Below are 111399 nucleotides of genomic sequence, written 5' to 3'. Positions count from 1 at the left end.
CACGTAGACGAGGCCGTTGGCGAGGGGCAGGGGTCGAATACTTGCAGCGTCAGCCATGCGCTCTTGGAAGATAGACCCCAAGGGTGCATTCTTCGGCACGCCCCCGGGAGATGGCGGTGAGCCCGCACGGCTGTAGGACGCCGCAAGCGCTGCGGGTCCGATCCGCGCCCTTGAATGACCAATGTATGCCTGCAGACCGGGCGTCATGGACGACACCATTGCCTTGCGTCGTGAGCAGGCAACTCCCGCGGTAAGCCAGCTTCCCGAGTTGCTTGCTGAGACAGGTCCTTCAGTCCCCGGGCTGCCAGAGCGTCGGGTAGTGCGTAACGAAGCCCTCCGGCGTCGTCAGCAGCACCCCTTCGTAGTCGAAGCGCGGTGACTGGTACCAGTATTCGGCATCGCTGCGGCGCTCGTAGTGCTGCTCCAGCGCGCTCAAACCTTCGTCGTCGAGGTCGAGCCAAGCGGCAGGTGCCACGGCGCTTTCTCCGACCTGGAGGTTCAGGCGACGCAAGGGCAGCAGGTTGGTGGCAGGCGTGAAGCCCAGGTCCAGATCCGTGCAATGGGCCAAGCCCGGCACCCGCTGGTCATTGAGCAACCATTCGCCGTTGGCGCCGCGCGCGATCGCAAAGTCCACGGCCAGGCTTCCGATCCAGCCGCGCACACGCCCCCATTTCGCATGCCATGCCTTGTCGCAATGCACGCGGTAGTCCAGACGGGCAGGCTGGCCGTTCTCGCCGCGAAAAACGGCAGCGCCGTCGAGCTGCCACCCGTCGCCGTGCTTCTCGAGGCGGCAGGCATCATGGCCGGGCAGGTCGAGCCGGCGCCAGAACATGGTGGCTACGATTTGCATGAACCGGATGATGGCATCGATACCCCCGGCGCACCAGTGCCCAGCCAGGAGCGTTCAGAATCCAGGCCGTGACCGCTGCTCCGATCCGCCGCATTGCCCACCTCGACATGGATGCGTTCTACGCCTCGGCGGAACTGCTGCGCTACCCGCAGCTCAAGGGGCTCCCGGTGGTGATCGGAGGCGGCCGGCGCAAGGTGGACGAGGCCATCCGCGAGCTGCCGGAAGGCAGCACCCTGGCCGATATCCCCGTCGAGGCCTTCCCGTTGCTCAAGGACTACGTGGGCCGCGGCGTGATCACCACCGCGACCTATCCGGCGCGCCCATTCGGCGTCGGGTCCGCGATGGGGCTGATGAAAGCTGCGAAGCTGTGCCCGCAGGCCATCATCCTGCCGGTCGATTTCGACGAGTACCGTCGCTACTCGCGCATGTTCAAGAAGGTGATCACCGAGATCGCGCCGGTGATGGAAGACCGCGGCGTCGACGAGGTGTATATCGACTTCACCGAGGTGCCCGGCGGCCAGCGCGAGGGCGGGCGCGTGCTGGCGCGGTTGATCCAGCGCTCGATTCTCGAGGCCACCGGGCTCACCTGCTCCATCGGCGTCGCACCTAACAAGTTGCTGGCCAAGATGGCGAGCGAGTTCGAGAAGCCGAACGGGATCTCGGTGCTCTACGAGCACGACCTGCAGACGCGCATCTGGCCGTTGCCCTGCCGCAAGGTCAACGGCATCGGGCCCAAGGCCGACGAGAAGCTGCAGCGCTTCGGCATCCGCACCATCGGCGAGCTCGCGGCTCGCGAGCGCGATTGGCTGGTCCAGACCTTCGGCAAGGCCACCGGCGCGTGGATGCACGAGGTGGCATGGGGCCGCGACGAGCGCCCGGTGGTGACCGAGAGCGAACCGGTGTCGATGAGTCGCGAGACGACCTTCGAGCGCGACTTGCACGCGGTGCGCGACCGCGCCGAGCTGGGCGCCATCTTCACGCACCTGTGCGAGAAGGTCGCGGAGGACCTGCAACGCAAGGGCTATGTAGGAAAGACCATCGGGATCAAGCTGCGCTACGACGATTTCAAGATCGCGACGCGCGACCAGACCATCGAACAGTTCACCTCGGACGCGAAGACCATCCGCCAGGCGGCTGGACGCTGCCTCAAGCGCGTGCCGCTGGAGCGGCCGCTGCGCCTGCTGGGCGTGCGTGTCGGGGCGCTTGTGAAGGCGGGCAGTCCGGAGGCCCTGCCGGCGCCGGCGCACGGCGGATCCGCGGGACAATCGCGCGCCGCGGCGGAGCTTGCGACGACGGCTTCGCTCTTCTAGACCTTCATTCACCAACCCTGGGACTTCCCGTTCCAGCTGGATGGACGCACCCAGGAGCAGCCCTTCATGTCTAGCGCTTGCCCGAGGGGTACTTCTGCCCGATGCGCGTCTGCAGGAAGTCCAGCAGCGCGCGCAGGGCCGCACTGTTGTGACGGCGTTGCAGGTAGGCGGCCGAGAGCCACATGTCGCTGCGCACGCAGTCCTTCAGCACCGGCACCAGCTCGCCGTGGTCGATGTGGGTCTGGACCAGCAGGGCGGGCAGGTACAGCACGCCGAAGCCCATCAGCGCGGCTTCGATCAGCGGCCCGGCCTCGGAGGCGTCCATGCGGCTCTTCACCGGCACGTCCAGCGGCTGGCCGTCGACCTCGAAACGCCATTGCGGATGGGTGCCGAGGCGGGAGTGGGTCAGCGCGTCGTGCTGCGCCAGCTCGGCTGGGTGCGACGGCGTGCCGTGCTTCTGCCAGTAGCGAGGCGAGGCGCATACCACCAGCGTGAGCTGCGTCAGCTTGCGCACGATGAGGTTGTCGTCCTCGATCGGCCCGACGCGCAGCGCGAGGTCGACGGCCTCCTCGGCCATGTCGACCTGGCGGTTGCTCAGATGCAGGCTCAGGCTGACGTCGGGGTAGTAGCCCATGAACTGCGCCAGCAGCTTGGGCAGGTCGCCCTGGCCCATGCCGTGCGGCGCCGAGATGCGCAGCCGGCCGCGCGGCTGGCTCGCATGCTCCTGCAGCTCGGCCTGGGTGAGCTCCACCATCTCCATCACCGGCTTGCTGCGCTCCAGCAGCAGCGCCCCGGCGTCGGTGAGGCTGACGGAGCGGGTCGAGCGATTGAGCAGGCGCACGCCGAAGCGGCTCTCCAGCTCGGCCACGTACTTGCTCACGGTGGCCTTGGACATGTCGAGCCGGCTGGCGGCGCGGGAGAAGCTGCCGTAGGCGGCGACTTCGCGGAAAGTGCGGATGAGGTCGAGGCTGTCCATGTCAGTCGCCGATTGTGCGGCGACCCGGGATTTTCGGCTTCAGCGCGGTCAGCCCGTGTTCCGAAGGCCCGCGGCCACGCCGTTGATCGACATGTGGATGCCGCGCTGCAGGCGCTCGTCGTCCTGCTGGCCGGCGCGCCAGCGGCGCATCAGCTCGACCTGCAGGTGGTGCAGGGGATCGATGTAGGGGAAGCGGTGGCGGATCGAGCGCTGCATCTCGACGTTGCCTTCCAGCCGCTGCTTCGCCCCAGTGATCAGCGCCAGCGCATCGGACGTGCGGTGCCATTCGGCCTCGATCATCGAGAACACCTTCTGGCGCAGCTTGCGCTCCTCCACCAGCTCGGCGTAGCGCGAGGCTAGGGCGAGGTCGCTCTTGGCCAGCACCATGTCCATGTTCGACAGCAGGGTGCTGAAGAAGGGCCATTGCGCATACATGCGCTGCAGCAGGGCCTGCCGCTCCTTGCGCGCCGCGGCGCCGCCGGCGGCAGCGAGGAACTGCTCGATCGCCGAGCCGAAGCCGTACCAGCCCGGCAGCGTGAGCCGGCACTGGCCCCAGCTGAAGCTCCAGGGCACGGCGCGCAGGTCCTCGATGCGGCGGCTGGGATTTCGCGAGGCCGGCCGCGAGCCGATGTTGAGTTCCGCGATCTCGCGGATCGGCGTGGCGCTGAAGAAGTAGTCGCCGAAGCCGGGTGTGTCGTAGACCAGCGCGCGGTAGGTCGCCATGCTGGCCACCGACAGCTCGGCGGCGGCGGCCATGAAGCTCGACGGCGCGGGCTTGGCCGAAGGCAGCAGCGTGGCCTCCAGCGTGGCGGCGACCAGCGTCTCGAGGTTGCGCCGGCCGATTTCGCGGTTGGCGTACTTGGAGCCGATCACCTCGCCCTGTTCGGTCAGGCGGATCTGGCCGCGCACCGTGCCCGGCGGCTGCGCCAGGATGGCCTGGTAGCTCGGGCCGCCGCCGCGCCCGACGGTGCCGCCCCGGCCGTGGAACATGCGCAGGCGAATAGACGTCCCGGATTTCTTGTTCAGCTCGTCGATGAGCGCCACCAGCGCGGTGCCCGCCCGGTAGAGCTCCCAGTTGCTCGTGAAGATGCCGCCGTCCTTGTTGCTGTCGCTGTAGCCCAGCATCACGTCCTGCTCGGCGCCCGAGCGCTGTATCAGGGCCTGGATGCCGGGCAGGGCGTAGAAGGCGCGCACGATGGGCGCGGCATTGCGCAGGTCTTCGATGGTTTCGAACAGCGGCACCACGATGAGATCGCAGGTGGCGTTGCCGAGCGCAGCGCCGGGCCGCCCCAAGCCAGCGAGCGCCCCCTCGGGGGGCAGCGAGGACACGCCAGTGCCGAGCGTGGGGGCGCCGTTGCTCAAGGTGCCGCGCAGCAGGCCCACTTCCTTCTGCAGCAGCAGCGCCTCCAGCAGGTCGCTCACCGTCTCCGTGTGGCTGATGATGTAGTGGCGAATAGCCGCCGCGCCGTAGCGCGCGCGGGCGGTGCGCGCAGCCGCGAAGATCGCGAGCTCGCTCTGCGCCAGCGGCGAATAGGCGGCGTCGGGCACGCGCAGGGGGCGGGCGTCGTCGAGCAGGCGCAGCAGCAGCGTCTGCTTGGCTTCCTCCTCCAGCGCCGCGTAGTCGGGCTCGATGCGCGCGGTCGCCAGCAGCTCGGCCACCACCGCCTCGTGCTTGTCCGAGCTCTGCCGCAGGTCCACCGTCGCGAGGTGGAAGCCGAACACCTCGACCGCGCGGATCAACGGGGCCAGCCGCTGCGCGACCATCGCGACGCCGTGCTTGTCGAGGAGCGATTCCTGGATCACGCGCAGGTCGGCCAGGAACTCCTCCGCTTGGTGGTACGGGTTCTGCGGCGCGACCGCATGGCGCGCCGCCTCGCCGCCCGTGAGCTCGCGCAGCGTGGCTGCCAGGCGCGCATAGATGCCGGTGAGGGCGCGGCGGTAGGGCTCGTCCTGGCGGTGCTCGTTGTGGTCGGGCGAGCGCTCGGCCAGCGCCTGCATCTCCACCGACACATCGACCAGGGTGGCCGACAGCGAGAGCTCGCCGCCGAGGAAGTGCACCTCGGTCAGGTAGTAGCGCAGTGCGAGCTCGGCTTGGCGGCGCATCGCGTACTCCAGACTTTCGGCGCTGACGTTGGGGTTGCCGTCACGATCACCGCCGATCCACTGTCCCATGCGCAGGAAGGGCGCGATCTCCCTTTGGCCCAGGGCTTTCTCTAGGTCGGCGTAGACGCGCGGGATCTCGCGCAGGAAGGTGGCCTCGTAGTAGCTCAGCGCGTTCTCGATCTCGTCGGCGACCGTGAGCTTGGAGAAGCGCAGCAAGCGCGTCTGCCAGAGCTGAATCACGCGCGAGCGCATGCGGCTCTCGTTGTCGGCCAGGGCGACGGGCGTCAGCGCGTCTTTGGCACCGGCGAAGGCGCGCTGGCGCAGCTTGATGTCGTCGCGCTCGGTGAGCAACTGCGCGATGGCGCGCTCGGCATCCAGGATGCTCTTGCGCTGCACCTCGGTCGGGTGGGCGGTGAGCACCGGCGACACATAGCTGTGCGCCAGCGACTCCACCACCGCCGCCGGCGCGATGCCGGCCTTGCGGATGCGTGCCAGCGCCAGCTCGAGGCTGCCCGCGGCGGCGCTCTCGCCGGCGCGCTCGGCCTCGGTGCGGCGGCGGATCAGGTGGCGGTCTTCGGCCAGGTTCGCCAGGTGGCTGAAGTAGGTGAAGGCGCGGATCACGCGCACCGTCTCGGCCGCGCTCAAGCCCTTGAGCAGGTTCTTGAGCGCGCGGTCGGCCGCATGGTCTGCATCGCGCCGGAAGGAGACGGACAGGGTGCGGATCTTCTCCACCAGCGCGAAGGCTTCCTCGCCCTCCTGCTCGCGGATCACGTCGCCGAGGATGCGCCCGAGCAGGCGGATGTCGTCGATCAGCGGCTGCTCTTCGCTGCTGTCGCGGCGCCGGGATGCCGAAGCGGGGGTGGGGCTGCTTTTCATTGGGGAAATCTCCTCGTTCGACCTGGTCTGCGCCGTCGTTGCTGCGTCGCAACAATGCTAGCATCTCTCCGATCCCCCACAGCAACGGAAACGGCCCTTTGAGCAACATCGTGATCGCCACGCGCGAAAGCCGCCTGGCCCTCTGGCAGGCGGAGCACGTGCAGTCCCTGCTCCGGCAACAAGGCCACACGGTCAGCCTGCTCGGCATGACGACCCGCGGCGACCAGATCCTCGACCGCTCGCTTTCCAAGGTCGGCGGCAAGGGCTTGTTCGTAAAGGAACTCGAGCTGGCGCTCGAGGAGGGCCGTGCCGACATCGCGGTGCACTCGCTCAAGGACGTGCCCATGGACCTGCCCGCGGGTTTCGCGCTGGCCTGTGTGCTGGAGCGCGAGGATCCGCGCGATGCGCTGGTGTCGCCGCGCCACGATTCGCTCGAGGCGCTGCCGCAGGGCGCGGTGGTCGGCACCTCCAGCCTGCGCCGCGTGGTGCTGCTGCGCGCGTTGCGGCCCGACCTGCGCATCGAGCCCTTGCGCGGCAACCTCGATACCCGGCTGCGCAAGCTCGACGAAGGGCAGTACGACGCCATCGTGCTGGCGGCTGCCGGGCTCAAGCGCCTGGGCCTGGAGAATCGCATCCGCACCGTCTTCGAGCCCGATGCCATGCTGCCGGCCGCGGGGCAGGGCGCGCTGGGCATCGAGGTGCGGGCCGACCGCAGCGACCTGCTCGCCTTGCTGGCGCCGCTCGCAAGCCCTCTGGACCAGCTCGCCACAGCGGCCGAGCGCGCGGTGAGCCGGGCCATGGGCGGCAGCTGCTCTATGCCGCTCGCGGCCCATGCGCGCTGGGAGGCCGGCGACAAACTGCGCATCGATGCAGCCTGGGGCGATCCCGAAGGCGCGGTGCAGCTGGTCCGCGTCCACGCGCAAGCCGCGGTTGCCGATGTCACGCAGGCCGCCGCGCTCGGCGACCACGCCGCGCGCCTCCTGCGCGAGGCCGGCGCGCACTGAATGAGATGCCTGCGCCCCGAGTGATCGTCACGCGCCCTGCGCGCGAGGCGGCGCGCTGGGTGGAGGCATTGCGCGCCGCCGGGCTGGACGCACAGGCGCTGCCCCTGATCGCGATCGAGCCGGTCGCCGACGGAAAGGAGCTCCAGGCAGCGCGCCAGCGCCTCGACGGCTACGCCGCGCTGATGTTCGTGAGCGCCGCCGCCGCCGAACACTTCTTCGACGATGCCCGCGCCTTTTCTGACGGCCTGCGTCCGCGCTGCTGGGCCACCGGCCCCGGCACCGTGCGCGCATTGCAGCAGGCCGGCGTGCCGGTCTCCGCGATCGACGCACCGGCCGCGGATGCGGAACAGTTCGATTCCGAGGCGCTGTGGGCTCGTGTGCATGCGCAGGTGCATGCCGGCGTGCGCGTGCTGATCGTGCGCGGCGGCGATGCGTCGGGACAGCCGGCCGGACGCGCCTGGCTGGCGCGCGAGATCGCCGCGGCCGGTGGCACCTGCGATACCGTTGTTGCCTACCGGCGGCGGCCCGCACCGCTCGACGCCGCCGCGCGCACATTGGCTGGAGAAGGCGCACGCGGCGAGGCGGTCTGGCTCTTCAGCAGCGCCGAAGCCATCGCCCATCTGCGCGCCGCGCTGCCTGTCACCGCGTGGACCTCGGCGCGCGCGATCGCCACCCACCCCCGCATCGCGGAAGCCGCGCGGGACGCGGGTTTCGGGGCGGTGCGGGTCTCTTCCCCGGCGCTGGCCGCGCTGATCGCGTCTATAGAATCCTTCGCATGAGCGACGCCTCCGTGTTGAACGAATCCCTGCAGGAACCGGCGGCGCGCGCGCCCGTGCCGGTGCCGCTGCAGGCGGCGCCGGTCCACGCCAACACGCTCTCGAAGGTCCTGCTCGGGCTCCTGGCCGCCGCCGCGGTGCTGGCGCTGGTGACGGTGCTGGTCCTCTGGCAGAAGGTCAGCGGGATGCAGGAGCAGCTGGCGCGGCAGAGCGCCGACGCGATGGCGCAATCCATGGAGGCCCGCACCCTGGCTCGCCAGGCGCAGGAGACGGTGCGAGACACGGCGGCGCGCCTGGCCCTCAACGAGACCCGAGTGGCGGAGGTCGCGTTGCAGCGCTCGCAGCTCGAGGAACTGATGCAGAGCCTCTCGCGCTCGCGCGACGAGAACCTGGTGGTCGACATCGAGGCCGCGGTGCGCCTCGCGTTGCAGCAGGCGGAGGTGACGGGCAACGTGCAGCCGCTCCTGGCCGCGCTCAAGGCCGGCGACCAGCGCATCGCGCGCGCCGCCCAGCCGCGGCTGGCGCCCCTGCAGCGCTCGATACAGCGCGATGCCGAGCGCCTGCAGGCCAGCGCCAGTGCCGAGAGCGGCGAGACCCTGCGCAAGCTCGACGACCTGGTGCGCATGGTGGACGAGCTGCCGCCGCTCAACGCGGTGGCCACGCGCGGCGCCGGCCTCAACCCCTGGCAGGCCGAGCCCGTGCCGGCCGACGCGCCCTGGTGGCAGCGTGCGCTGCTGATGGTGCGCAACGAGGCGCGCTCGCTGCTGCGCGTGGGCCGCATCGACCGCCCCGAGGCCGTGCTGCTGTCGCCTGACCAGACCTTCTTCCTGCGCGAGAACCTGAAGCTCCAGCTGCTCAATGCGCGCCTCGCCCTGCTGTCCCGGCAGTTCGACACGACGCGCAACGAGCTGGCCACCGTTTCGGCCTCCCTCAATCGCTACTTCGACCCCGCCTCGCGCCGCGTCCAGTCGGCGGCGACGCTGCTGCAGCAGCTGCAGGCGCAAATCAGGACCAGCGAGACGCCCCGCATCGACGACACGCTGGCGGCGCTCACGACGGCGGCGGCCGGTCGCTAGGGGCCAGGGCAGGGTATGCGCGCTGCACTCTGGTTCCTGGCCCTGTTCGCCATCGCGGCGGCGGTGGCGCTGTTCGCCGGCAACAACCAGGGCACCATCACCGTCTTCTGGCCGCCGTGGCGGGTCGACCTGTCGCTCAATCTCACGCTGCTGATCCTGCTGCTGGCCTTCGGCCTGCTGCATGTGGCTTTGCGCGCCTTGTCGGCGCTGTTCTCTCTGCCAAGGCAGGCGCGGCAATGGCGCCTGCAGCAAAAGGAGCGCTCTCTGCACGCAGCCCTGCTCGACGCCCTGGCGCAATTGCTGGCCGGGCGCTTCTCGCGCTCGCGCAAGGCGGCGCAGGCCGCCCTCGCGCAGGAGCGGACCCTGGCCGCGCTGGATGCGAACCTGCCGCAGGCGCAACAGATCCGCGTGCTGTCGCACCTTCTCGCCGCGGAGAGCGCCCAGGCCCTGCAGGACCGGCCCGCGCGCGATGCGCACCTTCAGCAGGCGCTCAACGAGAGCGCCGAGCGCGGCGTGCTCGTCAGCCCCGAGACGCGCGAAGGCGTGCAACTGCGCGCGGCCCGGTGGGCGCTCGACGACCGCGACGCCCCCGCCGCCCTGGCGCGGCTGGAGGAGCTGCCGCAGGGTGCTCAGCGCCGCACGCTGGCCCTGCGCCTGCGGCTCAAGGCAGCGCGCCAGGACCGGCGCACGCTGGAAGCGCTCGAGACCGCTCGCCTGCTGGCCAAGCATCGTGCCTTCTCCGATGCCGCCGCGCAGAGCATCGTGCGCGGGCTGGCGGCCGAATTGCTCTCGGGCGCGCATGACCCCACCCAGCTGCTGCGGGCCTGGGGCGAGCTCGAGGCCACCGAACGCGAGATGCCCGAGGTCGCCATCCATGCGGCGCAGCGCATGGTGGCGCTGCGCGGCGACCTCACGCTGGCGCGCGCCTGGCTGCTGCCGGTCTGGGAGCGCATGGTCGAGCAGCCCCGCAGCCTGGGCGAGTCCTTGCGCGTGAAGCTGGTGCGGGCGCTGGAGGCCGGGCTCGATTCGGTCGATGCCGACTGGCTGGCGCGCATCGAATCGGCACAGCGCAACGATCCGCGCGACGCCAATCTGCAGTACCTCGCGGGCATGGCCTGCATGAAGCGCCAGCTCTGGGGCAAGGCGCAACAACTGCTCACGCATGCCGGCCTAGGGTTACAAGACCCGGTCTTGCACCGCCGCGCCTGGCAGGCGCTGGCACAACTGGCGGAAGCTCGCGACGATGCGGACCAGGCCTCGGCCGCCTGGAAGCGCGCCGCTCAGATCGAGACCCCCTGAGGGGCCTACATCGCCCTGGCGGCAGCTATCTTTTTGATAGCTGAAAGCCCAATTCCCGCCTGAATTGCGCCGTGTAGGAGCTCGCTTACCCCATCCGGGCCCACACCCGTTTACTCTGCCTAACGCTCTAAGCCAAGAAACAATTTGAGCGGGGCGCTTTGCTGATGTACAGTCGTAACTGTTTGCAAAAGTATTCATTCAGGGTCATGACGCGGAGTCGGGTTTGAAACGTTTTCTATTACATGCCATTTTGTTCGCCTCGGCCGGGCTGCTGTTACAGGCTTGTGCGCCCCTGGCGCCGGGCTTCCGCTCGGCGGGCAACGATGCCGACCAGGCCGTGTCGCCATCGGGCTTCTCCACAGCGGAGATCGATCCGCCGCCGCCTGGCGCGATCACCGAGATCACGCCTCAGCTGATCCGAGCCCAGCGTGCCGCCGTAGGCAACAACGTCGCGCCCGAGGTGCGGGCGCTGGTGGGCGAGGCGCCGGTCTACAAGATCGGTCCCGGCGACGTGGTGAGCGTCATCGTCTACGACCATCCGGAGATCGTGTTCAGCGGAATCCCCGCGACCACCGTGGCCGACCAGGCGAGCGTGTCGCCGGCGCCGGGCTTCATCGTGTCCAACACCGGTTTCATGAGCTTTCCCTACGTGGGGCAGCTCAAGGCCGAGGGTATGACGATCCAGGAGTTGGAAGAAATTCTCGTCAAGCGGCTGGCCCGGGTCTTCAAGGACCCGCAATTGAGCGTGCGCGTCAACGCCTTCCGAAGCAAGCGCACCTACGTCGAAGGTGAGGTGCGCAATCCAGGCCTGCAGATCTTCACCGACATCCCGATGACCCTGGCCGAGGCGATCAACCGCGCGGGCGGCTTCTCGGCGAACGGGGACCGCTCCGCCGTGAACCTGACGCGCGACGGCAAGACCTTCTCGCTCGACCTGATGTCCATGGCCGAGGCCGGCATCGATCCGACCCGCATCCCGCTGAGGTCGGGCGATCTGGTGATGGTGCGCAGCCGCGACGAGCGCAAGGTCACGGTGATGGGCGAAGTGAACCTGCAGACGGGCGTGATGATGCGCAACGGCCGCCTGTCGCTCAACGATGCGTTGACCGAGGTCGGCGGCGTCAACCTCGGCACCGCCAATCCGCGCCAGATCTACGTGATCCGCAACGAGACCAACGGCCTGTCGATCTTCCACCTGGACGCCCGCACGCCGACGGCGATCGCGATGGCGGACGGCTTCGCGCTCAGGCCCAAGGACGTGGTCTACGTCGACCCGGTGCCGCTGGTGCAGTGGAACCGCGTGTTGAGCCTGATCCTCCCGACCGCCACGACCGCGACCTCCTATCGCGACCTGGGCTCGCGCAGCACCGGGAGCGGCAGATAGTGGCCATCCAGAACGTCCTTGTCGTGTGCGTCGGCAACATCTGCCGCAGCCCGATGGCGGAAGCCCTGATGGCGGCCGACCTGCCCGGCGTGCAGGTCGCTTCTGCCGGCCTGCAGGCGCTCGTTGGCCATCCGGCGGACCCTACCGCCTGCGAACTGCTGGAAGAGCGCGGCATCGACATCGCAGAGCATCGGGCGCAGCAGCTCGATGTCGACCTGTGCCAACGCGCCGACCTGATCCTGGTGATGGACCGCGAGCAACGCCGCGCGGTGCAGGAGCGCTATCTCTTCGCCGCCGGCAAGGTATTTCGCCTGTGCGAGTTCAGCGACGAGGACGTCCCCGATCCCTACCGCGCTGATCGCGGCGTCTTCCAGCACTCGCTCCGGCTCATCGAAGGCGGTGCCAGGCACTGGGCCCAACGCATTTCAAGAGTATCCAGTTGATGACTTCCTCAATCATTACCAAAACGAATCCCTCCCCGGCAAGCGCGGCGGACGAGGAAGACCTCGACCTCGGGCGTTACATCGACGTCCTGGTATCGAACAAGTGGCTGATCGCGGCGATCACGCTCGTCGTGTTCCTGATCGGCGCGACCTACGCTTTCCTGGAGCGTCCGGTCTACGAGTCCAACATGGTGATCCAGGTCGAGGACGTCGAACCCGGCGGCAAGGGCATCTTGGCCGAGGCCGGTGGCCTGGTGGACGTGAAGACGCCGGCAACCGCCGAGATCGAGATCATCCGTTCGCGCATGATCGCGGGCCAGGCGGTGGAGGCGACCAAGCTCTACATCGTCACGGCGCCGCGCTACGTACCCTACATCGGCGGCTGGATGGCGCGGCGCGCCAATGGCCTGTCGGACCCCGGCTTCCTCTGGCTGAACGGCTATGTGTCGGGCACGGAACGCATTCTTGTTTCGCAGTTCGACGTGCCGACCTCGATGGAAGGCGGCCTGTTCACCGTGACCGCTGCGGCGAACAACCAATACACGCTGGACTACCCGGGTATGCAGCAGCTCAAGGGCACGGTCGGCACGCCGCTCAAAGCCGACACGCCCGAGGGACCGATCTCTCTGCAGATCGACCAGTTGGCCGGCAAGCCGGGGGCGCTGTTCAACGTGTACCGCTATGCAAAGCTGCCGACCACCATCGGGCTGCAGTCCAGCCTGAACCTCAGCGAGCGCGGCAAGAACTCCGGCATCGTCAACGTGATGCTGCAGGACACCGACCCCTTCAAGCTGACGCGCGTGCTCAACGCCGTGGGCGACCAGTACGTCAAGCAGAACATCGAGCGCAAGGCCGCGGAGGCGCAAAAGACCCTGGCGTTCCTGGACGTTCAGCTGCCCCTCTTCAAGAAGCAGCTGGAGGCTTCGGAAGAGGTCTACAACCGCTATCGCAACCAGAAGGGCACGGTGGCCTTCAGCGAGGAAGCCGCGCTGATCCTGGGCCAGTCGGTCGACCGGCAGACCAAGCTGCTGGATGCCCAGCAGCGCCGGCGCGAGCTGGAGTCGCGCTTCACATCCGCGCACCCGGCGGTGCAGACCCTCGACAGCCAGATCTCGGCGCTGAAGTCCGACATGGGCAGCATCCAGGAGCGCATCAAGGGCCTGCCGGCGATCCAGCAGGAAGCGGTGCGCATGGAGCGCGACGTCAAGGTGAACACCGAGCTCTACCAGTCGCTGCTCAACAACGCGCTGCAGCTGCGCCTGGTGAAGGAGGGCAAGATCGGCAACGTCCGCGTGCTCGACGAGGCGGTGGTGCCCAGCCAGCCGGTCAAGCCGAACCGCAAGGTGATCATGGCCGCCGCGCTGGCGCTGGGGCTGTTCCTCGGCATCGTCGCCGCCTTCGTCCGCAGCTCCTTCGTCGAGCAGCGCCTGCGCGATCCGCACGAGGTCGAGGCCGACACCGGCCTGCCGGTCTTCTCGACCATTCCGCTGAGCCCCTCGCAGGCCGCCATTGCGAAGCGCCGTCTCAGCGGCGCCACCGGCGTTCGCCTGCTCGCGATCGAGAACCCCGACGATCCGGCTGTGGAAAGCCTGCGCAGCCTGCGCACGGCGATGCAGTTCGCGATGCTGGAGTCACCCAACAACAGGGTGCTGATCAGCGGGCCCACGCCGGGCGTCGGCAAGAGCTTCGTGACGGCGAACTTCGCCGCCCTGATGGCGGCCGCCGGCAAGCGCACGCTGCTGATCGACGCCGACCTGCGCCGCGGCCACACGCACCAGTACTTCGGCCTGCAGCGCCACGGCGGCCTGTCCGAGCTGATTGCGGGCAGCCTGACGGTGCAGCAGACCGTGCACCGCCAGGTGGTGCCCAACCTCGATTTCCTCGCCACCGGCCAGCTGCCGCCGAACCCGGCGGAACTGCTGGTGTCGGACTCGTTCAAGACCACGCTGGAGCGCCTGTCCGAGCAGTACGACTTGGTCGTCATCGACACACCGCCGGTGCTGGTGGCGGCCGACACCTCCACCGTGGCGGCCCATGCGGGCACGGTGCTGCTGGTGGCGCGCGCCGACCAGTCCACCATGGGCGAGCTGAAGGAGAGCACGCGCCGGCTCGCCATGGGCGGCAAGGCCGCCACGGGCGTGCTGCTCAACGCGATGGACCTGGGCCGCCGCACCTTCGCGCCTTACAAGTACGGGCGCTATCGCTACACCAGCTACAACTACGAGAGCATCCTGCCCGAAGAGCAGTAAAGCAAAAAAAGCCGGGCTCGACCCGGCTTTTTCTTGCTTGATGGGGGGAGGCTCAGCGCCGGGCCACGCAGGCCAGCAGATCGCGCTCGAACTGGGCCAGCACGGCGTCGCGATCGAAGCGCGCCTCGGCCACCTCGCGCGCCTTCAGGCCCAGCTCGCGCCGGCGCTCGGGTTGGGTTGCCAGGGAGAGCACGGCTTCCGCGAAGGCCCTGGCGTCGTCCGGCGCCACGGCGATGCCGCATTCCGCCGTCACCTGGCCGAGCTCGGTCTCGGGGCGCGCCCCGGCCACCACCGGCCTGCCGCTGCTGAGCATGCCGGTCAGCTTGGAGGGCATCACCAGATCCGCCGCATCGGCGCGCTGGGGCAGCAAATGGATGTCCGCCAGGCCGAGGAAGTCGCCCAGCCGCTCGACCGGTTGCAGATCGAGAAAGCGCACGTTGGCCATCGATTCGCAGCGCTTGACCAGCTCGGCGCGGCCGGCGCCGTTGCCGCAGAACACGAACTCGAGGCCGGGCTGGTCCTTGAGCATCAAGGCCATCTCAGCCAGCAGCTCCAGGCCTTGCTTGGCACCCATGTTGCCCGAGTACAGCGCCACCACCGCGTCGGGGCGGATGCCCAGCTCGGCGCGATAGGGACTCGTGCCTTGCAGGGGCTGGATCGCCGAGACGTCGGCCCAGTTGGGCAGCGAGACCAGCCGCGCGTCCTCGGTGCCCTTGCTGCGCGCGCGTTCGAGCATGCGCTGCGAGATGGTCGAGATGCGGTCGAAGCGGCGCATTAGCCAGCGCTCGGCCGCCGCGACGAAGGCGCGCGTGCGCGCGCCCTTGAGCAGGCCCAGATCGAAGGCCGCGTCCACCTCGTAGTCCTGGATGTGCAGCCAGGCCTTGGCCGAGCGCAGTCGCGCGAAGGCCAGGGCCGCCGGCGTGCAGAAGAGCGGGGGCTCTGTCACCCACACCACATCGGGCTTCCAGTGCCATTGCGCGAGCAGGGCCGGCACGCTGCTGGCGGCGAAGCTTGCCAGGTGCAGGAGACGCTTCATGCCGGTCACCTTGTGCGGCACCCACAGCGGCGTGCGCAGCACCTGGGCGCCCTGCCATTCATGCCGGGTGTAGCGCCCCGCGTGGTAGCCGGGCCGGACCTTCCAGTCGGGGTAGTAGGGCGGGGCCGTCACCACGCGTACCTCGTGCCCGTGGGCGGCGAGCCAGGCCACCATCTCTCCGGTGTATTTGCCGATGCCGGTTAGCTCCGGTGCGAAGTTGATTCCGTAGACAAGGAGCTTCATGAATCAGGCGATGTGCGGGGCGTGCGCGCGGATGATGTCCACCAGCGTCTCCGCCACCTGCTCCATGCGAAAGCGCTGCTCGAAGGAGCGCAGCGCAGCAGCGCGCATCGCGTCCAGCTCGGCCGGCGTGGCGGCCAGCCAGCGCTGCAGCAGGGCCGTGGTGCCTTCGAGCGTATCGGACTCGACGAAGCCGGCGTGGTCTTCGGCGATCTCGCGCCAGATGTTGACCTTGTCGCTGATCAGCACGGGCCGGCTGCAGGCCATGGCCTCCACCACCGCGATGCCGAAATTCTCCTGGTGAGAGGGCAGGCAGAACACCTCGCAGGCGTGGAAGGCGCCCCACTTGAGGTCGCCCGACAGCATGCCCGGCCAGCTGATGCGCGCGGCCAGGCCCAGGCTCTGGGCGCGGGCTTGCAGCTGTTGCGTGAGTGCCTCGTCGCCGGGGCCGGCCATCACCAGGTGGACCTCCGGCGACGTCGCCGCCACGCGCGCGAAAGCCTCGACCAGCAGATCGCAGCCTTTCTTCTCGTGGATGCGGCCCAGGAACAGCAGCAGGCGCTTGTTCCGCAGCTCGGGGTAGGCCGAGAGAAAGACCTCCGAGAGGCGCCCTGCATCGCGCGGCGGCGTACTGGTGCCGTAGGAACCCACCACCTCGCGGCAGCGATAGAGCCAGAACGACTGCCGGGCCAGCAGGCGCTCTTCCTCGCAGGTGAAGACCACCGCGGACGCATCGCGCAGCACGCGGTATTCGCCCCAGGGCCAGTAGAGCCACTTCTTCAGGTGCTTGAGCGGATAGCGGCGCTTGAACCACGGGTCCAGCATGCCGTGGCTGTAGACGAAGTAGGGCGTGCCCGAGCCGTGCAGCGCGCGCCGGGCCGCGAAGCCGACGTACTGCCAGAGCCCGTTGACGATGACGGCGTCATAGGTGCGGGCATGCGCCTTCAGCCAGGGCAGCAGGCGCTCGTTGTAGCCGTAGCTGGAGACCGAGGGGCCGGTGGCGACCACCGGGCCCGGATAGGCGCTCACGCAGGGCGCGTCGGGGCTGTCCAGGCTTACAACGTCGCCCGTGTGGCCCATGGCCGTGAGCGCGTCGTGGATGCGCCGCACTCCCTCGATGACGCCTCCGCCCTGGGGATCGACGGAAGGGACCAGATGCAGGAGTCTCACAGTCGCGAGGCACGCGGCGGAAAGATCTCGAGCCTCGGGTACCGGAATACGAGGAGCGCGTAGGCGAGCATGAGCCCCAGCAGGGCATTGGCGGTCAATTGCCCGAGCGCGGGCCAGCTGACCACCGCCAGCGCGGTCGTCAGCCACACCAACAGCGCGTAGGGGGAGTTGGTGCCGATCGAGATCTTCAGGCTGCGCGTCACGCCGAGCGCCAGCACCAGGTACTTCACGCCGATGTAGGCGAAGCCCAGCAGGCCGCCTTCCATCAGGATGCGGCCGCCTTCAGCCTCCGCGAGAGCGAAGACATCGGCGGAGCCGGTGCGCACATAGGTGGCGAGGTTGGATCCGAAGCCCACGCCATAGCCCAGCCAGCTGATGAGGTCGAGCACCCAGGGCTCGCCGAACAGAACCGTGAGCACCCGTTCGGTGAAGTTTTCCGCGGCGGCAGCCTGCTCGAAGCGCGTCTGCGTGACGCCGATGGCGTCGCGGAACACATAGGCGAAGAGGGCGGTCAGCAGGCCGATGACCACGACGGCCGCTGCCGCGCCCACCTTGTTGCGCGCCTTCGAGAAGAGCAGCCGGCCGACCAGATAGGCCGCCAGCAACCCCGCCGAAGTGATCGCCGCCGTTCTGGAGCCGCTCACCAGCGCGCCGGCGGCGAAGGCCGCGAACAGCGCGAGCGTGAACAGAAGCTGGAACTTCGTGCGCTTGCGCGCGCCCAGGAAGCCGAACACCAGGGGCGCCACCATGGTCAGGTAAGTGGCATAGCCCGATGTGAAGCTGAAGGTGCCGGTGGTGCGGACCACGCCCACCACCGCGACGAACACGGTTTCTTCGTCGCCGTCGATCTGGGTGTTGATGCGGGCACCGGGCGGCGAGTAGTGCTGCAGCACCGCCAGCGGGGCCAGCAGAAGCATGACGAGCGCGGCCGCCTTGAGGGCGGCCCGGTAGTCCGCCTCGTTCATGGCCGCCGCGGCGGCGACCGCGAACCACATGTAGAGCAGCCAGAAGCGCAGGCCGATCACGAACACGACCGGCGTGCTCTGGCCGCCGACCAACTGCAGCAGCCCCCAGCCCACCACCACGCAGGTCCAGGCCAGCATGGCGGCGGTGATCTTGCCGTGCCGCCTCAGGTGACCGTGCCGCCAGGCGTAGACGACGAGCATCAGCGCCAGCATGTCGCGCAGCAGGATCAGGGGCAGGGTGGACGCGGACGACACCCATTTGCGCACCGAGCCCTCGAACACGATGATCAGGAAGACGGCGAGAAAGAGCTTTCCCGCGCGGCTCAGCGATACCGCGCGGCTGGATGCAGGTGCCTGCACCGTGGTGTGCGCAATGGCGCTCATAAGGTGAGCTCCGCGCTACGCACTGCGGTGCGAGCGCCTTCTGGCGGCCGGGCGGCGTTCATCGCGAGCTCGCGCAGCGCCGCCACATGGGCGTCGACGCGATGCGGCTCGTACCACTTGCGCGCCTCGCGACCCACGCTGCGCGCATCGATGGCAGCGGCCTCGAGCGCGCCGAAGCCGCGCGCGTAATGCACGTTGGCCGTCAGGCCGTCATGCTGGCCGTAGTCCTTGGCCAACAGAATGGGACAGACGGCATGCGCGCAATAGGCCGCGAAGATGCTGCTCTTGGACACGTAGTCCGGAGGATAGGCCAGCACGCCGAAGTCCGCGTCGGACAGCGCCGCGCTGACCTGCTCGGCTGCGAGCTTGCCGTGCGCCACCACGCCCTCGTGCGCCATGCGTTGCGAAAGCGTGCCTTCCGGCATCGCCGGACCGATGTCGTGGATCTCCAGGCCGCGGCGCTTCGCGCTGCGAAAGATCTCGCCGTCGGACCACTCGTAGACCTGGGCCCGGATGCCGGCGCTGCCGAACACGACCAGCCTGCGCCGGCGCTCGGTGTCGATCGCGTCGGGCTCCCCGACATTCGAGAACACGGGTAGCACGCGATGCGGTGTCGACTTCGACTGCGTCAGCAGCCAGCGCGCAGCGTCTTCGCGGTTCGTCAGCCAGAAGTCGGACAAGAGCAGCAGCTCGCGTGCGATGCGTTGCTGGACGCCGCTGAGCCAGAAGGCCGAGCCCCACGGCGGCCCGGTCGCGAAGAGCTCATGGAAGACCACGCCGACAGCCTTGAACTGCGTGCGCAGGCCGCGGATCCGTCGGACCAGCCACAGGGGAATGCCGCGCTTCTCGAAGCCGTAGCCGCTGAAATGCAGCAGCACAAAGTCGCCGGAGAGCGTTGCGGTGTCGGTGTCTTGTTTCAACTCCATCAGCGGCGCGTGGAGCGGATGGCCCACGGCGGACGCATAGTCTCGCACACCGCCCGTGCCGGGCGGAATGAGGGAGAGCGAGGAAGCGTTCATGCAGCGCCGCGGCAGAAGCCGACTCCTCAGGAAGGAACGAGTTCTTCGCTGCGGAAGTCCTCGTAGGCGCGTGCCACGCCTTCGCGCAGACTTGTCTCGGGCTTCCAGCCAAGCTCGCGGATGCGCGAGATGTCGAGCAGCTTGCGCGGCGTGCCGTCGGGCTTGCTGGTGTCGTAGCGGATCTCGCCCTGGTAGCCCACCACGTCGCTCACCAGGCTGGCGAGTTCCGCGATCGACAGGTCCTCGCCGGTGCCGACGTTGATGTGGCTGGTCGTGACTTCGGTATGGGCCGCGTAGGCTTCGCGCGACAGGTCCATCACGTGCACGCAGGCGCGGGCCATGTCGTCGACGTAGAGGAACTCCCGCTTGGGCGAGCCGGTGCCCCAGATGACCACGGCGGGTGCATCGGCGAGCTTGGCTTCGTGGAAGCGCCGGATCATCGCCGGCAGCACATGGCTGTTCTCCGGGTGGTAGTTGTCGCCCGGGCCATAGAGGTTGGTGGGCATCACGCTGCGGAAGTCGCAGTCGTACTGGCGGTTGTAGCTCTCGCACAGCTTGATGCCGGCGATCTTGGCGATCGCGTAGGGCTCGTTGGTCGGCTCCAGCTTGCCGGTCAGCAACGCGTCCTCGGCCATCGGCTGCGCCGCGAGCCGGGGGTAGATGCAGCTCGAGCCCAGGAAGAGCAGCCTGCTCACGCCGGTGCGCCAGGCCTCGTGGATCACGTTCGCCTCGACCATCAGGTTTGAGTAGATGAACTCGGCCGGATAGCTGTTGTTGGCATGGATGCCGCCCACCTTCGCAGCGGCGACATACACCTCCTGCGGCTTCTCCTCGGCGAAGAAGGCGCGGACCTGCGCCTGGTCCGTCAGGTCCAGTTCGGAATGGCTTCGGCAGATGATGTTGCTGTAGCCCTGGTCGACCAGGCAGCGCACGATCGCGCTGCCGACCATGCCGCGGTGCCCCGCCACGAAAATCCGCTTCTGAAACTGGCTCATGAAATATCGACTTTCCGCGCAGGATGGGAGAGAGACCGGAACCTTCGGAGACAAAACGCGCTCAGGCCAGCTTCTTGACGATCGCGCCGACTGCCGCGTCCTCGAAGCGGACGATGTCGTCCTCGCCGAGGTAGCCGCCGGTCTGGATTTCGATCACTTCGAGCACGGTCTTGCCCGCATTCTCCAGCCGGTACTTCGCGCCCACGGGAATGTAGATCGACTCGTCTTCCTTGACCAGGCAGGCCTCGCCATTGCACAACACCCGGGCCGTGCCCTTCACGACCACCCAGTGCTCCGCACGATGGTGGTGCATGCGCAGCGCCAGGCGAGCCCCGGGCTTGACCGTGAGCCGCTTGACGGCGAAACGATCGCCATCGTCGACGCTGTCATAGGCCCCCCAGGGGCGCGGGATGCGGCGGTGGCGCGTGGCCTGGCTGTGGCCTTGGGTGGTCAGCAGTGCGACCGCGTCCTTCACCTGTTCGGCGAACTCCGCGTGGGCGACCAGCAATGCGTCCGGCGTGTCCACCACCAGCAGGTCCTTGGTGCCCAGCGCCACGACGGGGCGGTTGGGCGCGTAGACGAAGGTGTTGGTGGCACCCATAGCGAAGCCCTGGCCGCTGATCCGGTTGCCGTGCTCGTCCGCCTCGTGCAGGTCGGCGACGGCATTCCAGCTGCCGACATCGCTCCAGCGGCCCTGGAAGGGGAGCACGGCGACCTTCTCGCATTTTTCGAGCACCGCGTAGTCGATGCTCTGGCTGCGGCAGCGACCGAAGGCGGTGGCGTCCATGCGAAGGAAGTCGCCGTCGCCTTCGACGGAAGCGGTCGCTTCGCGGCAGCTTTGCAGGATGTCGGGTGCGTGCTGCTCCAGTGCTGCGATCAGCACCCGGGCCTGCACCAGCAGGATCCCGGCGTTCCAGAGATGGCCGCCTGCCAGCAGCAGCTGCTCGGCGTGCGCGGCGGCGGGCTTCTCCACGAAGGCGGCCACCATATGGCCGGCGTCCTCGCCGAGCGAGGCCGTGAGCGGCTCGCCCTGGCGGATGTAGCCATAGGCCGTGCTCGGAAAACTGGGCTCGACGCCGAAGGTCACGAGATGGCCGGCGAGGGCGGCGGGTACGCCTTTGCGGATCGTCGCGACGAAGCGCTCCGCATCCGGAATGTGATGGTCGGCCGGCGCGAACAGCAGCAGCTGGTCGGGCTCTGACAGGAGGGCGACCGCGGCCATGGCCGCGGCCGTGTTGCGCGCCACGGGCTCGAGCAACTGCTGGCCGCGCACATCGGCGGCCTCGATGCTTTCCTGCACCAGGAAGCGGTGCTCCTCCGCGGCGACGCAGGTCACCTCGGGGTTCAGCAGCCGCAGGCGTTCCAGCGTGAGCACCAGCAGGTTCTTGTTGTCGATCAGCGGGACGAATTGCTTGGGCAGCGTCTTGCGCGACAGCGGCCAGAGGCGCGTGCCGCTGCCGCCGCAAAGGACGATCGGACGAATCATGCTTACCTCGACCCGTCGCCGGTGATCACGGTGCGCACCGTCTTCAGCAGGATCTTGATGTCCAGCCAGAGCGACCAGTTGCTGACGTATTCGACGTCGAGCTCGACGCGCCGGGCGTATGACAGCCTGTTGCGGCCGCTGACCTGCCACAGGCCGGTGATGCCGGGGCGCATCGCGCAGTAGTGCTCCCAGCCTTTGCCGTAGAGGCTGCGCTGACGCTCCATGCAGGGGCGCGGGCCCACCAGGCTCATGTCGCCCTTGAGCACATTCCAGAACTGCGGCAGTTCGTCCAGGCTCAGCTTGCGGATGAATACGCCGATCGGCGTGATGCGCGGATCCTTCTCCAACTTCTGGAAGGTGTCCCATTCGGTGCGCGCCATGTCGTTGCGGCTCAGGAACTCGTCGAGCACATGTTCGGAGTTGCGCACCATCGAGCGGAACTTGTAGAAGCGGAAGCGCTGTCCGCTGGCCCCGAGGCGGTGCTGCCAGAAGTGCACGGGACGCCCCATGCTGATGCCGACGCAGAGCGCCACCAGCAGATAGAGCGGGCCGAAGAGAATGAAGAAGGTCAGCGCGCCCACGATGTCGATCGTGCGCTTCGCTGCGCGCTCCAGCGTGCTGAGCTTGCGCGGTTGCACGTACATGGGGGACGCGGAGGGGCCGCCGCCCCCGGGGGTGTAGCGTCGAACCACGTTGCCATGTGCGGTTGAGTCGGAACGAAACATTGAAATACTCCCCCGGTGACGGGTGTTTACTGCCTCAAGCTCTCTTAGCGTGGCAGTGTAACGCTTTACTACTATTCGCAAGAATTTGAACACAAGACGAGCCGTTTGTCTTGTGAACAAAAGACGTACATCGCTCACCAAACGGTGTAATCTCCACCCTCTGTCGAGAGCTTCATCACTATTTTGATGCGATGCAGCATTTCGAAGCAGAGTGTAGTTCTTTTGTATGACAACATGTTAACGCGCATTGACGTTTGCCTGTTGTTTACAAACGCCGATTCAGCGTTTCGTGACTTAGTTAACCGGTTTCTTGCTGTTGCGGTGCAGCATGCATGGACTGTGCCGCGGTGAGCCTGAAAGAATTACACCGGCGCATGTAGGACAACGCCTGCAAATGCACCTCCCCGGTGGGTGTGAACCGCGGGCTCAACCGGCACCCGGGCCTTTCAACGCAACAAAGCAAGAAGGCCGCGCCAGTTCTGGCGCGGCCTTCTTGAGGGCCGCTCTCGGCGTGTGCCGAGAGGGAAACGGAGGCGGCTCGCCTCCTGCGCAGGGTCTTACTGAGGCACGCCGACCTCGCGCGCAGGCTCTTCGAACGGCAGCACCATGTTGCCGAGGTCGCGACGCGTTTCGACCAGGATCAGCGGACCTTCGTCGAGCACGATGGCCGGCGGCCTTTCGCGCGGCACGCGGACCGGCCGGAGTTCCGCCGCGATCGCTGCGCGGACCTCGGCCACGCGCTCCGCGTTCGAGTTCACCCATTGCAGGCCGGAGCCCACGGCGATCTGGGCGAGTTCATCCAGCGGCAGGTCGTAGGCCTGGACCTTCGGCAGCGCACGGGAGCGCGGCGCCGGTGCCTCGACGACGATGGGAGCGGAGGGCGGCGCCGTGGGCCGCTCGGCACGCGCCCTGGGCAGCGCATCGGGCTCCGCGGAGCCGTTCGCGTCGCCTGCTTCGAGCGGCAGCGCCGCAGCGCTGCCAGCCTCGGCTTCTTCAGCGCGCGGGGCGCGTTCGCGACGGTCGCGGCCATAGCGGTCACGCGAACGGCCGCGGCGCTCATCGCCGTCGCGGCGCGGCGCGCCTTCCCCGTTTGCCGCATCCGCGGCGCTCTCGGCAGCCAGGGGTGCTTCTTCCGTGGAGGTTTCGGTCGTGCGTGGCGCTCCTTCGCCGCGACGTTCACGCCGCCCTTCGCCGCGTTCGCCGCGGGGGGCGCGCTCTTCGCGGCCGCTGCGGGCGCCGCGCTCGGCATCCGGCTGGGCGGCATCGCTGCCGGCCTCGCGCACGGCGTCGACGTTGCGTTCGCCGCGCTCACGGCGCTCGCCGCGTCCGCGCGGCGCACGTTCTGCCGGGGCCGTGCCCTCGTCGCCCGCGATGCCGTTCGGTGCAAGCGCTTGCGCGTCGAGTTGGACCTCGGTGTCGGCCGGCGTCTGGCGCGGCTGCTCGTTGTCGCGCCGCTCGCCACGGCCGCGGCGCTCACCGTCGCGCGGTGCGCGTGCCTCGCGCGGTTCCCGCGGCTCGCGGATCTGTGCGTCGTTGCGCGCTTCGCCGCGCGTTTCGCGTCCTTCGCGACGCTCGCCCTCGCGACGCTCGCCGCCCTCACGACGCTCGCCAGGACGTCCACCTCGGCGGTCGCCATCGCGGCCGCCCCGGCCTTCGCCGCGTCCGCCGCGGCGCTGTTCGCCTTCGCGCGCGGTGCGCGTTTCGCCGTCGCGACCGCCGCGGCCGCCTTCACGGCGCGGCTTGGGCGCTTCGACGGGAATGACCGCCGGTGCCGGCGCGGGCGCCGGCGGCGTCGCGCCGAACAGGCGCTTGATAAAGCCGAAGAAGCCGGCCTCGGCCGGTTCCGGGGCCGCAGCGGGCCGCGGCGCGACGGGCGCGGGCGCCGCCACTGGCGGGTGTGCCGCTTCGGGCTTGGGCGGCACCACTGGTGCCGGCGCATCGGGCAGCACGCCCTTGATCACCGGCGTCTGACGGTTGGTGGGCTCCTGCGAGCGCCGTGTGACCGAGGTCGGGTCCTCGATCTCGTCGGCCATCTTGTAGCTGGCCTCGATGTGGTCGAGGCGCGGATCGTCGTGCTTCAGGCGCTCCAGCTTGTAGTTGGGTGTCTCCAGCGTCTTGTTGGGGACCATCAGCACGGTGACGCGCTGCTTGAGCTCGATCTTGGCGATTTCGGGGCGCTTCTCGTTGAGCAGGAAGGAGGCGACTTCGACTGGCACCTGCACGTGCACGGCGGCCGTGTTGTCCTTCATCGACTCTTCCTGAATGATGCGCAGGATCTGCAGCGCACTCGATTCGGTGTCGCGGATGTGGCCCGAGCCGCCGCAGCGGGGGCAGGGGATCGAAGAGCCTTCGGAGAGGGCAGGCTTGAGACGCTGGCGGCTCATCTCCATCAAGCCGAACTTGCTGATCGAGCCGAACTGCACGCGCGCGCGGTCCTGGCGCAGCGCGTCGCGCAGGCGGCTTTCGACTTCGCGGCGGTTCTTCGACTCGTCCATGTCGATGAAGTCGATGACGATCAGGCCGCCCAGGTCGCGCAGGCGCATCTGGCGTGCCACTTCGTCGGCCGCCTCGAGGTTGGTGCGCGTGGCCGTCTCCTCGATGTCGCCGCCCTTGATGGCGCGCGCCGAATTCACGTCGACCGAGACCAGCGCTTCGGTGTGGTCGATCACGATCGCACCGCCGCTGGGCAACTGCACCGTGCGTGCATAGGCCGACTCGATCTGGTGCTCGATCTGGAAGCGGCTGAACAACGCGGCGTCATCGCGGTAGCGCTTCACGCGCTGTGCATGTTCCGGCATCACGTGCGCCATGAACTGCTGCGCCTGATCGTAGATGTCGTCGGTGTCGATCAGGATGTCGCCGATGTCGTGGTTGAAGTAATCGCGGATTGCTCGGATCACCAGCGACGACTCCTGGTAGATCAGGAAGGCGCCCTTGCCGCCCTTGGCGGCGCCGTCGATCGCGGCCCACAGCTTGAGCAGGTAGTTCAGGTCCCACTGCAGCTCGGGCGCCGAGCGGCCGATGCCCGCGGTGCGCGCGATGATGCTCATGCCCTTGGGGTACTCGAGCTGATCCATCGCCTCCTTGAGCTCGGCGCGGTCGTCGCCCTCAATGCGCCGGCTGACGCCGCCGCCGCGCGGGTTGTTGGGCATCAGCACCACGTAGCGGCCGGCCAGCGAGATGAAGGTGGTCAGGGCCGCGCCCTTGTTGCCCCGCTCTTCCTTCTCGACCTGGACCACCAGTTCCTGGCCTTCCTTGATCGCGTCCTGGATGCGGGCCTGGCTGGCCGACACGCCTTCGGCGAAATATTGCTTGGAGATTTCCTTGAACGGGAGGAAGCCGTGCCGGTCCTCGCCGTAGTCGACGAAGCAGGCCTCCAGCGACGGCTCGACGCGCGTCACGACCGCCTTGTAGATGTTGCCCTTGCGCTGCTCGCGCCCTTCGATCTCGATCTCGTAGTCGAGGAGCTTCTGCCCGTCGACGATGGCCAGGCGGCGTTCTTCTGCCTGCGTGGCGTTGATCAGCATCCGCTTCATGATGCGTTTCCTTTGTCGTGTCTGTCGTTCTCACCGGTCCATGACGGACCCACGATGCACGGACGACGCTTCGCGAAACGAAGGAGGAATTGCCGCTTGACCCCGGCTGCCGGTCGGCGCGCGAGCGCGCGCAACCTGGACTGAGCGTCAGCTCAATCGCAGCAAGGGTGGGGGCGCGTGGATGGGCGCGAGCCCGATGTGATGTTGACTTGCCATGTTTTCGATGGCAACTGGCGCGGTGGAGACAGGCGCTACCGATGACTCAACGCCGGAGGGCACCGGCATCAGCCAGCGCAGGCAAAGTTGAATCAGCAGCATCAACACAAGGGACTCGCTTCGATCCGCCGGCAGCTTGTCGCCTGCCGGCTGGTATTCCGTATCGGTGTTTCGTGGGCGTCGGCTTGACTTGAACGTGGCGCCTGCCGCTTTGCACTCTTGCGCGTAGCCTGCAGATTCAACGCCCAAGCGGCATCGACCTCGCAGCGCTGCCGGCAGTGCTCTAAACTTCTGATTAATCAAGCACTTACAAGACCGCGCTGGTGAAAAACATTATAGGTGCGAAGCCGAGCCCCGCGGCAGCAGAAGTTCGCTTTCTGACGGTCGACGAGGAATTCGCGGGTCAAAGGCTCGACAACTTCCTGTTCAGAGAGCTCAAGGGCGTTCCCAAGACCCATGTCTATCGGATCATCCGGTCGGGCGAAGTGCGCATCAACAAGGGCCGGGCGCAGGCCGAAACCCGTCTGGAGGCGGGTGACGTGCTGCGGCTGCCGCCGCTGCGGATGGCCGTCCGGACCGAGGGGGAGGGCAGCCCGTCGCCCGCGCCGGCCCGCGAATTTCCCTTGTTGTATGAGGATGACGCGCTGCTCGCGCTCGACAAGCCGGCCGGCGTGGCCGTCCATGGCGGCAGCGGCGTGAGCTCCGGCGTGATCGAGCAGCTGCGCACCGCGCGGCCCGCGGCGCGATTCCTGGAACTCGTGCACCGGCTGGATCGGGAGACCTCGGGCATCCTGCTGGTCGCCAAGAAGCGCAGTGCGCTGACCGGCCTGCAGGACCAGTTCCGCGAGCGCGAGACCGGCAAGACCTACCTGGCGCTGGTCGAGGGCGACTGGCCTGCCAACAAGAAAGTGCTCGACGCACCGCTCGCGCGCTACCTGCTGCCGGGCAAGCCAGGTTCGACGGAGCCGGGGGAGCGGCGCGTGCGCGTCGTGGCCAAGGACCACCCGGACGCCATGCGTGCCGTGACGCTGGTGAAGGTGCTGGCGCGCGTCTCGCTGCCGATCGAGCCGGCAGCCTTTTCGCTGCTCGCCGTCACTATCAAGACCGGCCGCACGCACCAGATCCGCGTCCACCTCGCATCCGGCGGCCATGCGATCGCCGGCGATGACAAGTACGGCGACTTCGAGCGCAACCGCGCGTTGCAGAAGCTCGGCCTCAAGCGCATGTTCCTGCATGCCTGGCGCCTCCAGTTCACCCACCCCGCGAGCGGCGAGCGCATGGCGCTGCAGGCCGAGCTGCCGCCCGAGCTGCGGGCGCTGATTCCGCGGCCGGCGCTCGACGCGCTAGCCGTTCCCGCTCCTTCCCTTGCCCATGACTGACATCCGCCGCCGCCGCTTCGACCTGATCGCCTTCGATTGGGACGGCACCCTCTATGACTCCACCCGCCTCATCGTGCGCTGCATCCAGGCCGCGGTGGTCGACGTCGGCGGCGCCAAGCCGAGCGAGAACGACGCCGCCTGGGTGATCGGCCTGGGCCTGGCCGAGGCGTTGGCCCGCGCCGCGCCCGATGTGCCGCGCGAGAAATACGCCGAGCTCGGGGCGCGCTATCGCTATCACTATCTTAAGCACCAGGACGACCTCGTGCTGTTCGACGGCGTCCTGCCGATGCTCGACGCCCTCCATGCGCGAGGCCACAAGCTGGCGGTGGCCACCGGCAAGTCGCGGCGCGGACTGGACGAGGCGCTGGCCACCGTCGCGCTGCGCGAGCGCTTCGACGCCTCGCGCACGGCGGACGAGACCTTCGGCAAGCCGCATCCGCGGATGTTGCTGGAGCTGATGGAGGAGATGGAGGTGCCGGCCGAGCGCACGCTGATGATCGGCGACACCACCCACGACCTGCAACTGGCGATCAATGCCGGCTGCGCGCGCGTGGGCGTGAGCTACGGCGCGCACGAGCACGAGACCTTCGACCCCCTGCAGCCGCTGTACGTGGCGCATTCGGTGTCCGGTCTGACGCAGTGGCTTCTCGAGAACGCATGAAAATCGTGGGATGAGCGAAAGCATTCCCCTGTGCAATGCTGCCGACCTGGTCGAGGGCGGCCGCGCCGTGCCCTTTGATGTGGTGCTCGGCGGCCAGACCTGTCGAGCCTTCGCGATCCGCTTTGAAGGCCAGGTACATGCCTACCTGAACCGCTGCAGCCACGTGGCGATGGAGCTGGACTTCCAGCCGGATCGCTTCTTCGACGACAGCGGGCAATGGCTGCTCTGCGCGACCCATGGGGCGGTCTACAAGCCGGACACCGGCGAATGTGCCGGCGGCCCCTGCCGCGGGGGGCTCGTGAAGATCGCTTTGAGCGAACGGGACGGCGTGGTGCACTGGCATACTGCCTGGAACCTCCAACCCCTGGCTTTCTGACATGACCGACCCCCACCGCACGGAACCCGAGGGTTTCGAGCCATTCGAGCGCGCCGCCCCGGCGCGCAGCTCGAGGAACGATCCGACCCAGCAACCCGGCTGGGAGCGCGCGACGCTCGAGAAGCTCGCCTTCGCCAGCCTGCGCGAGCAGCAGGCCGCACGCCGCTGGAAGACCTTCGTGCGGCTGAGCTGGCTGGCCTTCTTCATCTTCCTGGTCTGGCTCGCCGTCTCGAAGGGCACGCCAACCACCGCCAAGACCACCGCGCACACGGCGGTCGTCGAGATCAAGGGCGAGATCGCCAACGGCGCCGATGCGAGCGCGGAGTTCGTGGTGGCGGCGATGAAGACCGCTTTCGAGGATGAAGGCGCCAAGGGCGTCGTGCTGCTGATCAATTCGCCCGGCGGAAGCCCGGTGCAGGCGGGCATCATCAATGACGAGATCCGCCGTCTGCGGGCCAAGCACAACAAGCCGGTGTATGCGGTGGTCGAGGAGACCTGCGCCTCCGCTGCCTATTACATCGCCGCGGCGACCGACAAGGTCTTTGTCGACAAGGCCAGCATCGTCGGCAGCATCGGCGTGCTGATGGACGGCTTCGGCTTTACCGGGCTGATGGAGAAGGTCGGCGTCGAGCGCAGGCTGCTGACGGCCGGCGAGAACAAGGGCTTCCTGGATCCCTTCAGCCCGATGAGCGACGCCCAGCGCGCGCATGCGCAGCAGATGCTCGAGCAGATCCACGCGCAGTTCATCGACGTGGTCAAGAAGGGCCGGGGCGATCGGCTCAAGACCGGCACGCCGGGCTTGTTCAGCGGCCTGTTCTGGAGCGGCCAGCAGGCGGTGGAGCTGGGGCTGGCCGATCAGCTCGGCAATGTCGACTTCGTCGCGCGTGAGGTCATCAAGGCCGAGGAAGTCATCGACTACACCCGCCGCGACAACGTGGCCGAGAAGCTGGCCAAGAAGTTCGGCGCGGCGCTGGGCGATGCCTCGGTGCGTGCGGTGCGCAGCGTGCCGGCACTGCGCTGATCAGGCCGGGTCGGACCAGCGCGCCGACGCCGCGAGCGCCACGGCGAAGGCCACCACGACATAGAGCGCCGCGGTCAGGGAACTGACCTCGGCGAGGAAGCCGATCACTGGCGGCCCCGCCATGAAACCCAGGTAGGCCGCTGCCGAAACTGCGGCGATGCCGCGTGCCGGCTCGACGCACGGCACGCGCGCCGAGGCAGCGAAAAGGATGGGCACCACGTTGGCGAATCCGACCCCCACGCCGGCGAACCCGGCCAGCGCGAGCCAGGGCGCATCGGTCAACAGGACCAGCGTCATGGACGCCGCTGCCAGCAAGGCGCTGCTGCGCAGCAGGTCGGCCGGCGCGAAGCGCGCCCGCATCGCGTCGCCGCCGAAGCGTGTTGCGGCCATCGCAGCCGAGAAGCTGGCGTAGGCGAGGGCGGCCTGCTGCTGCGGGCTGCCCAGTTCCTGCTTGAGGTAGAGCACGCTCCAGTCGTAGATCGCGCCCTCGGCGATCAGTCCGAGGGCTGCCAGCACGCCGAGGATGACGAGTGCGCCGCGGGGCAGCCGGAAGCCTTCGTTGCCGACGGCGAAAGCGGTGGCTTCCCTGGGCAGCATCCATTGGGCGGAAAGCACGATCGCGAGGGCCATCGCCACCGCGACGAGCGTCAGGTGTGACTGCGGTGCCATGCCCGCAGCCAGTGCCGCGCTGCCGGTCACGGCCCCGGCCATGCCGCCCAGGCTGAACATGCCGTGCATCCCGCTCATGAGCGGATGGCCGTTGCGCAGTTCGAGTTCTGCGGCTTCCGTGTTGATCGCCACGTCGAACACGCTGGTGACGATGCCGAAGGCCGCCAGCAGTCCCAGCAGTGCGGCGTAGCCCGGCATGACCAGCAAGCCGGCGAGCAGCAGCGCGTAGACCGCGCCGCAAAGCCCGGCCGTCGCCCGCGCGCCGTAGCGCCCGATCCAGCGGCTCGCCTGCGTCAAGCCCAGCAGGGCGCCCACGCCGGCCGCGAGCATGGCCAGGCCGAGCTCCGCCTCGGTGACGCCGTAGTGCGCCTTCACCGTGGGGATATGGACGCCCCAGGTCGCGAAGATGAAGCCCGAGGCGAAGAACTGGGTACGCGCGGCCCAGCGCATGCGCGCGGACAGCTGCATCACGGTGGCGGACATGGCTAGCGTCCGATCGCGAATACGGCGGGCATGCGGTCGTCGGTACCCGGCGGCCTGGCGCGCCAGGCCTTGACCGTCTCGCTGCGGATGTCGGCGCTCGCGAGCGTGAGCCCGCGAGCCACAGCGAGGCGGGTGTTGTGCTGGAGGGTCTGCATCAAGGCTTGGAGCAGGGCCGCATTGCGGTAGGGTGTTTCGATGAAGAGCTGGGTCTGGCCGGTGCGCAGCGCGAGCGATTCGAGTTCGCGGATGCGCTGCGTGCGCGCCTCGGCGTCCTGCGGGAGGTAGCCGACGAAGGCGAAATTCTGGCCGTTGAGTCCGCTGGCCGCGAGTGCGAGCAGCAGCGACACCGGCCCGGTGAGGGGCATCACCGCGATGCCCAGCTCATGGGCGGCGCGCACCACGGAGGAGCCGGGGTCGGCGACGGCAGGCATGCCGGCCTCGCTGAGCAGCCCGATGTCGGTGCCGGCCAGCGCCGCGGCGAGCAGCGGCCGCGCATCGAACTGGCCCGCGTGGTGATCGCCCTTCTTGTGGACCTCGCGCGGCAGCTCATGGATCTGCTGCGCCTGCAGCGGCGCGGCTAGCGGCACCACGCCATCGATGCGCTTGAGAAAGGCGCGGGCCGACTTTGCGTTCTCGCAGATCCAGTGGGTGAGGCCCGCAGCGGCCTGCAGCGTGCCCAGGGGCATCACCTCCTGCAACGGGGCCTGCGTGTCGCATCCGAAATCCAGCGGCGCCGGAACCAGATAGAGCTTGCCTCGGCTCACAGGAGATCGACTCCGGCCGCGCGCAGCATGTTGGCGGTGCGGATCAGCGGCAGGCCCACCAGGGCCGTGGGATCGTCGCTGTCGATGGCATCCAGCAGCGCGATGCCGAGGCCTTCGCTTTTGGCGCTGCCAGCGCAGTCGTAGGGCTGCTCCGCGAGCAGATAGCTTTCGATGGCCGCATCGCTGTAGTTGCGGAACACGACCCGCACGGGCGCGAGCTCGCGCTGCGAGAAGCTGTTGGCCTGGCAGACCACGGCGACGGCGGTCTGAAACACAAGCGTCTGGCCGCGCATGCGCCGCAGCTGGGCGGTCGCGCGGGCATGGTCGCCGGGCTTGCCGAGCGGTTCGCCCGCCAGGTCGGCCACCTGGTCGGAGCCGATCACCACTGCCTCGGGAAAGCGGCGGGCCACCGCCATCGCCTTTTCGAGGGCCAGCCTTTCGGCCAGGGCGCGCGGCGACTCGCCCGGCAACGGTGTTTCGTCGACCTCGGGCGGTTGAACGTCGAAGGGCAGCCGAAGGCGGCCGAGGAGCTCACGGCGGTAGCGCGAGGTCGAAGCAAGTATCACGGGGCGTTGCATGGCCCATGATTGTGCGTGAGCGGTTTAGACTGGCGCCAATGAGCAGAGAATTTACCCCTGGCAGGCTCGACGTGGGCCGCTTCGCCGAGGCGGCCGGGGCGCTTTCGGGCGCTGAGCCTCTTCAGGCTTATCCGCGCCTGAGCGCCGAGCTGGCCGGCCCGGCGGCCCATGCGCGCGTGCAGTGGGAGGCCGTTGGCGCCGAACACGACGGTGAGGCGGGAAGCCCGGTTCCCTGGCTTCATCTGACCGCGTCGACCACGGTGCCGCTGATTTGCCAACGCTGCATGACGCCGGTAGATATCGAACTGCAGGTCGATCGCTGGTTCCGATTCGTCGCGGATGAGGACACGGCAGCCGCCGAAGACGAGGAATCCGAGGAAGATGTGCTCGTCGCCAGCCGTGATTTCGACCTGCACGCCTTGATCGAGGACGAACTGCTGATGGAAATCCCCGTCACCCCGCGACACGAACATTGCCCGGAGCCGGTGAAGCTGTCGGCGGCGGATCCCGATTTCGAAGCCGCCGAGGCCGCTCGCCCCAACCCGTTCGCCGTGCTCGGCACGCTGCGCTCGGACAAGCAGAAATAGGCTTGGAATTGCCAAACTGGCGTCCAGTGCCCGAATGGGGCTATAATCATGGGCTTCGCGCGCGCCGCCCTTTGCATGGGGCCAATGAACGGCAGGGGCCGTCAGGACTTCCGGTCGAGCGCGTGCCCGCCCACTCACCCGAACACTTTCAGGAGCCAGCATGGCTGTCCAGCAAAACAAAAAGTCGCCGTCCAAGCGCGGCATGCATCGTTCCCACAACGCATTGGGTACGCCGGGCTTGGCTGTCGAGCCGACCACCGGCGAGACGCATCTGCGCCATCACATCAGCCCGAACGGCTTCTACCGCGGCCGCAAGGTGCTCAAGACAAAGTCAGAAGCCTGATCCGCTTTTTCAAGGCTGAAGGCCCGAAGCTACTTTTGCCGTAGCGTCGGGCCTTTGTTTTGATGGCTACGCCTTCCGAATCCACTGTTTCTGCATCCTCCGCGATCACGCTGGCCGTCGATTGCATGGGGGGGGACCATGGGCCGCGCGTCACGCTCGCGGCCTGTCGGGCTTTTCTCGAGCGCCACGCCGAGGCTTCGCTGCTCTTGGTGGGGGCGCCGGCTGCGATGGCTGGCTTTTCGCATCCGCGTGCCCAGGTGATTGCGGCCAGCGAAGTGGTCGGCATGGACGACCCGATCGAGGTCGCGCTGCGGAAGAAAAAAGACTCGTCGATGCGGGTTGCGATCCAGCAGGTGAAGGACGGCGCCGCTCAGGCGGCGGTCTCGGCCGGCAACACCGGCGCCCTCATGGCCATTGCGCGCTATTTGCTCAAGACGCTCGAAGGGATCGATCGGCCGGCCATCGCCCCCCAACTTCCCAATAGCAAGGGCGGCGCGACCACGGTGCTCGATCTGGGTGCCAATGTGGACTGCGACGCAGAGGACTTGCTGCAGTTTGCGGTGCTGGGCTCCGCACTGGTCTCCGCGCTGACGGGGAACGAGTCACCGTCGGTCGGCTTGCTCAATGTCGGCGAAGAGGCGATCAAGGGCAGTGAAACAATTAAGAAGGCCAGTCAACTGCTCCGAAAAGCAGCAAGCTCCGACGATCTGAATTTCTACGGCAACGTGGAGGGCAACGACATTTTCAAGGGCACGACGGACATCGTCGTCTGTGACGGCTTCGTCGGCAATGTCACCTTGAAGGCAACCGAAGGGGTGGCATCGATGATCGTCGATTTCCTTCGCATCGAGTATTCGAGCAACATTTTCAGCAAATTTGCCGCGATCGTGTCGTATCCGGTCCTAAAGGCGCTCAAACGCCGATTGGACCACCGGCGGTACAACGGTGCTGCCCTGCTGGGGCTCCGCGGACTGGTGTTCAAGAGCCACGGTTCTGCTGACGACGTGGCTTTCGGTCACGCGCTCGATCGCGCTTATGATGCCGCTCGCAACAACCTGCTCGATCGTGTGCGGGCCCGCATCGCCCACGCCGCGCCACTGCTCGCGCGGCAAGAGCCGGCGACGCCGGTCGACACGGCGGCACTCCACGTTTGATGACTCCTTTTTCTCGCATCACCGGCACCGGCAGTTACCTGCCGCCGCGTCGAGTGACCAATGACGACCTCGCCCGCGATCTCGCGGCGCGTGGCATCGAGACGTCCGATCAGTGGATCGTCGAGCGAACCGGCATTCGCGCGCGCCATTTCGCGGCGCCCGAGGTGGCGAGCAGCGATCTGGGACTGCAGGCTGCCAAGCAGGCGCTGGAGGCCGCGGGCCGCAGCGCCGGTGAGGTCGACCTCATCATCGTGGCGACCTCCACGCCCGACATGGTGTTTCCCTCGTCGGCCGCCATTCTTCAAAACAAACTGGGCATAGCCGGCTGTCCTGCCTTCGATGTGCAGGCGGTGTGCAGCGGCTTCGTCTATGCATTGACCGTGGCGGACGCGATGATCCGCACGGGCAGCGCCAAGTGCGCGCTGGTCATCGGCGCGGAAGTGTTCTCGCGCATCCTCGATTTCAACGACCGCACCACCTGCGTGCTGTTCGGCGATGGCGCCGGCGCGGTGGTGCTCGAGGCCAGTGCCGAGCCCGGCATCCTGGCCAGCGATCTGCATGCCGACGGCAAGCACGTCGGCATTCTGTGCGTCCCAGGCCATGTCTCGGGCGGTGATGTGCTCGGCACGCCGCTGCTCCATATGGATGGGCAGGCCGTGTTCAAGCTGGCCGTCCGCGTGCTGGAAGAGGCGGCGCGTGCCTGCCTGCAGAAGGCCGGCAAGACCGATGCGGACATCGACTGGCTGATCCCGCATCAGGCCAACATCCGCATCATGGAAGGCACGGCTCGCAAGCTGAAGGTCCCGCTCGACAAGCTGGTCGTAACCGTCAACGAGCATGGCAATACGTCCGCCGCCTCCATCCCGCTGGCATTGGACGAGGCGGTGCGCTCGGGCAAGGTGAAGAGGGGCGACACAGTCATGCTCGAAGGCGTAGGCGGCGGCTTCACCTGGGGCGCGGTGCTATTGACTATGTAGTGCGACGACGCGCCGCCCCGTGGGCGGCGGGGCGCGCAACGGAGACACAACAATGAAATCCTTCGCTTTCGTATTTCCGGGCCAGGGCTCGCAGGCGGTCGGCATGCTCGACGCCTGGGGTGATCACCCGGCCGTGGCCGAGACGCTGCGCGAAGCGTCCGATGCGCTGGACGAGGATGTCGCGCGCCTGATCCACGAAGGCCCGAAGGAAGCGCTGGCCCTCACCACCAATACGCAACCCGTGATGCTGGTCGCCGGCGTCGCTGCCTGGCGTGCCTGGCTGGCCGAGGGCGGTTCCAAGCCGGCGCTGGTCGCCGGCCATTCGCTGGGCGAGTACTCCGCGCTCGTCGCTTCCGGTGTGCTGACGCTGGCGCAGGCCGCGCCGCTGGTGCGCTTTCGCGCCCAGGCGATGCAGCAGGCCGTGCCGGTGGGCGTGGGTGCGATGGCGGCGGTCCTGGGCATGGACGCGGAAAAGGTGAAGGCAGGCTGCGCCGAGGTGACGGCCGGCTTCGGCCCCGGCAGTGCCGAGGTCGTCGAGGCCGTGAACTTCAACGATCCGATGCAGACGGTGATCGCGGGCAGCAAGGCTGCGGTCGACAAGGCTTGTGAAGTGCTCAAGGCACAGGGCGCCAAGCGTGCGCTGCCCTTGCCGGTGTCGGCACCCTTCCACTCGAGCCTGATGCGGCCGGCAGCCGAAGCCTTGCGCGAGCGCCTCGCGTCGGTGAGCTTCGCTGCGCCGCAGATTCCTATCCTCAACAACATCGACGTTGCGGTGGAAACCGATGCCGATCGGATCCGCGATGCGCTGGTGCGCCAGGCGGCGGGTCCTGTGCGCTGGGTCGAGAGCGTGCTGGCCTTGAAGGCGCGCGGCGTGGAAGTCATTGTCGAATGCGGTCCCGGCAAGGTGCTCGCCGGCATGGCCAAGCGCATTTCGCCCGAACTCTTCGCGGCCTCGGTGTTCGACCCGGCGACGCGCGCGGAATCCCAGCAATTGCTCGGCGCCTGAGCGTCGGGCTTCGAACATCCACCTCCTATGAGCATTCCCAAATTCGAAGGCCAGGTTGCCTTGGTCACCGGCGCCTCGCGCGGCATCGGGGCGGCGATCGCGCTCGAACTGGCGCAACGCGGCCTTCAGGTCATCGGCACCGGCACCACCGAGGAGGGCGCCAACAGGATCACTGCTGCGCTCGGAGCGCACGGCGGGCGAGGCCTGGCGCTCGATGTGAACGACGGGCCGGCGGTCGAGGCATTGATCGACCAGATCGTCAAGGCCTATGGTGCGATCCACGTGCTGGTCAACAACGCGGGCATCACGCGCGACATGCTGGCCATGCGTCTCAAGGATGAGGACTGGGACGCCGTGCTCGACACCAATCTCAAGGCCGTCTTCCGACTCTCGCGCGCGGCGATCCGCCCGATGATGAAGCAGCGCTACGGCCGCATCATCAGCATCACCAGCGTTGTCGGTGCGTCGGGCAATGCAGGCCAGGCCAACTACGCCGCCGCCAAGGCCGGCGTCGCGGGCATGACCCGTGCCCTTGCACGCGAGCTCGGCAGCCGCAACATCACGGTCAACTGCGTGGCACCCGGCTTCATCGAGACCGACATGACCGCCAATCTGCCCGAAGCCCAGCAGCAGGCACTGCTGGCGCAGATTCCGCTTGGCCACCTCGGCAAGCCGGCCGACATCGCGCATGCCGTTGCCTACCTGGCATCGCCGCAGGCGGCCTATGTGACCGGGCAGGAGTTGCATGTCAATGGCGGCATGCATATGTGAAAGCAGGGGCGCAAATCTTTTGCCCCGCCGATCCGGACCCGGATGCCACAATCCGGCCGGCTAAAATCATCGATTACCTACAACCCTCAGAGGGAACCAAATGAGCGATATCGAAGCACGTGTCAAGAAAATCATTGCCGAACAACTCGGCGTTGAAGAGTCCCAGGTCACCAACGAAAAGGCTTTTGTCGCCGATCTCGGTGCGGACTCGCTCGACACGGTCGAACTGGTGATGGCACTCGAAGACGAATTCGGCATCGAGATCCCCGACGAAGACGCCGAGAAGATCACGACCGTCCAGAACGCCGTCGACTACGCCACCAAGAATCAAAAGGCCTGATATCGGCCACACTGGGTTCCCGCATCGGTTCGCGGCCGCCATGATGGCGCAAGCCGCCCCGCGGTCTCAGTGGTTCCAGAAAGGTTTGCCGGCATGACCAAACGCCGCGTCGTCGTGACCGGACTCGGTTGCATTGCCCCTGTCGGAAACACCGTTGCCGAGTCCTGGGCCAATCTGCTTGCCGGAAAGTCGGGCATCGACAGCGTCACCAGCTTTGACGCGAGCGCGCTCGCGTGCAGGTTCGCGGGCGAGGTGAAGGGATTCGACATCACCCAGTACATCGCCGAGAAGGAAGCGCGCCACATGGACCGCTTCATCCATCTCGGCTTGGCTGCCGCGATGCAGGCGGTGCAGGACAGCGGCCTGCCGACCGGCGATGCGCTGGCGCAGGAAGATGCCGTTCGCATCGGCTGCAATATCGGCTCGGGCATCGGGGGGCTCCCCATGATCGAGGCAACGCATGCCGAGCTGACCAACCGGGGCCCGCGCCGCGTCTCTCCCTTCTTCGTGCCGGCGTCGATCATCAACATGATCTCCGGCCACGTGTCGATCAAGTACGGCTTCAAGGGGCCGAACATCGCGATCGTCACGGCCTGCACCACCGGCTTGCATGCCATCGGCACCTCCGCTCGAATGATCGAGTACGGCGATGCCGATGTGATGATCGCGGGCGGTGCCGAGTCCACGGTTTCGCCGCTCGGCATCGGCGGTTTCGCTGCTGCGCGCGCGCTGTCCACCCGCAACGACGACCCGGCCACGGCCTCGCGCCCCTGGGACCGCGACCGCGACGGGTTCGTGCTGGGCGAGGGTGCCGGCGTGCTGGTGCTCGAGGAATACGAGCGGGCCAAGGCGCGCGGCGCCAAGATCTACGCCGAAGTCGCCGGCTTCGGCATGAGCGCCGATGCCTTCCACATGACCGCGCCGGACGTCGACGGACCGAGTCGCTCGATGGTGGCGGCGCTGAACAACGCCGGCGTCAATCCCGACCAGGTGCAGTACCTGAACGCGCATGGCACCTCGACGCCGCTGGGCGACCTCAACGAGACCAATGCGATCAAGAAGGCCTTCGGCGAGCAGGCCGGGAAGCTGGTGGTGAACTCGACAAAGTCGATGACAGGCCATCTGCTGGGCGGCGCCGGGGGCATCGAATCGGTGTTCACGGTGCTGGCGGTTCACCATCAGAAGAGCCCGCCGACGATCAACATCTTCAATCAGGACCCGGAGTGCGATCTCGATTACTGCGCCAATGAGGCGCGCGATCTCAAGATCGACGTCGCAGTCAAGAACAACTTCGGGTTCGGCGGCACCAACGGCACGCTGGTGTTCAAGCGCGCTTGAATTCCCCGTATCCATGCACGGCGCCCCGTCGGTGAGTTATCCGGTGGGGCGGTCGCGCATCGCCGGCCGGTTTTTGCTCCTCCTTTGGATCTGCGGCGCCTGCTGCGTGGCTGCGGCGTGCCTTCGGCTCGACAAGGCTGACTGGCGCTTCGGCCTCCTGGTGGTGAGCGTCCTCGGCGCGGGCGGGGCGGCCTGGGCGAGTTCGCTGCGCCGCGGCCCGTTCTCGTTACTGAATTTCGATGGCCTGCGCTGGTCGATCCCCGGCGCGGCCGGGTTGCACGGGGCCGACGCGAGGGTGGCCCTGGATGGCCAGTCGTGGCTGCTGGTTCGCCTGGCCGAGCCTCGGCATGCTGCCCGATGGGTCTGGCTGGAGCGGCGCGCCCTGCCGCAGCGCTGGCAGGACTTGCGCCGTGGGGTATATTCGCGCCCCGTTCCGGCCGGCCAGGCCTTGACCGACCCCCGGTCCGCGCCCGCCAGCGCGCAACATCCTCTTTCATGACCGCCTCTCCACCGCCCGTGCCGCCCGACACCGGCTTGACCGACGCATCTGCCGCTGCGCCGAGGCCCGGAGAGGTCGACCTTCTGCTGGTCCAGCGCACGGTCGCGGGTGACCAGAAGGCCTTCGAGCTGCTGGTCATCAAGTACCAGCGCCGGATCGAGCGGCTCATCGGCCGCATGGTCCGCGATGTCAACCTCGTCGAGGACATCGCCCAGGAGACCTTCATTCGCGCCTACCGTGCCCTGCACCAGTTCAGGGGCGAGGCGCAGTTCTACACCTGGCTCTACCGGATCGCCGTCAATACCGCCAAGAAGGCCCTGGTGGACATGAAGCGCGATCCGACCGTGACCGAGAGCACGCTGCGTTCGTCTTCCGAGGACGAGGATGAAACTTACCGGCCCGGAAACGAACCAACGAGCGACGAGACGCCCGAATCCGTGATGGCCGCGAACGAGATCGCGGCCGCCGTCGACGCCGCGATGGAAGCCCTGCCCGCTGAGCTGAGGCAGGCGGTCACGCTGCGCGAGATCGAAGGCATGAGCTACGAAGAGATCGCCGAGGTCATGAATTGTCCGATCGGCACGGTTCGGTCGCGGATCTTCCGGGCGCGCGAAGCCATTTCGGCCAGGGTTAAACCGTTGCTGGACAACCAGTCCGGCAAGCGTTGGTAAGCAGGTGAATGAGATGAAGCACACAACCACAGTCCATGAGCAGGTTTCCGCACTCGCCGATGGGCATCTGCGGGACGAAGAGTTCGCTCAGGTGATCGACAAGGTCTGCAGCAGCGAGGAGTTGCGTGCGACCTGGCATGCCTACCATGTGGTCGGGGATGTCTTGCGTTCCGGCGTCCATAGCGCCTGCAGCGACAGTTCGCAGTTTCTCTCTCGGCTCCAGCAGCGGCTGGCAGCCGAGCCCTCCGCTCCGGCGCTCGCCCCGGATGCAGCGGCGATGCCCGTGCTGCGTCGTGCCGAGGCGGCCAACGAGCCGGTGTTCCGGTGGAAACTCGTGGCCGGTGCGGCATCGCTGGCGGCTGCAGCGGCCATCGGCTGGAACTGGGTCGGAGGCGCCGGTCCTCAGCCTGCGGCGCAACTGGCGCAGCAGCAGCAGCAGCAGCAACAACAGGTCTCCGGTTCGGTGCTCGCCGCCAGCGGGTCCTCGCCGCAGGCCGCTGTCGTGCTGGCGCCGATGCGGGTCGTGGTGGGAAATGGCAATCCGCAGGTCATGCTGCGCGATCCGCGCCTGGACCAGCTGCTTGAAGCGCACCAGCAGGCGGGCGGCGCTTCGCAGATGCCTTCCGGCTTCTTGCGCAATGCGACCTTCGACGGGCCGGCCCGCTGATCGTTCGTTTGCAAACGTCCGCAATGACTGTATCGATGCCGATGTCCGCGCGTGGTGCGGTGATTCTCGTTGCTGCGCTCTGCATGGCGCAGGCGGTCGTGGCCCAGAGCCGCGCGCCCTCGCCGTCCGCGAAGGGGCTGATCAGTGCGTCGGGCGGCGAGGCACCGGCGCTGAGCGTGGTCGATTGGCTGCAGCGCATGCATGCCGCGTCCCGCCAGCGTTCCTATGCGGGGACCTTTGTCGTTTCGGCTGCCGGCGGGAACTTGTCGAGCGCCCGCATCTGGCACGTCTGCGAAGGTGACCTTCAGCTCGAGCGCGTCGAGGTGCTGTCCGGGCCGCCGCGCTCGACCTTCAGGCGCAACGATCACGTGATGACCTTTCTGCCCGAGACGAAGATCGTCAAGAGCGAGAAGCGCGAAAACCTCGAACTGTTCCCGAACCTGCTCGGCGCACCCGACTCCGCCATCGGCAACTACTACGGTGCGCGTGTCGTGGGCAAGGATCGCGTCGCGGGCTTCGATGCCGACGTGGTGCAGCTGGAGCCGCGGGACGGCCTGCGCTTCGGCTACCGCGTCTGGAGCGAGCGGCGCTCTGGCCTCGTGGTGAAGTTGCAGACCCTCGATGGCGATAACCGCGTGATCGAACAGTCCGCGTTCTCCGAACTCCAGCTCGATGCGCCGGTCAAAGCGCAGGTCCTGGCGCAGATGATGAGCAGCACGGCGGGCTACAAGGTGGAGAAATCCGAGCTCCAGCGCACCACGCCGGTCAAGGAGGGCTGGTCCCTGCGTACCCCGATCGCCGGCTTCAACCCGGTCAGCTGCTACAAGCGCGCGATGGGCGGCGCGGCGGGCGGCGGGCAAGGGCATACGATGCAGTGGATATTTTCGGATGGCCTGGCAACCGTCTCGCTCTTCGTGGAGCCTTACGACGCACAACGCCAGCCCCGGGAAGTCCTTCTCGCGCTCGGCGCGACCTACACGCTGACACGCCGCTTGACGGACAAGGATGGCGATTGGTGGCTGACCGCCGTCGGCGAGGTTCCGCCGCAGACGCTCGATGCGTTTGCGCAAAGCCTTGTGCGCGCACGCTGAGTCGCCATATCGATGTTTTTGTAGTTTTCTCCAACGAAGGAAGCCGATGATGTTCAGAACCGAGAGGAACAGGATCCGCTCATTCCTCGTGGCCGGCGCATTCATGCTCGCCTCCGGCGCCGCACTGCTGCCGGCCACACCTGCCAGTGCGCAGACGCAGGCCCGTGTGCTGCCCGACTTCACCGACCTGGTGGATCAGGTCGGTCCGTCCGTGGTCAACATCCGCACGGTCGAGAAGGTGGCCGAGCGCGGTGGCAGCGGCGAGATGGACGAGGAAATGCAGGAGTTCTTCCGCCGCTTCTTCGGCCAGCCTTTGCCCAACATCCCGCGGCAGGGGCCACGCCCGAACAGGCCTCAGGCGCCGCAGGAAGAGGCACGCCCGCGCGGTGTGGGTTCCGGCTTTATCCTGACCACCGATGGCTTCGTGATGACCAACGCCCACGTGGTCGACGGCGCCTCCGAAGTGTTGGTGACATTGGTCGACAAGCGCGAATTCAAGGCCAAGATCATCGGCGCCGACAAGCGCACCGACGTTGCGGTCGTGAAGATCGACGCAACCGGGCTCCCTGCGGTCAAGGTCGGCGACATTTCCAAGCTGCGCGTTGGCGAGTGGGTGATGGCCATTGGCTCGCCTTTTGGCCTCGAGAACACCGTGACCGCCGGCATCGTGAGCGCAAAGCAGCGCGACACCGGCGACTACCTGCCCTTCATCCAGACCGACGTCGCCATCAATCCGGGCAACTCCGGCGGACCGCTGATCAACATGCGCGGCGAGGTGGTCGGGATCAACAGCCAGATCTATTCGCGTTCGGGCGGTTTCATGGGCATCTCCTTCTCCATCCCCATCGACGAGGCGATTCGCGTGAGCGAGCAACTGCGCGCGAACGGCCGCGTGTCGCGCGGGCGCATCGGCGTGCAGATCGACCAGGTGACGAAGGACGTCGCCGAATCCATCGGCCTCGGCAAGGCGCAGGGCGCGCTCGTGCGCGGGGTGGAGCCCGGCTCGCCGGGCGAGAAGGCCGGCGTCGAGCCCGGCGACATCATCACGCGCTTCGATGGCAAGGCCATCGAGAAGCCCAGCGATCTTCCGCGTCTCGTGGGCAATACCAAGCCCGGCACCAAGAGCACCGTCACCGTGTTTCGTCGCGGCAATTCGCGCGACTTGACCGTGACGATCGCCGAGTTCGAGCCCGACAAGCCGACGCAGACGTCAGAACGCGAGGAGCAGCCGGCCAGCAAGCCATCGGCCTCGGCCGCCGCCAAATCGCTGGGCCTGACCGTCAGCGACCTCACCGCGGTGCAGAAGAAGGAACTCAAGCTCAAGGGCGGCGTGAAGATCGATTCGGCTACCGACGCCGCGACCCGCGCTGGCCTGCGCGAGGGCGACATCGTGCTGGCTGTCAACAACACGGAAGTGGGCAACGCCAAGGAGTTCGAGTCCGCGCTGGTGAAGGCCGACAAGAGCAAGCCCGTCAGCGTGCTTTTCCGCCGTGGCGACTGGGCGCAGTACGCCCTGATTCGCCCCGCACGCTGAACGGCGCCTCGCGTCAAGTGGCCCCATCCCGCAGTCGGGTTTGGGGCTTTTTTCGATCCCTTTTTGGTGTTCCCGCAACCCGGAGCAAAAATTTTTTCGCGCTCCGTGCGCCCTCAATTGGTTGGTGTTCACTAACTTTTGAGGAGGCTAATGACGGTTTTCGGTAGAATAGGTCCCCCGCAGCCCGCGGCTGGCGCATAAGCCGGCAAGCCTTCTCCACGATGCGAGATTCCCGCGTGCCGTCCACCGATGCTCCACAGATCGCCCACAAGTTGTTAAGGAACTGGTCCACCGATCCTGTTGATAAGTTGTTCATAAGTCCCATGTTGCTGACCTGCAACGACCGATCCGAGGCCCCGGCCCGGCTGTACGCGCCCCCCTTTTTGCCTACAATGAAGTTCCAACTACTGCAGTTGCCATTGCTTGTTGGTTCAGGGCGCGTCTCTTGGGGACGCGCCCTTTTTTCTTGCCTGTCGCCTGCTGCGCACGAGCCAATTCAAGTACTTAAGCGTTCCCGTTGATGAATCACATCAGAAACTTTTCGATCATTGCGCACATCGACCATGGCAAGTCGACGCTCGCAGACCGCTTGATCCAGCGCTGCGGAGGACTCGCCGAACGCGAGATGGAAGCGCAGGTCCTCGACTCGATGGACATCGAGAAAGAGCGTGGGATAACCATCAAGGCGCAGACTGCCGCGCTGCACTACAAGGCACGCGATGGACAGGTCTACAACCTCAATCTGATCGACACGCCGGGTCACGTCGACTTCTCTTATGAAGTGAGTCGCTCGCTCTCTGCATGCGAAGGCGCATTGCTCGTCGTCGATGCGAGCCAGGGCGTCGAAGCACAGACCGTGGCCAACTGCTACACCGCGCTCGATCTCGGTGTCGAGGTGGTGCCGGTGCTCAACAAGATGGACCTGCCGCAGGCCGACCCCGACAACGCGAAGGTAGAGATCGAGGACGTGATCGGCATCGACGCGGGCGATGCGATTCCCTGCTCGGCGAAGACCGGCATGGGCATCGACGAAATTCTCGAGGCCATCGTGGCCAAGGTGCCGGCGCCGCGCGGCAATCCCGATGCGGCCTTGCGCGCGATGATCATCGACAGCTGGTTCGACGCCTACGTGGGCGTGGTGATGTTGGTGCGCGTGGTCGACGGTCGCCTGGCGAAGGGCGACCGCATCAAGATGATGGCCTCCGGCGCGAGCTACAACGCCGACAGCCTCGGCGTCTTCACCCCCGCGACCGAGCCGCGCCAGTCGCTCGAGGCAGGCGAGGTCGGCTTCATCATCGCCGGCATCAAGGAACTGCAGGCCGCGAAGGTCGGCGACACCGTCACCCAGATCAAGACCGGCAGCGGCGGCGCGGCTGCCACCGCCACCGAGGCCTTGCCCGGCTTCAAGGAAATCCAGCCGCAGGTGTTCGCCGGCCTCTATCCGACCGAGGCGAGCGAGTACGACTCGCTGCGCGACGCGCTGGAGAAGCTCAAGCTCAACGACTCCTCATTGCACTACGAGCCGGAGGTGTCCCAGGCGCTGGGCTTCGGTTTCCGCTGCGGCTTCCTGGGCCTGCTGCACATGGAGATTGTGCAGGAGCGGCTGGAGCGCGAGTTCGACCAGGACCTGATCACGACCGCGCCCAGCGTGGTCTACCAGGTCGCGAAGAACGACGGCGAGGTGATCATGGTCGAGAACCCGTCCAAGATGCCCGACGTCGGCCGCATGGCGGAGATCCGCGAGCCGATCGTGACGGTCCATCTCTACATGCCGCAGGAATACGTCGGCTCGGTGATGACGCTGGCCAACCAGAAGCGCGGTGTGCAGATGAACATGGCCTACCACGGCCGCCAGGTCATGCTGACCTACGAGATGCCGCTCGGCGAGATCGTGCTGGACTTCTTCGACAAGCTGAAGTCGGTCAGCCGCGGCTACGCGTCGATGGACTACGAGTTCAAGGAGTACCGGGCCTCGGACGTGGTCAAGGTCGACATCCTGCTCAACGGTGACAAGGTCGACGCGCTGTCGATCATCGTGCACCGCAGCCAGAGCCAGTATCGCGGCCGGGCGGTCGTTGCCAAGATGCGCGAGATCATCAGCCGCCAGATGTACGACGTTGCGATCCAGGCCGCCATCGGGGCCAACATCATTGCGCGTGAGACAATCAAGGCCCTGCGCAAGAACGTGCTCGCCAAGTGCTACGGCGGCGACATCACCCGCAAGCGCAAGCTGCTCGAGAAGCAGAAAGCGGGCAAGAAAAGAATGAAGCAGATCGGCTCGGTCGAGGTCCCGCAAGAGGCCTTTCTCGCCATCCTGCAGGTCGAAGACTAAGAACACGGCATCGATGGCATTTCTCACCTCCCTGATCCTTGCAGCTTTCGTCGGTTATATCGGTGCCTGGTACTTCGGTGCGGTCGAAGGCAATTTTGCGCTGCTGCTGTTTCTTGCGACCGTGGTCACGGGCCTGTACTGGCTTGCGGAGCGCTTCTACTTCCTGCCGCGGCGACTCAAGGCGGCCGCGGCGCTGGAGGGCTCGCTGACCCAGCGGCGCGAAGAACTCGCCCGCCAGGGCATCACGCAGGTCGACACCACGGACCCCAAGGCGCGAGAGCGCCTGCTCATGCAGCCCTGGTGGCTGGACTGGACCGCGGGTCTGTTTCCCGTGATCCTGGCGGTTTTCCTGCTGCGCTCTTTCCTGGTCGAGCCCTTCAAGATCCCGTCGGGCTCGATGATGCCCACGCTGCTGACTGGCGACCTGATCCTGGTCAACAAGTTCACCTACGGCCTGCGCCTGCCCGTCATCAACACCAAGATCACCGACGGCACCCCGCCGGCTCGTGGCGACGTGATGGTGTTCCGCTATCCGCCCAAGCCCAGCATGGACTACATCAAGCGCGTCATCGGCGTGCCGGGCGATGAAGTCGCCTACCTCAACAAGAAGCTCACCATCAACGGCCAGCCGATCAACAAGCAGCCGGTGCCCGAGTATTTCGACGAGGAGGCGATGCGCTACCTCAAGCAGTATTCGGAAGATCTGGGCGGCAAGCAGCACATGCTGCTCAACGACGACGGCCGCCGTGCCGGCCTGTCGGAGGCCGAGATCATGGCGTTCCCGAACCAGGAAAATTGCCGCTACAGTGTCGAGGGCGTTGTGTGCAAGGTGCCGCCCGGCCACTACTTCATGATGGGCGACAACCGCGACAACTCGCTCGATTCGCGCTACTGGGGCTTCGTGCCGGACAAGAACATCGTGGGCAGGGCTTTCTTCGTCTGGATGAATTTCGGCGATCTCAAGCGCATCGGCGGATTCCAATAATCGGGGTTTTGGAGGGAAAGAGGGCATGAGTGCAAGTCAATCCAGGGGGCGCCAGCGTGGCATCTCCTTCATCGGGCTGCTGTTTGTCGCCATCGTGCTGGCCTGTGTCGGCGTGGTGGTGGCGCAGGTCATTCCGACGCTGATCGAGTATCAGGCGATCAGCAAGGCGGCGAACAAGGCCAAGGACGGCACGACGGTCCCCGAGGTACGGGCGATCTTCGATCGCGCGCAGGCCATCGACGACTTCCAGTCGGTCTCGGGCAAGGACCTTGACGTGAAGAAGGTCGGCGACAAGGTCGTGGTGTCCTTCGCCTACCAGCGCGAAATCCACCTGTTCGGCCCGGCGTACCTCACGCTGAAGTACGAAGGCCAATCGCGCTGAAATGGAAGCCCACAGGATCGCGGCCCAGCCCTTGCATCGCCCTGTGGGGGGCACGCGCCTGCCCCGGGGCGGCGCCGCGGCGGGCCGTCTGTGACGGGCGGTGACCTTGCCGCGCTGCAGGCGCGCATCCAGCATTCCTTTTCCGACCAGCGGTTGCTGCAGCGTGCGCTGACGCACCGCAGTTTTTCGGCCGACCACAACGAGCGGCTCGAGTTCCTGGGCGACTCGGTTCTCAACCTCGCGGTCGCCCACCTGCTCTATGAACGGCTGTCGCAACTGCCCGAGGGCGACCTGTCCCGGGTGCGGGCCAACCTGGTCAAGCAGGACACCCTGCATCAGCTGGCGCTCAAGCTGGCGCTGTCCCCGCTGCTGCGGCTGGGCGAAGGGGAGGCGCGCTCCGGCGGGCCGAACCGTCCCTCGATCCTGGCCGACGCGCTGGAAGCGCTGATCGGCGCCGTCTACCTCGACGCCGGCTATGGCCCGGCACAGGCGCTGGTGAGGCGGCTCTACGAGTCGGTGGCCATCACGCCGCGCATGGACGCCGTGGCCAAGGACCCGAAGACGGAATTGCAGGAATGGCTGCAGGGCCACAAAATGAAGCTGCCGGTCTACCGCGTGATCGGCACGCTGGGCGCGGCGCACAAGCAGACTTTCGACGTCGAATGCGAGGTGCCCGACCTGGACCTGCGCGAACGCGGCATCGGCGGCTCGCGCCGCGCCGGCGAGCAGGCTGCGGCAGCCGCCATGTTGATCCGGCTCAAGGCGCGAGGCGGCGCGACAAAGGCATCCCCATGAACCATCCCATCGAATCCGACCCGCTCCCTCCCGCAGAGGGCGCGGGGCCGGAAGCATCCTCCGACCAACGCTGCGGCCTGGTGGCCATCGTCGGCAAGCCCAACGTGGGCAAGTCGACGCTGCTCAACGCACTGGTCGGCCAGAAGATCAGCATCACCTCGCGCAAGGCGCAGACCACGCGGCACCGCATCACCGGCATGCGCACGCGGGGGGCGACGCAGTTCGTCTTCGTCGACACGCCGGGTTTCCAGACCCTGCATGCCAACGCGCTCAACCGCTCGCTCAACAAGACGGTGGTCGGTGCGGTTTCCGACGTGGACCTCATCCTCTTCGTGGTCGAGGCCGGCAGCTTCACCCCCGCCGACGAGCGCGTGCAGAAGCTGCTCGGCACCGGCATCCCGACCGTGCTGGTCGCCAACAAGCTCGACAACGTGCATCGCCGCAGCGAGCTGGCGCCCTGGCTGCAGGACATGCAGGGCCGGTACGCCTTCGCCGAGTTCGTGCCGATGTCGGCCAAGAACCCCAAGGACATCGAGCGCCTGTTCGGGATCTGCGAAAAGTACCTGCCGCAACAGGCCTGGTGGTATTCCGAGGACGAGCTCACCGACCGCAGCGAGCAGTTCCTTGCCAGCGAGCTGGTGCGGGAAAAGCTGTTCCGCCTGACCGGCGACGAGCTGCCCTACACCTCGACGGTGGTGATCGACAAATACCAGGAAGAGCCGCCCGCCCGCAAGGGCCAGAAGCGCCTGCTGCGCATCGCTGCCACCATCGTCGTGGAGCGCGACAGCCACAAGGCGATGGTGATCGGCGACAAGGGCGAGCGCATCAAGCGCATCGGCACCGAGACCCGCCAGGAGCTCGAGAAGCTCGCCGACGCGAAGGTCTTCATCGAACTGTGGGTCAAGGTGCGTTCGGGCTGGGCCGACGACGAGGCGCGGGTGCGCTCGTTCGGCTATGAATGAGCACACTCGCCGGTGAATGGCCGCCAACCGCGTTTCCCATGAACCGGCCTATGTGCTGCACCACTACGACTGGAGCGAGTCGAGCCTGATCCTGGAGGTGTTCACCCGCCATCATGGCCGTATTGCCCTGGTGGCCAAGGGGGCCAAGCGGCCCAGCTCCAATTTCCGGCCGGTGCTGCTGCCCCTGCAGCCGCTGCAGCTCAACTACGGCGGCGACGCCGAGATCCGCACGCTCAAGGGGGCCGAGTGGATGGGAGGCCATGTGATGCCGACCGGCGAGGCCCTGCTCTCGGGCTACTACCTCAACGAGCTGCTGCTGCGCCTGCTGGCGCGCGACGACGCACACGAGGCGTTGTTCGACGGCTACGCCGTGGTGGTGCAGGTGCTCGCGGGCGACCATGGCGGGGCCCAGGCCGCCACCCAGGCGGCCGCGCTGCGCGCCTTCGAGCTCCTGCTCCTGCGCGAGGTGGGACTGCTGCCGGCGCTCGACGCCGAGACGCTGACGCTGGCACCGCTTGATCCGCAGGCGCGCTACGTGCTCGTTCCCGAGGCCGGCCTGCGCCAAGCCGCCGACGACGAGTCGGCGCTGGTCGGCGCCGAATGGCAGGCGTTGCAGCGCACTCTGGAGGAGCGCGCCCCGCTGGCCGCCACGCTGCGCCAGGTCGCGACGATGAATACCGGCGCCAGCAGCGCCCTGCGCAATCAGCTGCGCGCGCTGCTCCACTACCATTGCGGTGTGAGCACCCTGCGCACGCGCCAGATGATGAAAGACTTGCAAGCCCTATGAGCACTTCACTGTCGATCAACCTCAACAAGGTGGCGCTGGTGCGCAACACCCGCTCGCTCGGCATCCCCAGCGTGCTCTTCGCCGCCGCGCTGTGCCTGGATGCCGGCGCGCACGGCATCACGGTGCACCCCCGGCCCGACCAGCGCCACATCCGCCCGCAGGACGTGCAGGACCTGTCGGAGCTGCTGCGCAAGGACTGGCCCGAGGCCGAGTTCAACGTCGAGGGCAACCCCTTTCACAACCTGATGGATTTCGTACGCGAGCTGCGCCCGCATCAGGCCACCTTCGTCCCCGACGACGTGGCGCAGTCGACCAGCGACCACGGCTGGACCTTCCCCGATGATGCCGACCGCCTGCGGCCGTTGATTGCCGAGACCAAGGCGCTGGGCGTGCGCGTGAGCCTGTTCATGGACCCGGAGCCGGACATGATGGCCGCCGCCAAGGCCGTCGGTGCGGACCGCATCGAGCTCTACACCGAGGGCTACGCCGCATCGCGCGGCACCTCCAAGGCAGACGCGGTTCTGGAGCTCTACGCGGAAGCGGCCCGCGCGGCGCAGGCGGCCGGCCTGGAGGTCAACGCCGGCCATGACCTGAGCCGCGACAACCTCACGGAGTTCCTGCGCGCGGTGCGCGGCGTGCGCGAGGTCTCGATCGGTCATGCCTTCGTCTCCGATGCTCTGGAGCTCGGCTATGCCGCGGCCACGCGGGACTATCTGCGCTGTATGCGAGAGGCCGCGTGATCTACGGCATCGGCACCGACATCTGCGACATCCGCCGCATCGCCGCCACCTTCGAGCGCCAGGGTGAGCGCTTCGCGCAGCGTGTGCTGAGCGACGCCGAGCTGGAGGTCTGGCGCGCCCGCAGTGCGCGCTGGCCGAAGCGCGGCCTGCGCTACCTGGCCACGCGCTTTTCCGCCAAGGAGGCCTTCAGCAAGGCCATCGGCAAGGGCATGCGCATGCCGATGAGCTGGCGGCTGTGCGAGATCGCGAACCAGCGCAGCGGCAAGCCCGTGATCGTGCTTCACGGCGTGCTGAAGGATTGGTTCGAGGCCGAAGGACTGGTTGCGCACGTCACCGTGACCGACGAGACCGACTACGCGGCGAGCTTCGTCGTGGTCGAACGCAAGCCATGACAGACCAGCAACCCATGCACGCCCCCTTGATCATCGACGTCGCGGGCACCGCATTGAACGCGGCCGATCGCCGCCGCCTCGCCGATCCGCTGGTGGGTGGGGTGATCCATTTCGCTCGCAACTGGCAGGACAGGGCGCAGATGGGCGCCCTCAACGCCGAGATCAAGGCGTTGCGCCCCGACATCCTGATCTGCGTGGACCATGAGGGAGGGCGGGTGCAGCGCTTCCGCTCCGACGGCTTCACCCGGCTGCCCTCCATGCGCATGCTGGGCGAGCTCTGGATGCGCGATCCGCTGCGAGCCACCCAGGCAGCCGTGGCCTGCGGTCATGTGCTCGCCGCCGAGCTGCGCGCCTGCGGCGTCGACTTCAGCTTCACGCCCGTGCTCGACCTCGACTACGGCGAGAGCAGCGTGATCGGCGACCGCAGCTTCCACCGCGATCCGCGCGTTGTCGCGATGCTCGCGCGCAGCCTGGCGCATGGCCTGCTGCAGGCAGGCATGTCGAACTGCGGCAAGCATTTTCCCGGGCATGGATTTGTGCGCGCCGACTCGCACGTGGCCATCCCCGTGGACCGCCGCAGCCTCAAGGCGATCCTGGCAGACGATGCGCGGCCCTACGACTGGCTGGGCGGCACGCTGGCGGCGGTGATGCCCGCGCATGTGATCTATCCGAAGGTCGACTCGCGTCCAGCCGGCTTCTCGCCGAAGTGGCTGCAGCAGATCCTGCGCGGCCGGCTGGGCTTCGAAGGCGCGGTGTTCAGCGACGACCTCAGCATGGAAGCCGCGCGCAGCATCCAGGGCGAGCTGCTGAGCTACACCGATGCCGTGTTCGCTGCCCTCGACGCGGGGTGCGACCTCGCGCTGCTGTGCAACCAGAGCATCGGCGAGAGCACGGTGCTCGACGAAGTGCTCGATGGCTTCGCGGCCGCGCGAAGCGACGGCCGCTGGAAACCCGAGGCCGCCCGCGAGGCGCGCCGGCGCCGCCTCCTGCCGCGGGGCGATGCGCTCGCCTGGGACGATCTTATGCGCGAGCCCGCCTACCGGCAGGCGGCCGCGACGCTGTCCAAACTCTGACGGCGTCAGGCTGCGGCCGACCACAGCGCGGGCCCGCCGCTCTCCAGGTGCGTCAAGTAGAGGCGCAGGTCGAACTCGAGCTGGTGATAGTCCGGCTCCATGTGGGTGCAGAGCTGGTAGAAGGCCTTGTCGTGCTCGCGCTCCTTCGTGTGCGCCAGCTCGTGCACCACGATCATGCGTAGCCATTCAACCGGCACTTCCTTGAACAGGCTGGCCACGCGGATCTCGCGCTTCGCCTTGAGCCTGCTCCCCTGCACGCGCGAGATGGTCGTGTGGGTGCCGAGTGCGTTGCGGATCACGTGCAGCTTGTTGTCGAAGGCGACCTTGGCCAGCGGCTCGGCATTGCGCAGGAACGCGCTCTTCAGTCCGCTCACGTAGTCGTAGAGCGCGCGGTCGGTCCGGATGCCATGCACGCCGCCGTAGCGCTTCAGCAGCCAGTCGCCGAGCCGGCCCTGCGCCATGAGCTGCTCGACCTGGGCGCGCAGCGCCGCCGGGTAGGCGGCCAGGTACTTCATGCGGTCTGGGGCGTTCGCGCGCCGGCAGCGGCATAGGCCAGGCCGGCCGCCACGCCGCCGAAGAGATCGCCTTCGATGATGTCCGTGCCCGGAAAGGCCAGTCGCAGCGTGCTCTGGAAGGGGCGCAGCGCCGAGGAGCCGCCCGTCAGGTAGATGGCATCGAGCTGGTCGCCGCGCAGGCCGGCGCGGCCGACGCAGTCGCGGGCACACGCCACCACGTTGTCGAGCAGTGCCGAGAGCAAGCGGTCCATGTCGCCGGCCGTGAGCATCGCGCTCAGCGCGGGCTCTGCAAACGACAGGTCGATTGCGACGTCATCCTTCGTCATCGACGTCCCGATCTTGGCCTCCTCCACCTCGCTGGCGATGCGGTGCCCCTGCCGGTCTGCCAGCACGGTCATGAGCCGGTCGTGCAGCCGCGTGTCGAGGTAGTTGACGCGAAGCTCCTGCACCTGCCGGAGCGCCTTCGGCGCATAGAGCCAGTTGATCAGGTGCCACGACGTCAGGTCGAAGAAGGTCCTGCTCGGCACCTCGCGGCCTTGCGGGCCGATGTGCCGGAATCCGAACTGCGGCATCACGCATTCGACACTGAGCCGCTGGTCGAAGTCGGTGCCGCCGATGTGCACGCCCGTGGTCGCCAGCACGTCGCTGGAGCGGTCTGCCTGCGCCATGCGTTCGGGGCCCAGGCGCACCACCGTGAAGTCAGAGGTGCCGCCGCCGATGTCGACGATCAGCACCAGCGATTCGCGGGCGCCGCGCCGCTCGTAGTCGAAGGCGGCGGCGATCGGTTCGTACTGGAAGTCGACGTCGCCCAGGCCGGCATTCAGTGCGGCCCGGCGCAGCGTCGCTTCGGCTTCGCGGTCGCGTTCCGGATCGTCGTCCACGAAGTGCACCGGACGGCCGATGACGACCCGCGCAGGCCGCACGCCGAGCTGACGATGGGCGCGTGCCGCAAGCTCCGACAGGAAGAGGGCGATGATGTCCTCGAAGCTGACCCGCTGGTGGCCGATCTCCGTCTGGTCCTGCATCAGCGAGCTGCCCAGCAGGCTCTTGAGCGATCGCATCAGCCGGCCCTCGGTGCCCGCCAGGTACAGCGCGATGGCATCGCGCCCGAAATGCGTGCTGCGGTCCTCGGTGTTGAAGAAGACCGCGGTCGGGATCGTCGTTGCCGATCCTTCCAGCGGCAGCATGCGCGCCAGCTCGCGGCCCGCCACGCACGCGACCGCGGAATTGGACGTTCCGAAGTCGATGCCGAGGACGGGCGCCGGCGTGCTCAAGATTCCCGGCGCAATGCAGGAAACAGGATCACGTCGCGGATGCTGGGCGAATCGGTCAACAGCATCATCAGGCGGTCGATGCCGATGCCGCAGCCGCCGGTGGGCGGCATGCCGTATTCGAGCGCGCGCACGAAGTCGTGGTCGTAGAACATCGCCTCGTCGTCGCCGCTGTCCTTGGCCGAGACCTGGGCGTTGAAGCGCGCGGCCTGGTCCTCGGCGTCGTTGAGCTCGCTGAAGCCGTTGCCGAACTCGCGGCCGGTGATGTAGAGCTCGAAGCGCTCCGTCACTTCGGGGCGCTCGTCGTTGGCACGCGCCAGCGGCGAGATCTCGGTGGGGTGCTCCATGATGAAAGTCGGCTGCCAGAGCTTTTCTTCCACCGTCTCCTCGAAATACATCACCTGCAGGCTTGCCAGGCTGCGCTGCGAGAGCTTGTCCTTCTCCTCGTTCAAGCCGAGCTTGCGCAGGGCATCGCGCAGCCAGGCGGCATCGTCGGCATTCGCGCCGGCTTCGGTGTGCCGGGCGATCGCTTCGCGGATGGTGAGCCGCTCGAAGGGCTGGTTCAGGTCCACCGGCTTGCCCTGGTAGTCGAGCTGGAGCTTGCCGACACTCTTCTGCGCGATGGTGCGGATCAGCGTCTCGGTGAAGTCCATCAGGTCGCGGTAGTTCCAGTAGGCCGCGTAGAACTCCATCATCGTGAACTCGGGGTTGTGCCGCACCGAGATGCCCTCGTTGCGGTAGCTCCGGTTGATCTCGAACACGCGCTCGAAGCCACCGACGATCAGCCGCTTCAGGTAGAGCTCGGGTGCGATGCGCAGGAACATCTCCTGGTCCAGCGCGTTGTGGTGCGTCTTGAAGGGCTTGGCGTTGGCGCCGCCGGGGATCGGGTGCAGCATCGGCGTCTCGACCTCGAGGAAGTCGTTGGCCACCATGAACTCGCGCAATGCGCTCACGGCGCGGCTGCGCGCGGTGAAGCGCTCGCGCGCCGTCTCGTCGGTGATCAGGTCGACGTAGCGCTGCCGGTACTTCTGCTCCTGGTCGGCCATGCCGTGGAACTTGTCGGGCAGCGGCCGCAGGCTCTTGGTCAGCATGCGCAGCTTCGTGACCTTGACGGAGAGCTCGCCGGTCTTGGTCTTGAAGGCGGTGCCTTCGGCGCCGACGATGTCGCCCAGGTCCCAGCGCTTGAATTCGGCGTAGGCTTCTTCTCCGACGGCATCGCGCGTGACGTAGAGCTGGATGCGGCCGGTGGCGTCCTGCACGGTGGCGAAGCTGGCCTTGCCCATGACGCGCTTGAGCATCATGCGGCCGGCCACGCTGACGGCGATCGGCGTGGCTTCCAGTGCTTCGGGTTCCTTTCGCCATGCGCGCGAGCAGGGCTGCCGCGCGGTCCGCGGGCTTGAAGTCAGTCTGGAAGGCGACGCCCTTTGCCCCCTCGGTTCGCGGCGCGCAGCGTCTTCAAGCTTCTCTGCCCGGCGATGAGGCTGGTTGTCGTCGAGGGGCGGGAGGGGAGGGAGAGTGCCGGACGCGGGAGGAGTTGGGGCGTAGGCGAGCGGGCGGTCTGCGCGCAACCTGCCATTTTAGCCGCCATGTCCGGAAGACCGCTGTCGCCTACTTGGTGATGCCGGTGCGCACGAGCAGGTCGCCGACGAGCTCGAGGCGCATCAAGGGGCTTTCGAGTTCCATCAGGCGCTGCTTGAGTTCCACTGGCACGGGCAAAAGCTCGCACCAGCGGTTGGCCACCCAGCCGCAGTCGTCGAAGCGGAAGGGCGCCTGGACAGGCAGCCGCATCTGCTCGCCGCCTTCGATGCGGCGGCGCTCCTCGAGAGTGTCCACCAGCCGGCGCAGGGCATCGGAAACGGGTCGCAGATCATCGGGCACGTCGAGCGCCACGTCGTCGGGCATGGCCTCGGCCTCTGCGGTCCACAGCCCATGCTTCTGCAACTCGCTGGAGCGCAGGCGGAAGCGCTGCGTGCCGAGACAGGCGATCTGCATCAGCCCGACCTGTGGCACATCGAACTCGCGGATCTCGGCGAGCGTGCCGACCTCGGCGAAGCGCTCCGCCTCCGCACCCGGGCGCCGGACTTCCGTGCCTTGCGTCAGGCTGACCACGCCGAAGGGCGTGCCGGCCTTGTGGCATTTGCCGATCATGTCCAGGTAACGCACTTCGAAGATGCGAAGGGGTAGGAAGCCGCCGGGAAAGAGCACGGTGCCCAGCGGGAACAGGGGCAGGGGCTGCGGGAAGGGTTGAGTCGTCATCGAGGAACCTTGCGTGGCTATCATCGCATTCCGCTCACGACCGCGCGCCATGTTCTACCAGATCCCTTCGTTCCTCCTCGACGTGATCGTCGGCCTCCTCGGCGGGGCATGCCTGCTGCGCCTGTACATGCAGTACCACCGCGTGCCCTTCGGCAATCCGCTGGGGCGCTTCGTATTCGCGATCACCGACTGGATCGTGCTGCCGCTGCGGCGCATCGTGCCCGCGGTCAAGCGCTGGGACCTGGCGAGCGCCGTGGCCGCCTGGCTGCTGGTCTTGCTCAAGTTCCTGGTGCTGTGGGCGCTGATGGGCGCGCTCGAGCGCTGGGCGATCCTGCCGCTGGTGTCGCTGATCGGCCTGCTGCAGCTGACGGTGTCGGGCCTTACGGCGCTGCTGATCGTCTACGCCGTTCTCTCGTGGGTGCCGAGTGCGTCGTCGATGCTCCACGACCTGATCGCGCGGCTGGCCGAGCCGCTGGTGCGGCCGCTGCGTCGCTTCGTTCCACTGGTGGGCGGCGTGGACCTGTCGCCGCTCGCCGCCATCGTGCTGCTGCAGGTGGGCGCCATCGTGCTGGGCAGCCTGATGACGACGGTCTTCGGGATGGGCCGCTAGGAGCGGCCCCCGCGCTTCAGATGACCGCGTCCGCCGGCTGGCGCAGCAGCATCGCCAGCGTGTTGGCGACCGTCTTGCGCAGTTCGCGACGATCACAGATGAAGTCGATCGCGCCCTTGGTCTGAAGGAACTCGGCGCGCTGGAAGCCTTCGGGCAGGGTCACGCGCACGGTCGATTCGATCACGCGCGGGCCGGCAAAGCCGATCAGCGCCTTGGGCTCGGCGATCACCACGTCACCCACGAAGGCGAAGCCGGCGCTCACGCCGCCCATGGTCGGGTCGGTCAGCACGCTGATGTAGGGCAGGCCCTTCTTGGCCAGGCGGGTGAGCGCTGCGTTGGTCTTGGCCATCTGCATCAGCGACAGCAGGCCTTCCTGCATGCGCGCGCCGCCGGTGGCGGTGAAGCAGATGAAGGGCACTTTCTGCTCGATCGCGGTCTCGACACCACGCACGAAGCGCTCGCCGACCACGCTGCCCATGCTGCCGCCCATGAAGTCGAACTCGAAGCAGGCCACCACCACGTTGATGCTGTGGACCGAGCCGCCCACCACCACCAGCGCGTCGGTCTCGCCCGTGTTCTCCAACGCCTCCTTGAGCCGCTCGGGGTACTTGCGGCTGTCCTTGAACTTGAGGGCGTCGACCGGAAGGACTTCCTGGCCCACTTCGTAGCGGCCCTCGGAGTCCAAAAAGGCGTCGATTCGCGCCCGCGCGCCGATGCGGTGGTGGTGACCGCAGCTCGGGCACACGTTCTGGTTGTGCTCCAGGTCCGTCTTGTAGAGCACCGTGTCGCAGCTCGGGCACTTGATCCAGAGGCCCTCGGGCATCTGGCGGCGCTCGCTCGGGTCGGTGGGCGCAATCTTGGGCGGAAGCAGTTTTTCAAGCCAGCTCATGGGGGCTCCAGTTGGAAGTATTCGCGAAGGAGGCCTTCGCGACGAGTAGCTCCCCTCTCCCGCGAGCGGGAGAGGGGCTGGGGGTGAGGGCGCAAACCCCGCAATTATCGACCAGCCGCATTCTTGGCCGTCGCGGCCGGCAGCGCATCCAGCGCTTCCCGGATCTCAGCCAGGAATTCGCGCACCAGCGGCACCACCTGCTCGCGCGGCTGTGCGTCGATCAGCTGAATGATGCGGGTGCCGATCACCACCGCGTCGGCCGTCGAGCCCACCGCTTGCGCGCTGCGCGCATCGCGAATGCCGAAGCCCACGCCCACCGGCAGCTTCACGTGCTCGCGGATGCGCGGGATCATTCGGCCGACGGCCTCGGTGTCGAGGTGCCCGGCGCCGGTCACGCCCTTGAGCGAGACGTAGTAGACATAGCCCGTGGCGATGCGGCCGACCTGCGCCATGCGCTCGGCGGTGCTGGTGGGGGCCAGCAGGAAGATCAGGTCGATGCCGTGCGCCTGCAGACCGGCGGCGAAGTCCTCGCATTCCTCAGGCGGGTAGTCGACCACCAAGAGGCCGTCGACGCCCGCGGCCGCCGCGTCGCGGATGAAGCTGCCCTTGCCGTGCACGCCGTCGTAGCGCTCGATCGGGTTGGCATAGCCCATCAGCACGACCGGAGTCGCATCGTCCTTGCGGCGGAAGGCGCTCACCATGGCGAGCACCTGCTTCATGCCGATGCCCAGCGCCAGTGCGGCTTCGCCGGCGGCCTGGATCACCGGGCCGTCGGCCATGGGGTCGGAGAAGGGAACGCCGAGCTCGATCACGTCGGCGCCCGCTCCCACCATGCCGTGCATCAGCTCGGGCGTGATGTCGGCGTACGGGAAGCCGGCCGTGACGTAGGGAATCAGCGCCCTGCGGCCGTGCTCGCGAAGGCGCTCGAAGGTGGCGGCGATGCGGCTCACTGGAAGACCTCCGCCTTCGGCTGCGGTGCTATTCGCCTTGGGAGCGGCCCGGCGGCTCATGCTTTGCCTCCCTTCACGCTGAGGCCGCGCATCGACGGCCGGTCGTAGAAGTCCACGCCCGACAGGTCGGCCACGGTGCCGATGTCCTTGTCGCCGCGGCCCGAGAGGTTGACCAGGATCGACTGGTCGGGGCGCATGGTTTTCGCGAGCTTCATCGCATAGGCCACCGCATGGCTGGATTCGAGCGCGGGGATGATGCCCTCGGTGCGGCACAGGTAGTGAAAGGCCTCCAGCGCCTCGGCATCGGTGACCCCCACATATTCGGCGCGGCCGATGTCGGCCAGGTAGGCGTGCTCGGGGCCCACGCCGGGGTAGTCGAGCCCGGCGCTGATGCTGTGGGTCTCGGTCACCTGGCCGTCCTCGTTCTGCAGCAGGTACGTGCGGTTGCCATGCAGCACGCCGGGGCTCCCGCGCAGGATCGAGGCTGCGTGCTTGCCGCTGTCCAACCCTTCGCCGGCCGCTTCGACGCCGACGAGGCGCGTGCGCGCGAAGGGGATGTAGGGGTGGAAGATGCCCATCGCATTGCTGCCGCCGCCCACGCAGGCCACCACCACGTCCGGCTGCCGGCCTTCCGCCTCGCCGGTGATGCCCTGGGCCGCCAGCATGGCCGGCATCTGCGCGATGCACTCGTCGCCGATCACGCGCTGGAAGTCGCGCACCATCATCGGGTAGGGGTGCGGGCCCGCGACCGTGCCGATGATGTAGAAGGTGTTCTCGACATTGGTGACCCAGTCGCGCATCGCCTCGTTGAGCGCGTCCTTCAGCGTCTTGCTGCCCGACTCCACCGGGACCACGGTCGCGCCCAGCAGGTTCATGCGGTAGACGTTGGGGCTCTGGCGCTTCACGTCCTGGCTGCCCATGTAGACCACGCATTCGAGCCCGTAGCGCGCGCAGATGGTGGCGGTGGCCACGCCATGCTGGCCGGCGCCGGTCTCGGCGATCACGCGCGGCTTGCCCATGCGGCGGGCGAGCATCGCCTGGCCGATGGTGTTGTTGACCTTGTGTGCGCCGGTGTGGTTCAGGTCCTCGCGCTTCAAGTAGATCTGGGCGCCGCCCATCTCGCGGCTGGTACGCGCGGCGTGATAGATCGGCGAGGGGCGGCCCACGAAATGGGCGAGCTCGTGGCGGAATTCGGCCTGGAACTCGGGGTCGTCCTTGTATTTCGCATAGGCCTCGCGCAATTCGTTGATCGCGTGGGTCAGCGTCTCGCTGGCGAAGGTGCCGCCATAGATGCCGAAATGGCCGCTGGCGTCGGGTTGGTTGTAGCTGTTCATGGTCTCGATCGGTGGGCGGGCCGCCCGGACGATCGAACCGGGCGGCGCGCTAGGTCAATGCATCGGCCGCCCGCACGGCGGCCACGAATTCGCGGATCTTCGCGGCGTCCTTGATGCCTTTGGAGGCCTCGACGCCGGAGCTCACGTCAACGGCCAGCGACTTCGCGGCCGTGCGCAACCGGCGAATGCCATCGCCCACGTTTGCAGGTGCGAGCCCACCACTCAAGACGAGGTGAGCGTCGACGCCGTGTGGAAGAAGTGACCAATCGAATGCCTTGCCGCCACCGCCATAGGCTTCGACGTGGGCGTCGAGCAGGATGGCCTGGGCGAGGGAGTAATCGGAGGCGTATTTTACGAGGTCGAAGCCGGCCCCGGCTGCACCGAGTGGAATGCGGGCCGCACGCATGTAGCGGTGAGCGCCCCTGCCGCTGGCTTCCCAGCATTGCTCGGGCGACTCGTCGCCGTGGAACTGGGCCATGGCGCCAGCCACGGCTTGCAGGGCCGCCAGGGCTGCGGCCGCCGGCTCATTGACGAACAGCAGGACCGGTGTGACGAAAGGCGGCAGGCGCGACGCCAGATCGCGTGCGCGTTCCGCGGTCACAGCGCGCGGGCTGGCGGGGTAGAGCACGAAGCCCACCGCGTCCGCACCGGCTTCGACCGCGGCATCCACGTCCTGCTCGCGCGTGAGCCCGCAGATCTTGATGCGTGTGCGGGCGTTGGAGGGCGCGGCGGTCATGGCGGGCCATCATACGCAGCGCCTCCGGCCTGCAGGCTTGCCTCGGGCGGAAGACCCCATCCGGCGTCGTAGAGCGGCCCCAGGAAGTAGAGGCCGTTGGGCGAGAAGGTCGGCGCGGCGACCAGGCGGCTGCGGGCCTCCAGCACTTCTTGCATCCATTCCGGCGGTGCTTTGCCATGGCCGATGCGCACCAGGCAGCCCATGATGTTGCGGATCATGTGGTGCAGGAAGGCATCGGCCTCGAATTCGAAGTGCCAGCGGCAGCGATCGTTCTCGCCACGCCGCGTGATCTCGATGCGCCGCAGGTCCTTGACGGGCGACAGCGCCTGGCAGGCGGAGGCCCGGAACGAGCTGAAGTCGTGCCGGCCCAGGAGCATGCCGGCGGCGGCCCGCATCGCGTCGCCATCGAGCGGGTGGATGGACCAGCCGACCCGGCCCGCGTCCAGGCTCGGGCGCACCGGCGACTGGGACAGCACGTAGAGGTAGCGCCGCGTCAAGGCGCTGGCGCGGCAATGGAACTGGTCGGGCACGGGCTGCGCCCATTGCACCGCGATGTCGGCCGGCAGGTAGCGGTTGGTGCCGCGCATCCACGAGAAAGGCTCGCGCTCGACCGAGGTGTCGAAGTGCACCACCTGCATCAGCGCGTGCACGCCGGCATCGGTGCGGCCCGCGCAAAGGGTGGAGATGGGCTGGTCGGCGAAACGGCCGAGGGCGTCCTCCAGCTTGTCCTGGACGGTGCGGCCCGAGGTCTGGCTCTGCCAGCCGTCGTAGGCCTGGCCGTGGTAGCGGACGCCGAGGGCCAGCCTCACCGGGAGATCGGCGACTACTGGCCGCTCAGCGCAGCTGGACGAGCAGCTGCTTGGCTTCGGCCTTGACCTCGTCCGAAGCCTCGGCGGCCACTTCCTCCACCAGCGAGCGGGCGCCTTCGACATCGCCCAGCGCCTTCAGCTCGCGCGCCAGCGACAGCTTGATCGCGTGTGGGCTTTCGCCGCTGTCCTCGGCCAGCGGCTCCAGGCGGCCGCGCTCGGTGTCGGCGGGGGCGCGCAGGCCGGCCATCGAGCTCATGTCGAACTCGATGAACCCGGAGTCGCCCGGCAAGCCGGCACGCAGCGTGGCCGGCTGCGTCATCTCTTCGTCCGAGACCAGCGGTGCACGCACCGTCGTCGGCTCCAGGGCGCCCGGGGCGGTATCGAAATCGTTGTGCAGGTCGAGCTTGGCGGAGGGAGCGGTGGGGCCCGAATGGCTTCCATTCGTGACCGACACGCGCGGCACCGGCTGCGCAGGCGCGGGCACCTGGATTTGCGTCGGCGGCAGGCTGGCGCCGACATTGGCGGGCGCGAGCGGTGCAGGCTTGCTGAGGTCCAGGTCGAAGTCCAGCGGAGCGACCGAGGGCACGAAGGCCGGGGCGGCGCGGCGACCACCGGGGCGGGCGTGGGGCAGCCACCGCCGGCGCTGTCGTCACTGCCGTTGCGGCAGCCAGGGTGCCGGCGAAGGCAGCAGCTTCCGCGGGCGTCACGTTCCGGCCGCCCGACTCGTACAACGGGTTGCCGGGGTCAAGGTCCTTGCCCATCTCCACCACGCGGCTCCAGTCGGCTCCGGTGCCGCCGGTCAGCTTGTGCACGTCCGACGCCAACGCCTCGTAGGCGCGCAGATCGCGCCGCTTGGCGTGGATTTCGAGCAGCTTGAGATGGATGGCGGTGCGTTCAGGGTTGACGCGCAGCGCCTCGCGGAGGATTTCCTCGGCCTGCAGGTCGCGGCCGTAGGCCAGGTAGACGTCGGCTTCGGCCACCGGGTCGACATCGCCGGCGTCGAGCTGGCTCGGCGAGTAGGACAGCGAGGAAACGACCGAATTGCCGCGGTTCTTGGTGTCCACCGACTCGCCGCCGCTGGCGCCGAAGAAGGAGTCCTTGGGGATGCGGCTTTCGAGGAACACGCTCTCGCCGGCGTCGCGGCGCTTGCGGCCCAGGACGCGGTAGAGCAGGAAGCCGACCAGCAGCGCGATCAGCGCGGCCCCGCCGAGGATCAGCGGGTTCGCGAGCAGTTCGTCGAAGAAGCCGGGTGCAGGGGCAGGCACGGGAGCGGGAGCCTTGGCCGCGGCGGCCGGAGCTGGCGCGGGCGCCGCTGCCGGTGCGGCGGCAGCTGCTTCGGGAGCCGATGTCGGCGCAGCGGCAGGCGCTGCCGGTGCAGCTGCCGTCGCGGTGGCCGCGGGTGCAATCGCTGCGGGAAGGGCCGGTGCAGCGGGATTCGCTGCCGGCGCTGCGGCGGCGGGTGCCGCCGTGCTGCCTGGTGCGGTGGGCGCAGCGCCGGCCGGGGCCGGAGTTGCTGCCTGTGCAGTGCTTCCGGCGCCGGTGGCCGGCGGGCTGCCGCTCGCAGCTTGCAGCTTGTTCAGTTCATCGATGTTCTTCGACAGTTCGGCAACGCGCGTATTGCTTTCCTGGGCTTGGCGGCTTCGAGCCAACTGCTCCTCGGTTTGCCCGCCCGCACCGCCTTGGGTGACGCGCAGCTTGTCGGCCGCAGCGTTGGCGGCGTTGCGGTCCTCGACGTTGGCCTGCAGCTTGCCCTTTGCCTGCCGGTCGGCATCGGCGACTTGCGAGGCGGGTGCGTTCTCGGCCAGGCGGCGGCGGTAGTCGCCGAAATCGCGGCTTTGCGCCGTGACGGTGCGCTTGGCCTCCTCGCTCGGGACGGCGGCGGCCTGCGAGGCATTCGGCACATCGAGGACTGCGCCGGCCTTGATGCGATTGACGTTGCCGGCGATGAAGGCGCTGGGGTTGGCGCGCAGCAGGGCCACCAGCATCTGGTCGAGCGACACATCGGCCGACTTGTAGGCGCCTGCGATCTTGCTTGCGGTGTCGCCAGGCTGGACCGTCACCTGTTGCTCGCCCGACCCCGATCCCGATCCCGTGCGCACGCTGCGTTCGCTTGCCGCCGGGGCTGCCGGGGCAGACGCAACGGCCGGCGCAGGCGCGCGGCGCGGCGGCGCCTGCGTGACGGCCGGGGCACTGCGCGGCTCAGGTGCGGCACTGATTTGCGGGGCGGTGGGGGCGATCGGCGCGGCCGCCGTGGCGGTGCGGCTCCTCGGCGGGTCCAGCAGCACCGTGTAGTCGCGCACGACACGGCCGGAGTTCCAGTTGGCCTCGACCAGCAGGTCGATGAAAGGCTCGCTCAGCGAGCGATTGCTGGTCAGCCGCACCACGTAGCGACCGTCGGCGCGGCGCTGCAGGCTGGTCCGCACGTCGGCCAGAACCGCGTTGTAAGGCACGCCGGCCGCATTGAAGGCGTCGACCCGTGCAATGTTGACCTTCAGCCCATCGGCTTCGGCCGGCGCGATCTCCGTGACCTCGATCTCGGCCCGCAAGGGCTCGCCCAGGGCCGATTGCACATTGAGCCGACCGAGGGCCAACGCCGCGGCGTCGAAGCTCACCAATCCCAGGGCCAGAGCTACCGCTGTGCTGAGAAGAGAGAGTTGGCCGCGGGCGGGGAGGCGCGAGGTCGGGCAAATGGCCGAGAGTCGGGCCGCAGGCAACGGATGTCGTGTCATGCTGGTAGAGGGCAATTGGGCCCGAAAGTGTAAGAGGACGTTAACACCATCGCCCTGCACTGACAAGGCGACAGGCCTTATCTACCCAGTGCGCGCCAACTTCGGCACCATTTCTGCGTTGTGGCACCGCAACGCCGGGCGTCCAGAGAGCGCCCGGCGCCGCATCAGGCCTCCAGCAGGATGCGCAGCGTGCGCCGCAGCGGTTCCGCGGCGCCCCACAGCAGCTGGTCGCCGATGGTGAAGGCACCCAGGTATTCTGGGCCCATCGCAAGCTTGCGCAAGCGCCCGACGGGGATGTTCATGGTGCCGGTCACCGCGACCGGCGTCAGGTCCTTCATCGTGGCTTCGCGGGTGTTCGGCACCACCTTGGCCCAGGCGTTGTCGGCGGCGATCAGCGCCTCGACGTCGGCCAGCGGCACGTCCATCTTGAGCTTGAAGGTCAGCGCCTGACTGTGGCAGCGCATCGCGCCGACGCGCACGCAGAAGCCGTCGACGGGCGTGGCGGCGGTGCCGAAGGCGGCGCCCTGGCCGAGGATCTTGTTGGTCTCGGCGCCGGCTTTCCACTCTTCCTTGCTGGTGCCGTCGCCCAAATCCTTGTCGATCCACGGAATCAGGCTGCCGCCCAGCGGCACGCCGAAGTTGGCGGTCTCGGCGGCGCTCAGGGACTGCTGGCGGGCCAGCACCTTGCGGTCGATCTCCAGGATGGCCGACTTGGGATCGTCCAGCAGGGCGCGCACGTCGGCGTGCAGGCTGCCGAACTGCGTGAGCAGCTCGCGCATGTGCTGGGCGCCGCCGCCCGAGGCGGCCTGGTAGGTCATGCTGGTCATCCACTCGACCAGGCCGGCCTTGTAGAGGGCGCCCACACCCATCAGCATGCAGCTGACGGTGCAGTTGCCGCCGATCCAGTTCTTGCCGCCCTTGGCGAGCGCCTTCTGGATCACCGGCAGGTTGACCGGGTCGAGGACGATGATCGCGTCATCGTTCATGCGCAGGGTGGAGGCGGCGTCGATCCAGTGGCCGTTCCAGCCGGCGGCGCGCAACTTGGGGAAGACGGCCGAGGTGTAGTCGCCGCCCTGGGCGGTGACGATGATGTCGCACTTCTTGAGCGCTTCGATGTCGTGCGCGTCCTTCAGGGCGGTCTCGTTCTTCGCCATGGCCGGGGCCTTGCCGCCGGCGTTGGAGGTGGAGAAGAACAGCGGCTCGATCAGCTGGAAGTCGCCTTCGGCCTGCATGCGGTCCATCAGGACCGAGCCGACCATGCCGCGCCAGCCTACGAGACCGACCAGAGGTTGAGTTGCGTTCGCCATTTTCAGTTTGCCCTTGTGAAAAAAAGAAAGTCGTCTTTTCTTGCGCCCGGCTCGCCGAGCCGGGGAAGGGCGTGACGAAACGGGCTGCGGTTAGCCGGTAATCGTCTTTTTGGTGATGGCTGCCACCACGGCGTCGCCCATCTCGCGCGTGCCGACCTTGGTCGTGCCCTCCGACCAGATGTCTGCCGTCCGCAGGCCCTGCGCCAGCACGTGCTTGACCGCCGACTCGATCCGGTCGGCAGCCTCGGTTTGGTTCAGGGAGAAGCGGAGCATCATGGCAGCGGACAGGATTGTAGCCAAAGGATTGGCAACCCCCTTGCCGGCAATGTCGGGAGCGCTGCCGTGGCTGGGTTCGTACAGGCCCTGGTTGCTGGCGTTGAGCGAGGCCGAGGGCAGCATGCCGATCGAGCCGGTCAGCATGGCCGCCTCGTCGGAGAGGATGTCGCCGAACATGTTGCCGGTGACCACCACGTCGAACTTCTTGGGCGCCTTGACCAACTGCATCGCGGCGTTGTCCACGTACATATGGTCGAGTTCGACGTCGGGGTACTCCTCGCCGACCTCGGTCACCACGTCTTTCCAGAGCTGGAAGGTCTCGAGCACGTTGGCCTTGTCCACGCTGGTCACCCGCTTGCTGCGCTTGCGCGCGGCCTGGAAGGCGACATGGGCGATGCGCTCGATCTCGGGGCGCGAGTAGCGCATGGTGTCGAAGGCCTCCTCGGCGCCCGGGAAATGGCCGTCGGATGCCGTGCGGCGGCCGCGCGGCTGGCCGAAGTAGATGTCGCCGGTGAGCTCACGGATGATCAGGATGTCCAGGCCCGAGATCAGCTCGGGCTTGAGGCTGGAGGCGTCGACCAGCTGCTCGTAGCAGATGGCCGGGCGGAAGTTGGCGAACAGGCCCAGGTTCTTGCGCAGGCCGAGGATGGCCTGTTCGGGCCGCAGCGAGCGCTCCAACTTGTCGTACTTCCAGTCGCCCACGGCACCGAAGAGCACCGCATCGGCTTCCTTGGCCAGCTTGAGCGTGGATTCGGGCAGCGGATGGCCGTGGGCCTCGTAGGCCGCGCCACCGACGAGGGCGGACTCCGTCTCGAAGGACAGGTCCAGCGTTTCGAGCACGCGGAGAGCTTCGGCCACGATTTCGGTGCCGATGCCGTCGCCGGGAAGAACTGCGATTTTCATGAGGTCGTTCTGAAGAGATGGAGAAAGGGTCAGGCGATCAGCTGGTGGGCCAGCCAGGGCTTCTTGGCCAGGCGCTCGGCCTCGAAGGCCTGGATCTTGTCCTTGTGCCGCAGCGTCAGGCCGATGTCGTCCAGCCCGTTGATCAGGCAGTACTTGCGGAAGGCCTGCACCTCGAAGGCGATTTCGCTGCCGTCGGGCTTGACGACGACCTGGCGCTCGAGGTCGACGGTCAGGCTGTAGCCCGGAAAGGCGAAGGTCTCGTCGAAGAGCTGGGCCACCTGCGATTCGGACAGCACGATCGGCAGCAGGCCGTTCTTGAAGCTGTTGTTGAAGAAGATGTCGGCATAGCTCGGCGCGATGATGGCGCGAAAGCCGTACTGGTCGAGCGCCCAGGGCGCGTGCTCGCGCGAGGAGCCGCAGCCGAAGTTCTGGCGCGCCAGCAGGACGGACGCACCCGCATAGCGCGGCTGGTTCAGCACGAAGTCGGGATTGGGCTTGCGCGAGGCCGGATCCTGGCCCGGCTCGCCCGGATCGAGGTAGCGCCACGCATCGAACAGGTTGGGGCCGAAGCCGGTCTTCCTGATCGACTTCAGGAACTGCTTGGGAATGATGGCGTCGGTGTCGACGTTCTCGCGGTCCATGGGCGCCACGAGGCCCTTGTGCACGGTGAACTTCTGCATGGTGATGGCTCCTTGGCGTTCAGGCGAATTGGCGGACGTCGACGAAATGGCCGTGGACCGCGGCGGCCGCGGCCATGGCCGGGCTCACCAGGTGGGTGCGGCCGCCGGCGCCTTGCCGTCCTTCGAAGTTGCGGTTGCTGGTCGAGGCGCAGCGTTCGCCGGGCTCCAGCCGGTCGGCGTTCATCGCCAGGCACATCGAGCAGCCGGGCTCGCGCCACTCGAAGCCCGCGGCCTTGAAGATCTGGTCGAGGCCTTCGCGCTCGGCTTGTTCCTTCACCATGCCGGAGCCGGGCACGACCATCGCCAGCTTGACGTTCTTCGCGACCTTCTGGCCCAGCTTCTTGACCATGGCCGCGGCTTCGCGCATGTCCTCGATGCGGCTGTTGGTGCAGGAGCCGATGAAGACCTTGTCGACGAAGATGTCGTTCATCGGCTTGTTCGGCTCCAGGCCCATGTAGCTCAGGGCGCGCTCGATGGCGCCGCGCTTGTTGGCGTCCTTCTCCTTGTCGGGGTCCGGCACGCGGCCGTCCACCGGCAGCACCATCTCGGGCGAGGTACCCCAGGTGACCTGCGGCTTGATCTGCGCAGCATCCAGCTCGACCACGGTGTCGAAATGCGCGCCCGGGTCGGACTGCAGCGTCTTCCAGTATTCGACGGCTTGGTCCCACTCGACGCCGGTGGGCGCCAGCGGCCGGCCCTTGACATAGGCGATGGTCTTCTCGTCCACAGCCACCAGGCCGGCGCGGGCGCCGGCCTCGATCGCCATGTTGCACACCGTCATGCGGCCTTCGATGCTGAGGTCGCGGATGGCCGAGCCGGCGAATTCGATGGTGTAGCCGGTGCCGCCGGCGGTGCCGATCCGGCCGATGATGGCCAGCACGATGTCCTTGGCGGTGCAGCCGGGGGCGAGCGTGCCGTCGACCTTGACGAGCAGGTTCTTCGCCTTCTTGGCCAGGAGCGTCTGCGTGGCCATCACATGCTCGACCTCGCTGGTGCCGATGCCGTGCGCCAGTGCGCCGAAGGCGCCGTGCGTGGAGGTGTGCGAGTCGCCGCAGACCACCGTCATGCCCGGCAGCGTGGCGCCCGACTCGGGGCCGATCACGTGCACGATGCCCTGGCGCTTGCTCAGGAAGGGGAAGAAGGCGGCGGCGCCGAACTCCTTGATGTTGCTGTCCAGCGTGGTGATCTGCTCCTTGCTGATCGGATCCTCGATGCCGTCGTAGCCGCGCTCCCAATGCGTGGTGGGCGTGTTGTGGTCGGCGGTCGCGACCACCGAGCTGATGCGCCACAGCTTGCGGCCTGCCTCGCGCAGCCCCTCGAAGGCCTGGGGGCTGGTGACTTCGTGGACCAGGTGGCGGTCGATGTACAGGATCGAGGTGCCGTCTTCCTCGGTGTGGACGACATGTTCGTCCCAGAGCTTGTCGTAGAGCGTGCGTGCCATGGTGATGGTCTCTTTCGTGGGGAGGGAAATTGTCTGCCGATCCGGGCCTCAGGCGGCCAGCGGATCGGCCGCCGCGTCCGGCGCCTGCAGGTGCTTGACCAGCATGCGCGCCGCGACCGGCAGCGTGGAGAAGTCGCGCGCCACCAGCCGGATCTCGCGCGCGGCCCAGGCGTCGTCGAGCGCGATGCTGCAGAGGCCGCGGCCGATGCCGCCCTGCATCAGCTCGAATGCGCGCAGCGGCATCACCCCGATGCCCAGGCCGTTCTCGATCATGCGGCACATGGCGTCGAGGCCGGTCACGTGGATGCGCAGTTTGATGCTGCGGCCGGCGTCCAGCGCCGCCTGGTGCATCGCGACGTAGATCGAGCTGTTGGTGTGGAGGCCGACGTGGTCGAAGGCGAGCGAGTCCGCGAAGTCGATCGCTCGGCGCTCCGTCAGCGGATGGCCGGCTGGCGCGATCAGCACCAGTGTGTCATGGCGATAGAGCAGGCTTTGCAGGTCGTTCGCGCCCTCGGGCATGTGGCAGATGCCCAGGTCGGCCGCGCCCTCGTGCACGGCACGCACCACCTCGCTGCTCAGGTGCTCCTCGAGGTCGATCTTGATCGCGTCGTGCTCGCGCGTGAAGGCGCCCAGGTCCTCGGGCAGGAACTGCACGATGGCCGAGATGTTGGCATGCACGCGCACATGGCCGCGCACGCCCTCGGCGTACTCGCTGAGCTCGCCCTGCATCTTCTCCAGGCTGTAGAGCACCGAGCGCGCGTGGTGCAACAGGCTTTCGCCCGCCGGCGTCAGGTCGACGCCGCGCGCATGGCGATAGAGCAGGGGGGTGCCGAGCGTGGCCTCCAGGTCCGACAGCCGCTTGCTGATCGCGGAGGCGGCAATGAATTCGCGCTCCGCCGCCCGGCCGATGCTCCCGAGTTCGCAAACGGCCACGAACAACTGCAGCGACGTGAGGTCGATGCGGCGGGCGAAGCTGCGTTCGGATGAGGACATGAGGGGCTCTGACATCTCATATGGAGATGGAGGCCCCTATTGTCCCTCTGTTTTTATTGGTGAGTCATCGCGAACTGCGATGACATGATTGCCGGTGTGCGATGGTTGTAGGGGCCCTTATTGCCGCTTCTTACCCGCGTCTTCCATCTTTTCACCCGCCTTTTGCACGTCCTGGCCCGCACCCTTCCACGTGTTGCAGCCATGCAGCGGGACAGCGAGGGTGAAAGCAACGGCGATCAATGCGGCAAGCCTCTTCATAACGTACTCCTTCGTTTAAAAGTGCTACGCAGAGTGCGCCCGCCACCTGACCGCGTGTGTCAGCCAAAACGCAGAAAAGCTGCCCGAGGGCAGCTTTCCGCAGTGAGCGCCGCGAGCGATCAGCGCTTGCCGATGGGCTGCACGTCGCGCTTGGGCGAGCCTTCGAAGAGCTGGCGCGGGCGGCCGATCTTGTACTCGGGGTCGCCGATCATCTCGTTGAGCTGGGCGATCCAGCCCACCGTGCGCGCGAGCGCGAAGATGGCGGTGAACAGCGGCACCGGGATGCCGATCGCGCGCTGCACGATGCCCGAGTAGAAGTCCACGTTCGGGTAGAGCTTGCGCGAGACGAAGTACTCGTCCTCGAGGGCGATCTTCTCGAGCGCCATGGCCAGCTTGAACAGCGGGTCGTTCTCGAGGCCCAACTCGCCGAGCACTTCCTTGCAGGTTTCCTGCATCAGCTTGGCGCGCGGGTCGTAGTTCTTGTAAACGCGGTGCCCGAAGCCCATGAGCTTGACGTTCGAGCTCTTGTCCTTGACCTGCTTGATGAACTCGCCGATCTTGTCGACGCCGCCGGCCTTCTGGATGTCGTAGAGCATGTTGAGCGCCGCTTCGTTGGCGCCGCCGTGGGCCGGGCCCCAGAGGCAGGCCACGCCGGCCGCGATCGCCGCGAAGGGGTTGGTGCCCGAGGAGCCGCACAGGCGCACGGTCGAGGTCGAGGCGTTCTGCTCGTGATCGGCATGCAGGATGAAGATGCGGTCGAGCGCGCGCTCCAGCACCGGGCTGACCTTGTACTCCTCGCACGGCGTCGCGAACATCATGTGCAGGAAGTTGCCCGCATAGCTGAGGTTGTTCTTCGGGTACATGTACGGCTGGCCGATGGTGTACTTGTAGGCCATGGCCACCAGCGTCGGCATCTTCGCGATCAGGCGGATCGCGGCGATCTCGCGGTGCTTCGGATTGTTGATGTCCGTGCTGTCGTGATAGAAGGCCGACAGCGCGCCGACCAAGCCCGTCATGATCGCCATCGGATGCGCGTCGCGGCGGAAGCCGCGCAGGAAGAACTGCATCTGCTCGTTGACCATCGTGTGGTTGGTCACGAGCTTGGTGAAGCCGGCCTTCTCGCCTTCGTTCGGCAGCTCGCCGTACAGCAGCAGGTGGCAGGTCTCGAGGAAGTCGCAGTTGGTCGCGAGCTGCTCGATCGGGTAGCCGCGGTAAAGCAGCTCACCCTTGTCGCCATCGATATAGGTGATGGCCGACTCGCATGAGGCCGTCGACATGAAGCCCGGGTCGTAGGTGAACATGCCGGTCTGGGCATAGAGCTTGCGGATGTCGATCACGTCCGGGCCCATGGTGCCCTTGTAGATCGGCAACTCGACGTTCTGTCCGCCGTTGCTGAACGACAGGGTGGCTTTGGTGTCGGATGCTTTCATTGCGAGGTCTTTCAAAAAATAAATCAGGAAGAGAGGGATTGCGCGCCCTCGGTGCGCATCAGCTGCAACAGCTCAATCACTTCGGCGCCGGCCCAACCGGGCTCGGGCTCCTTCCTTCGAAGCAAGAGGTCGAGCAGATCGTTGTCCGACAGGTCCATCAATGTCTCCAGTGCCTGCGCCTGCCCGCAGGTCAGACCTTGCTCATGCAGCTCGAAGAAGCGGGCGATGAACAGGTCGTTTTCGAGCAAGCCGCGCCGGCAGCGCCACTTGAGCTTGCTCAGCGCGCGTTCGCTGATCGGCTGGGCGAGGTCGGCGGCGGATTGCATGGGGTCACCCGTTGGCTAGATGGCGCGACGCACCATCAGTTCCTTGATCTTGCCGATGGCCTTGGTCGGGTTCAGGCTCTTCGGGCACACGTCCACGCAGTTCATGATCGTGTGGCAGCGAAACAGGCGGTACGGGTCTTCCAGGTTGTCCAGGCGCTCGGCCGTCGCTTCATCGCGGCTGTCGGCGATGAAGCGGTAGGCCTGCAGCAGGCCGGCCGGGCCGACGAACTTGTCGGGGTTCCACCAGAAGCTCGGGCAGCTGGTCGAGCAGCTCGCGCACAGGATGCACTCGTACAGGCCGTTGAGCTCGTCGCGCTCCTCGGGCGACTGCAGGCGCTCCTTCTCGGGCGGCACCGTGTCGTTCTGCAGATAGGGCTTGATCGAGTTGTACTGCTTGAAGAACTGCGTCATGTCCACGATCAGGTCGCGGATCACCGGCAGGCCGGGCAGGGGCTTCAACACCACCGTGCCCTTGAGCGTGTTCATGTTGGTCAGGCAGGCCAGGCCGTTCTTGCCGTTGATGTTCATCGCGTCCGAGCCGCAGACGCCTTCGCGGCAGGAGCGGCGAAAGGACAGCGACGGGTCCTGCGCCTTGAGCTTCATCAGGGCATCGAGCAGCATGCGCTCGTGGCCGTCGAGCTCGACCTCCACCGTTTGCATGTAGGGCTTGGCGTCCTTGTCCGGGTCGTAGCGGTAGATCTGGAATGTGCGCTTCATCGTGAAAACCTTGTGGTGTGTTCTTAGAACGTGCGGACCTTGGGCGGGACCGAATCGACCGTCAGCGGCTTCAGCTTGACGGGCTTGTACGACAGGCGGTTGTCCTCGCTGTACCAGAGCGTGTGCTTCATCCAGTTCGCATCGTCGCGGCCCAGCGGCGCTACGGGATCGTCGGCCGGGCGCTCGTAGTCCTCGACCGTGTGGGCGCCGCGGCATTCCTTGCGCGCGGCGGCCGAGACCATCGTGGCCTGCGCCACCTCGATCAGGTTGTCGACCTCCAGCGCCTCGATACGCGCGGTGTTGAAGACGCGCGACTTGTCCTTGAGCGTGACGTTGGCGACGCGCGCGCGCACCGCAGCGATCTTGACCACGCCCTCGTCCATCGAGGCCTGGGTGCGGAACACGGCGGCGTGCTTCTGCATCGTCGAGCGAATCTCGCCCGCCACGTCCTGCGCGTACTCGCCGGAGGTCGAGGCCTCGAGCTGGTTCAGGCGCTCGAGCGTGCGGTCGGCAGCGTCGGCCGGCAGCGCCTTGTGCTCGCGGTTCTTGTCGTTGAACTCGACGATGTGGTTGCCGGCCGCGCGGCCGAACACCAGCAGATCGAGCAGCGAATTGGTGCCCAGGCGGTTCGCGCCGTGCACGCTCACGCAGGAGCATTCGCCAACTGCATAGAGGCCGTTGATCACGGCACTGTTGTCCTCGCCCTTCTGCACCACGACCTGGCCGTTGATGTTGGTGGGAATGCCGCCCATCTGGTAGTGGATGGTGGGCACCACCGGGATCGGCTCCTTGGTGATGTCGACGTTGGCGAAGTTGACGCCGATCTCGTACACCGAAGGCAGGCGCTTGTGGATGGTTTCTGCGCCCAGATGGTCCATCTTGAGCAGCACGTAGTCCTTGTTCGGGCCGCAGCCGCGGCCTTCCTTGATCTCCTGGTCCATCGAGCGCGAGACGAAGTCGCGCGGCGCCAGGTCCTTCAGCGTCGGCGCGTAGCGCTCCATGAAGCGCTCGCCGTTGCTGTTGATCAGGATTGCGCCCTCGCCGCGGCAGCCTTCGGTCAGCAGCACGCCGGCACCGGCCACGCCGGTCGGGTGGAACTGCCAGAACTCCATGTCCTGCAGCGGGATGCCCGAGCGCGCCGCCATGCCCAGGCCGTCGCCGGTGTTGATGAAGGCATTGGTCGAGGCGCCGAAGATGCGGCCCGCGCCGCCGGTGGCCAGCAGCACGGTCTTGGCCTGCAGGATGTGCAGGTCGCCGGTTTCCATCTCGAGCGCGGTCACGCCGACCACGTCGCCCTCGGCGTCGCGGATCAGGTCGAGCGCCATCCACTCGACGAAGAACTGCGTGCGCGCTTCCACGTTCTTCTGGTAGAGCGTGTGCAGCATCGCATGGCCGGTGCGGTCGGCCGCGGCGCAGGCACGCTGCACCGGCTTCTCGCCGTAGTTGGCCGTGTGGCCGCCGAAGGGGCGCTGGTAGATGGTGCCGTCCGGGTTGCGGTCGAAGGGCATGCCGAAGTGCTCGAGCTCGTAGACCACCTTCGGGGCCTCGCGGCACATGAACTCGATCGCGTCCTGGTCGCCGAGCCAGTCGGAGCCCTTGATCGTGTCGTAGAAGTGGAAGTGCCAGTTGTCCTCGCTCATGTTGCCGAGCGAGGCGCCCACGCCGCCCTGCGCCGCCACGGTGTGCGAGCGGGTCGGGAAGACCTTCGACAGCACGGCCACGTTGAGCCCCGCGCGCGCCAGCTGCAGCGAAGCGCGCATGCCGGAGCCGCCGGCGCCGACGATGACGACGTCGAACTTGCGCTTCGTGATTTGTTCTTTGGTATAGGACATGGCGGTCAGACTCTCCAGAGCACTTGAATGGCCCAACCCGCGCACGCCACAAGCCAGACGATCGTGAAAACCTGCAAAACGAGACGAATGCCGACCGGCTGGACGTAGTCCATCCAGATGTCGCGCATGCCGACCCACACGTGATAGAGCAGCGAGGCGATCACCACGAAGGTGAGCACCTTCATCCACTGCGAGGCGAAGATGCCGGCCCACACGTCATAGCCGATCGGCCCGCGCGTGAAGAGCAGCTGTGCCAGCAGGATGATGGTGAAGAGCGCCATCAGGGCGCCGGTAATGCGCTGGCTGAGCCAGTCGCGCAGACCGTAGTGCGCGCCGACGACGATGCGCTTGGAGCCGTAGTTCACAGACATCTCGTGCTCCTTCTCAGTACGCGCCGAACAGCTTGGCGCCCAGCACAACCGTCAGCAGGATGCTGATGGCCAGCGTGGCGATGGCCGAGCTGTGGCCGAATTCCTTGCTCACCGCGGCGTGGCTCACGTCCATCCAGAGATGGCGCAGGCCGGCGATGAAGTGGTGCAGGTAGGCCCAGATCAGCGCCAGCGCCACCAGCTTGAGAAACCAGCCCGGAACGAAACCAAGGCCGCTGTTGAAGGCGGCCTTGAAGCGGGCATAGGAGTACTCGGAGGACACGGAGGTGTCGAACATCCAGATCACGAAGGGCATCAGCAGGAACATCAGCGCGCCGCTCACGCGGTGCAGGATCGACACGAGGCCGGCCGGCGGGAGCCGGTAGGTGGTCAGATCGGTGAAGGCGTTGATGTTGCGGAACTCGCGCCGCTGTGGTCGGGGGGGTGTGGCCAGCTCTGTCATGGGGGCTTTCAGAATTATTAGAGGGGCGGCTTGTTCTTTGGCGGAAATGCAAACAACGCAAAATTCTATTGCAACGCACCATCGGGCCGCTTACGCCGAAATGTCAACGCAGTGTTGCGCTCGGATGCTATCGAGATGCGGCCTCGATCGGCCGCGATGGGCTGCGGCGCCGGCGAGCTCAGCCGAGCTCATTGCGGTAGTGGTGTGTGTCGGTGCGGTAGAGACCGCGGCGCAGCTCCATGGGGGTGTCGTGGTAGGTGTGAGCGACGCGCTCCACGCTCAGCAAGGGGGTGGCGGTCGTCACCGCCAGAAGTGCCGCCTGCGCTTCGTCCGGCAGCACGGCGCGGATCTTTTCTTCGGCGCGCACCATACGCACGCCGAACTCGGTCTCGAACATGGCGTACATCGGGCCGTGCCAGGCGTTCAGGCGCTCGGCCGTCAGGCCCTTGAAGGGCGCGCCGGGCAGCCAGAGGTCTTCCAGGATGGTGGGCGTGCCGCGGTAGGCGAGCACGCGCCGCACCTGCAGCACCGCGTCGCCGGTGCGCAGCGCGAGCAGGCGCGCGATGTCGGCGCTGGCGCGCAGCCGCTTGCAGTCGACGATCTCGCGCTCGGCCGGCCCCTCGCTGTCGACGTCGCCACTGTCGGGCACCAGCTTCAGGAAGCGGTACTGCACATGCTGCTCGGCATGGGTGGCGACGAAGGTGCCCTTGCCCTGGCGGCGCACCACCAGGTTCTCGGCCGCCAGCTCGTCGATCGCCTTGCGCACCGTGCCCTGGCTCACGCGAAAGCGTGCGGCCAGCTCGATCTCGCTCGGGATTGGCTCGCCCGGCTTCCATTCGCCGGCGTGCAGGCTCTGCAGGATCAAGGACTTGATCTGCTGGTAGAGCGGGCTGAACGAGGGCGTCGCCGGCTCGGCAAGAGCGGTGATGGTGGTGGTCATGGCAGGCCGGAACGCGCCATCGCGGCGCGTTCCGGCCGACATCTTATATAAGACACAAGACTGGCGCCATCGAAAGCGCAAATCGGCATAAAATCCGAGCCGGCCTATGCGACCGGGCGCATCGCCCGGCCCGACCTCCGCGGCCGCAACCGCGACCGCGCACCGTTTTACCTTTCCTGGAGTTTTCCCATGAGCAAAAAGCCTGTTCGCGTTGCCGTCACCGGCGCCGCCGGCCAAATCGGTTACGCCCTGCTGTTCCGTATCGCCTCCGGCGAGATGCTCGGCAAGGACCAGCCGGTCATCCTGCAACTGCTCGAGATCCCGGACGAGAAAGCGCAGAAGGCGCTCAAGGGCGTAATCATGGAGCTCGAGGACTGCGCCTTCCCGCTGCTGGCCGGCGTGATCCCCACCGGCGATCCGCTGGTCGCCTTCAAGGATGCCGACTACGCGCTGCTCGTCGGCGCCCGCCCGCGCGGCCCCGGCATGGAGCGCGCCGACCTGCTGGCCGCCAACGCCCAAATCTTCACCGCCCAGGGCCGGGCCCTCGACCAGGTCGCCAGCCGCAACGTCAAGGTGCTGGTGGTCGGCAACCCGGCCAACACCAACGCTTACATCGCGATGAAGAGCGCACCCAGCCTGCCGCGCAAGAACTTCACCGCCATGCTGCGCCTGGACCACAACCGCGCCGCCAGCCAGATTGCTGCCAAGACCGGCACCGCAGTGGGCGACATCGAGAAGCTCACCGTCTGGGGCAACCACTCGCCCACGATGTACGCCGACTACCGCTTCGCCACCGTCGGCGGCAAGAGCGTCAAGGACCTGATCAACGACCAGGTCTGGAATGCCGACACCTTCCTGCCCACTGTGGGCAAGCGCGGCGCCGCCATCATCGAGGCGCGCGGCCTTTCGTCGGCCGCCTCGGCCGCCAACGCCGCCATCGACCACATGCGCGACTGGGCCCTGGGCTCCAACGGCAAGTGGGTCACGATGGGCATCCCTTCCGACGGCCAGTACGGCATTCCGAAGGATGTGATCTTCGGCTTCCCGGTCACCACCGAGAACGGCGAATACAAGCTGGTCGAAGGTCTGGAGATCGACAAGTTCAGCCAGGAACGCATCGAGAAGACCCTGAAGGAACTGCAGGACGAACAGGCCGGCGTCGCCCACCTGCTCTGAGTTCACCCGTCAGTCACCGGCATGCTCGACTGGAACCCCGCGCTCTACCGTCGCTACGAGGACGAGCGCACGCGCCCCGCGCAGGAACACCTGGCGCGGGTTCCGCTGCCTGCGGCGACCTGCGCGGTCGACCTGGGCTGCGGGCCCGGCAATTCCACCGAGCTGCTGGTGCAGCGATTCCCCGGTGCCGAGGTGATCGGCACCGACAACTCCGAAGCGATGCTCAAGAGCGCGCGCGAGCGCCTGCCGGCGGCACGCTTCGAGTTCAGCGACATCGCGAGCTGGCAGCCCGCGTCGCCGCCGGACCTCATCTACGCCAATGCCTCGCTGCAATGGGTGCCTGATCACGAGACGCTGATCCCGCACCTGTTCGCTGCCCTCGCCCCGGGCGGGGTGCTCGCCATCCAGATGCCCGACAACCGCGAGGAGCCCACGCACCGGCTGATGCGCGAAGTCGCGGCCGAGGCGCCGTGGGCCGAGCCCATCGGCAATGCCGACCGGCTGCGCACCATGCTGCTGCCGCTGGCCGGCTATTACGACCTGCTGGCCGCCGAGGCAGCGCAGGTCGACGTCTGGCGCACCGCCTACCAGCACCCCATGGCTTCGGCCGCCGCCATCGTCGAATGGGTGCGTGGCACCGGGCTCAAGCCCTTCGTCGACCGGCTGACGCCTGAATTGCAGGCGAGCTACCTGGCCGAATACGAACGGCGCGTCGATGGCGCCTATCCCGTGCGCACGGATGGCAAGCGGCTGCTGGCCTTCCCGCGCATGTTCATCGTCGCGCAGCGCAAGCCATGAGCGCCGCCCGGCCGCCCGAAGGCGCTCGCACCGCAGCCGGAGGCGAAGGTGTTCCAATGACTGAATCCGTCCATCCGCAGGAAGTCCTGCTCGGTGCGCAGGCCGGGGCCGTGGTGCTGCCGGTCTGCGACCACTACAGCGGCGTCGAGGTGCGCATGCGCAAGAGCCTCGCGCTGCAGGCCGAGATGGCCCAGGAGTTCGGTGCCTGCGTGTTCGACGTCACCCTCGATTGCGAGGACGGCGCCCCCGTGGGCGGCGAGGCCGAGCATGCAGCCCTGGTGACAGAGCTCGCCCTGGCTGCCGCCCCCGGCATGCGCGTGGGCGTGCGGGTGCACCCGGTCGACCATCCGGCCTTCGCCGGCGACGTGGTCACCATCGCGGGGCGCGCCGGCCATCGCCTGAGCCATCTGATGGTGCCCAAGGTCGAGTCGGCCGAGGACGTGCGCGAGGCAGTCCAGGCGCTCAATGCCGCTGGTGCCGAGGCCCTGCCGCTGCATGTGCTGATCGAGTCGCCCTTCGCCGTTCACAACGCCTTCGAGATCGCCTCCAATCCGCGCGTGCAGTCGCTGAGCTTCGGCCTGATGGACTTCGTCTCGGCCCATGGCGGCGCGATCCCCGCCGAGGGCATGGGCGCCGCGGGCCAGTTCACCCATCCGCTGGTGGTGCGCGCCAAGCTGGAGATCGCCTCGGCCGCGCACGCGCACGGCAAGGTGCCCTCGCACTGCGTGGTGACCGAGTTCAACGACGTCGATGCGATGCGCGCCGCCGCGAAGAAGGCGGCCGGCGAATTTGGTTACACGCGCATGTGGAGCATCCATCCGAACCAGATCCGCCCCATCCTCGAGGCCTTCGCGCCCGACGAGCGGCAGATTCAAATGGCTACAAAAATCATAGCGTCCGCGGCCGCTGCCAATTGGGCGCCGGTCAGTTTTGATGGCACATTGCACGACCGCGCGAGCTACCGTCATTTCTGGCAGGTACTTTCGCGGGCGCACGCCACCGGCCGTGCGCTGCCGCCGGAGGCGCAAGCATGGTTTGCGGCGGCGTCATCCTGAAAACCACACACACACCTCGTCAAAGGAACAGACACCCATGAAGAAGATTGCCCTGATCGCCGCTGTCGCGCTCGCACTGCCGCTGTCGGCACTGGCCCAGGATTCCGCGGCCAAGCCGCCGCTCAAGGAGCGCGCCGCGAACACCGCCAAGAAGGCGACGCAGAAGGTGGTGCCCAAGCGCGTCATCAAGAAGATCGAGGAAGCCAAGCCGATCAGCGAAGAGTCCGACGTCGTTCTCTCGCCCGAAGACCTGGAGGTTTCCAAGCGCGTGCTCACCGGCACCATCAAGTGCGAGCTCGGCGCCAGCGTGGCGATCGAGGCCAGCCAGAAGAAGCCCGGCTTCTTCGTCCTGACGCACGGCAGCACCAAGTACTTCATGCACCCCGTCAACAGCCGCACCGGCGCGATCCGCCTGGAGGACCCCAAGGCCGAGGCCATGTGGCTGCAGCTGGGCAACAAGTCCATGCTGATGAGCCAGAAGCAGGGCCTGCGCCTGGCCGATGAATGCCAGGCGACCGAGCAAGCGGTGATGGCAGAGGACATGAAGAAGAACCCGCCCAAGAGCCTGTTCGAGGGCGCGGACGCTCCCAAGAAGTAATTCAAGGCGCAGGCGGCCCGCCTTTTGCTTGGCCGCCACGGTTCCCGATCTCGGAGAAGAGAAAAATGTTGCAAGCCTACGTTGACCATGTCGCCGAGCGCGCCGCGCTCGGCATCCCGCCGCTGCCCTTGTCGGCCAAGCAGACCAGCGAAGTCATCGAACTGATGAAGAGCGCCACCGCCAAGGACGGCGAGTTCCTGCTGAACCTGCTCGCGCACCGCGTGCCGGCCGGCGTGGACGACGCGGCCAAGGTCAAGGCGAGCTACCTGGCAGCGGTGGCACACGGCACCGAGAAGAGCCTGCTCCTCTCGCGTGCCCACGCCACCGAGCTGCTGGGCACCATGCTGGGCGGCTACAACATCAGCCCGCTGATCGACCTGCTCGACGATGCCGAGGTGGGCGGCGTCGCGGCCGAGGGTCTGAAGAAAACCCTCCTGATGTTCGATCAGTTCCACGACGTCAAGGAAAAGGCCGACACGGGCAATGCCAATGCCAAGGCCGTGCTGCAGAGCTGGGCCGATGCCGAGTGGTTCACCAGCCGGCCCGAAGTGCCGCAGAGCCTCACCATCACGGTGCTCAAGGTGAGCGGCGAGACCAACACCGACGACCTCTCGCCCGCGCCCGACGCCACCACGCGCCCCGACATCCCGATGCACGCGCTGGCGATGCTGAAGAACGCGCGTCCCGGCATCACGCCCGAAGAAGACGGCAAGCGCGGCCCGGTCAAGTTCATCGAGTCGCTGAAGGAGAAGGGCCACCTGGTCGCCTACGTGGGCGACGTGGTCGGCACCGGTTCGTCGCGCAAGAGCGCCACCAATTCGGTGCTCTGGTTCACCGGCCAGGACATCCCGTTCATCCCCAACAAGCGCTTCGGCGGCGTCTGCCTGGGCACCAAGATCGCGCCGATCTTCTACAACACGATGGAAGACGCCGGTGCGCTGCCCATCGAGCTCGACGTGAGCCAGATGGAGATGGGCGACGTGGTCGAGCTGCGCCCCTACGAGGGCAAGGCGCTGAAGGACGGCAAGGTTATCGCCGAGTTCAAGGTCAAGAGCGAGGTGCTGTTCGACGAGGTGCGCGCCGGCGGCCGCATTCCGCTGATCATCGGCCGCGGCTTGACGGCCAAGGCGCGCGAGGCCTTGGGACTGCCGGCTTCGGCGCTGTTCCGCCTGCCGGTCAGCCCGGTCGACACCAAGAAGGGCTTCTCGCTGGCCCAGAAGATGGTCGGCCGCGCCTGCGGCCTGCCGGAGGGTCATGGCGTTCGCCCCGGCACCTACTGCGAGCCCAGGATGACCTCCGTCGGCAGCCAGGACACCACCGGCCCGATGACGCGCGACGAGCTCAAGGACCTGGCCTGCCTGGGCTTCAGCGCCGACCTGGTGATGCAGTCCTTCTGCCACACGGCCGCCTACCCCAAGAAGGTGGACGTGAAGATGCACCACGAGCTGCCGGACTTCATGGCCACCCGCGGCGGCGTCTCGCTGCGCCCCGGCGACGGCGTGATCCACAGCTGGCTCAACCGCCTGCTGACGCCCGACACCGTGGGCACCGGCGGCGACAGCCACACCCGCTTCCCGATCGGCATCAGCTTCCCGGCCGGCTCCGGCCTCGTGGCCTTCGCGGCCGCGACCGGCGTGATGCCGCTGGACATGCCCGAATCCGTGCTGGTGCGCTTCAAGGGCAAGATGCAGCCCGGCGTGACGCTGCGCGACCTGGTCAACGCGATCCCGCTCTACGCCATCAAGCAGGGCCTGCTGACGGTCGAGAAGAAGGGCAAGAAAAACATCTTCTCGGGCCGCATCCTCGAGATCGAGGGCCTGCCGGACCTGAAGGTGGAACAGGCCTTCGAACTGAGCGACGCCTCGGCCGAGCGCTCGGCCGCCGGCTGCACGGTGCACCTGAACAAGGAGCCCATCGCCGAATACATCAACAGCAACATCACGCTGATGAAGTGGATGATCGCCGAGGGCTATGCCGACGCGCGCACGCTGGGCCGCCGCATCGCCGCACAGGAAGCCTGGTTGAAAGATCAGCAGCTGCTCAAGGGCGATGCCGACGCCGAGTACGCCGCCGTGATCGAGATCGACCTGGCCGACATCCACGAGCCCATCGTGGCCTGCCCCAACGACCCCGACGACGTGAAGACGCTGTCGGACGTGGCCGGCGCCCAGATCGACGAGGTCTTCATCGGTTCCTGCATGACCAACATCGGCCACTTCCGTGCCGCTTCCAAGCTGCTGGAAGGCAAGCGCGACATTCCGGTCAAGCTGTGGATCGCTCCGCCGACCAAGATGGACGCGCACCAGCTCACCGAGGAAGGCCACTACGGCGTGTTCGGCAACGCCGGCGCGCGCACCGAGATGCCGGGCTGCTCGCTGTGCATGGGCAACCAGGCGCAGGTGCGCGAGGGCGCGACCGTGATGTCGACCAGCACGCGCAACTTCCCCAACCGTCTGGGCAAGAACACCAACGTGTACCTGGGCAGCGCCGAGCTGGCCGCCATCTGCTCGCGCCTGGGCCGCATCCCGACCCGCGAGGAGTACATGACCAGCGTCGGCGTGCTCGACGCGGCCAGCGACCAGATCTACCAGTACCTCAATTTCGACAAGATCGAGGACTACACGGAAGTCGCGGCCAAGGTTGCTGCCTGATCGCTGTTCGCTCGGCGCACAAGGAAAAGCCCGCCTCAGGCGGGCTTTTTTTCGCCCATTGACATCAGCGCCGCCGCGGTCTGCGCATCCGCGGGAAAGAAGGACTCCACCGCCAGCTCCTGCAGCGTGACATCGACCGGCGTGCCGAAGATGGTGGTCGTGCTGATGAAGCTCAGCACCCCTTGCGGCGTGACGTACTGGAAGGGCACGGCCACGCCGGCCAGCTCGCTGTTGTTGGGCGGCGTGTCGTGGCTCACCTGCGGCGCGGGGTAGGCCGCGAGCTCGTCAAGCAGCGCGACGAGTGCCGCGTCGCCTGTGGCGGCGATCTGCTGCTGCAGCCGCTCCAGCAGGTGGGCGCGCCACTGCGCCAGGTTGGCGATGCGCGGCGCCACGCCCTTGGGATGAAGGCTGAGCCGAAGCACGTTGACCGGCGGCTGAAGCAGTTCCGGCGCCGCGCCGTCCATCAGCAGGGGCACGAGCGCGTTGTGCGCCACCAGGTTCCAGTGGCGATCCACCGCCAGTGCAGGGAAGGGCTCGTGCCCCTTGAGCACCAGCTCCACCGCCTGCCGGGCGGGGGCCATCGCCGGATCGTCCAGCGAGCGCTGCCGGTACATCGGCGCGTAGCCGGCCGCCACCAGCAGGGTGTTGCGCTCGCGCAGCGGCACCTCCAGCCGCTCGGCCAGGCGCAGCACCATCTCCCGGCTGGGCTCGGCGCGGCCGGTTTCGACGTAGCTCAGGTGGCGGGTCGAAACCTGGGCCTCGTGCGCCAGGTCGAGCTGGCTCAGGCGGCGGTGCTGGCGCCAGTGGCGCAGGTGGGCGCCGAAGGAGTCGGCAGCGGTGGGCGGCGGCGTGGAAGAGGTGCTCATGGCCGCCATCCTAGTGAGGCGGCGCGCGGCAGCCATGACCTCCCAAGTCATCGACCGGCGGCCGGGCGGCCGGAGCGCCGCGGCGCGGTAGCGGTCTGAAACACCTGAAGGGCGCACTCGGGGATGCGCCCTTCGAGCCTCACCTTGTCATCGAACCCTGCTATCTTTGAGGTGCTTCCACGAATACAAGGAGTTCCTCATGGCCCGAGAACCGGCGCACGCATTTGCCTCCACGCTCAAGACCTTCAAGACGGCATCGGGCAAAGCAGGCAAATACTGGTCCCTCAAGGAACTCGCGAAGCAATACCCCAACGTCGACAAGCTGCCGGTCTCGATCCGCATCGTGCTGGAGTCGGTGCTGCGCAATTGCGACGGCAAGAAGGTCACGGCCGAGCATGTCGAGCAGCTGGCCAACTGGCAGCCGAATGCCGAGCGCACCGACGAGATTCCCTTCGTCGTGACGCGCGTCGTGCTGCAGGACTTCACCGGCGTGCCGCTCTTGGCCGACCTGGCCGCGATGCGCAGCGTGGCGCAGAAGCTGGGCAAGTCGCCCAAGACCATCGAACCGCTGGTGCCGGTGGATCTGGTGGTCGACCATTCGGTGATGGTCGACCACTACGGCACGCCGAAGGCGCTCGATCTGAACATGAAGCTGGAGTTCCAGCGCAACAACGAGCGCTACCAGTTCATGAAGTGGGGCATGCAGGCCTTCGACACCTTCGGCGTGGTGCCGCCCGGCTTCGGCATCGTGCACCAGGTGAACCTCGAGTACTTCGCGCGCGGCGTCTACAAGAGCCCCTACGACCAAGGCGACCCTCCGGTCTACTACCCCGACTCGCTGGTGGGCACCGACAGCCACACGACCATGATCAACGGCATCGGCGTGGTGGGCTGGGGCGTGGGCGGCATCGAGGCCGAGGCCGCGATGCTGGGCCAGCCGGTCTACATGCTCACGCCCGACGTGGTGGGCTTCGAGCTCGGCGGCAAGCTGCGCGAGGGCGTCACCGCCACCGACCTGGTGCTCTACGTCACGAACATCCTGCGCAGCGAGAAGGTGGTGGGCAAGTTCGTCGAGTTCTTCGGGCCCGGCGCCGCTTCCATCCCCGTGCCCGACCGCGCGACCATCGGCAACATGGCGCCCGAGTACGGCGCGACCATGGGCTTCTTCCCGGTCGACGAGATGACGGTGGCGTATTTCAAGGGCACCGGCCGCACCGACAAGGAGATCGAGCGCTTCGAGGCCTACTACAAGGCGCAGGGCCTCTTCGGCATGCCGGCGCCTGGGGAACTCAACTACACGAAGGTGGTCAAGCTCGACCTCGGCACCGTGACGCCCAGCCTGGCCGGGCCGAAGCGCCCGCAGGACCGCATCGACCTCGGCCACCTGGCGACCAAGTTCTCCGAGCTCTACAGCAAGCCGCCCGAGGCCAACGGCTTCAACCAGCCGGCCGACAAGCTGCGGGTGCGCTATCCGCTGGCGCACAACGGCGAGTCGGCCGAACATGAACCGCCGACGCCGAAGGTCGGCGCGCCGCTCGACGAGGTGGAAATGTTCGCCAATCGGTCTACCAAGGCTGCCGCGCACGTGGGCGAGACCGCAGCCCACGCCAAGGACGACAGCGTGACCATCGGCAACGGCGACGTGCTGATCGCCGCCATCACCTCGTGCACGAACACCTCCAACCCCAGCGTCCTGCTGGCCGCCGGCTTGCTGGCCAAGAAGGCGGTGGAGGCGGGGCTGCGCGTCAAGCCGCACATCAAGACCTCGCTCGCACCGGGCTCGCGCATCGTGACCGAGTACCTCGAGAAGGCGGACCTTCTGAAGTACCTCGAAAAGCTCGGCTTCTACCTCGCAGGCTACGGCTGCACCACCTGCATCGGCAATGCGGGCGACCTGGCGCCCGAGATCAACGAGGCGATCACCAAGAACAACCTGGTGGGTGCGGCCGTGCTCTCGGGCAACCGCAACTTCGAGGCCCGCATCCATCCCAACCTCAAGGCCAACTTCCTGGCCTCGCCGCCGCTGGTGGTGGCCTATGCGATCGCGGGCAACGTGATGGTCGACCTCATGACCCAGCCGGTGGGCAAGGGCAAGAAGGGCAAGGACGTGTACCTGGGCGACATCTGGCCCAGCACGAAGGAGATCGACGAGAACCTGCGCTATGCGATGAACGCCAAGGCCTTCCGCAAGAACTACGAGCAGATCCAGGACAACCCGGGCAAGCTGTGGAGCAGCATCAAGGGCACCACCGGCCAGGTCTACGACTGGCCGAAATCCACCTACATCGCCGAGCCGCCCTTCTTCGAGGGCTTCAAGATGGAGCCGCACGCATCGGACGCGGGCTTCACCGGCGCGCGCGTGATGGCGCTGTTCGGCGACTCGATCACCACCGACCACATCTCGCCGGCCGGTGCGATCAAGGAGAGCTCGCCGGCCGGCATCTGGCTCAAGGCGCATGGCGTTTCCAAGGCTGACTTCAACAGCTACGGCTCGCGCCGCGGCAATCACGACGTGATGATGCGCGGCACGTTCGCCAACGTGCGCATCAAGAACCTCATGATCCCGGCCGGCCCGGATGGCTCGCGCGAGGAGGGCGGCGTGACGCTGTTCCAGCCCGGCGGCGAGAAGATGTTCATCTACGACGCGGCGATGAAGTACATCGAGCAGGGCGTGCCCACCGTGATCTTCGGCGGCGAGGAATACGGCACCGGCTCCTCGCGCGACTGGGCGGCCAAGGGCACGCAGCTCTTGGGCATCAAGGCGGTGGTGGCGCGCAGCTTCGAGCGCATCCACCGCGCCAACCTGGTCGGCATGGGCGTGCTGCCGCTGCAGTTCCGCGGCGCCGATTCATGGGAAAGCCTGGGCCTCACCGGCGAGGAGAAGATCGACGTGGTGATCGGCGGCGAGCTCAAGCCGCAGATCGACGTGAAGATCGTCGTGCACCGCGCCGACGGTACGCACCAGGAGGTGACGGTGCGCCTGCGCATCGACACGCCAATCGAGGTCGACTATTACAAGCACGGGGGCATTCTCCCGTTCGTGCTGAGGCAGTTGCTCGCGGCCTGAGTCCGCAGGCTCGGCTTCAGTTCTTGCCGAGCCGCTGCGATAACTGGTCCAGCACGGGCCGGATGCCCGCGCCCACGTGGATCTGCGGGTTCGAAAAACCGTCTTCCTTGCCGGCATCGATCTCGCGCTGCTTGATCACCGGCACCGCCTCGGCGAAGGCCGCCTCGAAGGAGTGCGTCTTGCGCAGGGCCTCGCCGAACACCGCGCGGCCGAAGAAGGTGAGCTCCGAGCGGTGGCCGCAGCCGTAGGAGGTGTGTTCGGCATCCGCGGCGGTCATCACCAGGCTGTGCTCGGTGGCCAACGGCTCGATCCAGCCGCCCGAATAGCAGGCCGAGATCGCGATTACCCGGTGCCGGATGCCGGCCGCGTCCAGTGCCTCGCGCAGTTCCTTGGGCGTGAGCCAGGGCACGGTGAGCGGCCAGTGGGAGGAGGCCAGCTTGAAGTCGTTGGCGCCGTGGGAGGTCATGTAGATCACCAGCACGTCCTGTTCGCGGTCCATGCGCTCGGCCATCGCCTGCACGGCGCGGCGCAGGTTGAGCGGCGTCGCCCAGGGCAGTTCGTCCGAGGTCGTGGCGTGGTTGACCAGGCGCAGCACGTGGTCGCGGGCGTCGAAACGCTCCTCCAGCAGGGTCCCGACCATGGCGCTCTCGCGCAGGAAGACGTCCTCGGAGGCATAGGGCGCGAACACCAGGCCGTAGACCTGGGCCTCGCCGGCACGCCGGGGTGCGATGCCGTCGACCGCGCGCTGCCACACGGCCTGCTGCGCCTCGAAGATCTCTTGCGTCAGGTGCAGCCGGGGCCGCTCTGGCGCCGCGGCCGCGGCGCTCGCGTCCGGCTGCCAGACCCGTTCCTGTTCCTGCATCCCGTCCCAGATGCCGAGGGCGGTGATCGCGAGCATCCCGGGCATGAAAAGCGTCAGCCATGCCTGCCGCGGCACATAGCGCGCCATCAGCCGCACGCCGGCCACGAAGGCAATGCCGAGCAGGCCGCCATAGACCGTCCAGAAGGCGGACGGCGTGGTCAGCGCAGCTGGGAGCCAGCCTCGGAAGTACGCCAGCGACATGCAGCCCATGAGCAGGCTCCACGGCAGGGCGGCCCAGGTCGCCAGCGCGAACCAGCCGCTCAGGGTGGCATCCGCGCGGCTGCGCGACAGCGTCAGCCAGCCGACCCACAGGGTGATGGCGAAGGCCCAGTAGGTGTTGAGCTCGATGGCGGCGTTGAAGGTCGCCGGTCCCGCGATCTGCAGTCGCTCCAGGGCCAGCATCAGCAGGCTGGGGATCAGCACGATGACGATCAGTTGCCAGGGCGAAGGCGCGCCCGCGGTGCGCGGCGCCAGCAGGATCGAGGCGCGCAAACCCTCGGTGATCCAACGCCACAGGCTGAGCCTCGGTGGCACGGGGCTCTGCGGGGCGATCGACGCTTCGGCGGATGGTTCGGGATCCAGGTCTGTCATGCCCGCGATCATGCCCGCCCGGCAGGGATACTTCAGCGGCGACTCGCCCACAGCCCCTCTTTTCGAGAATAATTCTCATTTTGACGATTTGGATCTGCGGGTGACCTCCATGAACGGCGCGGCGACGGCCGCCATCAGCCTCGACCAGCTTCCCAGCCACCAGTGGGCCACCGTGCTCGACGTGTCGAGGCCCGAAGAAGCGGAAGCGCGCGACCTCGTGCTTCGATTGACCGAGATTGGCTTCGTGCCCGGCGAGGTGGTGCGCATCGTCGCCAGCGGCGTGCCGAACCGCGAGCCGCTCGCGGTTCGCCTCGGCCACACCACCTTTGCACTGCGCCGGCACGAGGCCGCGCTGGTTCGCGTCCTGCCGGGAGCCGCGCACCATGGTTGAGGCCACCCTGAACTTTCAGCCCGGCGCCGCCGTCTCGTCGGCGCCGCCCGGCCGCATCGCGCTGCTGGGCAATCCCAACTGCGGCAAGACCGCGCTCTTCAACCTGCTCACCGGCAGCCGCCAGAAGGTGGCCAACTACGCCGGCGTGACGGTCGAGCGCAAGGAAGGGCTGCTGCGCACCGCCTCCGGCCGGCGCGTGGCCGTGCTCGACCTGCCGGGCGCCTACAGCCTGAATGCGCTGTCGGCCGACGAGGCCGTCACGCGCGACGTGGTCACCGGCAAGAGCGAGGAGGCCTTGCCCGACCTGCTGGTGTGCGTGACCGACGCAACCAACCTGCGGCTCAACCTGCGGCTGGTACTCGAGGCTAAGCGCCTGGGCCTGCCGATGGTGGTGGCGCTCAACATGACCGACATGGCGAAGAAGCAGGGCATCGCGATCGACGTGCCGCTGCTCGCCCGCGAACTCGGCGTGCCGGTGATCGAGACGGTCGGCGTGCACGCGGGCGGGGCCCAGGGCCTGCTGGCGCAGCTCGATGCGCCGGTCGCGGTCGCCCAGCCCGCGCCCTGGCAGGCGCCCGGCCTCGACGACGTGCTGGCCACCCAGCGCGAGGTGCGCCGCATCCTCGCCGCCGCGGTGCGCGAGCCCGCGGGCAGCCTGGCTGCCAGCGATCGCATCGACCGTGTGGTGATGCATCCGCTGTGGGGCATGCTGGTGCTGGCGGTCACGCTGTTCCTGATGTTCCAGGCCGTGTTCAGCATGGCCAACGTGCCGATGGACGCCATCAAGGACGGCACGGCCGCCTTCGGCGAGCTGGTGAAGCGGGTGGTGCCCGAGGGCATGCTGCAGAGCCTGCTGGTGGACGGCATCATCGCCGGCGTGGGCGGCGTGATCGTGTTCCTGCCGCAGATCCTGATCCTCTTCCTGTTCATCCTGGCGCTGGAAGACTCGGGCTACCTGCCGCGCGCCGCCTTCCTGCTCGACCGCGTGATGGGCACGGTGGGGCTGTCGGGCCGCTCCTTCATTCCGCTCTTGTCGAGCTTCGCCTGCGCCATCCCGGGCGTGATGGCCACGCGCACCATCGGCAACTGGCGCGACCGGCTCACCACGATCATGATCGCGCCGCTGATGACCTGTTCGGCGCGGCTGCCGGTCTATGCGCTGCTGATCGCGGCCTTCATCCCGGCGCGCACCGTGGGCGGCGTGTTCAACCTGCAGGGCATCGTGCTTTTCGCGCTGTACGTCTTCGGCATCGTCTCGGCGATGGCCGTGGCCTGGGTCATGAAGCGCTTTCGCGACAACCAGCAGCGCTCGCCGCTGATGATGGAGCTGCCGGCCTACCGCTGGCCCAACCTGCGCAACCTGGCGCTGGGCCTGTACGAACGCGCATGGATCTTCATCCAGCGGGTGGGCACCATCATCCTGACGCTGACGATCCTGCTGTGGTTCCTGTCCACCTTCCCGTCGCCGCCCGAGGGCGCGACCGGCCCGGCGATCCAGTACAGCCTGGCCGGCATCATCGGCCGCGGCCTCGAGCACATCTTCGCGCCCATCGGCTTCAACTGGCAGATCTCGATCGCGCTGGTGCCCGGCATGGCGGCGCGCGAGGTGGCAGTAGGCGCGCTCGGGACGGTGTATGCGCTCTCGGCCACCGGCGACGATGTCGCGGGCCAGCTGGAGCCGCTGATCGCCGGCAGCTGGTCGCTCGCCACGGCGCTGTCGCTGCTGGTCTGGTACGTCTTCGCGCCGCAGTGCATCTCGACGCTGGCCGCGGTCAAGCGCGAAACCGGCTCCTGGCGCTATGTCTGGATCATGGCGGCCTACTTGTTTGCCCTCGCCTACATTGCGTGCTGGATCACCTATCGTGTGGCCCTGGCACTCACAGGAGGATGAGATGACGCAACAGATCATCGTCGGGCTGATCGTCGCATTGGCCGCGTTCTATGCCGTTTGGCGCTGGATGCCGGCGGGCTGGCGCCGCGCCGCGGCGGCCCGGCTCGCATCGGGATCGCAGCGTGCGGGCCTGGTCGATGCGCAGCGCGCGCAGCAGCTGGCCGCATCGCTGGCCAAGAGCTCGGGCTGCGGCTCGTGCGACAGCTGCGGCAGTTGCAGCACCCCCGCTGACTCCTCGGCGCAAGCCCGGCACAACACACCCGCGCATTGAGCGCGATGCGGGCCGCTCATATCCTGGTCGCGGGCGGCGGCATTGCGGGCCTGGCCAGCGCGCTCGCCCTGGCCCGCCGCCGCCATCGGGTCGACCTGTTCGAACAGGCCGTGGCCTTCGCCGAGGTCGGCGCGGGCATCCAGCTCGGCCCCAATGTCGCGCGCCGGCTGCAGGCGCTCGGGGTGTGGGAGCCGCTGATGCGCATCGCCGCCAAGCCCGACGCGCTCGTCGTGCGCAGTGCCGTGCACGGCGGGGAAATCGCGCGCCTGCCGCTCGGCAACGCGATGCTGCGCAGCTATGGCGCACCCTATCTTTGTGCGCACCGCGCCGACCTGCATGGGCTGCTGCTGGCAGCTGTGCGCGGCAGCGGCGCGGTCACCGTCAACACCGGGACGCGGATCACCGAAGCCGTGGCCCGGTCCGGCGCGGTCTGCGTCTCGAGCATCGGCACCCGGGCCTGGGAGGGCGACGCGTTGATCGGCGCCGACGGCCTCTGGAGCACGGTGCGCGCGCGGATCGTGGAGGATGCGTCCCCGCCCTGCGCGACGGGTCACACCGCCTGGCGCGCCCTGATCAGGCAGTCGGCGCTGCCGGCTGCCCTGCGCAGCACGCAGATCACCGTCTGGCTCGGTCCCCGCCTGCATGCGGTGGCCTACCCGGTGCGCCGCGGCGAGGCGCTCAACGTGGTGGTGCTGGCCGAGGCCGCGCCGGCAGGGGATGCACGCGACTGGGACCAGGCCAGCAGCCTGGCCGCGCTGCAGGCCGCCACCGGCCGCACGGACGCGGGCCTGCAGGCGCTGCTGGAGGCCATGCCCGCCTGGCGCGCCTGGGTGCTCTGCGACCGGCCGCCGCTCAGCGGGCCCGAGCAGATGGCCGGCGAGCGCGTGGCCCTGGCCGGCGACGCCGCGCATCCGATGCTGCCTTATCTGGCCCAGGGGGCCGGCATGGCGATCGAGGACGGCGTGGCGCTGGCTGAGGCGCTCGACGGCTGCGCCGCGGAGGAGGTGCCGCGGCGTCTCGCGCTCTATGCGGATGGGCGCTGGGAACGCAATGCGCAGGTGCAGGCGCGGGCGCGCCGCAACGGCGAGATCTTTCACGCGACCGGCCTCGTGCGCGTGGGCCGCGACGCGGCCTTGCGGCTCCTGGGGGCACGTCTGCTCGACGTGCCCTGGCTCTACGGCGCCTGAAGGCTCAGAGGCTGAAGCTTTGCAGGTGGTCGACGCGTTCGGCCAGGCCCTCGGCGCCGAGGTAGTGGCTGACCTTGCCCGTGCGCACCTCGGCCAGCGAGCTCTCCAGCTCGGCCAGCATGCTGCTGCGCACCGTCTCGAAGGCCGCCGGCAGGTCCTCGTGTTGCTTCCGATAGGCGTCGGCGATCACCCGCGCCGCGGCGGGCGCGCCGCAGGCCACGCATTCGGCGATGGCGGTCGCGCTGGGCTGGGCGCCACGCTCCAGCAGCAACGCCGCCAGCTCGGGCGAGACCGCGCTGTCGATGCCGTCGAGCGCGTCGGGCGACACGGGCGCTCCCGCGCGCGCCAGCGCTTCCGCGGCATGGTGCGCGCCGTGCGCGAGGGCCAGGTCGGTGGCCATCGCGCTGCCGTGCAGGGGACCATCGAATGCGACCCCGGTGGCGGCCAGCTTGGCGACGAGTGCCGGATCGTCGGTCGCGACCGCATGGCGCAGCGCGATGCGCGACAGCCGTCCATCCCTGTCCAGCGTGCCCGCGGATAGCGGCGTGCGCCAGTCGACCATGGCGCGGCGGTAGAAGGCCACCAGCTTGTCCACCAGCTCGAGCGCGAGGCCGTGCGACTGGTGCCGATCGTCGAGGTACGCGAGCAGCGCCTGTCCCGTGAAGTAGTCGGCGGCCGGCTCCAGCGGGTCCTCCTCCAGGTGCAGCGCCGCGAAGGCCGCGGGCAGGTCGTGCGCGATGGTGGTCATGCCGTCTTCGTGCATCGCGTGCGCCCAGGCATCGGGCAGGCCCTGCTTCCAGGCCAGGATGTGGCCGTAGTCGGCGCCGCCTTCGACCACCGCGTAGATGCGGTCGCTGTCCTCGAAGCCACCGAAGGGGAGAGCGGTGAGCCGGCCATCCCATGGCGGGCCTTGCGCGGCGGCAGCTTCCCGCGCGCCTTGCTGCTCGTGAGCGATCCACCCCTGGAGGTCGCGGCCGGCGTCGCCGCCGCCGTTCCAGAACAGGTCGGTCCAGCTCACGGCTTCCTCGTAGCCGTTCATGTGCAGATGCAGGTCGTAGTCGATGCGGCCGCCCGCGGTGCGCTGCCACAGCGCGACCAACTCGGGCGGGATCGGCCCGGCGCAGAGCGCCTGCACGGCGGCGATCTGCTCGACCGTCATCGGCGGCTGGGCGTCGAAGATCACGCGCTCGGCGAAGAGCACGATGCCGTGCTCGCGTAGAAGGCTCAACTCGTCGTCGGCAAAGTGATCGGTCATCGTCGGCTCCTTGATTGATCGTTGTTGAGCTACAGGTCGGTGCGCAGCTTCCAGATCTCCGGAAAAAGCACCACATCGAGCATCTTGCGCAGGTAGCTTACGCCGCCCGTGCCGCCCGTGCCACGCTTGAAGCCGATCACGCGCTCCACGGTGGTCACATGGCGAAAGCGCCAGAGGCGGAAAGCGTCTTCCAGGTCGGTCAGCTCCTCGCCCAGCTGGTAGAGCTCCCAGTGCTGCTTCGGGTCGCGGTAGATCACAAGCCAGGCCTGCTCGACGCCGTCGCTGGATTCGTAGGGCCGGGTCCAGTCGCGCTCGACATGATCGGGCGGGACGGCGAAGCCCCGGCGCGCCAGCAGGCGCAGCGCCTCGTCGTAGAGCGAGGGCGCGCGCCAGGCCGCATCGACCTCGGCCAGCAGCTCGGGCCTGTGTGCATGGGGCTTGAGCATGGCGGCGTTCTTGTTGCCGAGCGCGAATTCGATGCAGCGGTACTGCCAGCTCTGGAAGCCGCTGGAGCTGCCGAGGTAGGGACGCATCGCGCTGTACTCGGGCGGCGTCATCGTGGCCAGCACGTCCCAGGCATGCACCAGCTGCTCCATGATGCGCGAGACGCGCGCCAGCATCTTGAAGGCGCTGGCGAGCTCGTCCTCGGCAACGCAGCGGATGGCGGCGCGCAGCTCGTGCAGCATCAGCTTCATCCACAGCTCGCTGGTCTGGTGCTGCACGATGAACAGCATCTCGTCGTGCGCCGGCGAGCGCGGATGCTGGGCGTTGAGGATGGCATCCAGGCTCAGGTAGTCGCTGTAGCTCATCGAGGCGCTGAAGTCGAGCTGCGCCTTTTCTTCGTGGACGATCTTTTCGGTGCTCATTCGAAAACCTCCGCCCTGCGGGCTGCGGTGCTATGAATCTTCGGAACGGCCGTGCAATTCATGATGGGGTTCCTTCAGGTCACGGCCAGCTTCTGGTTGAACTCGGGCCGCTTCCATTCCTCGTGCTCCAGCACCTGCACCACGTGCTCGACGGCGTTCCAGACGTCCTCGAAGCCGAGGTACAGGGGCGTGAAGCCGAAGCGCAGGATGTCGGGCATCTGGCTGTCGCCCGCGCGGAAGTCGCCGATCACGCCGCGGGCGATCAATGCCTGCACGATGGCGTAGGCGCCAGAGCTCTTGTCGGCGAGCGCGAGGCAAACCTGGGAACCGCGCCTGTCGTGCTCGCGCGGCGTGACCAGCGTGAAGCGGCCCGGGCAGCGTTCCTCGACCAGCGCGATGAAGGCGTCGGTCAGCGCCAGCGACTTGGTGCGCAAGGCGGCCATGCCGCCCCGGCCGCCGTCGAAGGGCTCGGCTGCGAGCACCGAGTCGATCCCGCATTCCAGTGCAGACAGCGCGATGATGGGCTGGGTCCCGCAGAGGTAGCGCGTCACGCCAGGCGCGGGCCGGTAGTGCGGCGTGAATTCGAAGGGCGCCGCATGGCCGAACCAGCCCGACAGGGGCTGCTCGAAACGGCTCGCATGCCTCTTGTGCACCCAGACGAAGGCCGGCGCCCCCGGGCCGCCGTTGAGGTACTTGTAGCCGCAGCCGATCGCGAAATCGGCCTCGCAGTCGTTGAGCGCGACCGGCACCGCGCCCGCGCTGTGCGCGAGATCCCAGACCGTGAGCGCGCCCGCGGCATGGGCTGCGGCAGTGAGCGCCTTCATGTCGTGCATGGCGCCGGTGCGGTAGTTGACGTGGGTCAGCATCAGCACGGCGACCTGCTCGTCCAGCACGGCGGGCAGCTCGCTTTCGTCGATGAGCTTCAGCGTGAAGCCGCGCTCGCGGCACAGCGATTCGGCGATGTAGAGGTCGGTCGGGAAGTTGCTGCGCTCGCTGACCACGACGCGGCGGCCGCTGGGCTTCATCTGCGAGAGCGCGGCGAACAGCACCTTGTAGAGATTGACCGAGGTGCCGTCGGTGCACACCACCTCGCCCGGGGCGGCGCCGATCAGGCGGGCCAGCTTGTCGCCCAGGCGCTGCGGCAGGTCGATCCAGCGAGCCGTGTTCCAGGAGCGGATCAGGCCTTCGCCCCACTCCTGGGTGACGACTTCGGCGATGCGCGTGGGCGCGGTACTCGGCAGAACGCCGAGCGAGTTGCCGTCCAGGTAGATCACGCCTTCGGGCAGGATGAATTGCCCGCGCAGGGCGGCGAGGGGGTCTTGGGCGTCGAGGCGCCGGCAGTCGTCGAGGGTCATGGTCATGGGGTCGTGAGTTCGCGCAGGACGGCGCGAACGGGGGAGGCATCGGCCGTCACCAGCTTGAGTGGCAGCGCGATGAGTTCGTAGTCGCCCTCGGGCACCTCGTCGAGCACGAGGTTCTCGAGCACGCGCAGGCCCAGGCGGCGGATCACCTGGTGGCTGTCCAGCGTCTTGCTGTCGGCCGGGTCGATGCTGGCGGTGTCGATGCCGATCAGCTTCACGCCCAGCGCCGCAAGCCGCTCGATGGTGGCGGGCGCATAGGCGGCGAGCGCGCCGTCCCAGCGGTCGACCGGGGCGCGCTCGTAGGTGCGCACCAGCACGCGTGGCGGCAGCCGATCGACGGCATGCGCGATATGCGCCCATTCGACCAGCGGCCCGCGCGCGATCGCGTGGATCACGCGGCAGGGGCCGAGGTAGGGGGAGAGGTCCACCGCGCCGATGGTCGCGCCCTCGGGGTCGTAGTGAAGCGGTGCGTCGGCATGCGCGCCGACGTGCGGCGAGAGCGTGATCTCGCTGACGTTGACCGGGCAGCCCGGCGCGATGGTCGCGGCCCAGCGCTGGCGGTAGGGCGTGTCGCCGGGGAAGACCGGCGCGCCCTCATGCACTGGCGGCGAGATATCCCAGATGCGTTGGTTCATGGCGCGAAGTTAGCGCCGTGAACAGGCTCGTGGTGTCGGTTATTTCCAACAGAACGCAAACATCGGCGGGGCGCCGATCAGCCCATCAGCCGGCCTGGCGGCCGAGCAGCAGGAACTCCATCAGCGCCTTCTGCGCGTGCATGCGGTTCTCGGCCTCGTCCCAGACCACCGACTGCGGGCCGTCGATCACCTCGGCCTGCACCTCCTCGCCGCGGTGTGCGGGCAGGCAGTGCATGAAGAGGGCGTCGGGCTGGGCCGCGCGCATCATCTCTTCGTCCACGCACCAGTCGGCGAAGGCGGTGCGGCGGGCCTCGTTCTCGGCCTCGTAGCCCATGCTGGTCCAGACGTCGGTGGTCACCAGGTCGGCGCCGCGGCAGGCTTCCATCGGGTCCTTGAAGACCTGGTAGCTGTCGGCCGAGCGGATGCCGGCGATCGACTGGTCGACCTCGTAGCCGCTGGGCGTGCTCACATGCACCTTGAAGCCCAGGATCTCGCTGGCCTGCAGCCAGGTGTTGGCCATGTTGTTGCCGTCGCCGACCCAGGCCACCGTCTTGCCCTTGATCGATCCGCGGTGCTCGATGTAGGTGAAGATGTCGGCCAGGATCTGGCAGGGGTGGAACTCGTTGGTCAGGCCGTTGATCACCGGCACGCGCGAGTGCGCGGCGAAGGTCTCGATCTTGGTCTGCTCGAAGGTGCGGATCATCACCAGGTCGACCATGCGGCTGATCACCTTGGCGCTGTCCTCGATGGGCTCGGCGCGGCCCAGCTGGCTGTCGCCGGTGGTCAGGTGCACCACGCTGCCGCCCAGCTGGTACATGCCGGCTTCGAAGCTCACGCGGGTACGCGTCGAGGCCTTCTCGAAGATCATGGCCATCGTGCGGTCGGTCAGCGGCTGGTGCTTCTCGTAGGCCTTGAACTTCTTCTTGATCAGCGCGGCACGCTCGAAGACATAGGCGTACTCCTCGGCACTGAAGTCCGAGAACTGGAGGTAGTGGCGCAAAGCCGGGGCGCTCGTCATGGCGCCGCCTCCGCGAGGAAGGTCTTCACGATCGGCGCGAGGATGGCGACGATCTCGTCCGCCTCGGCCACGCTGAGGATCAGCGGCGGCACCAGGCGGATCACGCTGTCGGCGGTCACGCTCAGCAGCAGGCCGGCCTCGCAGGCGCGGTTGAGGATCACGCCGCAGGGACGGTCGAGCTCGATGCCCAGCATCAGGCCCTGGCCGCGGATCTCCCTCACGCCGGGCAGGCCGCCCAGCTCGCGCTCCAGCGCGCCCTTGAGGTGCGCGCCGACGTTGGCGGCGTTGTCGAGCAGCTTGTGCTCTTCCATGATGCGGATGGTCTCGATGCCGGCGCGCATGGCGAGCGGGTTGCCGCCGAAGGTGGTGCCGTGGTTGCCCGGGGCGAAGAGGTTGGCGGCGCGGGGGCCGGCCACCACCGCGCCGATCGGCACGCCCGAGCCCAGGCCCTTGGCCAGCGGCATCACGTCCGGCTTGATGCCGGCCCACTGGTGCGCGAACCACTTGCCCGTACGGCCCATGCCGCACTGCACCTCGTCGATCATCATCAGCCAGTCGCGCTCGTCGCACAGCTGGCGCACCTGGCGCAGGTACTCCCAGCGCATGGGGTGGATGCCGCCTTCGCCCTGGATGGTCTCGAAGAACACGGCCACCACGTTCGGGTTGCCTTCGGTCGCCTTCTTCAGCGCCTCGATGTCGTTGAGCGGCACGCGGATGAAGCCCTCGACCAGCGGCCCGAAGCCCTGCTGCACCTTCGGGTTGCCGGTGGCCGACAGGGTGGCGATGCTGCGGCCGTGGAAGGCGGCTTCGTAGACAACGATCTCGGGGCGCTCGATGCCCTTGTCGTGCCCGAACTTGCGCGCCAGCTTGAGCGCGGCTTCGTTGGCTTCCAGGCCAGTGCAGCAGAAGAAGGCGTTGGTCAGGCCCGAGAGCTCGGTGAGCTTGGTGGCCAGTTGCTCCTGGCCCGGCACGTGGTAGTAGTTGGAGCTGTGGATCAGCTTGGCGATCTGCTCCTGCAGCGCGGGCACCAGCTCGGGATGGTTGTGGCCCAGGGTGTTGACTGCGATGCCGCCCAGCCCGTCCAGGTAGGCTCGGCCCTCGGTGTCCCACACTCGGCAGCCCTGGCCATGCGACAGCGCGATCGGCAGGCGGCCATAGGTGTTCATGACATGGGGCGAGGAGGGGGCGGCAGTGGCGCTCATACGATCTCCGAAAAAGGGAAAAGGGATTCTAGGGGTGCGTTTTGACAGCGTCGTTGAGGATTGCGCATCACAGCAATGTGCGCGTGTGGTGTCTCTCGCGGGACCCGCCCGGATAGAATCCATTGTGCAGCGCAGCACCCGCCTGCGCCCTTCGCGCAATCCATGGTTTCCCCCACCGCCAAAGAAATCTTCATCCAGGGCATCACCCAAGACGGCCGGACCTTTCGCCCGAGCGACTGGGCGGAACGGCTGGCTGGCGTGATGTGCTCGTTCCGCCCGGGTGGGCCGCAGCCCGGCAGCCATCTGAGCTATTCGCCCTGGTGCGTGCCGACGGTGATCAACGGCATCAAGTGCGTGGTCGTGAGGGCCGAGCTGCGCGATGCCGAGGTGATGGCCTGGGACTTCGTGATGAACTTCGCCCGGGACAACAACCTGCAGGTGGCCGAGGCCTGCCTGGTGCCCGATGCGGCGTCGCCCGCGGGCGTTCGGAAGTAGAAAACGCCGCCCATGAAAAAACCGCCCGAAGGCGGTTTTTCACTTTGCTGCAGCGCACCCAGATCAAACGGCGGACTGGCGGGTTGCCGGTCCGGGCTTGCCTGATGACGTCAGGCGGCGACCTTCTCGGCGAGGGCCAGGTTCTTGACCTTGGCTGCCAGGCGGCTCTTGTCGCGAGCGGCCTTGTTCTTGTGGAAGATGCCCTTGTCGGCGATCGTGTCGACGATGCTCTGGGCCTTCGCGAAGAGTTCTGCCGCCTTGGTCTTGTCGCCGGCGACGACCGCCTTCTCGACATTCTTCACGGCGGTGCGGTACTTGGAGCGCAGCGAGGTGTTCGCGGCGTTGAGCTTGGTGTCCTGGCGGACGCGCTTGCGGCCCGACGCGAGGCGCGGGTTCTTTTTCTTGGGCTTGGTGGATGCCATGGCTGGTGTTCCTTACAGTGTCTGCGGATGATGCGGCAAAGCCCTCCATTATAGGCGATCGGCGACCACGGGTCGCGCCAGCCGGGGAGGGTAGTCACAGGCACATACACTTCCGGCCGTGTCGCTCTTCAAATCCGCTTCCACCGTCTCCCTGCTGACGCTCGCTTCCCGCATCACCGGGCTCATCCGCGACGTGCTCATGACCTCGGTGTTCGGCGTCAGCGCGATGACCGATGCCTTCTACGTCGCCTTCCGCATCCCCAACCTGTTCCGGCGCGTGTTCGGCGAGGGCGCCTTCAGCCAGGCCTTCGTGCCGGTGCTAGCCGCCTGCAGGACGGAGCGCGGCGAGCCGGGCGCCAAGGCGCTCGTGGACCATGTGGGGACCCTGCTGACCTGGACGCTGGTGCTGTTCTGCGCCGCGGGCGTGATCGGCGCGCCGCTGATGGTCTGGGCCATGGCCAGCGGCCTGCAGAAGAACCCCGAGAGCTTCGAGGCCGCGGTCGTCATGACGCGCTGGATGTTCCCCTACATCGGCTTCATGTCGCTGGTGGCGCTGGCCGGCGGCGTCCTCAACACCTGGCGCAAGTTCGCCGTGCCGGCGGCGGCGCCGGTGCTGCTGAATGTGGCGCTGATCCTCTCCATCATCGTCGGCGCGCCCTGGTTCCGGCGCCTGGGCATCGAACCGATCTATGCGCAGTGCGCGGGCGTGATGGTGGGTGGCCTGCTCCAGCTGGCGCTGCAGATCCCCGTGCTGCGGGGGCTCGGCATGATGCCGCGCATCGGCCTCGGCCTCGGCGCGATTCGCGCCGCCTGGGCCGACCCGGACACGCGCCGGGTCGCGCGGCTGATGCTGCCGGCGCTGATCGGCGTCAGCGTGGCGCAGATCTCGCTGCTGATCAACACGCAGATCGCCTCCCACCTCGCGACCGGCAGCGTGAGCTGGATCACCAACGCCGACCGGTTGATGGAGTTCCCCACCGCGCTGCTGGGCGTGGCGCTCGGCGTGGTGCTGATGCCCCAGCTCGCGGCCGCGCGCGCGGCGAAGGACGACGCTCGCTATTCGGCGATGCTCGACTGGGGTTTGCGCTTGGTGGTGCTGCTGTCGGTGCCCTGTGCGCTGGCGCTGCTGGTCTTTTCGCGACCGCTGGTCGCGGTGCTGTTCCACAACGGCGCCTTCAGCGAGTTCCACGTGCAGCGCACCAGCCTGGCATTGATGGGCTACGGCGTCGGGCTGGTCGGCCTCGTGGCGGTCAAGGTGCTGGCGCCGGGCTACTACGCCAAGCACGACACGCGCACCCCGATGCTGATCGCGGTGGTGGTGCTGGTGCTGACGCAGCTGCTCAACGTCGCCCTGGTGCCGCTCTTGCAGCATGCGGCGCTCACGCTGACCATCGCCATCGGCGCGATGATCAATGCGCTGTGGCTGCTCGTCGGCCTCCTGCGCTGCGGCAGCTACCGGCCGGAGCCGGGCTGGGGCCGCTTCTTGCTGCAGGTGCTGGCGGGCACCGCGGCGCTGACCGCCTTGCTGGTCTGGGGCAACCAGCACTTCGACTGGATCGGCCTGCAGGCGCAGCGCCTGCATCGCATCGGCCTGCTGGCGGCCTTGGTGTCGGGCGCGGCACTCCTGTATTTCGCGGTGCTGGCGCTTGCGGGCGTCAAGCTGCGCAGCCTGGTGCGCCACTGATCCAGATGCTTGCCCCGCCTTGACGCTCGGCGCGGCCTCCTCTACAAAGACACATGACGTTCAGCTTCCAGGCGCCCACTGCCCTCGAGTACTTCGGGTCGCTTGTCAAGAGCGATGACCACTTCCCCCTGCTCGAAGCCGCCGCCAGCCTGGCCCAGGACGAATACCCCGAGCTCGATGTCCAGCAGGTGCTGGGCGATGTCGACCAGTTGCTCGCGCGCCTCAAGCGCCGCCTGCCTGCAGATGCCGCGCCGCTGCAGCGCCTGCGCGCCCTCAACCAGTTCTTCTTCCACGACCTGAGCTTCGGCGGCAACGTCAACGACTACTACGACCCCGACAACAGCTACCTCAACGCCGTGCTGCGCACGCGCCGCGGTATCCCGATCTCGCTGGCCGTGCTGTGGATGGAGCTGGCGCAGGGCCTGGGCCTGCAGGCGCGCGGCGTGGGCTTCCCGGGCCACTTCATGCTCAAGGTCACGCTGCCCAAGGGGCAGGTGGTGATCGATCCCTTCACCGGCAAGTCGCTCTCGCGCGAGGAGCTCAGCGAGCGGCTCGAGCCCTACAAGCGCAGCAGCGGGCTGGTCGGCGACTTCGACGTGCCGCTGGGCCTCTACCTGCAGCCGGCCTCGTCGCGCGAGATCATCGGGCGCATGCTGCGCAATCTGAAAGAGATCCATCGTGCGCAGGAGGACTGGCAGCGCGCGATCGCGGTGCAGGACCGCCTGGTCGCGCTCTTCCCCGAGGCGTGGGGCGAGCACCGCGATCGCGGCCTGGCGCATGCGGAGCAGGGCAACACGGCGCTCGCCGTGCGCGACCTCGAGACCTACCTGGCGCATGCCGAGGATGCACTCGACATCGATGCCATCGCCGAGCGTGTCGCCGCCTTGCGCCGGGCGGAATACTGATGGCGCAGGACAGCAACACCGCGGCCGCCGACCTCGGCACGCTGCACGAATTCCACGGCGTGCAGCCGGTGCTGCCGGTGGCCGATGCAGCGCGTGCGGCGCGCTACTTCTGCGACGTGCTGGGCTTCGAGCTCGACTTCATCGCCGGCGAGCCGCCGAGCTATGCGCGCGTGAAGAAGGGCGACCGCAGCTACGGCGATCCGGTCTACATCCGCCTGTGGCAATGCGGCCGGCGCGAGGCCCAGGCCTGGCGCGGCGAGATCGTCATCCATGTCGGCCAGGACGTCGACGGCCTGCATGCCGCCTACGTGAAGCGCGGCGTCAGCGTGATCGAGCCGCCGATGTCGCAGCCCTGGGGGCTGCGCGAGTTCGCGATCCGCGAGCCCGACGGCCACGTGCTGCGCTTCTGCGGCTATCTTTGAGAGGGCGAGCCCGCCAGCCCGAACTGGCGCCAGGCGCGGCGCAGCTGCGTGTCGGAGCCGAAGCCCGAGAGTTCGGCCGCGCGCGTGACATTGGCTCCCGACTGCAGCGCCAGCTGGGCCGTGGCCAACCGCAGGCGGCGCAGGTAGGCGAGCGGCGCCACACCCGCATGCTCGACGAACAGGCGCGTCAGGTGGCGCGACGAGGTATGGGCCACTTGCGCCATGCGCGGCACGCTCCAGTCGTCTTGCGGCGCTTCGCTCACTGCGTCCTGGACGCGGTGCAGTGCGGGGTGCAGGTGATTGCGGTAGGCCAGAAAGGGCGAGAGCTCCGGATCCTGCGGGCCGCGCCGCAGCGCCACCACCATGGTCTGCGCAACCTGGGCCGCCAGCGCTTCGCCGCAGACGTCGGCAATGCGATGCAGCATCAGGTCGATGCCGGTGGTCACGCCGGCGCTGCTGTAGAGCGGCGGGTCGATCACGAACACGCGATTGGCCACCACCTCGCAGCGCGGCTCCACCCGCCGCAGTTCGTCGAGGTGGTGGTGGTGCGTCGTGGCGCGCCGTCCCGCCAGGGCGCCGGCATGCGCGGCCAGCAGGGCGCCGGCGCAGATGGTCACCAGCTCGAGCCGGCCGCGCTCCAGGCGCTGGCCGCGCAGCCAGCGCAGCAGCGCCTGGGTGTCCGCGCCGTCGGTCGAGACCGTGTGGCCCGGCATGCCGACCAGCACGATCCAGGCGGGATCCTCGCCCCAATGCATCGGCAGCGGCGCCAGCCCGCTGAGCGTCACGCCGACCGAGCCGGTCGAGGCGGGGCTCGGGGAAACGAACTCGATCGCGAAGCGCTCGGCCTGCCCCGCGGCGCGCAACTGCTGGTTGGCGATGCGCAGCGCCTCGGCCGGGCCGGCCCAGTCCAGCACCAGGCTATTCGGCAGAAGCACGAACACGACCTGGATGGGCGGCGCGCTGCTCATCCCGCCTTCGCCTTCAGGCTGTGGCCAGCGCGCCCGCCCGCTCCAGCGCTTGGTCGACGCTGCAGAGCTTGGCGAAACGGCCTTCCAGCACGGTCGCGGTCCGGGCCTTGATGTCGGCCGCCGACAGCGGGCGGCCGTCGGGCTGCGTCATGTCGAAGGTCAGCGTCGCATCGGTGACGAAATCGACCGACCAGCCCAGGTCGGAGGCGTGACGCGTCGTGGTCTCGCAGCATTGCTCGGTGCGAATGCCGCTCACGATCAGCCGGCCGATGCCGTTCTCCGTCAGCCACACATCGAGCCCGGTGCCGACCAGGGCGCTGTGGCGATGCTTGGTGTAGGTGGCAGCCGCCTCGAAGGGCGCCAGTTCGGCGAGCGGCCGCACGTGGCCGGACTCGATGGCGAAGGGGTTGTCGGCGCGGGCCGGACCGTCGACGTGGAAGATGCGTACGATCGGGATGCCGGCCGCTGCGCAGCCTGCGATCAGCGCGTTCTGCGCCGCCGCGTAGGCGGCCAGGTCGCGCGGGGTGAAATAGGGGCGATGGCGGAAGGATTCCTGGACGTCGATCACTATCAGACAAGACTTCATGGCGGCAATCTCCTGGGGTGGGTGGATGATGCGCCCAATTTTTCTCGCCTGTGTGCGTTCCGTCCGCTTCGTGCGGGACAGGAATCGATCAAATCAGGACATTCCCGACTTCACACCAGCCGGGCCGCCTGCAGCTCCTTCTTGAGGTAGGCGTAGAACAGCGGCGCCGCCACCAGGCCGGCCGGGCCGAACACCGCCTCGGCCACGAACATCACGGCCAGCAGTTCCCAGACGCCCATCTGCGTGCGGGCCCCTACCACCTTGGCATTGATGAAGTACTCGGCCTTGTGGATCAGGATCAGGAAGGCCAGGCAGGCCAGCGCGGTGATCGGCGAGACCGACAGCCCCACCAGCGTGATCACCGTGTTGCACAGCAGGTTGCCGACGATCGGCACCAGCCCGGCGATGAAGGTCAGCGTGATCAGCGCCGGCGTGTAGGGCAGGTTCAGTTCCCAGTGCGGCAGCACGAACAGCAGGAAGATCGCGGTCAGCAGTGTGTTGAAAGCAGCGATCCAGAACTGCGCCGCCACGATCTGGCCGAAGGCCTCGCCGAACAGGGTGATGCGCTGCTTGAGCAGCTCGGCCAGTGGGCGGCCGCCGGAGGCATGCCGGGCCACGCCGGCCAGTGCGCCGACGATCAGGCCGACGTAGGCAAACAGCAGGCCGCCCAGCCAGGCGCGGCCGGTCAGCGCGAGCGCGCCGGCCTGGGCGCGCAGGTAGCCGGCGATGATGCGCTGCACCTCGGCCGTGCCCTCGGGCAGGTAGGCGCCGATGTCGGGCGGCAGCTTGAGCCGCAGTTCCAGCACCGTGCGGGCGATGTAGTCGAGCAACTCCTGATACTGCTCCGGTGCGTTGAGCACGAACTCGCGCGCTTCCGAGAAGGCCAGGATCCCCAGGCCGATCGGCGCCAGCGACACCAGGGTCGCGGCGACGATGCGCGACCAGGACGATGGCGGGTCGGCGACGTCCGGTCGCGACCTTGCGCGCAGCAGCCTGTCAAGGCCCGCGTCGAACAGGCGCGCGAACCAGCGCGTGCCGAGGAAGCCGATGCAGACGCACAGCAGGCCCGGCAGCAGGCCCTGCCACATGATCAGCAGCAGGGCGCCGGCGATGAGCAGGTAGCTCGCCGTGACCAGCTTGCGCGACGGGAGAGGAGCGACAACGCTCACGGGGCGGATTTATTCACGGCGATTCACGGCGATTCACGGCGATTCAGGCCACAACCACGGCCGCGCCGGTGCCGAGCTGCGCGATGACCCCGATCTCGTGCACCGTCTCGCCCTCGGCGCGCAGCGTGGCCGCGCAGGCGGCGGCCTCGGCCGCGTCGATCACGACCACCATGCCGATGCCGTTGTTGAAGGTGCGGTTCATTTCCAGGTCGTCGATGCCGGCCACCTTCTGCAGCCAGGCGAAGAGCTCGCTTTGCGGCCAGCTGCCCTTCTTCAGGTGGGCCGCCGTACCCTCGGGCAGCACGCGCGGGATGTTCTCCAGCAGCCCGCCGCCGGTGATGTGGGCCAGCGCCTTGATCGGGTGACTGGCGAGTGCCGCCAGCACCGCCTTGACGTAGAGCCGCGTCGGCGCCATCACGGCTGCGCGGAAGGGCTGGCCGTCCAGCGCGGCGGGCAACTGGTCGCCGGCACGCTCGATCACCTTGCGCACCAGGCTGAAGCCGTTGGAGTGCACGCCGGCCGAGGCCAGGCCGAGCACCACGTCGCCGGGCTTGACGTCCCGGCCGGTGAGGATCTTGGACTTCTCGACCGCGCCGACCGCGAAGCCGGCCAGGTCGTACTCGCCGGCCGGGTACATGCCGGGCATCTCGGCCGTCTCGCCGCCGATCAGCGCGCAGCCGCTCAGCTCGCAGCCGCGGGCGATGCCGCCGACCACCGCCGCGGCCGTGTCCACGTCGAGCTTGCCGCAGGCGAAGTAGTCGAGGAAGAACAGCGGCTCGGCACCCTGCACCAGCACGTCGTTGACGCTCATGGCCACCAGGTCGATGCCGACGGTGTCGTGCATGTTCCACTCGAAGGCCAGCTTGAGCTTGGTGCCCACGCCGTCGGTGCCGCTTACCAGCACCGGCTCCTTGTAGCGCTTGGGCACCTCGAACAGGGCGCCGAAGCCGCCGATGCCGGCCAGCACGCCCTCGCGCATCGTCTTCTTGGCCAGCGGCTTGATGCGGTCGACCAGCGCGTCGCCGGCATCGATGTCGACGCCGGCATCCTTGTAGCTGAGCGGGGTGGGCGGGGTGGAGTTCATGAGCGGGCCGGACGAAAAGAGGGGAGGAGTCGAAGAGAGGAGGACAATGGCGCCGGCAACCGAGGCGGTCGGGCCGATAGAATTCCCCACGATTTTAAGGGCCCCAATTGCCCAGCTGCCCCGCGCCTTCGGCTCGTCGTTCAGCGCTCCCGCCTGTCCCATGAATCTTCATACCGCGTCATCCGCGCCCTTCCAGCCGCCCCTCGCGGCCCTGGCATGAAGCAGCTCGCGCTCGATATCGGCCTCGCCTCCGGCCCGACGCTGGCCGGCTTCTTCGCCGGGCCCAATGAGCCGGCGCTGCGGCATCTGCGGCTGTGGGTCGGCGACGCGGGTTCGAGCACGCTGCATTCGCCGGTGCCGACCTACCTGTGGGGCGAGAGCGCCAGCGGCAAGACGCATCTGCTGGAGGCGGTGCGAAGCGCCCTGCGCGAGCAGGGGGCGAGCGTGGGCTGGCTGCATGCGGGGCTCTCGGACCCGCCCGACTTCGACGAGCGCTGGGGCGCGGTGCTGCTCGACGACGTTCATCTCTATACCGCGGTCCAGCAGCACGCGGCCTTCAACTGGTTCGTCAATGCGCAGAGCCTGCAGCGCGGCGTGGTGGCGGCGGGCGCGGTGCCGCCGGCCGACCTGCCGCTGCGCGAGGATCTTCGCACGCGCCTGGGCTGGGGCCATGTGTTCCACTTGCAGGTGTTGAGCGAATCGGAACGGCGCGCGGTGCTGCGCCAGGCTGCGGACAGCCGCGGCGTGATGCTGACGGACGAGGTGCTCGACTACATGCTGCACCGCTTCAGCCGCGATCTGGGCAGCCTGATGGAGCTGCTCGTGCAGCTCGACGGCTATGCCTTGCAGACCCAGCGTGCGATCACGATCCCGCTGATCCGGTCCATGCTCGAAAATGAATGAGGGCGCGTCCCGCGCCGAAGCTTTCCAATGATCAAGAAATTCATCGACAAACTCCTGGGCAAGTCCGGCGCCGCCGGCCCCGGCGGCAAGAACCGCTTCGGCAAGCGCCAGGAGGTGGCGGCCTCGGTGCACGGCATCGACCCACAGCTGGTGGACGAGCGCGCCAGGAACGTGGTCACCACGCTGCAGGGCGCCGGCTACGAGGCCTACGTGGTCGGCGGCGCAGTGCGCGACCTGCTGCTGGGCCTGCGGCCGAAGGACTTCGACGTGGCCACCAATGCCACGCCCGAGCAGGTCAAGAGCCTGTTCCGGCGCGCCTTCATCATCGGCCGGCGCTTTCGCATCGTGCACGTGGTTTACGGCCGCGGGCGCGAGCACGAGGTGATCGAGGTCTCGACCTTCCGTGCCTACATGGACAGCGCCGGCGCCGAGCAGGTGGCCGGCAACGAGCGCACCAGCAAGGGCGAGCTCGCCGGCATGAAGCATGCGGTGGATGCCAGCGGCCGCGTGCTGCGCGACAACGTCTGGGGCCCGCAGGAAGAAGATGCCGCGCGGCGCGACTTCTCCATCAACGCGATGTACTACGACCCGGCGAGCCAGATCGTGGTCGACTACCACAACGGCATCAAGGACGCCAAGAAGCTCACGCTGCGCATGATCGGCGACCCGGCCACGCGCTACCGCGAGGACCCGGTGCGCATCATCCGCGCGATCCGCTTTTCGGCCAAGCTGGCGGCGCTGGGTTTTTCCATGGAGTCCAAGACGCTGGCGCCGCTGGTCGATTGCAGCAAGCTGCTGGCCGACGTGCCGCAGAGCCGCCTGTTCGACGAGATGCTCAAGCTGCTGCAGACCGGCCACGCGGTGGCCACCGTCGCGCAGCTGCGCAAGCTGGGCCTGGCGACCGGCATCTACCCGCTGCTCGATGTGATCGTCGAGCGGGCCGACCAGCCCTTCGTCAAGGCCGCGCTGCAGGACACCGACCGCCGCGTCGGCGAAGGCAAGCCGGTGGCGCCGAGCTTCCTGCTGGCCTGCGTGCTGTGGGCCGACGTGCGCGACGGCTGGGCGCAGCGCAGCGAGGGGCGCCACGGCCAGCGCCCGCAGGCTTCTTTCCCGGCCTTGCAGGACGCCATCGACGACGTGTTCAACGCGCGCATCGGCGACGTCTCCGGCCGCGGCAAGTTGGCGGCCGACATGCGCGAGATCTGGATGATGCAGCCGCGCTTCGACAAGCGCAGCGGCGCCACGCCCTACAGCCTGGTCGAGCAGGCGCGCTTCCGCGCGGCCTTCGACTTCATGCGCCTGCGCGCCGATGTCGGCGAGGTGAGCGAGGCGATTGCCGAGTGGTGGCAGGAGTTCAGCAGCACCTCCGACGAAGTGCGCCGCCAGGATCTGCTGGACCAGGTGCGCGACGAGCAGCACAAGAGGACGCGCCAGCGCGCCCCGGCGCGCACCGCGGCACCGGCGGCCGCGCCGGCCGGCGGCGATGCCGAGCAAGCGCTGCCGCCCGATGGCGAGTTCGCCGCCGCCGCGCCGCGCAAGCGCCGCCGCCGGCGTAAGCCGCGCACCGGCGGCGAGGCCGGCAGCAGCGTCGCGGCCGAATGACGTGAGCACCGATACGCCGGCCTACGTCGCGATCGGCGCCAACCTCGGCGACGCCCAAGCGACGGTGAGGCGGGCGATGGACGACCTCGCAGCCCTGCCGCTCACGCGGCTCACCGCGCGCTCTTCGCTCTATCGCAGCGCGCCCTTCGAGGCCCAGGGGCCCGACTTCATCAACGCCGTGGTCGAGCTGCGCACGAGCCTCGACCCGCTGGCCCTGCTGGCCGAGCTGCAACGCCTCGAGGCCGAGGCCGGCCGTGAGCGGCCCTATCGCAATGCCCCGCGCACGCTCGACCTCGATCTTCTGCGGCACGGCGACGCGACGATGCAGAGCGCCGTGCTGACACTGCCGCATCCGCGCATCGGCGAACGCGCCTTCGTGCTGCTGCCGCTGGCGGAGATCGCGCCGACGCTGGTGACGGCAGCCCAACTCGAGCGGGTGGCTGGCCAGCGCATCGAGCGGCTCTGAGCCCGCCTCGGCGGCGCTTGCCCATTACACTTGCCAGGTTTTTTTCATGATGGCGTCACGGGTCGGTGATAGCCGAGAACCCCAGGAGACGCCATGTTCGGCAAGCTGCTGCCCCGCGAGGGGAATTTTTTCGAGATGTTCAATCAGCATGCCGATCGCATCGTCGAAGCCGCGCGCGCCTTCGAGCAGCTGGTGGGCAACTACAACGACCTGCACCTGCGCGAGCAGTACAACCGCGACGTGGACAACGCCGAGCGCGCCGCCGACCGTGTGACGCATGACGTCAATCGGCTGATCCACAAGACCTTCATCACCCCCATCGACCGCGAGCAGATCCACAAGCTGATCAACACGATGGACGACGTAGCCGACCTGATCCAGGACTCGGCCGAGACCATGGCGCTGTACGACGTGCGCCACATGACCGAGGAGATCATGCGCCTCACTACCCTCAGCACCAAGTGCTGCGAGCGGGTGAAGGACGCGGTCAAGTTCCTGGGCAAGGTGAGCGAGCCGGCCACGGCCGAAGCCGCGCTCAAGACCTGCGAGGAGATCGACCGCCTCGAGTCCGACGCCGACCGCGTGTTGCGCAGTGCCATGAGCAAGCTGTTTCGCGAGGAGCCGGACGTCCGCGAGGTCATCAAGCTCAAGGCGATCTACGAGCTGCTCGAGCGGATCACCGACAAGTGCGAGGATGTGGCCAACGTGATCGAGGGCATCGTCCTCGAGAACTCCTGAGAACGGGCGCCGAATGGCAACGGTGCAGGTCGCCCTCTGGGTGGTGGTGTTGCTGGTCGCGCTGGCCATCGCATTCGACTTCATGAACGGCTTCCACGACGCGGCGAATTCGATCGCCACGGTCGTGTCCACCGGCGTTCTGAAGCCCGGCCATGCGGTGGTGTTCGCCGCCTTCTTCAACCTGATCGCGGTCTTCGTCTTCCACCTCAGCGTGGCGGCCACCGTCGGCAAGGGCATCGTGCAGCCCGGGGTGGTCGACGTGCACGTGGTCTTCGGGGCGCTGATGGGCGCCATCAGCTGGAACTTCCTCACCTGGTACTACGGCATTCCCAGCAGCTCCTCGCATGCGCTGATCGGCGGCATCGTCGGCGCGGTGATGGCCAAGGCCGGCGCCGGCTCGCTCGTCGCCGCGGGCATCTGGAAGACCGTGGCCTTCATCTTCGTGTCTCCGTTGCTGGGCTTCCTGCTCGGCTCGATGATGATGGTGGTCGTCGCCTGGGCCTTCCGTCGCTCGACGCCCTCGCGCGTGGACCGGTGGTTCCGCACGCTGCAGCTGGTCTCGGCTGGCGCCTACAGCCTGGGCCATGGCGGCAACGATGCGCAGAAGACCATCGGCATCATCTGGATGCTGCTGATCGCGACCGGCCACGCGGCCGCCAGCGCCGACGCGCCGCCGGCCTGGACCATCGCTACCTGCTACGCGGCTATCGCGCTGGGCACCATGTTCGGCGGCTGGCGCATCGTCAAGACCATGGGCCAGAAGATCACCAAGCTCAAGCCGGTGGGCGGCTTCTGCGCCGAGACGGGCGGGGCGCTGACGCTGTTCCTCGCCACGGCGCTGGGCATCCCGGTGTCGACCACGCACACCATCACCGGCGCGATCGTCGGCGTAGGCTCGACGCAGCGCGCCAGCGCGGTGCGCTGGGGGGTGGCCGGCAACATCGTCTGGGCCTGGATCTTCACGATTCCGGCCTCGGCCTTCGTGGCGGCGGTCGCCTACTGGATCGGGCTGCAGGTTTTCTGATCGCGGACTACTGAGAGATCCTGCGGCCCTCTGCGATTTGGTGCTCGAAGAAGCGCTGGAAGCTGAACGCGATGCTGGCCATCAGGATGGTGCTGCCGAAGAACAGCGCCAGCACGATGGCGCCGATGGTGAGCCAGTTGCTGCGCCCGGGCGGCGCATCGGGCGGGGCGCCGGCGTTGTAGCGTGCGTTCCATTTCTCCTGCGTCATCAGGCCGTAGACGATGGCGGTGAGGGCGCAGCCCGCGATCGTGAAGCCCAGCAGCGGCAGCAGCAGCCAACTCCAGGCGTCGTCCACGCCGTAAAGGCGCACACGCTCGATGCCGTAGAGTCCCAGCGCGGTCGGAATGGGGAGCAGCCATCCCAGCATGCTGCCGAAGCCGCGCAGGTAGAAGCAGTGCAGGCCCAGCGGACCGCCGAGGAAGGCGAGCCAGGCTGCCACGGTCTTGTTCTTCATTCGGGGCTCGTCTCGCTGCCCTGGCCCAGCACCTTGTCCATCAGGACCACGTCGCGCCATTGGCCGAACTTCCAGCCGCAGTTCTTCAGCACACCCACATGCTCGAAGCCCTGCGCGCGGTGCACGCCGATCGAGCCGCCGTTGGCCGAGTCGCCGATCACCGCGATCACCTTGCGCACGCCGGCCGCCTCGGCGGCCTCGATCAGGGCCGCCAGCAGCTGCGCGCCCAGGCCCTGGCCACGCGCGGCCTCGGCCAGGTAGATCGAGTCCTCGGCGGAGAAACGATAGGCCGGGCGGGGCTTGAACCAGTTGCAGTAAGCGAAGCCCAGAAGCTCGCCGTTGCGCTCGGCCACGAGGTAGGGCAGTTTCTTCGCCAGCACGTCGGCCCGCCGTGCCGTCATGTCGGCGGCCGTGGGCGGCTCGGTCTCGAAGGTGCCGGTGCCGTGCAGCACGTGATGGGCGTAAATGGCGGTGATCGCGGCGATGTCTTCGTCGCGGCTGGGGCGGATGGCGGTCATCGGAAGGCCCGGCAGAGGCCGGAAATAGTGGGAAATGTCGCTCGGGCTATAATCGCGGGCTTTTCAGCGTGCGCTGGCCGGGTGGCTATGTCGCGTGTCTCGACGCTGGAAGAACTCCGTGGGCGAACCGATTTCAGTGTTCGTCGCACCACCCGAAGGATAAATCATGGTCGTGATCCGACTCTCCCGCGGCGGCTCCAAAGGTCGTCCGTTCTTCAACATCGTCGTGTCGGACAAGCGCGTGCGCCGCGATGGCCGATTCATCGAGCGCCTGGGTTTCTACAACCCGACCGCCAAGGACAACGAGGAAAGCATCCGCATCGCGCAGGATCGTCTGGCCTACTGGAAGGGTGTCGGCGCGCAAGCCTCGCCCACGGTCACCCGCCTGATCAAGCAGGCCGCTGCCGCGGCCCCCAAGGCGGCCGCCTAAGCCGCCTGTTCCGGCGATGCTGCCCACGCTCGAAGCCGCCGAACTGCCGGCGGATGCGATCGAAGTGGCGCGCATCGCCGATGCCTGGGGCATCAAGGGCTGGTTCAAGGTCCTGCCCCACAGCGCCCGGCCCGAGGCGCTTTTCTCCTCCAAACGCTGGTTCCTGCAGCCGCCCGGCAGCAAGACGACCGGCGCGTTCCGGCTCGCGATCCGCGAGGCCAAGGAACATTCCGACTGCATCGTCGCTTCGTCGGAAGACGTGCCCGACCGCAGCGCGGCC

At 67.8% G+C, this 111399-nt stretch carries 109 protein-coding genes and 1 pseudogene (2 of these 110 only partly in view); 56 read left to right on the top strand and 54 right to left on the bottom strand.

What is annotated here, in order from left to right; all coding sequences use genetic code 11:
* Together GXN78_RS06740 and GXN78_RS06735 are read right to left on the bottom strand one after the other, a co-directional pair.
* Nucleotides 1-57: the beginning of a DNA topoisomerase IB gene (locus GXN78_RS06740; RefSeq protein WP_239142629.1), read on the bottom strand. 1089 nt of this gene lie to the left of the window's left edge; only the first 57 of its 1146 coding nucleotides appear in the window; the start codon lies at nt 55-57; its stop codon lies off the left edge, out of view.
* A 232-nt stretch (nt 58-289) separates the two neighbouring features.
* Nucleotides 290-850 carry a putative glycolipid-binding domain-containing protein gene (locus GXN78_RS06735; protein ID WP_106558606.1) on the bottom strand — a complete coding sequence of 187 codons (561 nt, stop codon included), beginning with the start codon at nt 848-850 and terminating at the stop codon, nt 290-292.
* Between the two features lie 107 nt (nt 851-957).
* Here GXN78_RS06735 and GXN78_RS06730 point away from each other — a divergent pair, with 107 nt between their 5' ends.
* Complete coding sequence (locus GXN78_RS06730; RefSeq protein ID WP_106558655.1) at nt 958-2160, top strand: DNA polymerase IV; 1203 nt, start codon at nt 958-960, stop codon at nt 2158-2160.
* A 70-nt stretch (nt 2161-2230) separates the two neighbouring features.
* Here the strand turns inward: GXN78_RS06730 and GXN78_RS06725 are convergent, their stop codons facing one another.
* A complete protein-coding gene (locus tag GXN78_RS06725; protein WP_106558607.1) occupies nt 2231-3136 on the bottom strand; it encodes a LysR family transcriptional regulator in 906 nt (301 codons plus the stop codon).
* 48 nt (nt 3137-3184) lie between these two features.
* A complete protein-coding gene (gene ppc, locus GXN78_RS06720; protein WP_106558608.1) occupies nt 3185-6115 on the bottom strand; it encodes a phosphoenolpyruvate carboxylase in 2931 nt (976 codons plus the stop codon).
* Between the two features lie 98 nt (nt 6116-6213).
* On the opposite strand from ppc, the gene hemC reads away from it, so the two are divergent.
* The 7 genes from hemC to GXN78_RS06685 all read left to right on the top strand — a co-directional run bounded on the left by hemC (nt 6214) and on the right by GXN78_RS06685 (nt 14346).
* The gene (gene hemC / locus GXN78_RS06715; RefSeq protein ID WP_239142628.1) at nt 6214-7119 is read left to right on the top strand and encodes a hydroxymethylbilane synthase; all 906 of its coding nucleotides are present in this window, start codon (nt 6214-6216) and stop codon (nt 7117-7119) included.
* Nucleotides 7120-7124: 5 nt separating this feature from the next.
* Nucleotides 7125-7898: a uroporphyrinogen-III synthase gene (locus tag GXN78_RS06710; RefSeq protein WP_106558610.1), complete on the top strand. Its 774-nt coding sequence runs from the start codon at nt 7125-7127 to the stop codon at nt 7896-7898.
* Nucleotides 7895-8971: a uroporphyrinogen-III C-methyltransferase gene (locus GXN78_RS06705; RefSeq protein WP_106558611.1), complete on the top strand. Its 1077-nt coding sequence runs from the start codon at nt 7895-7897 to the stop codon at nt 8969-8971. The genes GXN78_RS06710 and GXN78_RS06705 overlap by 4 nt, the downstream gene beginning before the upstream one ends.
* A gap of 15 nt (nt 8972-8986) precedes the next feature.
* Nucleotides 8987-10270, top strand: a complete 1284-nt coding sequence (locus tag GXN78_RS06700) for a heme biosynthesis HemY N-terminal domain-containing protein (RefSeq protein ID WP_106558612.1) — start codon at nt 8987-8989, stop codon at nt 10268-10270.
* 223 nt (nt 10271-10493) lie between these two features.
* Nucleotides 10494-11654: a polysaccharide biosynthesis/export family protein gene (locus GXN78_RS06695; protein ID WP_106558613.1), complete on the top strand. Its 1161-nt coding sequence runs from the start codon at nt 10494-10496 to the stop codon at nt 11652-11654.
* 5 nt (nt 11655-11659) lie between these two features.
* The gene (locus tag GXN78_RS06690; RefSeq protein WP_106558656.1) at nt 11660-12097 is read left to right on the top strand and encodes a low molecular weight protein-tyrosine-phosphatase; all 438 of its coding nucleotides are present in this window, start codon (nt 11660-11662) and stop codon (nt 12095-12097) included.
* Nucleotides 12097-14346 (top strand): polysaccharide biosynthesis tyrosine autokinase, encoded by a 2250-nt coding sequence (locus GXN78_RS06685; RefSeq protein WP_106558614.1) that lies wholly within the window; start codon nt 12097-12099, stop codon nt 14344-14346. The genes GXN78_RS06690 and GXN78_RS06685 overlap by 1 nt, the downstream gene beginning before the upstream one ends.
* A gap of 52 nt (nt 14347-14398) precedes the next feature.
* Here the strand turns inward: GXN78_RS06685 and GXN78_RS06680 are convergent, their stop codons facing one another.
* From GXN78_RS06680 to GXN78_RS06645, 8 genes are all read right to left on the bottom strand, one after another.
* Nucleotides 14399-15625, bottom strand: a complete 1227-nt coding sequence (locus tag GXN78_RS06680) for a glycosyltransferase WbuB (protein ID WP_106558615.1) — start codon at nt 15623-15625, stop codon at nt 14399-14401.
* Nucleotides 15626-15628: 3 nt separating this feature from the next.
* On the bottom strand, nt 15629-16792 hold the full coding sequence (locus GXN78_RS06675) for a glycosyltransferase (protein ID WP_106558616.1): 1164 nt from the start codon (nt 16790-16792) through the stop codon (nt 15629-15631).
* Nucleotides 16789-18141 carry a hypothetical protein gene (locus tag GXN78_RS06670; RefSeq protein WP_106558617.1) on the bottom strand — a complete coding sequence of 451 codons (1353 nt, stop codon included), beginning with the start codon at nt 18139-18141 and terminating at the stop codon, nt 16789-16791. The genes GXN78_RS06675 and GXN78_RS06670 overlap by 4 nt, the downstream gene beginning before the upstream one ends.
* The gene (locus GXN78_RS06665) at nt 18138-19160 is read right to left on the bottom strand and encodes a hypothetical protein (RefSeq protein ID WP_106558618.1); all 1023 of its coding nucleotides are present in this window, start codon (nt 19158-19160) and stop codon (nt 18138-18140) included. The genes GXN78_RS06670 and GXN78_RS06665 overlap by 4 nt, the downstream gene beginning before the upstream one ends.
* 26 nt (nt 19161-19186) lie before the next feature.
* Entirely contained in the window at nt 19187-20155 is a 969-nt protein-coding gene (locus GXN78_RS06660) for a GDP-L-fucose synthase (RefSeq protein WP_106558619.1), read from the bottom strand.
* A gap of 61 nt (nt 20156-20216) precedes the next feature.
* A complete protein-coding gene (locus GXN78_RS06655; protein WP_106558620.1) occupies nt 20217-21641 on the bottom strand; it encodes a mannose-1-phosphate guanylyltransferase/mannose-6-phosphate isomerase in 1425 nt (474 codons plus the stop codon).
* Nucleotides 21642-21643: 2 nt separating this feature from the next.
* The gene (locus GXN78_RS06650; RefSeq protein ID WP_106558621.1) at nt 21644-22285 is read right to left on the bottom strand and encodes a sugar transferase; all 642 of its coding nucleotides are present in this window, start codon (nt 22283-22285) and stop codon (nt 21644-21646) included.
* A 638-nt stretch (nt 22286-22923) separates the two neighbouring features.
* Nucleotides 22924-25902 carry an Rne/Rng family ribonuclease gene (locus GXN78_RS06645; RefSeq protein ID WP_106558622.1) on the bottom strand — a complete coding sequence of 993 codons (2979 nt, stop codon included), beginning with the start codon at nt 25900-25902 and terminating at the stop codon, nt 22924-22926.
* Between the two features lie 539 nt (nt 25903-26441).
* Between GXN78_RS06645 and GXN78_RS06640 the strand changes: the two genes are divergently transcribed.
* The 4 genes from GXN78_RS06640 to GXN78_RS06625 are packed head-to-tail and all read left to right on the top strand — an operon-like array spanning nt 26442 to nt 29555.
* The gene (locus GXN78_RS06640) at nt 26442-27497 is read left to right on the top strand and encodes an RluA family pseudouridine synthase (protein ID WP_106558623.1); all 1056 of its coding nucleotides are present in this window, start codon (nt 26442-26444) and stop codon (nt 27495-27497) included.
* The gene (locus GXN78_RS06635; protein WP_106558624.1) at nt 27490-28158 is read left to right on the top strand and encodes an HAD-IIIA family hydrolase; all 669 of its coding nucleotides are present in this window, start codon (nt 27490-27492) and stop codon (nt 28156-28158) included. Before GXN78_RS06640 ends, GXN78_RS06635 begins: the two co-directional genes overlap by 8 nt.
* Before the next feature lie 10 nt (nt 28159-28168).
* Nucleotides 28169-28534, top strand: coding sequence for a Rieske 2Fe-2S domain-containing protein (locus GXN78_RS06630; RefSeq protein ID WP_106558625.1), 366 nt, complete (start codon nt 28169-28171; stop codon nt 28532-28534).
* A gap of 1 nt (nt 28535) precedes the next feature.
* On the top strand, nt 28536-29555 hold the full coding sequence (locus GXN78_RS06625) for a S49 family peptidase (RefSeq protein WP_106558626.1): 1020 nt from the start codon (nt 28536-28538) through the stop codon (nt 29553-29555).
* On the opposite strand, the gene GXN78_RS06620 is transcribed toward GXN78_RS06625, so the two are convergent.
* From GXN78_RS06620 to GXN78_RS06610, 3 genes are read right to left on the bottom strand one after another with little or no spacing between them, the layout of a single operon-like run.
* The gene (locus GXN78_RS06620) at nt 29556-30707 is read right to left on the bottom strand and encodes an MFS transporter (protein ID WP_239142627.1); all 1152 of its coding nucleotides are present in this window, start codon (nt 30705-30707) and stop codon (nt 29556-29558) included.
* A gap of 2 nt (nt 30708-30709) precedes the next feature.
* Complete coding sequence (locus GXN78_RS06615; protein WP_106558627.1) at nt 30710-31471, bottom strand: SAM-dependent methyltransferase; 762 nt, start codon at nt 31469-31471, stop codon at nt 30710-30712.
* Nucleotides 31468-32049 (bottom strand): Maf family nucleotide pyrophosphatase, encoded by a 582-nt coding sequence (locus GXN78_RS06610; protein WP_106558628.1) that lies wholly within the window; start codon nt 32047-32049, stop codon nt 31468-31470. The genes GXN78_RS06615 and GXN78_RS06610 overlap by 4 nt, the downstream gene beginning before the upstream one ends.
* 38 nt (nt 32050-32087) lie before the next feature.
* On the opposite strand from GXN78_RS06610, the gene GXN78_RS06605 reads away from it, so the two are divergent.
* From GXN78_RS06605 to nagZ, 22 genes are all read left to right on the top strand, one after another.
* Complete coding sequence (locus GXN78_RS06605) at nt 32088-32636, top strand: YceD family protein (protein WP_106558629.1); 549 nt, start codon at nt 32088-32090, stop codon at nt 32634-32636.
* Between the two features lie 160 nt (nt 32637-32796).
* Nucleotides 32797-32979, top strand: coding sequence for a 50S ribosomal protein L32 (rpmF, locus tag GXN78_RS06600; RefSeq protein ID WP_006297202.1), 183 nt, complete (start codon nt 32797-32799; stop codon nt 32977-32979).
* A 62-nt stretch (nt 32980-33041) separates the two neighbouring features.
* Nucleotides 33042-34133: a phosphate acyltransferase PlsX gene (gene plsX, locus GXN78_RS06595; protein WP_106558630.1), complete on the top strand. Its 1092-nt coding sequence runs from the start codon at nt 33042-33044 to the stop codon at nt 34131-34133.
* Nucleotides 34133-35110 carry a beta-ketoacyl-ACP synthase III gene (locus GXN78_RS06590; RefSeq protein ID WP_106558631.1) on the top strand — a complete coding sequence of 326 codons (978 nt, stop codon included), beginning with the start codon at nt 34133-34135 and terminating at the stop codon, nt 35108-35110. The genes plsX and GXN78_RS06590 overlap by 1 nt, the downstream gene beginning before the upstream one ends.
* Nucleotides 35111-35162: 52 nt before the next feature.
* Nucleotides 35163-36116: an ACP S-malonyltransferase gene (gene fabD, locus GXN78_RS06585; RefSeq protein WP_106558632.1), complete on the top strand. Its 954-nt coding sequence runs from the start codon at nt 35163-35165 to the stop codon at nt 36114-36116.
* A gap of 27 nt (nt 36117-36143) precedes the next feature.
* The gene (gene fabG / locus GXN78_RS06580) at nt 36144-36887 is read left to right on the top strand and encodes a 3-oxoacyl-ACP reductase FabG (RefSeq protein ID WP_106558633.1); all 744 of its coding nucleotides are present in this window, start codon (nt 36144-36146) and stop codon (nt 36885-36887) included.
* Between the two features lie 100 nt (nt 36888-36987).
* A complete protein-coding gene (gene acpP, locus GXN78_RS06575; RefSeq protein WP_007830471.1) occupies nt 36988-37227 on the top strand; it encodes an acyl carrier protein in 240 nt (79 codons plus the stop codon).
* Between the two features lie 93 nt (nt 37228-37320).
* Nucleotides 37321-38565: a beta-ketoacyl-ACP synthase II gene (gene fabF, locus GXN78_RS06570; RefSeq protein ID WP_106558634.1), complete on the top strand. Its 1245-nt coding sequence runs from the start codon at nt 37321-37323 to the stop codon at nt 38563-38565.
* A 31-nt stretch (nt 38566-38596) separates the two neighbouring features.
* On the top strand, nt 38597-39064 hold the full coding sequence (locus tag GXN78_RS06565) for a hypothetical protein (protein WP_239142626.1): 468 nt from the start codon (nt 38597-38599) through the stop codon (nt 39062-39064).
* A complete protein-coding gene (gene rpoE / locus GXN78_RS06560) occupies nt 39061-39735 on the top strand; it encodes an RNA polymerase sigma factor RpoE (protein ID WP_106558636.1) in 675 nt (224 codons plus the stop codon). The genes GXN78_RS06565 and rpoE overlap by 4 nt, the downstream gene beginning before the upstream one ends.
* 13 nt (nt 39736-39748) lie before the next feature.
* Nucleotides 39749-40402: a sigma-E factor negative regulatory protein gene (locus GXN78_RS06555; RefSeq protein ID WP_106558637.1), complete on the top strand. Its 654-nt coding sequence runs from the start codon at nt 39749-39751 to the stop codon at nt 40400-40402.
* Nucleotides 40403-40425: 23 nt separating this feature from the next.
* Nucleotides 40426-41493: a MucB/RseB C-terminal domain-containing protein gene (locus GXN78_RS06550; RefSeq protein ID WP_106558638.1), complete on the top strand. Its 1068-nt coding sequence runs from the start codon at nt 40426-40428 to the stop codon at nt 41491-41493.
* Nucleotides 41494-41539: 46 nt separating this feature from the next.
* On the top strand, nt 41540-43027 hold the full coding sequence (locus tag GXN78_RS06545; protein ID WP_106558639.1) for a DegQ family serine endoprotease: 1488 nt from the start codon (nt 41540-41542) through the stop codon (nt 43025-43027).
* 520 nt (nt 43028-43547) lie between these two features.
* Nucleotides 43548-45359, top strand: coding sequence for a translation elongation factor 4 (gene lepA, locus GXN78_RS06540; RefSeq protein WP_106558640.1), 1812 nt, complete (start codon nt 43548-43550; stop codon nt 45357-45359).
* Between the two features lie 13 nt (nt 45360-45372).
* Nucleotides 45373-46344 (top strand): signal peptidase I, encoded by a 972-nt coding sequence (gene lepB / locus GXN78_RS06535; protein WP_106558641.1) that lies wholly within the window; start codon nt 45373-45375, stop codon nt 46342-46344.
* A 25-nt stretch (nt 46345-46369) separates the two neighbouring features.
* On the top strand, nt 46370-46726 hold the full coding sequence (locus GXN78_RS06530; RefSeq protein ID WP_106558642.1) for a DUF4845 domain-containing protein: 357 nt from the start codon (nt 46370-46372) through the stop codon (nt 46724-46726).
* Nucleotides 46727-46816: 90 nt separating this feature from the next.
* Nucleotides 46817-47521, top strand: coding sequence for a ribonuclease III (rnc, locus tag GXN78_RS06525; protein WP_106558643.1), 705 nt, complete (start codon nt 46817-46819; stop codon nt 47519-47521).
* A complete protein-coding gene (gene era / locus GXN78_RS06520) occupies nt 47518-48483 on the top strand; it encodes a GTPase Era (RefSeq protein ID WP_106558644.1) in 966 nt (321 codons plus the stop codon). Before rnc ends, era begins: the two co-directional genes overlap by 4 nt.
* Nucleotides 48484-48499: 16 nt before the next feature.
* Nucleotides 48500-49270 (top strand): DNA repair protein RecO, encoded by a 771-nt coding sequence (recO, locus tag GXN78_RS06515; RefSeq protein WP_106558645.1) that lies wholly within the window; start codon nt 48500-48502, stop codon nt 49268-49270.
* Nucleotides 49267-50010: a pyridoxine 5'-phosphate synthase gene (locus GXN78_RS06510; RefSeq protein WP_106558646.1), complete on the top strand. Its 744-nt coding sequence runs from the start codon at nt 49267-49269 to the stop codon at nt 50008-50010. The genes recO and GXN78_RS06510 overlap by 4 nt, the downstream gene beginning before the upstream one ends.
* On the top strand, nt 50007-50402 hold the full coding sequence (gene acpS / locus GXN78_RS06505; protein WP_106558647.1) for a holo-ACP synthase: 396 nt from the start codon (nt 50007-50009) through the stop codon (nt 50400-50402). The genes GXN78_RS06510 and acpS overlap by 4 nt, the downstream gene beginning before the upstream one ends.
* The gene (gene nagZ / locus GXN78_RS06500) at nt 50399-51475 is read left to right on the top strand and encodes a beta-N-acetylhexosaminidase (protein ID WP_106558648.1); all 1077 of its coding nucleotides are present in this window, start codon (nt 50399-50401) and stop codon (nt 51473-51475) included. Before acpS ends, nagZ begins: the two co-directional genes overlap by 4 nt.
* Nucleotides 51476-51480: 5 nt before the next feature.
* Here nagZ and GXN78_RS06495 read toward each other — a convergent pair whose 3' ends face one another.
* From GXN78_RS06495 to GXN78_RS06480, 4 genes are read right to left on the bottom strand one after another with little or no spacing between them, the layout of a single operon-like run.
* Complete coding sequence (locus tag GXN78_RS06495; protein WP_106558649.1) at nt 51481-51990, bottom strand: M48 family metallopeptidase; 510 nt, start codon at nt 51988-51990, stop codon at nt 51481-51483.
* On the bottom strand, nt 51987-53264 hold the full coding sequence (locus GXN78_RS06490) for an Hsp70 family protein (protein ID WP_106558650.1): 1278 nt from the start codon (nt 53262-53264) through the stop codon (nt 51987-51989). The genes GXN78_RS06495 and GXN78_RS06490 overlap by 4 nt, the downstream gene beginning before the upstream one ends.
* Nucleotides 53261-54829, bottom strand: a complete 1569-nt coding sequence (gene lysS, locus GXN78_RS06485) for a lysine--tRNA ligase (RefSeq protein ID WP_239142625.1) — start codon at nt 54827-54829, stop codon at nt 53261-53263. The genes GXN78_RS06490 and lysS overlap by 4 nt, the downstream gene beginning before the upstream one ends.
* A 40-nt stretch (nt 54830-54869) precedes the next feature.
* Nucleotides 54870-55517 (bottom strand): LON peptidase substrate-binding domain-containing protein, encoded by a 648-nt coding sequence (locus GXN78_RS06480; protein ID WP_239142624.1) that lies wholly within the window; start codon nt 55515-55517, stop codon nt 54870-54872.
* Between the two features lie 49 nt (nt 55518-55566).
* Here GXN78_RS06480 and GXN78_RS06475 point away from each other — a divergent pair, with 49 nt between their 5' ends.
* Entirely contained in the window at nt 55567-56127 is a 561-nt protein-coding gene (locus tag GXN78_RS06475) for a YggT family protein (protein WP_106555134.1), read from the top strand.
* 16 nt (nt 56128-56143) lie between these two features.
* Here GXN78_RS06475 and accD read toward each other — a convergent pair whose 3' ends face one another.
* From accD to GXN78_RS06380, 20 genes and pseudogenes are all read right to left on the bottom strand, one after another.
* Entirely contained in the window at nt 56144-57016 is an 873-nt protein-coding gene (gene accD / locus GXN78_RS06470; protein WP_106555135.1) for an acetyl-CoA carboxylase, carboxyltransferase subunit beta, read from the bottom strand.
* Nucleotides 57017-57120: 104 nt separating this feature from the next.
* Nucleotides 57121-57966, bottom strand: coding sequence for a tryptophan synthase subunit alpha (trpA, locus tag GXN78_RS06465; protein WP_106555136.1), 846 nt, complete (start codon nt 57964-57966; stop codon nt 57121-57123).
* A gap of 56 nt (nt 57967-58022) precedes the next feature.
* On the bottom strand, nt 58023-59300 hold the full coding sequence (gene trpB / locus GXN78_RS06460) for a tryptophan synthase subunit beta (protein WP_106555137.1): 1278 nt from the start codon (nt 59298-59300) through the stop codon (nt 58023-58025).
* 49 nt (nt 59301-59349) lie between these two features.
* Nucleotides 59350-60036, bottom strand: a complete 687-nt coding sequence (locus GXN78_RS06455; RefSeq protein ID WP_106555138.1) for a phosphoribosylanthranilate isomerase — start codon at nt 60034-60036, stop codon at nt 59350-59352.
* Nucleotides 60033-60845 (bottom strand): tRNA pseudouridine(38-40) synthase TruA, encoded by an 813-nt coding sequence (truA, locus tag GXN78_RS06450; protein WP_106555139.1) that lies wholly within the window; start codon nt 60843-60845, stop codon nt 60033-60035. Before truA ends, GXN78_RS06455 begins: the two co-directional genes overlap by 4 nt.
* A 25-nt stretch (nt 60846-60870) precedes the next feature.
* A complete protein-coding gene (locus GXN78_RS41070; RefSeq protein ID WP_239142800.1) occupies nt 60871-61092 on the bottom strand; it encodes a FimV/HubP family polar landmark protein in 222 nt (73 codons plus the stop codon).
* Nucleotides 61093-62731: 1639 nt separating this feature from the next.
* Nucleotides 62732-62830 (bottom strand): annotated as a pseudogene (locus GXN78_RS41065) (hypothetical protein); the annotation flags it as partial.
* A 908-nt stretch (nt 62831-63738) separates the two neighbouring features.
* The gene (asd, locus tag GXN78_RS06440; RefSeq protein WP_106555141.1) at nt 63739-64881 is read right to left on the bottom strand and encodes an aspartate-semialdehyde dehydrogenase; all 1143 of its coding nucleotides are present in this window, start codon (nt 64879-64881) and stop codon (nt 63739-63741) included.
* Nucleotides 64882-64971: 90 nt separating this feature from the next.
* On the bottom strand, nt 64972-66060 hold the full coding sequence (gene leuB, locus GXN78_RS06435) for a 3-isopropylmalate dehydrogenase (protein ID WP_106555142.1): 1089 nt from the start codon (nt 66058-66060) through the stop codon (nt 64972-64974).
* 29 nt (nt 66061-66089) lie between these two features.
* Entirely contained in the window at nt 66090-66740 is a 651-nt protein-coding gene (leuD, locus tag GXN78_RS06430; protein WP_106555143.1) for a 3-isopropylmalate dehydratase small subunit, read from the bottom strand.
* Nucleotides 66741-66759: 19 nt separating this feature from the next.
* Nucleotides 66760-68181: a 3-isopropylmalate dehydratase large subunit gene (gene leuC / locus GXN78_RS06425; RefSeq protein ID WP_106555144.1), complete on the bottom strand. Its 1422-nt coding sequence runs from the start codon at nt 68179-68181 to the stop codon at nt 66760-66762.
* 48 nt (nt 68182-68229) lie between these two features.
* Nucleotides 68230-69174 carry a LysR family transcriptional regulator gene (locus GXN78_RS06420; RefSeq protein ID WP_106555145.1) on the bottom strand — a complete coding sequence of 315 codons (945 nt, stop codon included), beginning with the start codon at nt 69172-69174 and terminating at the stop codon, nt 68230-68232.
* 117 nt (nt 69175-69291) lie between these two features.
* Nucleotides 69292-69432 (bottom strand): entericidin A/B family lipoprotein, encoded by a 141-nt coding sequence (locus GXN78_RS06415; RefSeq protein ID WP_106555146.1) that lies wholly within the window; start codon nt 69430-69432, stop codon nt 69292-69294.
* Nucleotides 69433-69551: 119 nt separating this feature from the next.
* Nucleotides 69552-70862 carry a citrate synthase gene (gene gltA, locus GXN78_RS06410; protein WP_106555147.1) on the bottom strand — a complete coding sequence of 437 codons (1311 nt, stop codon included), beginning with the start codon at nt 70860-70862 and terminating at the stop codon, nt 69552-69554.
* Nucleotides 70863-70885: 23 nt separating this feature from the next.
* Nucleotides 70886-71188, bottom strand: coding sequence for a succinate dehydrogenase assembly factor 2 (locus GXN78_RS06405; RefSeq protein ID WP_106555148.1), 303 nt, complete (start codon nt 71186-71188; stop codon nt 70886-70888).
* A 15-nt stretch (nt 71189-71203) separates the two neighbouring features.
* Nucleotides 71204-71905 (bottom strand): succinate dehydrogenase iron-sulfur subunit, encoded by a 702-nt coding sequence (locus GXN78_RS06400; RefSeq protein WP_106555149.1) that lies wholly within the window; start codon nt 71903-71905, stop codon nt 71204-71206.
* A gap of 23 nt (nt 71906-71928) precedes the next feature.
* On the bottom strand, nt 71929-73737 hold the full coding sequence (gene sdhA / locus GXN78_RS06395) for a succinate dehydrogenase flavoprotein subunit (protein WP_106555150.1): 1809 nt from the start codon (nt 73735-73737) through the stop codon (nt 71929-71931).
* 5 nt (nt 73738-73742) lie between these two features.
* On the bottom strand, nt 73743-74108 hold the full coding sequence (sdhD, locus tag GXN78_RS06390) for a succinate dehydrogenase, hydrophobic membrane anchor protein (protein WP_106555151.1): 366 nt from the start codon (nt 74106-74108) through the stop codon (nt 73743-73745).
* Nucleotides 74109-74121: 13 nt separating this feature from the next.
* Nucleotides 74122-74568 carry a succinate dehydrogenase, cytochrome b556 subunit gene (gene sdhC / locus GXN78_RS06385; RefSeq protein WP_106555152.1) on the bottom strand — a complete coding sequence of 149 codons (447 nt, stop codon included), beginning with the start codon at nt 74566-74568 and terminating at the stop codon, nt 74122-74124.
* Between the two features lie 178 nt (nt 74569-74746).
* Entirely contained in the window at nt 74747-75508 is a 762-nt protein-coding gene (locus GXN78_RS06380; RefSeq protein WP_106555304.1) for a GntR family transcriptional regulator, read from the bottom strand.
* Between the two features lie 189 nt (nt 75509-75697).
* Here GXN78_RS06380 and GXN78_RS06375 point away from each other — a divergent pair, with 189 nt between their 5' ends.
* The 5 genes from GXN78_RS06375 to GXN78_RS06355 all read left to right on the top strand — a co-directional run bounded on the left by GXN78_RS06375 (nt 75698) and on the right by GXN78_RS06355 (nt 81786).
* Nucleotides 75698-76684: a malate dehydrogenase gene (locus tag GXN78_RS06375; RefSeq protein WP_106555153.1), complete on the top strand. Its 987-nt coding sequence runs from the start codon at nt 75698-75700 to the stop codon at nt 76682-76684.
* Nucleotides 76685-76705: 21 nt separating this feature from the next.
* On the top strand, nt 76706-77482 hold the full coding sequence (tam, locus tag GXN78_RS06370) for a trans-aconitate 2-methyltransferase (protein ID WP_106555154.1): 777 nt from the start codon (nt 76706-76708) through the stop codon (nt 77480-77482).
* Between the two features lie 56 nt (nt 77483-77538).
* Complete coding sequence (locus tag GXN78_RS06365) at nt 77539-78537, top strand: aldolase/citrate lyase family protein (protein ID WP_106555155.1); 999 nt, start codon at nt 77539-77541, stop codon at nt 78535-78537.
* Nucleotides 78538-78574: 37 nt separating this feature from the next.
* Nucleotides 78575-79135, top strand: coding sequence for a hypothetical protein (locus tag GXN78_RS06360; RefSeq protein ID WP_106555156.1), 561 nt, complete (start codon nt 78575-78577; stop codon nt 79133-79135).
* Between the two features lie 65 nt (nt 79136-79200).
* Nucleotides 79201-81786, top strand: coding sequence for a bifunctional aconitate hydratase 2/2-methylisocitrate dehydratase (locus GXN78_RS06355; RefSeq protein ID WP_106555157.1), 2586 nt, complete (start codon nt 79201-79203; stop codon nt 81784-81786).
* Nucleotides 81787-81821: 35 nt separating this feature from the next.
* On the opposite strand, the gene GXN78_RS06350 is transcribed toward GXN78_RS06355, so the two are convergent.
* Entirely contained in the window at nt 81822-82661 is an 840-nt protein-coding gene (locus tag GXN78_RS06350) for a helix-turn-helix transcriptional regulator (RefSeq protein WP_106555158.1), read from the bottom strand.
* A gap of 190 nt (nt 82662-82851) precedes the next feature.
* Between GXN78_RS06350 and GXN78_RS06345 the strand changes: the two genes are divergently transcribed.
* Nucleotides 82852-85719 carry an aconitate hydratase gene (locus GXN78_RS06345; protein ID WP_106555159.1) on the top strand — a complete coding sequence of 956 codons (2868 nt, stop codon included), beginning with the start codon at nt 82852-82854 and terminating at the stop codon, nt 85717-85719.
* Nucleotides 85720-85735: 16 nt separating this feature from the next.
* Here the strand turns inward: GXN78_RS06345 and GXN78_RS06340 are convergent, their stop codons facing one another.
* Nucleotides 85736-87172, bottom strand: a complete 1437-nt coding sequence (locus GXN78_RS06340) for a C13 family peptidase (RefSeq protein WP_106555305.1) — start codon at nt 87170-87172, stop codon at nt 85736-85738.
* A gap of 109 nt (nt 87173-87281) precedes the next feature.
* On the opposite strand from GXN78_RS06340, the gene GXN78_RS06335 reads away from it, so the two are divergent.
* Genes GXN78_RS06335 through GXN78_RS06320 form a run of 4 tightly spaced genes read left to right on the top strand, consistent with a single transcriptional unit; the run spans nt 87282 to nt 90912 of the window.
* Nucleotides 87282-87563: a FeoA family protein gene (locus GXN78_RS06335; RefSeq protein WP_106555306.1), complete on the top strand. Its 282-nt coding sequence runs from the start codon at nt 87282-87284 to the stop codon at nt 87561-87563.
* Nucleotides 87556-89454, top strand: coding sequence for a ferrous iron transporter B (locus GXN78_RS06330; protein WP_106555160.1), 1899 nt, complete (start codon nt 87556-87558; stop codon nt 89452-89454). Before GXN78_RS06335 ends, GXN78_RS06330 begins: the two co-directional genes overlap by 8 nt.
* A gap of 1 nt (nt 89455) precedes the next feature.
* Nucleotides 89456-89725, top strand: a complete 270-nt coding sequence (locus GXN78_RS06325) for a DUF6587 family protein (protein ID WP_106555161.1) — start codon at nt 89456-89458, stop codon at nt 89723-89725.
* Between the two features lie 5 nt (nt 89726-89730).
* Nucleotides 89731-90912, top strand: coding sequence for an FAD-dependent monooxygenase (locus GXN78_RS06320; RefSeq protein ID WP_106555162.1), 1182 nt, complete (start codon nt 89731-89733; stop codon nt 90910-90912).
* A gap of 4 nt (nt 90913-90916) precedes the next feature.
* On the opposite strand, the gene GXN78_RS06315 is transcribed toward GXN78_RS06320, so the two are convergent.
* The 6 genes from GXN78_RS06315 to GXN78_RS06290 all read right to left on the bottom strand — a co-directional run bounded on the left by GXN78_RS06315 (nt 90917) and on the right by GXN78_RS06290 (nt 97249).
* Nucleotides 90917-92167 (bottom strand): SMI1/KNR4 family protein, encoded by a 1251-nt coding sequence (locus tag GXN78_RS06315; protein WP_106555163.1) that lies wholly within the window; start codon nt 92165-92167, stop codon nt 90917-90919.
* 29 nt (nt 92168-92196) lie between these two features.
* Nucleotides 92197-93033 carry a tryptophan 2,3-dioxygenase gene (gene kynA / locus GXN78_RS06310; RefSeq protein WP_106555164.1) on the bottom strand — a complete coding sequence of 279 codons (837 nt, stop codon included), beginning with the start codon at nt 93031-93033 and terminating at the stop codon, nt 92197-92199.
* Nucleotides 93034-93107: 74 nt separating this feature from the next.
* Nucleotides 93108-94394: a kynureninase gene (gene kynU / locus GXN78_RS06305; protein WP_106555165.1), complete on the bottom strand. Its 1287-nt coding sequence runs from the start codon at nt 94392-94394 to the stop codon at nt 93108-93110.
* On the bottom strand, nt 94391-95029 hold the full coding sequence (gene kynB, locus GXN78_RS06300; RefSeq protein ID WP_106555166.1) for an arylformamidase: 639 nt from the start codon (nt 95027-95029) through the stop codon (nt 94391-94393). Before kynB ends, kynU begins: the two co-directional genes overlap by 4 nt.
* A gap of 85 nt (nt 95030-95114) precedes the next feature.
* Nucleotides 95115-96047, bottom strand: coding sequence for an ornithine carbamoyltransferase (gene argF / locus GXN78_RS06295; RefSeq protein WP_106555167.1), 933 nt, complete (start codon nt 96045-96047; stop codon nt 95115-95117).
* Nucleotides 96044-97249 (bottom strand): aspartate aminotransferase family protein, encoded by a 1206-nt coding sequence (locus tag GXN78_RS06290; protein ID WP_106555168.1) that lies wholly within the window; start codon nt 97247-97249, stop codon nt 96044-96046. Before GXN78_RS06290 ends, argF begins: the two co-directional genes overlap by 4 nt.
* A gap of 162 nt (nt 97250-97411) precedes the next feature.
* Here GXN78_RS06290 and GXN78_RS06285 point away from each other — a divergent pair, with 162 nt between their 5' ends.
* Nucleotides 97412-97744, top strand: a complete 333-nt coding sequence (locus GXN78_RS06285) for a DUF3579 domain-containing protein (protein WP_106555169.1) — start codon at nt 97412-97414, stop codon at nt 97742-97744.
* A gap of 110 nt (nt 97745-97854) precedes the next feature.
* On the opposite strand, the gene rpsT is transcribed toward GXN78_RS06285, so the two are convergent.
* On the bottom strand, nt 97855-98166 hold the full coding sequence (gene rpsT / locus GXN78_RS06280; RefSeq protein ID WP_106555170.1) for a 30S ribosomal protein S20: 312 nt from the start codon (nt 98164-98166) through the stop codon (nt 97855-97857).
* A 118-nt stretch (nt 98167-98284) separates the two neighbouring features.
* Here rpsT and murJ point away from each other — a divergent pair, with 118 nt between their 5' ends.
* The 3 genes from murJ to GXN78_RS06265 are packed head-to-tail and all read left to right on the top strand — an operon-like array spanning nt 98285 to nt 101177.
* Nucleotides 98285-99850, top strand: coding sequence for a murein biosynthesis integral membrane protein MurJ (murJ, locus tag GXN78_RS06275; RefSeq protein ID WP_106555171.1), 1566 nt, complete (start codon nt 98285-98287; stop codon nt 99848-99850).
* Between the two features lie 53 nt (nt 99851-99903).
* Nucleotides 99904-100755, top strand: coding sequence for a tetratricopeptide repeat protein (locus GXN78_RS06270; protein ID WP_106555172.1), 852 nt, complete (start codon nt 99904-99906; stop codon nt 100753-100755).
* The gene (locus tag GXN78_RS06265) at nt 100755-101177 is read left to right on the top strand and encodes a VOC family protein (protein ID WP_106555173.1); all 423 of its coding nucleotides are present in this window, start codon (nt 100755-100757) and stop codon (nt 101175-101177) included. Before GXN78_RS06270 ends, GXN78_RS06265 begins: the two co-directional genes overlap by 1 nt.
* Here GXN78_RS06265 and GXN78_RS06260 read toward each other — a convergent pair.
* From GXN78_RS06260 to purM, 4 genes are all read right to left on the bottom strand, one after another.
* Entirely contained in the window at nt 101168-102145 is a 978-nt protein-coding gene (locus GXN78_RS06260; protein ID WP_106555174.1) for a helix-turn-helix domain-containing protein, read from the bottom strand. The two genes, GXN78_RS06265 and GXN78_RS06260, sit on opposite strands and share 10 nt — an antisense overlap.
* Before the next feature lie 13 nt (nt 102146-102158).
* A complete protein-coding gene (locus GXN78_RS06255; protein ID WP_106555175.1) occupies nt 102159-102731 on the bottom strand; it encodes an isochorismatase family protein in 573 nt (190 codons plus the stop codon).
* 110 nt (nt 102732-102841) lie between these two features.
* On the bottom strand, nt 102842-103900 hold the full coding sequence (locus GXN78_RS06250; protein ID WP_239142623.1) for an AI-2E family transporter: 1059 nt from the start codon (nt 103898-103900) through the stop codon (nt 102842-102844).
* 43 nt (nt 103901-103943) lie between these two features.
* The gene (gene purM, locus GXN78_RS06245; RefSeq protein ID WP_106555176.1) at nt 103944-104984 is read right to left on the bottom strand and encodes a phosphoribosylformylglycinamidine cyclo-ligase; all 1041 of its coding nucleotides are present in this window, start codon (nt 104982-104984) and stop codon (nt 103944-103946) included.
* Between the two features lie 216 nt (nt 104985-105200).
* Here purM and hda point away from each other — a divergent pair, with 216 nt between their 5' ends.
* The 5 genes from hda to GXN78_RS06220 all read left to right on the top strand — a co-directional run bounded on the left by hda (nt 105201) and on the right by GXN78_RS06220 (nt 109717).
* Complete coding sequence (gene hda, locus GXN78_RS06240; protein WP_106555177.1) at nt 105201-105887, top strand: DnaA regulatory inactivator Hda; 687 nt, start codon at nt 105201-105203, stop codon at nt 105885-105887.
* Nucleotides 105888-105914: 27 nt separating this feature from the next.
* A complete protein-coding gene (pcnB, locus tag GXN78_RS06235; protein ID WP_106555178.1) occupies nt 105915-107489 on the top strand; it encodes a polynucleotide adenylyltransferase PcnB in 1575 nt (524 codons plus the stop codon).
* A gap of 1 nt (nt 107490) precedes the next feature.
* Nucleotides 107491-107955, top strand: coding sequence for a 2-amino-4-hydroxy-6-hydroxymethyldihydropteridine diphosphokinase (gene folK / locus GXN78_RS06230; protein WP_239142622.1), 465 nt, complete (start codon nt 107491-107493; stop codon nt 107953-107955).
* 93 nt (nt 107956-108048) lie between these two features.
* A complete protein-coding gene (locus GXN78_RS06225) occupies nt 108049-108693 on the top strand; it encodes a DUF47 domain-containing protein (RefSeq protein WP_106555179.1) in 645 nt (214 codons plus the stop codon).
* A gap of 13 nt (nt 108694-108706) precedes the next feature.
* Entirely contained in the window at nt 108707-109717 is a 1011-nt protein-coding gene (locus GXN78_RS06220; RefSeq protein WP_106555180.1) for an inorganic phosphate transporter, read from the top strand.
* Between the two features lie 7 nt (nt 109718-109724).
* On the opposite strand, the gene GXN78_RS06215 is transcribed toward GXN78_RS06220, so the two are convergent.
* Entirely contained in the window at nt 109725-110171 is a 447-nt protein-coding gene (locus GXN78_RS06215) for a hypothetical protein (RefSeq protein WP_106555181.1), read from the bottom strand.
* Complete coding sequence (locus tag GXN78_RS06210; RefSeq protein WP_106555182.1) at nt 110168-110689, bottom strand: GNAT family N-acetyltransferase; 522 nt, start codon at nt 110687-110689, stop codon at nt 110168-110170. The genes GXN78_RS06215 and GXN78_RS06210 overlap by 4 nt, the downstream gene beginning before the upstream one ends.
* A 166-nt stretch (nt 110690-110855) precedes the next feature.
* On the opposite strand from GXN78_RS06210, the gene rpsP reads away from it, so the two are divergent.
* Nucleotides 110856-111119: a 30S ribosomal protein S16 gene (gene rpsP, locus GXN78_RS06205; protein ID WP_106555183.1), complete on the top strand. Its 264-nt coding sequence runs from the start codon at nt 110856-110858 to the stop codon at nt 111117-111119.
* Between the two features lie 16 nt (nt 111120-111135).
* Nucleotides 111136-111399, top strand: partial view of a ribosome maturation factor RimM gene (rimM, locus tag GXN78_RS06200; protein WP_106555184.1) — the beginning only. Its footprint extends 291 nt past the window's final position; only the first 264 of its 555 coding nucleotides appear in the window; the start codon lies at nt 111136-111138; its stop codon lies off the right edge, out of view.

It is taken from the genome of Variovorax sp. WS11 (assembly GCF_010499245.1).
GTDB lineage: Bacteria > Pseudomonadota > Gammaproteobacteria > Burkholderiales > Burkholderiaceae_C > Variovorax.
Note: the sequence above shows the minus strand (reverse complement) of the source record. Positions and strands in the feature narration are given on the sequence as shown.

What these genes read in the sequence shown, in the direction of transcription:
- GXN78_RS06645 (WP_106558622.1), bottom strand. Translation starts at nt 25,902, where the DNA reads ATGAAGCGGATGCTGATCAACGCCACGCAGGCAGAAGAACGCCGCCTG.
- rpoE (WP_106558636.1), top strand. Translation starts at nt 39,061, where the DNA reads ATGACCGCCTCTCCACCGCCCGTGCCGCCCGACACCGGCTTGACCGAC.
- GXN78_RS06330 (WP_106555160.1), top strand. Translation starts at nt 87,556, where the DNA reads ATGGTTGAGGCCACCCTGAACTTTCAGCCCGGCGCCGCCGTCTCGTCG.
- GXN78_RS06590 (WP_106558631.1), top strand. Translation starts at nt 34,133, where the DNA reads ATGACTCCTTTTTCTCGCATCACCGGCACCGGCAGTTACCTGCCGCCG.
- tam (WP_106555154.1), top strand. Translation starts at nt 76,706, where the DNA reads ATGCTCGACTGGAACCCCGCGCTCTACCGTCGCTACGAGGACGAGCGC.
- ppc (WP_106558608.1), bottom strand. Translation starts at nt 6,115, where the DNA reads ATGAAAAGCAGCCCCACCCCCGCTTCGGCATCCCGGCGCCGCGACAGC.
- rpsT (WP_106555170.1), bottom strand. Translation starts at nt 98,166, where the DNA reads ATGGCATCCACCAAGCCCAAGAAAAAGAACCCGCGCCTCGCGTCGGGC.
- GXN78_RS06680 (WP_106558615.1), bottom strand. Translation starts at nt 15,625, where the DNA reads ATGAAGCTCCTTGTCTACGGAATCAACTTCGCACCGGAGCTAACCGGC.
- GXN78_RS06380 (WP_106555304.1), bottom strand. Translation starts at nt 75,508, where the DNA reads ATGACCACCACCATCACCGCTCTTGCCGAGCCGGCGACGCCCTCGTTC.
- plsX (WP_106558630.1), top strand. Translation starts at nt 33,042, where the DNA reads ATGGCTACGCCTTCCGAATCCACTGTTTCTGCATCCTCCGCGATCACG.
- nagZ (WP_106558648.1), top strand. Translation starts at nt 50,399, where the DNA reads ATGACAGACCAGCAACCCATGCACGCCCCCTTGATCATCGACGTCGCG.
- GXN78_RS06225 (WP_106555179.1), top strand. Translation starts at nt 108,049, where the DNA reads ATGTTCGGCAAGCTGCTGCCCCGCGAGGGGAATTTTTTCGAGATGTTC.
- GXN78_RS06290 (WP_106555168.1), bottom strand. Translation starts at nt 97,249, where the DNA reads ATGAGCGCCACTGCCGCCCCCTCCTCGCCCCATGTCATGAACACCTAT.
- GXN78_RS06400 (WP_106555149.1), bottom strand. Translation starts at nt 71,905, where the DNA reads ATGAAGCGCACATTCCAGATCTACCGCTACGACCCGGACAAGGACGCC.
- GXN78_RS06625 (WP_106558626.1), top strand. Translation starts at nt 28,536, where the DNA reads ATGACCGACCCCCACCGCACGGAACCCGAGGGTTTCGAGCCATTCGAG.
- lepB (WP_106558641.1), top strand. Translation starts at nt 45,373, where the DNA reads ATGGCATTTCTCACCTCCCTGATCCTTGCAGCTTTCGTCGGTTATATC.
- GXN78_RS06350 (WP_106555158.1), bottom strand. Translation starts at nt 82,661, where the DNA reads ATGGCGGCCATGAGCACCTCTTCCACGCCGCCGCCCACCGCTGCCGAC.
- argF (WP_106555167.1), bottom strand. Translation starts at nt 96,047, where the DNA reads ATGACGAGCGCCCCGGCTTTGCGCCACTACCTCCAGTTCTCGGACTTC.
- rpmF (WP_006297202.1), top strand. Translation starts at nt 32,797, where the DNA reads ATGGCTGTCCAGCAAAACAAAAAGTCGCCGTCCAAGCGCGGCATGCAT.
- leuC (WP_106555144.1), bottom strand. Translation starts at nt 68,181, where the DNA reads ATGGCACGCACGCTCTACGACAAGCTCTGGGACGAACATGTCGTCCAC.
- GXN78_RS06530 (WP_106558642.1), top strand. Translation starts at nt 46,370, where the DNA reads ATGAGTGCAAGTCAATCCAGGGGGCGCCAGCGTGGCATCTCCTTCATC.
- GXN78_RS06480 (WP_239142624.1), bottom strand. Translation starts at nt 55,517, where the DNA reads ATGACGACTCAACCCTTCCCGCAGCCCCTGCCCCTGTTCCCGCTGGGC.
- GXN78_RS06355 (WP_106555157.1), top strand. Translation starts at nt 79,201, where the DNA reads ATGTTGCAAGCCTACGTTGACCATGTCGCCGAGCGCGCCGCGCTCGGC.
- GXN78_RS06420 (WP_106555145.1), bottom strand. Translation starts at nt 69,174, where the DNA reads ATGTCCTCATCCGAACGCAGCTTCGCCCGCCGCATCGACCTCACGTCG.
- kynU (WP_106555165.1), bottom strand. Translation starts at nt 94,394, where the DNA reads ATGACCATGACCCTCGACGACTGCCGGCGCCTCGACGCCCAAGACCCC.
- trpB (WP_106555137.1), bottom strand. Translation starts at nt 59,300, where the DNA reads ATGAACAGCTACAACCAACCCGACGCCAGCGGCCATTTCGGCATCTAT.
- GXN78_RS06415 (WP_106555146.1), bottom strand. Translation starts at nt 69,432, where the DNA reads ATGAAGAGGCTTGCCGCATTGATCGCCGTTGCTTTCACCCTCGCTGTC.
- leuD (WP_106555143.1), bottom strand. Translation starts at nt 66,740, where the DNA reads ATGCAGAAGTTCACCGTGCACAAGGGCCTCGTGGCGCCCATGGACCGC.
- GXN78_RS06725 (WP_106558607.1), bottom strand. Translation starts at nt 3,136, where the DNA reads ATGGACAGCCTCGACCTCATCCGCACTTTCCGCGAAGTCGCCGCCTAC.
- GXN78_RS06475 (WP_106555134.1), top strand. Translation starts at nt 55,567, where the DNA reads ATGTTCTACCAGATCCCTTCGTTCCTCCTCGACGTGATCGTCGGCCTC.
- asd (WP_106555141.1), bottom strand. Translation starts at nt 64,881, where the DNA reads ATGGCGAACGCAACTCAACCTCTGGTCGGTCTCGTAGGCTGGCGCGGC.
- GXN78_RS06555 (WP_106558637.1), top strand. Translation starts at nt 39,749, where the DNA reads ATGAAGCACACAACCACAGTCCATGAGCAGGTTTCCGCACTCGCCGAT.
- GXN78_RS06325 (WP_106555161.1), top strand. Translation starts at nt 89,456, where the DNA reads ATGACGCAACAGATCATCGTCGGGCTGATCGTCGCATTGGCCGCGTTC.
- GXN78_RS06550 (WP_106558638.1), top strand. Translation starts at nt 40,426, where the DNA reads ATGACTGTATCGATGCCGATGTCCGCGCGTGGTGCGGTGATTCTCGTT.
- GXN78_RS06260 (WP_106555174.1), bottom strand. Translation starts at nt 102,145, where the DNA reads ATGAGCAGCGCGCCGCCCATCCAGGTCGTGTTCGTGCTTCTGCCGAAT.
- GXN78_RS06215 (WP_106555181.1), bottom strand. Translation starts at nt 110,171, where the DNA reads ATGAAGAACAAGACCGTGGCAGCCTGGCTCGCCTTCCTCGGCGGTCCG.
- GXN78_RS06365 (WP_106555155.1), top strand. Translation starts at nt 77,539, where the DNA reads ATGACTGAATCCGTCCATCCGCAGGAAGTCCTGCTCGGTGCGCAGGCC.
- GXN78_RS06255 (WP_106555175.1), bottom strand. Translation starts at nt 102,731, where the DNA reads ATGAAGTCTTGTCTGATAGTGATCGACGTCCAGGAATCCTTCCGCCAT.
- GXN78_RS06340 (WP_106555305.1), bottom strand. Translation starts at nt 87,172, where the DNA reads ATGACAGACCTGGATCCCGAACCATCCGCCGAAGCGTCGATCGCCCCG.
- GXN78_RS06620 (WP_239142627.1), bottom strand. Translation starts at nt 30,707, where the DNA reads ATGTCCGCCACCGTGATGCAGCTGTCCGCGCGCATGCGCTGGGCCGCG.
- GXN78_RS06405 (WP_106555148.1), bottom strand. Translation starts at nt 71,188, where the DNA reads ATGCAATCCGCCGCCGACCTCGCCCAGCCGATCAGCGAACGCGCGCTG.
- kynA (WP_106555164.1), bottom strand. Translation starts at nt 93,033, where the DNA reads ATGAGCACCGAAAAGATCGTCCACGAAGAAAAGGCGCAGCTCGACTTC.
- GXN78_RS06345 (WP_106555159.1), top strand. Translation starts at nt 82,852, where the DNA reads ATGGCCCGAGAACCGGCGCACGCATTTGCCTCCACGCTCAAGACCTTC.
- GXN78_RS06670 (WP_106558617.1), bottom strand. Translation starts at nt 18,141, where the DNA reads ATGAGCGCCATTGCGCACACCACGGTGCAGGCACCTGCATCCAGCCGC.
- GXN78_RS06375 (WP_106555153.1), top strand. Translation starts at nt 75,698, where the DNA reads ATGAGCAAAAAGCCTGTTCGCGTTGCCGTCACCGGCGCCGCCGGCCAA.
- GXN78_RS06710 (WP_106558610.1), top strand. Translation starts at nt 7,125, where the DNA reads ATGCCTGCGCCCCGAGTGATCGTCACGCGCCCTGCGCGCGAGGCGGCG.
- fabG (WP_106558633.1), top strand. Translation starts at nt 36,144, where the DNA reads ATGAGCATTCCCAAATTCGAAGGCCAGGTTGCCTTGGTCACCGGCGCC.
- kynB (WP_106555166.1), bottom strand. Translation starts at nt 95,029, where the DNA reads ATGAACCAACGCATCTGGGATATCTCGCCGCCAGTGCATGAGGGCGCG.
- GXN78_RS06210 (WP_106555182.1), bottom strand. Translation starts at nt 110,689, where the DNA reads ATGACCGCCATCCGCCCCAGCCGCGACGAAGACATCGCCGCGATCACC.
- purM (WP_106555176.1), bottom strand. Translation starts at nt 104,984, where the DNA reads ATGAACTCCACCCCGCCCACCCCGCTCAGCTACAAGGATGCCGGCGTC.
- era (WP_106558644.1), top strand. Translation starts at nt 47,518, where the DNA reads ATGAACCATCCCATCGAATCCGACCCGCTCCCTCCCGCAGAGGGCGCG.
- hda (WP_106555177.1), top strand. Translation starts at nt 105,201, where the DNA reads ATGAAGCAGCTCGCGCTCGATATCGGCCTCGCCTCCGGCCCGACGCTG.
- GXN78_RS06630 (WP_106558625.1), top strand. Translation starts at nt 28,169, where the DNA reads ATGAGCGAAAGCATTCCCCTGTGCAATGCTGCCGACCTGGTCGAGGGC.
- GXN78_RS06495 (WP_106558649.1), bottom strand. Translation starts at nt 51,990, where the DNA reads ATGAAGTACCTGGCCGCCTACCCGGCGGCGCTGCGCGCCCAGGTCGAG.
- GXN78_RS06635 (WP_106558624.1), top strand. Translation starts at nt 27,490, where the DNA reads ATGACTGACATCCGCCGCCGCCGCTTCGACCTGATCGCCTTCGATTGG.
- lepA (WP_106558640.1), top strand. Translation starts at nt 43,548, where the DNA reads ATGAATCACATCAGAAACTTTTCGATCATTGCGCACATCGACCATGGC.
- GXN78_RS06360 (WP_106555156.1), top strand. Translation starts at nt 78,575, where the DNA reads ATGAAGAAGATTGCCCTGATCGCCGCTGTCGCGCTCGCACTGCCGCTG.
- GXN78_RS41070 (WP_239142800.1), bottom strand. Translation starts at nt 61,092, where the DNA reads ATGGCCGGCCTGCGCGCCCCCGCCGACACCGAGCGCGGCCGCCTGGAG.
- GXN78_RS06320 (WP_106555162.1), top strand. Translation starts at nt 89,731, where the DNA reads ATGCGGGCCGCTCATATCCTGGTCGCGGGCGGCGGCATTGCGGGCCTG.
- GXN78_RS06685 (WP_106558614.1), top strand. Translation starts at nt 12,097, where the DNA reads ATGACTTCCTCAATCATTACCAAAACGAATCCCTCCCCGGCAAGCGCG.
- GXN78_RS06605 (WP_106558629.1), top strand. Translation starts at nt 32,088, where the DNA reads ATGAGCAGAGAATTTACCCCTGGCAGGCTCGACGTGGGCCGCTTCGCC.
- recO (WP_106558645.1), top strand. Translation starts at nt 48,500, where the DNA reads ATGGCCGCCAACCGCGTTTCCCATGAACCGGCCTATGTGCTGCACCAC.
- GXN78_RS06660 (WP_106558619.1), bottom strand. Translation starts at nt 20,155, where the DNA reads ATGAGCCAGTTTCAGAAGCGGATTTTCGTGGCGGGGCACCGCGGCATG.
- GXN78_RS06545 (WP_106558639.1), top strand. Translation starts at nt 41,540, where the DNA reads ATGATGTTCAGAACCGAGAGGAACAGGATCCGCTCATTCCTCGTGGCC.
- GXN78_RS06655 (WP_106558620.1), bottom strand. Translation starts at nt 21,641, where the DNA reads ATGATTCGTCCGATCGTCCTTTGCGGCGGCAGCGGCACGCGCCTCTGG.
- pcnB (WP_106555178.1), top strand. Translation starts at nt 105,915, where the DNA reads ATGATCAAGAAATTCATCGACAAACTCCTGGGCAAGTCCGGCGCCGCC.
- leuB (WP_106555142.1), bottom strand. Translation starts at nt 66,060, where the DNA reads ATGAAAATCGCAGTTCTTCCCGGCGACGGCATCGGCACCGAAATCGTG.
- GXN78_RS06455 (WP_106555138.1), bottom strand. Translation starts at nt 60,036, where the DNA reads ATGACCGCCGCGCCCTCCAACGCCCGCACACGCATCAAGATCTGCGGG.
- sdhC (WP_106555152.1), bottom strand. Translation starts at nt 74,568, where the DNA reads ATGACAGAGCTGGCCACACCCCCCCGACCACAGCGGCGCGAGTTCCGC.
- GXN78_RS06650 (WP_106558621.1), bottom strand. Translation starts at nt 22,285, where the DNA reads ATGTACGTGCAACCGCGCAAGCTCAGCACGCTGGAGCGCGCAGCGAAG.
- GXN78_RS06270 (WP_106555172.1), top strand. Translation starts at nt 99,904, where the DNA reads ATGACGTTCAGCTTCCAGGCGCCCACTGCCCTCGAGTACTTCGGGTCG.
- GXN78_RS06335 (WP_106555306.1), top strand. Translation starts at nt 87,282, where the DNA reads ATGAACGGCGCGGCGACGGCCGCCATCAGCCTCGACCAGCTTCCCAGC.
- GXN78_RS06665 (WP_106558618.1), bottom strand. Translation starts at nt 19,160, where the DNA reads ATGAACGCTTCCTCGCTCTCCCTCATTCCGCCCGGCACGGGCGGTGTG.
- GXN78_RS06265 (WP_106555173.1), top strand. Translation starts at nt 100,755, where the DNA reads ATGGCGCAGGACAGCAACACCGCGGCCGCCGACCTCGGCACGCTGCAC.
- fabD (WP_106558632.1), top strand. Translation starts at nt 35,163, where the DNA reads ATGAAATCCTTCGCTTTCGTATTTCCGGGCCAGGGCTCGCAGGCGGTC.
- sdhD (WP_106555151.1), bottom strand. Translation starts at nt 74,108, where the DNA reads ATGTCTGTGAACTACGGCTCCAAGCGCATCGTCGTCGGCGCGCACTAC.
- GXN78_RS06285 (WP_106555169.1), top strand. Translation starts at nt 97,412, where the DNA reads ATGGTTTCCCCCACCGCCAAAGAAATCTTCATCCAGGGCATCACCCAA.
- acpP (WP_007830471.1), top strand. Translation starts at nt 36,988, where the DNA reads ATGAGCGATATCGAAGCACGTGTCAAGAAAATCATTGCCGAACAACTC.
- fabF (WP_106558634.1), top strand. Translation starts at nt 37,321, where the DNA reads ATGACCAAACGCCGCGTCGTCGTGACCGGACTCGGTTGCATTGCCCCT.
- rpsP (WP_106555183.1), top strand. Translation starts at nt 110,856, where the DNA reads ATGGTCGTGATCCGACTCTCCCGCGGCGGCTCCAAAGGTCGTCCGTTC.
- GXN78_RS06705 (WP_106558611.1), top strand. Translation starts at nt 7,895, where the DNA reads ATGAGCGACGCCTCCGTGTTGAACGAATCCCTGCAGGAACCGGCGGCG.
- accD (WP_106555135.1), bottom strand. Translation starts at nt 57,016, where the DNA reads ATGAGCTGGCTTGAAAAACTGCTTCCGCCCAAGATTGCGCCCACCGAC.
- GXN78_RS06220 (WP_106555180.1), top strand. Translation starts at nt 108,707, where the DNA reads ATGGCAACGGTGCAGGTCGCCCTCTGGGTGGTGGTGTTGCTGGTCGCG.
- GXN78_RS06730 (WP_106558655.1), top strand. Translation starts at nt 958, where the DNA reads ATGGATGCGTTCTACGCCTCGGCGGAACTGCTGCGCTACCCGCAGCTC.
- sdhA (WP_106555150.1), bottom strand. Translation starts at nt 73,737, where the DNA reads ATGTCCTATACCAAAGAACAAATCACGAAGCGCAAGTTCGACGTCGTC.
- GXN78_RS06735 (WP_106558606.1), bottom strand. Translation starts at nt 850, where the DNA reads ATGCAAATCGTAGCCACCATGTTCTGGCGCCGGCTCGACCTGCCCGGC.
- GXN78_RS06510 (WP_106558646.1), top strand. Translation starts at nt 49,267, where the DNA reads ATGAGCACTTCACTGTCGATCAACCTCAACAAGGTGGCGCTGGTGCGC.
- GXN78_RS06315 (WP_106555163.1), bottom strand. Translation starts at nt 92,167, where the DNA reads ATGACCGATCACTTTGCCGACGACGAGTTGAGCCTTCTACGCGAGCAC.
- gltA (WP_106555147.1), bottom strand. Translation starts at nt 70,862, where the DNA reads ATGAAAGCATCCGACACCAAAGCCACCCTGTCGTTCAGCAACGGCGGA.
- GXN78_RS06700 (WP_106558612.1), top strand. Translation starts at nt 8,987, where the DNA reads ATGCGCGCTGCACTCTGGTTCCTGGCCCTGTTCGCCATCGCGGCGGCG.
- GXN78_RS06610 (WP_106558628.1), bottom strand. Translation starts at nt 32,049, where the DNA reads ATGCAACGCCCCGTGATACTTGCTTCGACCTCGCGCTACCGCCGTGAG.